Genomic DNA, 112,657 nt, shown 5'->3' with positions numbered 1-112,657 from the left:
CGGTTCGGGGAAGGTCCGGTGCTCGGCGTCGAGCAGCTGCAGCTCGGTGTGGTGCAGGTCGGCGGCGCTCACGACGAGGTCGGCGGGGACGGTGTGCGACGAACCCGCGGCGTCGCGGTGGACGACGCCCGTGACGTGCCCGTCCTCGACGACGATCCGCTCGACCGGCGCGCCGGTGGTGACCGTGACGCCCTCGCGGCGGGCGACGCGCTCGACGGCGGCGATCACCTCGGTGATGCCGCCCTTCGGGTAGAGCACCCCGTCGGCCAGGTCGAGGTGGCTCATCAGGTGGTACATGCTCGGCGCCGCGTACGGGCTCGTGCCGAGGAACACCGCCGGGTAGCCGAGGACCTGCCAGAGCCGACGGTCCCGCACGGCCTTCGACGCGAACGACGACAGCGGCTGGAGCAGCAGCCGGGCGAGCTTCGGCAGCCGCCGGAGCACGTCGGGCGCCGCGAGCTTCGTCAGGTCCTGGAAGGTCGTGTAGAGGAAGCGGCGGACCGCCATGGCGTAGGTGTCCTCGGCGGAGTCGAGGTACTTCCGCAGCCGGTCGCCGGCGCCGGGTTCGATCGACTCGAACAGCGCGATGTTCGCCTCGCGGTCGGCGAGCAGGTCGATCGGCTCGTCGTGTCCCTCGCTGTAGACGCGGTAACCCGGGTCGAGCTCCACGAGGTCCATCTCGGCGTCGGCGGTGGTGCCGAGCAGCCGGAAGAAGTGGTCGAACACCTCGGGCATGAGGTACCAGCTCGGCCCCGTGTCGAACCGGAAGCCGTCCCGCTCCCACGACCCGGCGCGGCCACCGAGCTGGTCGCGCTGCTCGAGCACCGTGACGGCGTAGCCGTCGCGGGCGAGCAGCGCGGCGGACGCCAGTCCGCTGATCCCGCCGCCGACGACGACGGCACGACGGGCCGGCACCGTGCGCTTCGGGGCGGGTGCGGTCGGACGGGAGGCGCGTGGCGCGGTCATGCGGAGCCTCCCGGCCGGTGGGCGGTCGCCCGGGACCGCAGCGGCGCGCGTCCGGCGAGCACCTGCGCGGCGAGCCGCGCCTTCACCGGGTTCGGCACCCGGACCCGGGTGGTGACGAGCCGCTCCGCCGGGCAGGCGGCGATGCGGTCGTTGAGCTCCTGGAACAGTGCGTGCGCGAGCCCGACGGCCTTGCGGGCGTCGGCGGGCAGCAGCGGCACCGTCAGCGCAGCGCGGTCGAGGTCGGCCTGCACGTCGGCGACCAGGCGGCGCTTCGTCGCCTCGTCGAACGTGCGGACGTCGACGCCCGGGAAGTACGAGCGACCGAGCACCTCGAAGTCGGCGTGCAGGTCGCGGAGGAAGTTGACCTTCTGGAACGCCGCACCGAGGGCCCGCGCGCCGTCGACGAGGACGGCGTCGTCGAACGTCGGTCGACCGGCGCGGTGCACGAACGCGCGCAGGCACATCAGCCCGACCACCTCGGCGGAGCCGTACACGTAGCGGTCGAACGACTCCTGGTCGTGCTCGGTGCGCTCGAGGTCCATGCGCATCGACGCGAAGAACGGCTTCGTCAGCTCGGGGCCGAACCCGGTGACGCGGGCGGTGCGGGCGAACGCGTGCACGACCGGGTTCACCGAGAAGCCGAGCGCGATCGCGCGTTCGGTGTCCGCCTCGAGCTCGTCGAGCACGGTGCGGGCGAGGTCGTGGTCGAGCCCCGCCTCGGTCGCCGGGCCGTCCACGACCTCGTCGGCGACGCGGACCAGGGCGTAGACGTTCCGGATGTGCTCGCGCGTGTCCTTCGTGAGCAGCCGGCTCGCGAGCCCGAAGGACGTCGAGTAGCGCTCGATGACGACGCCGGACGCAGCCTCGGCCGTCGCGTCGTACAGGGGCAGACGCGGTGGTGCGGTCTGGGTCACCGCACGCGCTCCAGCAGTTCGGACACCAGGTGCTCCAGTCGTTCGGCGAGCTCGTACGGCAGCGCCGACAGCTCGGCACGGGCCAGTGCGGCGTGCTCGGCGATCCGGGACTCGGCCGCCGACCGCGCGCCGCAGGTCTCCAGGGTCGCACGGAGTTCGGTCGCGCGCTCCTCGGTCAGGTCCGGGTCGCCGAGGTACGGCGCGATGTCGTCCCAGCAGTCGGTCGTCGCCGCGTAGGCGATGAGCATCGTGCGCTTGCCCTCGCGGAGGTCGCCGAGCACCGACTTGCCGGTGACCGTCTCGTCGCCGTACACGCCGAGCAGGTCGTCGACGATCTGGTAGGCGATGCCGATCTCGCGGCCGAACGCACCGAGCGCCTCGACCACCTGGTCCGACGCGCCCGCCAGCACGGCACCGGACTGCAGGGGCGCCTCGAACGAGTACACGCTCGTCTTCGCCCGCTCCATCGCGAGGACCTCGTCGACCGACGGCATCACGCCGAGCGCCAGGTCGACGTCGGTCATCTCGCCCGCGGCGCTGGCGAAGACCGCGTCGTCGAGGATCTCGAGCAGCCGCGTCCGACGGTCCCCGGTGACCCCCGAGGCCTCGACGAAGCGCGTGGTGGCGGCGAGCGCGAGGTCGCCCGCGATGACGGCGGCGCTCATCCCGCGGTGCTCGGCGGTCGGCAGGGCGAGGCCGCCGGTGGTGCCGGTGTCGCGGAACGACCCGGCGACGTTCGGCTCGCCGCGCCGGGACCAGTCGCGGTCAATCACGTCGTCGTGCACGACGAGCGCGGTGTGGAGCAGCTCGTAGGCGGCGGCGACGTTGGCCGCCGCGTGGGCGTCGGTCCCGCCGAGGCCGCTGTACGCGGTGAGGACCATGCGCGGCCGGAAGCGCTTGCCGCCCATGCTCGCGCGACGGAGCACGCGCCACAGTTCCTCGGACGGTCGACCGAACCGACGGGCACGGGCCGACGACACCACGAAGAAGCGTTCGATGCACTCGTCGACCAGTGCGAGGTCGATGTGCGTCACGGTGGCCGCTTCCTCGCTCATTGGCCTAACCTATCGGGGCAGATGAACACTTTCCCGGAAACCGTCGTCCTGCTGGCCGAGGACCGCACCCCGGTCGGCACCGCGGACAAGTTCGCGGTGCACACCGACCACACACCCCTCCACCTCGCGTTCTCGTGCCACGTGCGGAACACCGACGGCCAGGTCCTCGTGACCCGCCGCGCGCTGTCCAAGAAGACGTGGCCGGGGGTGTGGACGAACACGTTCTGCGGGCACCCCGGCCCCGACGAGGCGTTCGAGGACGCCGTCGCGCGGCGCGCCTCCCGCGAGCTCGGCATCACCGTCCGCGACGTCGAGCTCGTGCTCCCCGACTTCCGCTACCGCGCGGTCGACGCCTCGGGCATCGTCGAGAACGAGGTCTGCCCGGTGTTCCGCGCCGTCACGGACGACGTGCCGGCCCCCGCGGACGACGAGGTCGCCGAGTACGCGTGGGTCTCCGAGGACGACCTGCGCGCCTCGGTCGCGGGCGCGCCCTTCGCGTGGAGCCCGTGGCTGGGCTGGCAGCTCGCCGAGCTCGAGCAGCAGGGCCTGCGCGTCACGCGCTGACCCCTCGGCACCGCTCCCGCCCCGTCCGCCGCGGGGCACCGCCGGACCACGGCTGGTGCTCGGCGTGCGGACGTGCATAATGATCTGGCTCGGAATGTGAACGTGCACATCGAGGTGCCACGGCCCCGGGCGGGAGAGAGCAACGATGGCGTCACCGCGGACAGAACAACCGCGCTCGCCCAGCATCCGCGACGTCGCGCGGGTCGCCGGCGTCTCGCACCAGACCGTGTCGCGGGTGCTCAACAACTCCGGCGCGATCCGCGACGAGACCCGCGAGCGCGTGCGCGCGGCGATGGAGCAGCTGCAGTACCGGCCGAACCGGGCCGCCCGTGCCCTCGTCACGAGCCGGACGCACACGATCGGCGTGCTCACGGCGCAGCGGTCGCACTACGGACCGGCAGCGACCATGCAGGCGATCGAGGACGCGGCGGTCACCCGCGGGTACTCCGTCACCACCGCGAACATCGCCGACGCCACCGACGTCGCGGTGCGGGACGGCCTCGGCCACCTGCTCGACCAGGACGTCGAGGGCATCATCGTCATCGCCCCGCAGCAACGCGTCTTCGACCTCATCGAGGAACTCGGCATGCGGACGCCCTACGTGGCACTGCGGACGAGCATCGGGGACGGCCCGACCACGCTCTTCGTCGACCAGATGGAGGGCGCCCGACTCGCGACGGCCCACCTGCTCGACCTCGGGCACGAGTACGTCCGGCACATCGCCGGGCCACGGGACTGGATCGAGGCCGAGGCCCGCATGCAGGGCTTCCTGCGCGAGATGAGCGACCGGGACATGCCGGTCGTCCCGCCGATCCTCGGTGACTGGACGGCGGACTTCGGCTACCACGCGGGCCGAGAGTTGCTGCGGTACCGGGACTGCACCGCGATCTTCTGCTCGAACGACGCGATGGCGCTCGGCGTGATGCACGCCGCCCGCTCGTACGGGCTCGACGTCCCCGGCGACCTGTCGGTCGTGGGCTACGACGACATCCCCGAGGCCAAGCACCTCTGGCCGCCCCTCACCACCGTGCAGGTCGACTTCCCCGAGCTCGGTCGACGCTGCGTCGAACTGCTCCTGCCCGCCGCGGAGCAGGCGCTCCGTCCGGTCGACCTCGTGCCGCAGCTCGTCGTGCGCGGGTCGACGGGCGCACCCCGCCGCCGCTGACGCGACCCACGGTCGGCCGGGAGGCGCGGGACGGCCCGTCACGCGCCTCCCGTCCGCTCCGGGCGACGACCGACCACCCCACCTCGGGGGCCGTCAGCACGCGGATCAGGCCGGATCACGCGGGCCGTTACGAAAACGCGACCGAACCGAATTGACAGCCGCGACGGGGCTGTGCGTAAATTACCTCCGTTCCGCCGATGTGAACGGTCACATGACCGTCACACGATCGGGACACCGGACGCGACAACGGGGTCCGCACAGGACTCCTGTGCCCCCGATGCCGCAGCTCACCACCCGAAGGACTGCCGCACCGCAGCGGCAGAAGGAGATGCACCGTGGCGTCAACCCCACAGGGACCGGACCTGGCCACCAGGTCCGTCACCAGCGCCGAGACCCTGCTCGAGATGCGCTCGATCACCAAGGAGTTCCCTGGTGTCAAGGCGCTCTCGGACGTGTCGCTGAGCGTCCGCGCCGGCGAGATCCACGCGATCTGCGGCGAGAACGGGGCCGGCAAGTCGACCCTCATGAAGGTGCTGTCGGGCGTCTACCCGTACGGCACCTACAGCGGCGAGATCGTCTACGAGGGCGAAGAGGTCCGCTTCAAGGACATCAAGCAGTCCGAGCAGGCCGGCATCGTCATCATCCACCAGGAGCTCGCGCTCATCCCCGAGCTGTCGATCACCGAGAACCTGTTCCTCGGCAACGAGCCCGGCCGCTTCGGCGTCATCGACTGGACCGCCGCCCAGCTGCGCGCCCAGGACCTGCTTGCCCGCGTCGGCCTGAACGACGACCCGGACACGCAGATCAAGAACCTCGGTGTCGGCAAGCAGCAGCTCGTCGAGATCGCGAAGGCCCTGCACAAGGACGTCAAGCTCCTCATCCTCGACGAGCCGACCGCCGCGCTCAACGAGAACGACTCGCAGCACCTGCTCGACCTGATCGTCGGACTGAAGTCCCGCGGCATCGCGAGCATCATCATCAGCCACAAGCTCAACGAGATCGAGCAGATCGCCGACGAGATCACGATCATCCGTGACGGCAAGGCGATCGAGACGCTCAACGTGAAGGGCGACGGCGTCAACGAGGACCGCATCATCCGCGGGATGGTCGGCCGCTCGCTCGAGAGCCGGTTCCCGGACCGCACGCCGAAGATCGGCGAGGTCTTCTTCGAGGTGAAGAACTGGACCGTCCAGCACCCGCAGGACTCGTCCCGCCTGGTCGCCAAGGGCTCGAACTTCCACGTCCGTCGTGGTGAGATCGTCGGCTTCGCCGGCCTCATGGGTGCCGGCCGCACCGAGCTCGCGATGAGCATCTTCGGGCGCTCGTACGGCACCTTCATCGACGGCCAGATCATCAAGGACGGCCGCGAGATCAAGGTGGCGAACGTCCAGCAGGCCATCGCGAACGGCCTCGGCTACGTCTCCGAGGACCGCAAGGCCCTCGGCCTGAACCTGCTCGACACGGTCAAGCGCTCGACGGTCGCCGCCGACCTGCCGAAGATCTCGAAGGCCGGCGTCGTCGACTCCCTCGAGGAGTACGACGTCGCCGAGCGCTACCGGAAGATGCTCCGCACGAAGGTGCCGACCGTCGAGGAGAACGTCGGCAAGCTGTCGGGCGGGAACCAGCAGAAGGTCGTCCTGTCCAAGTGGATGTTCACCGACCCCGACCTGCTGATCCTCGACGAGCCGACCCGCGGCATCGACGTGGGCGCGAAGTTCGAGATCTACGGCATCATCCAGCAGCTCGCGGCACAGGGGAAGGGCATCATCCTCATCTCCTCCGAGCTCCCCGAACTCCTCGGCCTCTCCGACCGGATCTACACGATCTTCGAGGGCCAGATCACGGCCGACGTCCCCGCGGACCAGGCCGATCCCGAAACCCTCATGCGCAGCATGACCTCCGCGCGGAAGGGCGCACTGATCTCATGAAGAACCTGAAACTGCTCTTCGGCAAGGGCAACAGCATCGGCCAGTACGGCATGATCATCGCGCTCATCGCGATCCTGATCCTGTTCTCGATCCTGACGAACGGGCTCATCCTCGAGCCGACGAACATCATCAACGTGTTCCTGCAGTACTCCTACATCCTCATCCTGGCGCTGGGGATGGTCATGGTGATCATCGCCGGGCACATCGACCTGTCGGTCGGTTCGGTGGCGGCCTTCACCGGCATCATCGTCGCCCAGTCGATGGCGCAGTGGAACTTCCCGGCGTGGGCCGCGATCATCCTCGGCCTCGCCGTCGGTGCCGCGGTCGGTGCCTGGCAGGGCTTCTGGGTCGCGTTCGTGAAGGTCCCGGCCTTCATCGTGACCCTGGCCGGCCAGCTGATCTTCCGCGGTGCGAACCAGATCATCGGCAACTCGACCTCGCAGCCGGTGCCGGACGACTACGCGCAGATCGGTTCGGGCTTCCTGCCCGACTTCGGCCCGGACTTCGGGTTCTCGAACGGCACGCTGATCCTCGGCATCGTCACCTGCCTCGTGCTGATCTTCCTCGAGATGCGCGGCCGTCAGCGTCGCAAGAAGATGCAGGCTGAGCTCGTCCCGCTCTGGGTCTCGATCGTCCGCACGGGCATCCTGGTCGCCGTCACCCTCGTCGCGACGTACCTGTTCGCCGCCGGTCCCGCCGGCACGTCGATCCCGATCGTCGCGATCATCCTCGGCGTGCTGACCATCGTCTACGGCTTCCTCACCAAGAACACGATCTTCGGCCGCCAGGTCTACGCGGTCGGTGGCAACGCGAACGCCGCCGTCCTGTCCGGCGTCAGCGCCCGCAAGGTCAACTTCTTCGTCATGATGAACATGTCGGTCCTCGCCGCGATCGCCGGCATGGTGTTCGTCGGCTACTCGGGCGCCTCGGGCCCCGCCGACGGCACCGGCTGGGAGCTCGACGCGATCGCCGCCGTGTTCGTCGGTGGCGCCGCGGTCGCCGGTGGCATCGGCACGATCTCCGGATCGATCATCGGTGGTCTCGTCATGGCCCTGCTGTCCAACGGTCTGTCGCTGGTGGGCCTCGAGTCCAACCGCGTCCAGATCATCCGCGGTCTCGTCCTGCTCGTCGCCGTCGCCTTCGACGTCTACTCGAAGTCGCAGGGTCGTCCGTCCCTGATCGGCGGGATGTTGAAGCAGTTCCAGCGGAAGGACACCGAACAGAACACGGTGGCCGCGCAGCAGCCGCGGAGCATCGAGGACCAGCCCGAGAAGGTCAACGTCCAGTAACACGTGGCGGGTGGCCACCCCGGTGGCCACCCGCACGATCCCCGCACCACACAGCACCACTCCTCAACGAAGAGAAAGCAATCTCATGCGCAAGAAGCTCATCGCCGGCATCGGTCTGGCACTCGTCGCGGGCCTGGCCCTCAGCGGCTGCTCGGCCCGCGGCAACTCGGACGCCGGCTCCGGCTCGACCGGCGGCGCCTCGAACGTCCAGATCAAGAAGGGCGACCTGATCGGCGTCGCGCTCCCCGCCAAGACCTCGCAGAACTGGGTGCTCGCGGGCGCCGCGTTCGAGAAGTCGATCGAGGACGCCGGCTTCAAGGCCGACATCCAGTACGCCAACGCCGGCAACCCGGTCCCGGACCAGCAGGGCCAGATCCAGTCGATGGTCACCAAGGGCGCGAAGGCGATCATCATCGGTGCCGCCGACGGTTCGCAGCTCGGCACGCAGGTGCAGGCCGCCAAGAAGTCCGGCGCCGTCGTCATCGCCTGGGACCGCAACATCCTGAACACCGAGAACGTCGACTACTACGTCGCGTTCAACAACTTCAAGGTCGGCCAGCTGCAGGGCCAGGCCCTGCTCGACGGACTCAAGGCCAAGAAGCCGAACGGCCCGTACAACATCGAGCTCTTCTCCGGCTCGCCCGACGACGCCAACGCGAAGGTCTTCTTCAACGGCGCCATGGACGTGCTCCAGCCGAAGATCGACGACGGCACGCTCAAGGTCGTCTCGGGTCGCACCAGCTTCTCGGACACCAACACGCAGGGTTGGCTCGCGCAGAACGCCCAGTCGCGCATGACCGACATCCTGACGAAGTCGTACACGAACACCGAGCTCGACGGCGTCCTGTCGCCGAACGACACCCTGGCCCGCGCGATCCTGACCGCCACCAAGGCGGCCGGCAAGCCGAACCCGGTCGTCACCGGTCAGGACTCCGAGACCGCGTCGATCCCGCTGATCATGCAGGGCGAGCAGTACTCGACCATCTACAAGAACACCACCGAGGAGGCCCAGGCCGCCATCGACCTGGTGTCGGACCTCGCCGACGGCAAGACCCCGAAGACCACGGACGACAAGAACAACGACAACGGCAAGAAGGTCGTCCCGGCCGTCGAGCTGACGCCGGTCCTCGTCACCAAGGAGAACGCGGTCGAGGCGTACAAGGGCAACGACACCCTCGAGGAGCTCGCCAAGAAGGGCTGATCCCCTTCCGCAGCAGCACCACAGCACCGCAGAAGGCCCCGTCTCGCTCCGGCGAGACGGGGCCTTCCCGCGTCCCGGGCGCGAGACGACCCGGTTGCTCTCGTGGGCAGGCGGCGGACGGGAGGCGCGCGGCGACGCCGCCACGCGCCTCCCGTCCGTCAGCTGGTCGGGTCGGCGCGGAGCGCGTGACGGTCGCGGAGCCGGGCGGCCGCCTCGCGGAGCCGCGGTGCGTCCACCCGCGCGGTCCAGACCAGCACCGGCGGCGAGACCGGACGTCGGCCGTTCGTCAGGCGGTCCCCGATCGCGGCCAGCCGCCGCCACGGGATGCCCGGCTCCGAGGCCGTCAGGTCGTCCGGGAGCGCGGCGACCGCCACCCCGATCTCGACGAGCCGCATCCGGACGGCGTCGAGCACGAGGTCCGAGGGCGGCGAGTCGTCGACGTACCGCTCGATGGCCGCGCAGGCCTCCACGACCTCGTCGAGCAGCTCCCCCGTGCCCGGTCTCACAGCGGCACGGCCTTCCGACAGCGCTCCGGGTCGGTGCCCGCGCCGTCCAGCACCTCGACCTCGGCGTCGAGCAACCGCTCGGCCTCGTCCTGGATCCGCATGAGCGTGAAGATCCCGGCGCCCGGCTCGAGGTCGACGATGAGCCCGAGCGCGTCCCGCTCCCGGGACCGCTCGTGCGCGCGGCGCTCGGCCGGGACGAGCCGCGGCCGGGTCCCGCCGTTCCGACGCACCGCCGTGATCAGGTCGTCCCGTGCCGCGGCGACGCGGTCGTGCAGCGGCGGGGGTGCGCAGGACGGGAGCAGGTCGATGGAAGCCTCGAAGCCCGCGGCGCGCACGAGGCGTTGCAGCGCGGTGAGCGAGGGCTCCCGTCGGCCGTTCTCGTAGGTGCTGATGACGCTCTGCGTGACCCCGGCGCGCGCGGCGAGCTGCACCTGGGTGAGCCCCGCGCGCGTCCGGGCGTCTCGGATCAGCTCGGACGCCGGGATCGGCCGCGGCACGGGGACGGGGACTTCGGCCATGCGGCCACGATACACAGAATGCGAAATGTTGCCCGATGATGACGCGCACCGTGTCACGAAGGACGACCGGAGTTCGATCGGCCCCGGCTCGGGTCAGTCCCGGCGGGAGACGTCCGCGCGGTGGAAGTTGAGCGCCGAGCGCGATGGCGTCGGGCCGCGCTGCCCCTGGTACCGCGACTGGTACTCCGCCGAGCCGTACGGCTTGTCCGCCGGGCTCGAGAGCTGGAAGAAGCAGAGCTGGCCGATCTTCATGCCGGGCCAGAGCTTGATCGGCAGCGTGGCGACGTTCGACAGCTCGAGCGTGACGTGCCCGGAGAAGCCCGGGTCGATGAAGCCCGCCGTCGAGTGCGTGAGGAGCCCGAGACGGCCGAGCGAGCTCTTGCCCTCGAGGCGCGCGGCGATGTCGTCCGGCAGGGTCACGACCTCGAACGTCGAGCCGAGCACGAACTCCCCCGGGTGCAGCACGAACGCCTCGTCCGGGTCGGTCTCCACCAGGCGCGTGAGCTCGGGCTGGTCCTCGGCGGGGTCGATGTGCGGGTACTTGTGGTTGTCGAACAGCCGGAAGTACTTGTCGAGCCGGACGTCGATGCTCGACGGCTGGACGAGGGCGGCGTCGTACGGATCGAGGCCGATCCGGCCGTCGGCGAGCTGGGCGGTGATGTCGCGGTCGGAGAGCAGCACGCACGAAGCCTAGCGGCCGGTGGCGCGCCCCCGGTATGCTGCGAGGCTGCCCACCGGGGTGGCGGACGACGGCCGTCCGACCGGCCGCACGAGGGGGGCACCCGTGACCGGCACCACCGACACCACCGACACCACCGACACCTGGACCGTCGAGGAGCTCGACGTCCCGACGACGATGGACGACGACCCGACGCGGGTGCAGGCGTTCCGGGACTGGCTCGCGGTGTCCGACGCCGCCGAGTTCGCGGTGCACGGACTGCGCGAGGTCTCGTGGACGCCCGCCGAGTACCTGCCGATGTGCCACGAACCCGGGGCCCCGAGCCGCCTGTTCGTCGTGCGCCACGATGCGGGCGAGGTCGTGGCGTCGGGGGCGTACGACTCGAGGACCGAGCCGGGCACGACGAACTGCTGGCTGTCGCTCGGCGTCCGGCCCGACCGGCAGCGCCGCGGCGTCGGGACCCTGCTCGCCGACCACCTCGAGCAGCTCGCCCGTGCCGAGGGCCGCACCCAGTGGAAGACCTACGCCGTCTCGCGGCAGGTCGGCCCCGGTGCCGGGCCCGGGTACGTCGCAGCACCCACCGGCCACGGCGCCGTGCCCGCGGACGAGGCCGGCGTGCGCTTCCTGACCGGCCGCGGCTGGCGCTTTGGTCAGGTCAACCGGATGAGTCGGCTCGGGCTGCCGGCGGACGGGTCGGTCGTGCGCGCCCTGCACGAGCGCGCGGCCACGGCGGCCGGCCCCGGTTTCCGGGTGCACACGTGGACCGGCCCGACCCCGGACCGGTGGCTCGACGACCTCGCGCTCCTGCACACGAGGATGAGCACCGATGCCCCCGAGGGCGACATGCAGGAGCCTGAGGACGTCTGGACCGGCGAGCGCGTCCGCGAGTCCGAGGAGCAGTTGGCGACCGGCCCGCACACGATGCTCACGATCGCGGTCGAGCACGTCGAGGACACCGCCCTCGTCGGTTTCAGCCAGCTCAAGGTGCCGGAGAACCCGGAGCGCCCGGTCATGCAGTGGGACACCCTCGTGCTCCGTGAGCACCGCGGGCACCGGCTCGGGTGGCTGCTCAAGGTGGTCGGGATCGAGACGATCGAGCGGGACTTCCCGGGCCGGCCGTCGATCGTCACGTTCAACGCCGAGGAGAACCGGCCGATGCTCGACGTCAACGAGGCCGTCGGCTTCGTCGGGGTGGGCAGCGAGGGGATCTGGGAGCACCGGGACTGACGGGCCCGCCCGCTGCCGGACTGGGATGGTGGTGTCAGGCGGCGGACCTACCATTGGACGGTCATGACCGTCACGTCAGCCGCCACGCAGCCCGGGGACACGGCACCCGAACCCGCCCCCACCACCGCACGGTCCACCACCGTCGCGACGGTCCTGGTCATCGCCGTCCCGCTCGCCGTCGCCGGCGCCGTGCTCGGCATGACGCTCACCGGCGCGTTCACCGCGTCGCAGCAGCTCGTCTCCGCCGGTGACCTCGTGGAGTACGGCCTGCCGGTCGCCCGGGTCGTGCACGACACCGCCGCGGCGCTGTCGATCGGGCTGCTCGTCGTGGCCGCGTTCGCGCTCCCCGCGAAGAAGCAGGACCACCGCACGATGTCGTCCGTGCAGCACCGGGCCGCCCGTTGGGGTGCCGCGGCCGGTGCCGTGTGGTTCCTCGCCGCGGTCGTGGGGATCGTGTTCACCGGCGCGAACACGCTGGGTGTCCCGCTCACGAGTCCGGTGTTCGCGCGCAACTTCCTGCTCTTCGCGTTCCAGGTCGAGATCGGGCAGGCACTCGTCGTCTCCGCCGTCGCGGTGCTCGTCGCCACGCTCGTCGCCGCCTTCGCCACGCGGGTCACCTCGCTGGCGGTCGCGACGGTCGCCGGGCTCTTCGCGCTGCTGCCGCTCGCCCTGTCCGGTCACGCGGCCGGTGCGCTCGAGCACGCGAACGCGGTGAACTCCCTCGCCGTGCACCTGGTCGCCGTGTGCGTGTGGGCCGGCGGGCTCGTCGCCGTGCTGCTCCTGCGCACCCGCACGAAGGGCGCCACGGGACGCGTTGTCGCGCGCTACTCGACGCTCGCGGGGTGGGCGTTCGCCGCGGTCGCGTTCTCCGGCATCGTCAACGCCTCGCTGCGCCTGACCGGTCCGGCCGACCTCGTGACGACGACCTACGGGTGGCTCATCACCGTCAAGGCGGTCATCCTCGTGCTGCTCGGGCTCGCCGGCGTCGCGCAGCGCCGGAAGCTCGTGCCGGGGCTCCTCCGTGCGCCGCTCGACCGCAGGTTGTTCGTCCGCTTCGCCCTGGCCGAGGTCGTGTTCATGGCCGTCGCGATCGGTGTCTCCGTCGCGGTGTCCCGCTCGCAGCCGCCGATCCCGCAGACACCCGAGACGGGACAGGACACCCGGTCCGGCCTGCTCGGCTACACCTACCCGCCGGCGCAGACCGTGCAGACCTACCTGACGCAGTGGCACATCGACTGGGTCTACCTGGCGGTCGCCGTCGTCGGAGCCGGCTGGTACCTGCTCGCGGTGCGGAAGCTCCGGCAGCGTGGCGATTCGTGGCCCGTGGGTCGCACCATCGCCTGGCTGCTCGGCTGCGTGCTGTTCATCTGGACGACCTCGGCCGGACCGGCGGTCTACGGCATGGTGCACTTCTCGTCGCACATGCTCCAGCACATGCTCCTCATGATGTTCGTGCCGCTGCCGCTCGTGCTCGGCGGCCCCGTGCTCCTCGCGCTGCGCACGCTCCCGGTGCGGAACGACGGCTCGCGCGGTGCCCGTGAGTGGCTCATGCTCTTCACGCACTCGCGGTACATGCAGTTCATGGCGAAGCCCGCCGTGGCCGGGACGATCTTCGCCGGGTCGCTCGTGGTCTTCTACTTCACGCCGGCGTTCCAGTACGCCATGCAGTCGCACGAGTGGCACGTCGCGATGGTCGTGCACTTCGTGCTGAGCGGCTACCTGTTCTTCTGGGTGTTCGTCGGCGTCGACCCGGGGCCGCAGCGCCCGCAGTACCCGATCCTCATCATCGCGCTGCTCGCGACCCTGGCCTTCCACGCCTTCTTCGGCGTCGCCGTGATGACCTCGCAGTCGGTGTTCGCGGCCGACTGGTTCCACGCGCTCGGGCAGACCGACGACCGCGCGCTCCTCGCCGACCAGCACACCGGCGGCGGCATCGCCTGGGGCGCGTCGGAGCTGCCGATGGTGTTCGTCGCCCTGCTCGTGGTGCGCAACTGGGTGCGGAGCGACAAGCGCGATGCCAAGCGCCTCGACCGCAAGGCCGAGCGCGACGGCGACGCCGACCTCAAGGCGTACAACGAGCAGCTCGCCGCGATGAACCGACGCGACTGAGGCTCTGCAGGGAGCACCCGCCCCGCAACGAGACAGCGCACCGTGCGGTTCCGCACGGTGCGCTGTCTCGTTGCGCTGTCTCGCTCCGCTCGAGCGACCCGACTAGCCCCGGGCCGCCCGGGTGCGACGGCCGAGCAGGAGCACGACACCGGCCACCAGCAGCGCGACGGCGAGGGCGATCCCCGTCCAGAGCGCGACGGTCGGGCCGGTGAAGGCGAGGCCGCCGGGTGCGGCTGCCGCCGTCGGGGCCGCGCTCGGCGTGGCGCCCGCCGGTGCCGCGCTGGGCGCTGCCGCCGTCGGGGCCGGTGCCGGGGTTGTCGGCGCCGTGGTCGGTGCCGGTGCCGGGGTGGTCGGCGCGGGGGTCGGGACCGGCACGACGGCCTCGGCCACGGTCACGTCGAACTCGTCCGAGGTCGACGCGGCGTACACCGCGTCGCCGGAGTAGACCGCGACGATCCGGTGACGGCCGGACCCGAGCCCGGCGACGTCGCAGCTCGCGACGGGGAGCGTGACGGCGCAGAGCACCCGGTCACCCTCGCGGAACTCGACGGTCCCCGTGGGTGCGGGCTGACCGGCACGTGCCGCGGGTCCGTCGACGGTCAGCGTCACCGGGGCACCGGCCGCGACGGGCTCGGAGGCGTCCGGCGAGGTCGCGGTGACCGCCGTCGGGACCTTCGACACGACGAGCGACCCCGTGCCCTCGGCGGTCGCGTGGTCGGCGTCACCGAGGTACGCGGCGGTGACCACGGTCCCGCCGGCGGTCGTCGCGGGGACGGTGCAGCTCGCCGTACCGTCCGTCAGGTCGGCCGTGCACAGCTCCGCACCCGTCTGCGCGTCGGTGAACCGGACGGTCCCGGTGGGGACGGTCGCGTCGGTCGTCGCGGACGACGAGACGGTCGCGCGGAGCGACGCGTCGTCGCCGACGGTGACGGCGGTGTCCTCCACCGTGACGACGGTCGTCTGCGGGGCGACCGTGACGTCGCGGGCGACGGTGATCGCCTCGGCGTCGATCGACGACACGACCGTCGACACCGTCGCGGTGCGGGCGGTGCCGGTCACCGTGAACGGGATCGTGAGCTCGGGCAGGTCGGTGCCCGGGGCACGGTCGGCGGCTGCCTGCTCGCAGGTGACGACCTGACCCGACACGGAGCACGTCCAACCGGTGCCGGTCGCGCCGTCGGCCGACGGGGTGACGCCGGTCGGGAACGTGGAGGTGGTGCGGACGGCACGCGTCTCGGAACCGCCGTCGGCGGAGATCGTCGGGGTGACCGTGACGGTGCCGGAGCCGGCGTGCGCGACGCTGGTCGCGCCTCCCGTCCGCGCCGTCAGCACCGGGACCGCGCCCGCGGCGGTCGTCGCGACGAGGTCGGTGACCTCGTGCACGTCGGTCGCACCGCCCGTGCCCGCGGTGAAGCCGTAGGTGAGCTTGTAGGGGTACCCGGTCGCCGGGTCGATCCACGAGGGGTCGATCCCCGCGACGTTGCTGCTCGGGTCGAGCTTCGGCAGGGCACCGGTGACGACCTGCCGCGCGCCGCCCACGCTCGTGAAGACGACGGCGTACTGCCCGGCCGCCACCGACACGTCCGGGTACCGGCGTGCCGTCAGCGCCGATGCGGTCGGGTTGACGACGACCTCGACGGGCACGGCGACCTCGCTGCGGTCGGCGAAGACGGAGCCGCGGAGCGAGCGGTCGGCGCGCGTGACCGACTGGACGCAGTACCCGGAGGACCCGTTGCCCGGTCCGCGGACCGTCACCGAGTTCTCCGCTCCGCCGCGGCTCTGGTCACCGACGCAGCCGGTGTAGTTCCCGGCGAACCCGCCGTAGGTGTCGAGCCCGACACCGAGGTACGCGTGCTCGAGGCCGTCGACACCGCCGGCGGGGTAGGCCGCGTAGCCGAGCGCACCGCCGGTGTAGCCGGTCCTCGTGGGCACGGCGGGGTCGTACGGGTCGGTCGCCGCCAGGTAGAAGACCATGCCGTCGGCACCGCTGCCGTCGTACTGGTAGGTCGTGAACGAGGCGTCGAGGCCCTTGTCCGTCGGCACGGCCTGCACGGCACCGACGGCACCGATCAGGGCCTGCGACGCCGACGTCAGGCGGAGCGCCCCGGACCCGGCGTCGTCGGCCGTGTCACCGCAGGCGGGGATCGAGCCCGTGCCGGGACCACCCGACGCACCGGCCGTCAGGCACGCGCTGTTCCCGGCGGCGGAGGGCGTCGACGGGAGCACCCAGCCGTCGCCCGCGCTCGTGCCGCGGAAGGTCTGGTCGGCGAAGGTCGTCTGCGTCGGGGCCGCGGCGCTGGCGGCGGTGACGTCCGCGCCGAGGAGCGCGAGACCGGCGAGACCGGCCACGGTGAGACCGGCGAGGATGCTGCGAGCGCGCGCGACGGCGCGCCGCTGAGGTCGTTGAGCCAAGGGAGCCCTGTTCAGTGAGGAGGGGTGCCGACGAGGAGCTGCCAGCCCGGCTCGTCGACTCGGGTCCTCACACCGTAGGGCGATCCGCGCGATGTGGAGCACCGGGGACGCCGGACACCCCCGTACTGGGGGTAGGGCACCTGTCCGGAGACCGCCGACCGCGAGGGACGCTCAGTCCCCGTGCACGATGCAGACCGCGTCGAGCTCCATCGAGGCCTCGAGCGCGGCACTGACGCCGGGCTCCCCCGCCGGTCCGAACGGGGTGACGGTGTCGACCCACCACAGCGGGGTCGAGAGGGCGGGCGCATCGGGCAGGATCCGCTCGACCTCGTCGAGCGAGTCCACCCGGCGGACGCCGAGGACCGTGATCACGGGGTGCCCCGCGTCGCGGCAGACCTGCAGCACCGGGCCGTCGTCGAGCGCACGGACGCCCCACGCGTCGTCGTGCAGCAGGAGCGCCTCCGCGACGTCCCGCGCCTGCACCGGCCCGCGGCAGAGGAGCGTCACGTCACGCGGCACCCTGACCGCCCGTCCGGTGGGCGGAGTGGGCGTGCGCGCCGCGGTCGTGTCCGTCGAGGGTCCCCTCGTCGTGCGCGGGGTCGAGCGGCGCGCCGCCGACGAGCTGGAGGAAGCGGTCCTCGTCGATGCGGTCGAGGAACGCCTCGAGGGCCTCCCACCCGTCCTCGAGCCGCACGACCAGGCCACCGCCGCCGAACACCGACGTCGAGGTCCGCGCCGGCGGCCACTCACCCGTGCGGTCCAGGAACCCAGCGGCCTCCGGACCGACCACGACCGCGAGCGGCGAGGGTTCGCCGTGTGCGACGGCCCGGACCAGGTGGTCGGCGTCGCCGCGGCGCTGCATCACGACGCCGAACACCGGCTCGACCTCGGCGGCGACCCGGTGCACGGCGTCCAGGAGCTTCGACGCGAGCGCGGGGTCGGTGCCGTCCTCGGGGATCGTGAGCACGGCGGACATCGTCTCGACGACGACCCCGTCGAGCAGGTGCGCGGTCATGGTCGCCGAGAAGCCCTCGCCGACGGCGTACGACGTCGACACGTCCGGGGCGTCGTGCTTGGCGTACTGCGTGACCACCCAGCGGTCCCACGGCACCGTCAGCGGTTCGCTCGTGCCCCACCGCGTGGGACAGGTGCCGACGGTGTCGCAGAGCGCCTCGATGGCGGAGCCGAGGTCGACCGCCCGGTCGGCGTGGTGCCGGAGCGTCAGGTCGATGCTGATCTGCCGGACGGACCCGGACGCGACCGGGTGTGCGGGCGACGGCGGACCGACGAGTTCCGGACCGAGGTGCACGAAGTCCTCGACGCCCGCGGCGCGGACGCCGGTGCGGCCGTCCCGCAGCGAGCCGTCCTGCTCGTCGACGGCCCACGCGGCTCCGTGCGCGCCCAGCGCGTGCCGCAGGGCGGGGCTGAGCGACGCCTCCCGGCCGGTGCGGAGCACGACCGTCCGCCCGGAGGCCGAGGCGCGTCGCAGGAGCGAGGCGAGCGAGTCCGTCAGCCACACGACCGGCGAGGCCGAACGGACCACGATGGCGGGGCCGACCACGTCGTCGATGAGGGGATGCCTGACCATCCGGGTCCTCCTCCGGTAGGGCGTCGGAACCCCCTGGACGGTACACACGGCGTCGACACGTGTCCGTCGACCCGGGGACCTCACAGGGGAGACACGGCGACCGGACGGGAGGCGCGACCCAACCCCGCCGCGCCGCGTGCGGCGCGCGCACGGCTGGCATCCAGCGGAGAATCCGCTAGGCTTGCCACGTCCCGCCGGGCGGGATGCGCGAGTGTAGTTCAATGGTAGAACTCCAGCTTCCCAAGCTGGTAGCGCGGGTTCGATTCCCGTCACTCGCTCTCCAGATGGACACGCTCCCGAGGGAGCCGCTTCCCGAACGCAGGGACCGGGTACCGCGGTCGTCGTGACGATCGTCGTGCTCGTCGGACCGGCGGCGGGCACGGTGCTCGGCGGAGTCGCCCGGACGAGCCAGCAACGGCCGCCGACCCGACGGCAGGAGCGTCGTGAGACCGGTGCCGGTCGGCTGCGTCGGCACTGCCGGTCGGCACCGTGGTGCCCGCCGTGCCGCTCGGTCCGGTGCTGCTCGAGCCGGTACTGCACCGCGCGCGCAGGTGTGCGCCGCGCCACCCGTGGGGGCGGAGCGGCGCACACCCGCCGTCAGACCGGTGCCTCAGCCGATCCCGGGGCTGCTCGTGATGCCGACGTTGCCCGCGGCGGCGAACCCGTCGGTCGCCGGCGAACCGGTCCACGTCCAGAGCGAGCCGGTGTTGGCCTCGACCGCGACGGCGAGGTGGTCGCCCTCGACGGCCGCGGACGGGCTCGACGCGGCCTGCATGCCGACGTTCGCCGAGTGCGCGAAGCCAGCATCACCGGGCGCGCCCTCCCACGTCCAGAGCTGCCCGGTGTTCGCCTGGGCGGCCACCGCGAGCTGTGAGCCGAGCAGGGCGATGGAGGGGCTCGTGCCGGCCTTCATCCCGACGGCGGTCTCCTTGGCGAGACCGGCCGTGCGCGGCGTCCCGGTCCACACCCAGAGCTTGCCGGTGTTGGCCTGCACGGCGACGCCGATCGTCGAACCGTTCACACGGGTGATCGACGGGCTCGTACCCGCCTTCATCCCGACGTTCGCCGATGCCGCGGTCCCCCGCTCCGTCGGCGGCCCGTACCAGGTCCAGAGGGCTCCGTCGGTCGCCTGGTAGGCGACCGAGACGCCACTGCCCACGGTCGTGATGGACGGGTTCGTGCCCGCCTGCACCGCTCGGCCGGTGGGGCCCGCGGAACCCGTCGTCCCGGGCACGCCTCGCCAGGTCCAGAGTTCCCCGGTGTTGGCCTGGAACGCGACGGCGTACTCCCCGCCGCCGAGCGAGACGATCGACGGGCTGGTCCCGGCCTTCGCACCGACCGCTGCAGACGCAGCCTTGCCCGTGGTGCCGACCTTGCCGGACCACGTCCACAACGTGCCGTCCGGCTTCACGAAGGCGACCGCGGCGTCCTGCCCGTCGTGCGCCGTCGCCGGAGACGTCCCGTCCGCGACGGCCTGTGCGGAGTTCGCCGCGAACCCCGGCGTCCCTGCGCTCCCGGCCCACGTCCACAGCGTGCCCGTGTTGGCCCGCACGGCGACGCCGTTCCCGCTCGAGTACGACGACGGTGAGATCGCCAGTGCCGTCGAGACCCCGCTGAAGTCGAAGTGCTGGTGGTTGCAGGTGTCGGTGAACTGCCGGGAGATGTGCGTGAACGTCCACGAGGAGCGACAACCGGACTGTCCGGCCTGGGAGCCGGAGGGCACGAAGGTGTCCAGGAAGTCGAGGAGTTCGTGCGTCCGGGTGTTCGAGCCCTGGACGGTCGTCCCGCCGACGGATCCGAAGTCGATCGCGACACTCGGATCAATGCAGTGCAACGAAGAGGGGTTCGAACTGCAGGTGTACGGATGCGACATCGCCGGGCAGGCCCGGTTCAGGTCGTTGACCTGCAGGGAACCGAAGTGCTTCGTCACGATCACCAGTGTCTGCAGGACACGCGTGTCGAGCTGGCACCCCGGGGTCGGGCTGCCACTCGCGATGGGCTGGATCTCACTGCGGTAGAGGTCGTTCGTGTTCCCGGCGCCACCCGCGGTCGCCCGGAAGCTGCCGTCCTGGACGAACCCCCCGAGCTGCTTCGCGAGGGTCGCCGGGTCGGCGGAGACGCCGTCACAGGCAGAGCCGCAGGACCCTGCGGCCTCTGCCGGGTACTGCGTCGTCATCAGCGTCGCGGAGACGGAGAGCGCGATCACCGCGGTGATCACCGTGGCGAGTCGCCATCGAGGTCGCCGCTCCGTGCGCGTCTGGAGGTGGTACATGGTTCCCCTGTTCTCGGAAGGGGCGGCCACCGCCCTTCGGTGGCGCCCCGTCGGCAAGCACGCTATTGACGGGACGAACCGCCACGAGGGAGCCACGACGGCGCGGCTGGTGAGAGTGTGCACAGACAATTCTGTTCGCGGCTTCCGTCCGCAGAGAGGTGCCCTGGACGAGGCGTCGCACCACTCGCTCTCCCGGCGCCTCCGCTCCCGAGGGAGCCGCTTCCCGAACGCGGGGTTGCCCTCTCCGCGTGCACGGCCTTGGATCGGGTCGGAGCACGACGGCTCCACCGGAGCAAGGAGGTGCGAGCATGCGTTCGCTCGTCTACACCAGCACGCAGACGCGTCCGATCACCGACTCGGAGCTCGCGCAGATCCTCGCCGTCGGCCGCGAGAAGAACACGCGCCTCGGCGTGACCGGGATGCTCGCGCACAAGGGCGACAACTGCATCGGGATCCTCGAGGGCGAGGACGACGTCGTGCACGACCGGTTCGAGCAGGTCCGCGTCGACCCGCGGCACACGAACGTGCGTGTCCTGCTCGACGAGGCGATCACCGAGCGGTCCTTCCCCGACTGGTCGATGGCCTTCCAGTCCCTCGACCCGCTCGTGCAGGAGGTGCCCGGGTTCAGCGACCTGTTCCGGGCGGGCCGACCGGCCGACCCGGCGTCCGCGGCGTCGCGTGCGCACGGGCTGCTCGAGTGGTTCCGCAAGCACCCGCTCGCGCCGCTGACGTCGCAGCAGACGATCGACGACGAGGCCCCGAGGACCCGGGCGATCAACGGCGCGATCACCGTGATCCACGACCGCGGTCCGGCCGGGTTCTCGGTCGAGGCCGTCGCCGATCGCAGCGGCATGTCCGTCGCGGAGGTCGACGCCCTCTTCCCGAACCCGCACGCGCTCCTCGCCGCGACGGTGATGCGCTGGACCCGCGCGGTCTCCCTCCCGCTGCAGCCGCTCGCCGCCGAGAAGGGCACCGTCGCGTACCTGCACGCCCTGCTCGTCGCGCACGCCGAGGAACCCGCGCTGATGCGGCTCATCGCCTCGAGCCTCGTCGTCGCCACCGACCCGGAGGCGCCGGGCGCGGACTACTACCGGTCGGCCTACCTGCAGTTCCGCGAGGTCGTCCGCGAGGCACTCACCGAGGACGTCCGGAGCGGGCGGGAGCCCGCCACCATGGACCCGGTGCGCGGCACGCAGCAGCTGCTCGCCCTGTACGACGGGCTGCGGTTGCAGTCCCTCCTGACGACGGACACCGACGTGGTCGACGCCTTCGACCGCGCGGCGACCCGGATGCGCCGCGGGTGGGCCGAGCAGTACGAGCAGCCGTCGTACTGGGATGCCCCGGTCGCACCGGCGCACTGACCACGGCGACGACGGCGGCGCGCACTACGCTGCCGTCATGCAGCCCGACCCGACCGAGTCCGACGTCCCGCACGTGGTCGTCGGCGGCGGGGTCGTCGGCGCCGCGACGGCGTACACCCTGACCGCCCGCGGCGAGCGCGTCCTGCTCGTCGAGCAGCACGGCCGCGGCCACCACGAGGGGTCCTCCCACGGTGCCACCCGGATCTTCCGGCAGGGCTACGCCGACCCGGAGTACGTCGACCTGACGACCCGGGCGCTCGCGCTCTGGGACGCGCTCGAGGCACGCTCGGGCACCACCCTGCTCGACCGCACCGGCGCCGTGGACCACGGGCGACCCGAAGTGGTCGACGCGATCGCCGCGGCACTGGCGTCGGCCGGGATCCCGCACGAGTCGCTCACCACGGGCGAGGCCGCGGCCCGCTGGCCGGGCATCGCCTTCGAGGGCCGCGTCCTGACCCACGCGACCGCGGGGCGGATCCGGTCCGCCGACGCGATCGAGGTCTTCCTGACCCTGGCCGAGCGCACCGGGCTGGCCGAGCTCCGCTTCGACACCCGCGTCACCGCGATCGAGGACCACGGTGACGACGTCACCGTGTCGCTCGGCGACGGCACGTCGGTCCGGACGCCGAGCCTGGTGGCGGCCGTGGGGTCCTGGGCGCCCACGCTGGTGGGTGCGCTGCTCGCGGCACGCGGGGCGCGCCTCCCGGCCGTCCGCGTCACGCAGGAGCAGCCCGCGCACTTCCCCAGCCGCCTGCCGGACAGGGCGTGGCCGTCGTTCGTGCACTGGGCGGACGGCGACGACGTCTACGGACTCCTCACGCCGGGCGAGGGCGTGAAGGTCGGGTTCCACGGGACCGGACCGGTCGTCGACCCCGACACCCGCGACCACCGGCCGGTGGCGGCCGAGGTGGAGCGTCTGCAGGCGTACGTCGCGCGGTGGGTGCCCGGCGTGGACGCCTCGCGGCCGAGCCTGATCAGCTGCCTGTACGACACCACCCCGGACGAGGACTTCGTGATCGACCGCCGCGGGCCGCTCACGGTGGCGACCGGGTTCTCCGGGCACGGGTTCAAGTTCGCACCGCTGCTCGGCGAGCTCGTCGCCGACCTGGCGACCGGTGGGGCGCCCCACCCGCGCTTCGCCCTCTGACGACCGGGCGCCCCGCTACGGTGGTCGGGTGCGCGTCGTCATCGCTCCGGACTCCCTGAAGGGCACCGCCACCGCGGCCGACACCGCTGCGGCGATCCGTGCCGGCTGGCTCGACGAACGCCCCGACGACGACGTCGTGAGCGCCCCCACGGCCGACGGCGGCGAGGGCACGATCGACGCGTTCGCCGCGGCCGTCCCGGACGCCGTACGCGTGCCGGTCACCGTGACCGGGCCCGCGGGGACACCGGTCGACACGGCGTGGCTCCGCCTCCCCGACGGGCGGGCGGTGGTGGAGCTCGCGGCGACGAGCGGCCTGCCGCTGCTCGGCGGACGGCTGCAGCCGGGGACGGCGACGAGCCGCGGCTTCGGCGAGGCGATCGCGGCGGCACTCGACGCGGGCGCGACCGGGCTGGTGCTCGGCATCGGCGGCAGCGCGTCGACCGACGGCGGACGGCCCGTGCTCGAGGCGCTCGGGCTCACCGCGCACGCCGACGGCTCCGTCGACCGGAGCCACCTGCGGCCGCTGCCGGACGGTGGTGCGGTGGTGCTGACGGACGTGACCTCGCCGCTGCTCGGGCCGGACGGCGCGATCGCCGTGTTCGGACCGCAGAAGGGCGTCACGCCCGAGTCGGCGCCCGCGCTCGAGGAACGGCTCGCCGCCTGGGCGCTGGCCCTGCCCGACGTGGACCCGGCGACGCCCGGGGCGGGTGCCGCCGGCGGCGTCGGGTTCGGTCTGCTCGCCTGGGGCGCGACCCTCGCCCCGGGCGCGCGTGCGGTCGCCGACGTCCTCGGGTTGCCCGCGCTGCTCGACGGCGCCGACGTGGTCGTGACCGGCGAGGGTCGGTACGACGACCAGAGCGCCGCGGGGAAGGCGCCGTCCGTCGTCCGGGCGCTCGCGGCCGAGCGCGCTCCCGGGGCGCGGGTCCTGCTCGTCGCCGGCGAGGTCGACGCACCGCTCGACGGGTTCGACGCGGCCGCCTCGCTCGTGGTGCTCGCGACGCAGACGACCGGGGAACCCGACGACGCCCTGCGCGAGCCGCTGCGGTTCGCCCGCATCGCGGGGCAGCGGTTGGCACGGCTCACGGGCTGACCGGCCGCGGCCCCGCGCCACGCCCGTCCCACCGCGCCTGGGGGTCCCCATCGCAACCTCCCTCGTCCAGGAGCGCTCCACCACACTGGAGGACGGGTCGCACCCGGCCCGCCAAGCAGCACCCCACGAGGAGACCAATGCGCACCGTCAACGCGTACGCGGCACCGTCGGCCACCGAGCCGCTCGTCAAGACCACCATCACCCGTCGCGACCTCGGCCCGAACGACGTCGAGATCGACATCGCCTACGCCGGCATCTGCCACTCCGACATCCACACCGTCCGCGGCGAGTGGGGCCCGATCCAGTACCCGCAGGTCGTCGGCCACGAGATCGTCGGCCACGTCTCCGCCGTCGGCAGCGACGTCACGAAGCACCAGGTGGGCGACCGTGTCGGCGTCGGCTGCATGGTGAACTCCTGCGGCGAGTGCGAGCAGTGCGTCACCGGCCAGGAGCAGTACTGCCTGAAGGGCAACATCGGCACCTACGCCTCGGTCGACCCGGCCGACGGCTCGATCACCCAGGGCGGCTACTCCGAGGCCGTCGTCGTGAACGAGGACTTCGTGCTCCGCGTTCCGGAGTCGCTCGACATCGAGAAGGTCGCGCCGCTGCTCTGCGCCGGCATCACGACCTACTCGCCGCTGCACCACTGGAAGGTCGGCCCCGGCTCGAAGGTCGCCGTCGTCGGCATGGGCGGGCTCGGCCACATGGCCGTCAAGATCGCCGTCGCCCTGGGCGCCGAGGTCACCGTCCTGTCGCAGACCACCTCGAAGCAGGAGGACTCGCTCCGCTACGGCGCGAAGGCCCACTTCGCCACGAAGGACCCGTCGACCTTCGAGCAGCTGGCCGGCTCGTTCGAGCTGATCATCAACACGGTGTCGGCGAAGCTCGACATGGCGGCGTACCTCGGCCTGCTGCAGGTCGACGGCACGCTCGTCAACGTCGGCGCGCCGTCGGAGCCCCTCGAGGTGCCGGCCTTCGCGCTGATCCCGCGTCGCCTGAGCTGGGCGGGCTCCGCCATCGGCGGCATCGCCGAGACCCAGGAGATGCTCGACTTCTGCGCGGAGAAGGGCATCCTGCCCGAGACCGAGCTCATCTCGGCCGACCGCATCAACGAGGCGTACGAGCGCGTGCTCTCCTCGGACGTGCGGTACCGCTTCGTCATCGACACGGCGACCCTGGCCTGACGACCCGGTCCACGGGGGTCCGCTGACCCCCACCGGACGGGAGGCGCGCTGCCGGCGAGCAGCGCGCCTCCCGTCCTTCCCCTGGCCACCCCGCGGACGTACGCTGTCCCCGGAACGCGACCGCATCGTCCACGCCACGCGGCTCGTCGCCGCCGCGACCCGGACGCGAGAGGCTTGACGGATGGACAACACGACGAACGAGGGACTCCGTCCCCTGGTCTCGGTGTCCGGCACGGAGACCGACACCGCGATCGCCGACCTGGCCGGCATGTACGCCGGCAAGACCTGGCACTCCGGGCACGTCGACGACGACTACTGGTACCGGTACGTCGCGGTCGGCGACGACCGGATGAGCGTCCGCCGCTCGCAGATGCACGGCACCCTGCGCGGCGACGTCGCCGTCGAGGGCCAGGTCGTCGTCCAGTGGATCGACTCCGGCACCGCGACCGTGGACACCGGTCGCAACGCCGTCCGCATGCAGCCGGGCATCCCGGTGCTGTTCCCCGTCGAGCAGCGCTTCGACATGGACTACCGCGACTGGGACCAGCGGCTCGTGCACCTCGACCGCGACCTCGTGCTCGACGTCGCGTCGGAACGGCACCTGGTGGACGGCACGCTCGCGTTCGACCGCACGACGCCGCCGACGACGGCCGCGGTGGAGCGGTGGCGTGCCTCGGTGGCGTCCTCCGTCCGCGTCCTGCGTGACGAGGGCACCGCGTCGCTCGCGTGGGGCGAGCACCGCAACGCCCGCATCCGCAGCGCCGTCGAGACGATCCACGCCCGCGCGCACGAACCGCTCACGGTGTCCGAGATCGCCCGTGCGGCGGACCTCAGCGTGCGGGGCCTGCAGGAGTCCTTCCAGCGCACGCTCGACCGGACGCCCATGCAGTACCTCCGCGAGGTCCGGCTGCGCCGGGCGCACGACGACCTGCTCCGCGCCGAGCCCGCGACGGTGTCGGTGGCCGAGGTCGCGTCCCGCTGGGGCTTCACGCACATGGGCCGGTTCTCGGGCGAGTACCTGCGGCGGTTCGGCGAGTACCCGAAGCACACGCTGCGCCGCTGACCGGAGGTCGGGACGCACCGCGTCGCGTGGCGTCGCACGGCGTCCCGTCAGGTCGCGTCCCGTTCTCAGCCGACCTCGTCGCCGGAGGGCAGGGCACCGCACCAGTCGACCGACGACGCGTCCACGCTCGCCTCGAGCGCCCCGGAGGTCGCGTCGACGATGCTGACGAGGGCGCCCGACGCCGACGCGGTCGTGACGGCGAGGAACTGCGCGTTCGGCGACGGACAGACCGCGGTGACGCTCGCGTCGTCGGGCACCCGGACGGGCAGCCGGGAGGCGCGGTCCCCGTCCACGCGCACGGTGCGCTGGGCGAGGGTGCCGTCCGCCCGCACGTCGCCCACGACGCGGACGTAGGTGTCGTCGGTGAGCGGGGCGATCCGACCGAGGTACGGCGCGTCGATGCTGCCCGCGGGCGCGGTGATCGGCGTGCGCCGACCGTCCGTGAGGTCGAGGCGGACGATCCCGGTGCCGGTCTCCACGACGGCCGTGGTGCCGCTGCCGACGAAGCCGTGCAGGAACGTGGCGCTGCCGAGGCGCACCGGGTCGGTCCGCCCGCTCATGTCGACCAGGACGAGGTCGTCGGAGCCGGTGCGGACCAGGGCGCTCTCGGTGCGCGGCACGTACGCCCACTGGGCGACGGTCATCGGGACCGCACCCGTGGTGGGACGGCCGTCCTCGGCGACGGCGGTCGGCAGGTGGGTGCCCGTCATGTCGACGACGTACAGCCCGACGTTCCGGGACTGCCCGGTCGAGGTGTCGGCGTACTCGAAGCCGAACGACGCCCCGTCGTCGGCAACGTGCAGGGCCGTCACCCGTCCGGACGAGGTGGGGAGCGTCAGCCGCTCGACGGGTGTGCCCCGGTCCTGCACGCCGCCGGCGAGCGGGACGATCTCGACCGTCGAGCTGCCGTCGCCGCCGCGGACCACGACGAGCGACCGGCCGAGGCGCGCGTACTCAGTGATGCCCCGCGCCTGGAGGACCGTCGTCGCGCCGCCGGCGTCGAGGGACCGTCGCACGATCCGGTCCGGGGCACCCGAGGTCCCGGGCACGAGCGCGAGCACGTCGGTGCTCCCGGTGGTGATCGTCGTCCGGAGGTCCGCGGTGGCGGGCTGTCCGGGCGCGCGCACCCCGGCGACCGCGATCTCGTACGACCGGTCGTACGCGAGCGGACCGGCGAACTCGACCGCGATCGTGTTGCCGCTCGACGTCACGGTGTGCGGGGCCGACGGCGTCACCGTGACCGCGTCGGCGGACACGCGCTGGAGCGCCTGGTTCGCGGTGAGGATCACGCGCTGCGCGGGTCGCGACACGAGCCCGGTCGGGTCGTAGGTCACGTCACGGAGCCGTGGGCCCTGCTGCGACCCGACGACCGCGGCGACCGCGCCGACGAGGACGAACACCGTGAGCGACGCCACGAGCCGGCGGCGGTAGCGGTCGCGGGGACGCCGCCGGACCGGACCCTCCACCCGTGCGTCGGTGGTGCGCGGATCAGTACTCATACGGGTCCGTCGGCTGGTCGATCACCCGGACGGACGCCGCACGGACGACGATCCGCGCCTCCGCCGACTGGTCGGGGTTCGCGGCGAGCTTCCCGGTGACCCGGACCCACCGGTCGGCGTCGGGCACCGCGCCGCCGTCCGTGACGACGCCGAGGCCGACGGGCTGCGCGTCGACGGCGCAGCAGCTGATCACGAAGCGGGTGAGCGTGAAGGAGCCGTCGGCCCCGGGCACCACGAAGCCGGACAGCTCCACGGGCTTGCCGACGAGCGCCGTCGTGTCCGTGGTCTGGCGGATGAGCGCCGCCCAGTCCTTCACGCCGTACTCGGAGGTGTCGACGCCCTCGCTGCCGAGCAGGGCGACGTCCTGCGTCCCGGTCGCGTTCGACAGGGTCGGGGTGTCGACGCTCCGCTGCTGGGCGGTCCGGGCGGACAGGGTCGTCGGGGGCAGCACGAGCATCGCGGCGGTGATCCCGACCGTGACCACCGCGGCCGCGACGCCGAGCACGCGACGGGTGAGGCGGGCGGCCGTCGGTGCCCCGCGGCGGACGGCGCGGGCCGCGTCCGAGCCGTGCGCGTAGGCGGAGTCGGCGGCGTTGTCGTGCCCGTGCTCGTGCGCCGGTCCGTCGTCGTGCGCGTGCCCCGCCCCGTCGTGCGCGTGTCCGTGGCCCCGGGCCACCGCGACGAGCCCCGCGACGGACGCGGGCACCGCGACGGCGGCCAGCACGATCGTGAACAGGTCGTACCGCGGGTTGATGTACAGGTCGAGGTGCCCGACGAGCGCGAGCCACAGCGTGCCGAGCGCCACCGCGAGCACCGACCCGAGCCCCAGGTACGCGGGGCCCTGCTCAGACGAGGACATTCATCACCAACCCGACCGCCGCCGTGAACAGGACGCAGACGACCGCGAGCAGCACCAGGAAGCGTGCCCGGAAGGTCGTCCGGAGCAGGGCGATCATCTTGACGTCGATGATCGGCCCGATGAGCAGGAACGCCGTGATCGACCCGGGCAGGAACGTCGACGCGAAGGACAGCGCGAAGAACGCGTCGACGTTCGAGCAGAGCGAGATCGTCATCGCCAGGAGCATCATCGCCGCGACGGACAGCACCGGGTTCGCGCCGATCGACACGAGCGTCGACCGGGGCACGGCGACCTGGATCGCCGCGGCCAGACCGGCACCGACGAACAGCGCGGGCATCATCGTCGCGGTCTCGCCACCGAACTGCGACGCGCTCTCCCGCCAGCGGTGGCGGCTCTGCGGCGCACCGATCGCCGCGCGGCAGCGGGCCTCGAAGGCGGGGAGCAGGAGCTCGGCCGGACGACGGTGCGCGGCGACGATCCAGCCGACCAGGTTCGCGAGCACGAAGCCGCCGACGATCCGGACGACGAGGATCCACCCCGACCACCCGAACGCCTGCGCCGTGCTGATGATCACGAGCGGGTTGAGGATCGGCGCGGCGACCAGGAAGGTGACCGCCTCGGCCGGGGTGAAGCCGCGCATCATGAGGCCGCGCGCGAGCGGCACGTTCCCGCACTCGCAGACCGGGAAGAGCATGCCGATCAGCGAGATCACCGCGCGCCGCGGCACCGGACGCTCCGGGAGGATCCGTTCGAGCACCCCGGCGGGCACCCACACCTCGACGATGATCGACAGCACGATGCCGAGGACGACGAACGGCAGCGACTCGACCACGACGCTGATCGCCAGCGTCAGGAAGTCCTGCACGACGTCGGGCAGCCCGGCGGTCCCGACGCTCGGCGACACCACGCGCACGCCGAGCAGCACCACGACGGCGCCGAGCACCAGGCCGGGGCCGGTGCGCGTGCGGGAGGGTGCGGGGCGAGTGGGAGCGCTCGTCACCGGAACAGGATAGGCGAGCCGACCGCTGCGGGACCTGCAGCCGCGCCCGCCCGCCCGCCCGGCTGCCCGCTCCGCCACCCGGAGCCTGGCAGGCCGGGTCACCCGGTGGGCAGGCTGGCCAGGTGCCGGTCGAGCAGCGCGATCGCCCAGTCGTGGGACTTCCCCGCGTCGAGCCGCGTGACGTGCACCGCCAGGCCGTCGACGAGCGCGTGCAGGCGGCACGCCTCGTCGACGCGCTGGTCCTCGGGCACGCCGACGAGCGCGACGATGCGGTCGCACCACGCCCGCATCTCCGCGACGACCCGGTCGAGCGCCGGCCGGAGCGCGGCATCGGTGAGCGCGGCGTTGCCGAGCGCCAGGTAGACATCGAGCTCGACGACCCGTTCGTCGTCGAGCGGCAGCAGTTCGAGCAGGATCCGTCGAGCGGTCTCTGCGTCCGGCAGGTCGGCAGGCAGGGCGTCGATGCGCTCCCGCGTCCGGTCGAACACGAGCGTGATGGTGTGCTCGCGCATCGCGGCCTGCGTCGGGAAGACGTACCGGACGGTGCTCGGCGGCAGGCCGGCCGCGGCGGCGACGCCCCGCACGCTCAACGCCGCGAGGCCCTCGTGTGCGAGCACGCGGCACGCGGCCTCGGTCACGTCGATCCGCCGCTGCTCGAGGTCCTCACGGGTGGTCATCGACCCATACTCGCACGCTCGTGCGACTCGTGCTACCGTCGGTCCGGCAAGAGTCGCACGCCCGTGCGACTTACCGAGAGGAGCCTCGTGGCCTGGGTGGTGCTCGTCCTGTCCGGCGTGCTCGAAGCGGTGTGGGCCACCGCACTGAGCGCGTCGAACGGGTTCAGGAAGGTGGTGCCGACGATCGTGTTCGTCGCCGGCATGGTGCTCAGCATGGTCGGACTCGCGTTCGCCATGAAGGCGATCCCGGTCGGTACGGCCTACGCGGTGTGGGTCGGCATCGGGGCGTCCCTGACGGTCGTCGTCGCGATCCTCCGCCGACAGGAGGCCGCCTCGCTCACCCGCATCGCCCTCGTGCTCGGCCTGGTCGCCTGTGTCGTCGGCCTCAAGGTGGTGAGCTGAGGTGGCGTGGTTCGTCCTGTTCGTCAGCGCCACGCTCGAGACCGTGTGGGCCACCGCCCTCGGCGCGAGCGACGGCTTCACCGTGCCGGGTCCGACGGCGCTGTTCGCGGTCACCATCGTCGTGAGCCTGGTCGCGTTCGGCTACGTCCTCAAGCACATCCCGATCAGCACCGCGTACGCGGTCTGGACCGGTACCGGCGCGGCCCTCACGGTCCTCTGGGGGATGGCGACGGGCGCCGAGCCGGTCACGGTCCTGCGCCTGCTCTTCATCGCGGGGATCGTCGGCTGCGTGGTCGGCCTGAAGCTGGTGCCGGCCCGGCCGGCGGCACCCCGAGGCTCGTCTCTGCGGACACCTTCGCGCGGCGAGGACGCGAGTCCCGTCCGCTGAGGCGAGGCTCGGCATCCCGTCACACGCCGAGACGGACGGGAGGCGCGGTGCCGGCTGGCACCGCGCCTCCCGTCCGTCATCGGTCACGAGATCAGACGGACGCTCCCGTGAACTCGTCCTCGGCCGCGACGTGGTCGCTGCCCGCGGTCCCTGCGGCGAGCGCGGCGGCCACGCGGTCCGCGTGCGACGGCGGGTCCGACGGCACGTGTGCCGGGCGGTCCGCCTCGTTGATCTTCCGGAGCTCGGGGACGATGTCCTCGGCGAGGATGTCGATCTGCTCGAGGACCGTCTTGAGGGGCAGGCCCGCGTGGTCGACGAGGAACAGCTGGCGCTGGTAGTGCCCGACGTGGTCCTTCATCGCGGCGTACCGGTCGATGACCTGCTGCGGCGAACCGACGGTCAGCGGCGTCTGGGCGGTGAAGTCCTCCATCGACGGGCCGTGTCCGTAGACCGGGGCGTTGTCGAAGTACGGGCGGAACTCGTCCCACGCGTCCTGCGAGTTCTTCCGCGCGAAGAACTGGCCGCCGAGCCCGACGATCGCCTGGTCGGCGGTGCCGTGCCCGTAGTGCTCGAAGCGCTGGCGGTACAGGCCGACCATCTGCTCGGTGTGCTGGATCGGCCAGAAGATGTTGTTGTGGAGGAAGCCGTCTCCGTAGTACGCGGCCTGCTCGGCGATCTCGGGCGTGCGGATCGACCCGTGCCAGACGAACGGCGGGACACCGTCGAGCGGACGCGGGGTCGAGGTGAAGCCCTGCAGCGGCGTGCGGAACCGCCCCTGCCAGTCGACGACGTCGTTCTCCCACAGCTGTCGGATGAGCGCGTAGTTCTCGATGGCCAGGTTGACGCCCTGGCGGATGTCCTGCCCGAACCACGGGTAGACCGGGCCCGTGTTGCCGCGGCCCATCATGAGGTCCATCCGGCCGTCGCTGATCACCTGGAGCATCGCGTACTCCTCGGCGATGCGCACCGGGTCGTTCGTGGTGACGAGCGTGGTGCTGGTCGACAGGGTGATGTGCTTCGTCCGCCCGGCCAGGTAGCCGAGCATCGTCGTCGGGCTCGAGGCGACGAAGGGCGGGTTGTGGTGCTCGCCGGTCGCGAAGACGTCGAGGCCGGCCTGGTCGGCGTGCTCGGCGATCGTGAGGATGTCCTTCACGCGCGTGGTGTCGTCCGGGGTCGTCCCGGTGGTGGGGTCCGTCGTGACGTCGCTGACGGTGAAGATCCCGAACTGCATGGTGCACGCCTCCTGGCTGCTGGCCGCTCGTCGCTGGCTGCTGTCGCTGGCCGTCCGTTTCGATGCGTTTGCATCGACTTGCCGGGTACAACGTAGCGCAGCGGGAGGCATTCCCGCCAGTGCGGACGCGCTCCTCGGCGGTTCAGCCGCGCGGTGGCAGGGCCGCGACGTCGGTCTGCGCCGCGTGGTGCATCCCGTCGGCGATCCAGACCACGGTCACGACCGCCAGCACGCTCGCACTCGAGGCCATCCGTCCCGCGACCAGGACGGCCCCGTGCACGTCGGCGAGCTGGGCCACCGCCACGACCAGCGCCACCACGCCGACCAGGAGCGTGACGCCGGTGGCGAGGAGGAGCACCACCGTCACCGCGCGCCGGGGACCCAGTCGGCCGTCCCGGTCGCCGCGCTCTCCCCGGTCGACGCGTGGTCCGACCGCACGGACGAGCCCGAGCCAGAAGAGCGCGATCGCGCAGGCCCCGACGATGTCGCTCACCCGGTGCCACCCGTACACGACGGTCTGGTTCGCGACGAACACGGCGTACCCCGTCCCGACCAGCGTCACCAGGGGGCGGAACCGTCGCGGTGTCACCAACAGCACGGCGAACAGCGCGGCCAGGGCGATCGTGGCGTGCCCCGACGGGAAGGAGTTGGGCGTCGTCGACTCGGCGATCTCCGGGCGCTCGGCGATACGCTTGACGAGCGTCGAGGTGGCCGCCGAGGCGAGCACCACGACCCCCGCTCCGAGCCCCACGGCGAGACGGCGACGAGCGAGACCCACGGCGGCGATGACGACCACCAGCAACAGGATGACCGGCACCGAGATGACGTTGAGCGCAGTGTCCGACCCGAACAGGTCGGACTCCCGGACCCCGCCCAGTGCGGCGTCCTCGACCCGCTGCCCGATCGGCGTCAACACGGCGGCGGCGTAGACGAGAGGCACGATCACGAACCCCAGAGCTGCCAGCAGCGCCCACCGCATCCGTCGCGAGACACTCGGTCCACGCGACTCGGGTGCCGTGCGTTCGGGCGTGCGGGTCACCGGCGTGGTCCTCCTCGGCGTGGCGATCATCGGGCTCCTCGTCCGTCTCGTGCCGCGGCTGCGATTCGGACGGTCGGGGTCCGACACGATACCGTTGGTCCGCCGGTCCGCGCCTGTGAACCAGGGGTCAGCGACCTCCGGATCCGACGGCCGCACCGCCCGTGCACCACGGGCGGACGCACCGGCTCCCGTCGCCGGCCCGACCGGTGCCACCACCCTGTACCAGGAGGAGACCGAAGTGGCCATCAAGGAACCGAGCATCACGGCGTCGCCGAACCGGGCACTCGCCCTGACCGCCGGATCGCTCCTGGCGCTCTGGGGCTTCCTCGGCTTCTTCTTCGCCGCGGACGGTGACCCGGGCTTCTTCAGCCGTGAGGGCGGCATGCTCTGGAACGCGTTCGGCGTGAACCCGGCGCTGTGCCTGCTGTGGGTGCTGCTCGCCGTCGTGCTCCTCGTCACCGGACTCGGCACCACCATCGGTTCCCGGAACGGCAACCGGCTCGTCGGGGTCGTGCTCGTCGTCATGGCCGTCTACGGCTTCGCGTTGGGCAGTACCTCGGCCAACGTGTTCGCCCTGACGTTCGCCGACAACCTCTTCCACGCGATCGTCGGTGTGGTGCTGCTCCTCACCGCGTTCGGTGCGGACCGCGAGAACGTCCGGGCGCTGCGGGCGGCCGCGCGCGCCTGACCGTACCGTCCTCGACGCCCCGTCCACCTCTGGGTGGGCGGGGCGTCGTCGTGCCGGGCGGTGCGGGGTGCGCCGAGCGGGCAGGACACGCCGTGTGCTGGTCGTCCACTGGGCAGGACTCGTCGCCCGAGGGCACCGGGCGCGCCGGATGGTGCCCGCTCGGCGGAGCCGGCCGGGCGTCCGGAGCCGGCCGGGCGTCAGGCGTCGGCGTCGCGCGGCCGGGCGGCCTCGAGCTCGGTCGCCACGATCCGGGGTGCCTCGGACATGAAGCGCCGGACGTCCAGGTCCACGATGATGTCCTGCGGCCGGAGCGGTCGCGTCAGGTACAGCCCCTCGAGCGACGTCAGGCGTGACAGCGCGACGTAGGTCTGTCCGGCGCTGAACACCCGGTTGCCGAGGTCGACGACAGCTCGGTCGTAGGTGCTCCCCTGCGACTTGTGGATCGTCACGGCCCAGGCCAACCGCAACGGGAACTGCTGGAACTCCCCCACGGTGTCCTTCTTGAGCTCCTTCTTGTCCGGGTCGTAGGAGTACTTGAACTTCTCCCAGACCGACGGCTGGACCTCGAAGGACTCCCCGTCGACGTCGACCCACACCGTGTCCCGGATCGTCGTGACGACGCCGAGCGTGCCGTTCACCCAGCGCTGGTCGGGGTCGTTGCGCAGGAACATCACGTGCGCCCCGGGCTTCAGCTCGAGCGCCTCGTCCGCGGGGAAGTTCCGCCCGCCGAAGTCGCCGTTCACGTCGGCGCGGGCGGTCTTGACCTTGCCGGGCAGCCGCTCGAGCGCGGCCTTGTTGATCCGTGCCACCGTGTCGTTCCGGGTCGCGAGCGTGATCGCGTCGTCCGGTGCCGGCCGCGCACCCGCGGTGTTGAGCTGTCCGGCCACGTCCGCCGTCACGCGGCCGTGCCGGACCGCCGTGAGCATGGCGGCGAAGGCGTCGTCGCGCTGCCGGTGCACGGTCGCCAGCTCGACGATGTGCAGCTCCGTCTCGAGCCAGACCTTCGCGTCGAAGAACCACATGGACCGGTAGTGGTCGGTGAAGTACGCGCGCTCGTCGCCGTCCCCCGGCACGGGCGGGAGCTGGTACGGGTCGCCGAACATGACCACCTGCACGCCGCCGAAGGCCTCGAACTGCCGCCCGCGGGCCTTGCGGAGCGAACGGTCCATGGCGTCGAGCAGGTCGGCGTTGACCATCGACACCTCGTCGATCACCAGGGTGTCGATGGTGTTCAGGAGCTTGCGGGTCTCCGGCCCCTGACGGAGTTCCGCGTCGGCGATGAGCCCGATCGGCAGCCGGAAGAGCGAGTGGATGGTCTGCCCGCCGACGTTCAGCGCCGCGACGCCGGTCGGGGCGCAGATCACGACCTGCTTCCCGGTGTTCCACGACAGGTGGTTCAGGAGGGTCGACTTGCCGGTACCGGCACGTCCGGTGATGAAGACGTGGTCGCGGGTGTGCTCGATGTACTCGAAGACGGCCTGCTGCTCGGCGCTGAGCGCGATGCTCACCGTGCCGCCGCCTCGGACGCGGATGCCGGTGCCGGTGCCGGTGACTCCGGTCCCCGCTCGACGCCGCCGGGACGGACGCGGTCGCGCCGCAGCCGCACCAGCGCGACGACGACGACCGTCACGACGAGCAGGACTCCCGCGACGACGAGCACGACGCCGCCGCGGGCCTGGTCGACCAGCGGCGCGGGACCCCACTCGCGGCCCATCGCGCCGAACCAGGACGCCTGCAGCAGCCCGAGCGGCCCCTGCATCGCGATGCCGAGCGAGACCGTGCCGGCGGCGACCACGACGGCGCCCGCGACCCGCACGAGGACGGCACCGGTGCTGGCCGACCGGGCGCCCGCGGCGACCGGGGTGAGGAGCGTGGGCACGGCCAGCAGTCCGACGAGCAGCAGCCCCACGTCCACCAGGGTGCGTCCGGACGGGTCGCTCACCGACCAGCGGAGCACCTGCGTGGCGTAGAGGCCCCACCAGACCGCGGCGAGCAGCACGAACGACGGGAACGGCTGAGCGAGGTACCGCACCACGCCGTTGTCGACGAGCAGCCCGGTCCACTCCCGCACGCCGGTGGAGTCGTCGTCGCGCCGGTGCACCGCGGCGCGGACGAGCTGCACCGGTGCAGCAGCCCAGACGAGCGCGGGGACGACCAGGCCGAGGACCACGTGTGCGCCGACGTTCGCCGACACGAGGAAGCGGTCGTACGTGTGCAGCGAGCCGGAGGTCGCCAGGACGAGCGACACGACGGCGATCGCCGCCGCGACGGTGCGGTGGACGGGCCACGAGACGCCACGGCGGCGGAGCCGGACGACACCGGCCGTGTAGGCGGCGGCCACGAGCACGGCGGCCATCAGCCAGAACAGGTCGAGGTTCCACGCGGTCAGCCAGCCCCACGCACCCGGGTCGGCGGGCAGCGGGTCGTCGGTGAGGAGCTCGGCCGGCGTCGGGTTCGTCGTCTTGCTCAGCGCGACCTCGCCCGCGGGGGTGGCCGTGCGGCCGAGTGCCGCGGCGAACCCGCTGGCGACCCCCATCACCGCGAGCTCGACGAGCACCAGGGTCCAGAACGGGCCGCGCCGGTCGGGCGCATCGGTCAGCGCGCGGATGGCCCGGCGGCGCTGGACGGCGCCGAGGACCCCGATGCCGACGATCGCCGCGATCTTGACGAGCACGAGGACCCCGTACGGCGTCGCGAGGTTCGACAGTGCTCCGACGCGGATCTGCGCCGAGGCGGTGCCCGACACCGCGACGAGGACGAAGCACCCCAGCGCGATGCTCGAGTACCGCGCGACGACGAGCGGCAGCCGGTCGCCGGGAAGGACGTTCCGCAGCAGGACGACGAGCAGCAGCCCGCCGACCCAGAGCGCGGCGCCGACGAGGTGCAGCCCGAGCGCGGTCACGGCCGAGTCGTGGCTGGCGGTGCCGGCGGCGTGCCCCTGCTGCGCGAGCGGCACGAGCCCGATCATGGCGACACCGGCGGTGAGGGCGACCATGCCGCGCCCGCGCACGGCGAAGCAGAGCACCGTCACCGCGGCCGCGACGAGCACGGAGACGAGCCAGGCCGTCCCGAGGTCGGTCCCGGTGAGGAACACCCCCATCGACTGGCCGAACTGCTCGCCGATGCTGACGGGTGACCCGGCGACGGACAGGAACGTGAAGAAGGTGGTGACGGCAGCCGCCACGGTCCAGACGCCGGCGGCACCCGCGGCGACGTCGATCGCGCGGTTCCACTCCGGACGGCTGCGGGACAGTCCGACGACGGTGAGTGCCAGGCCGCCGATGGTCGCGGCGGCGGACAGGTCGACGACGAGCCGCGCGATCGGCAGCCCGAAGCGCACGACGGCGCCGGGGTCCGCGATGAGCGCACGGTCCGCCCCGCCGCCGATCACGAGGGCGACGAGGAGCGAGACGAACCCGACGAGCAGCAGCACGGCGGGGCCGGCGATGCGTGCGATCCGGTCCACCCGACAAGCCTAGGCGCTGCCCGCCCGACCACGGCACGCGGGTGGGCCGACCTGTGGGCGGTGACCCGCGCCTCCCGGCCGTGCAGGGGTGCCCGTGGACCGTGACGTCCTCCGGGAACGACGGAAGGGACGGCCGAGGCCGTCCCTTCCGGGTGGTGCTGCGGGGGTCCTACTTGACGGCAGCCTTGAGCTTCGAGCCGGCGCTGACCTTGACCGAGTCGCTCGCGGCGATCTCGATGGCGTCACCCGTCTGCGGGTTGCGACCGGTGCGCGCGGCGCGGTGGGTCTTCTCGAAGGCGATCCAGCCCGGGATGGTGACCTTGGTGCCGTCGGCGACCGACGACGAGACGACGCTGAACAGCGCGTCGACGACGCCGTTGACGGTGGCCTGGCTCTGGCCGGACTCCTGCGCGACGGCAGCGACGAGCTCGGTGCGGTTCAGTGACTTGTCAGCCATGGATGTCCTCCTCGGACTTCTTGCAGTGTCGGTGGGACGTTCGGGACGCCCGCCCGCCCGGAGCGGGTGCCCTGGACGTGGTGGCTCCACAGGCGAGCACGCCGGGCGGAACCGACAGCGAACCTACCAGCCAGCGGGTGTGCGGACGACCGACTCGCCCGGATTTCCGGGCTTGTCGAGGGTTCCGAGGGGTCCGAGTGACGGATGTGACGATCGTGACGGCCGCTCAGCGACCCGGGGGACGACGAACGCCCCGTCCCTCGGAGGGGACGGGGCGTTCGTGCGGGATGGTGCCTACCAGGAGCTCTTCGTGATGCCCGGCAGCTCGCCACGGTGGGCCATGTCGCGGAAGCGGACACGGCTGATGCCGTACTCACCGAGGTGGCCACGGGGGCGACCGTCGATGGCGTCGCGGTTGCGGTAGCGCACCGGCGACGCGTCGCGCGGGAGCTTCTGCAGGCCGACGCGGGCGGCCTCACGCGACTCGTCGGTGCCGTTCGGGTCCACGAGGGCCTTCTTCAGCTCGAGACGACGCTCGGCGTAGCGCGCGATGACCTCGGCGCGCTGGTTGTTCTTCGCGATCTTGCTCTTCTTCGCCATGCTTAGCGCTCCTCACGGAAGTCGACGTGCTTGCGGATCACCGGGTCGTACTTCTTGAGCACGAGGCGGTCCGGGTTGTTGCGACGGTTCTTCTTGGTCACGTAGGTGAACCCGGTCCCCGCGGTGGAGCGGAGCTTGATGATCGGACGGACGTCCTGACCCTTCTTGGCCATCAGATCTTCTCCCCACGGGCGAGGAGATCCTTGACGACGGACTCGATGCCGCGTGCGTCGATCACCTTGATGCCCTTTGCGCTGAGCGTGAGCGTGACGTTACGACGAAGCGAGGGCACGTAGTACGTCTTCTTCTGCACGTTCGGGTCGAAGCGACGCTTCGTCCGGCGGTGCGAGTGCGAGATGTTGTGTCCGAAGCCGGGGGTGGCTCCGGTCACCTGGCACACTGCTGCCATGGTTTCCTCCTGAGGTACCGAGCGACCGGACGGCCGCTCCCAAGTTCACTTGCCTGGCGCACACGCGCAGGTCCGTCGGAACGGGCTGCGAGGGGGTTGTGTGCACCGCCCAGACCCGCGGACCCTGTCGAAGGGGCTGCGAGCACCGCGCGACCGCGGCGTTCGCGACGGTCGGAGGGCTTGGAACAACTGGGTCTGCCACGCTGACGCGGCGGACCAGGGGTCAACACTACGCGACGACCGGGCGTGTCACAAGCCGGGGCGGGTCCGCACCATCCCGTCGAGCGGGCACTTCCTGTCACGCTCGACCTCTGCGGACGACGACTCCTGCCCGCAGGCCGCACGACCGACGGCATGTCCTGCCCACTCGGCGGCGCAGCCCCGTGCGAACGGGGCCGCGCCGGCCCGGCCCGGTCCGACCCTGCCGCGCCTAGAGCCCGGCGGTCGGCCGCGGCGCGAGCGCCTGCACCAGGAGCGCCCCGAGCTCCCCCGGCGCCGTGAACATCGGCCAGTGCCCGGTCTCGAGGCCCACGATGGTCAGGTCCTCCACCGCCGAGAGCTCGGTCGTCCACGCGTGGTGCTCCGCGACCATCGCCGCGAGCTCCGCCGCCGGGACCTCGCAGGACACCACGGTCGCCGGGATCCGGTGCCGTGCGGGGTCGGTGTAGTGGAACGGGTCGGAGGGCACGGCAGCCGGTTCCGGGACCGCCCGGCGTTCGAAGGCCTCGCGCAGCTCGGGCGTCATCCCCCGGACGGTCGCCGGCTCCCACACGTCCCACGACGGCACCGGCACGACGCCGTCCACCACGGGCAGCTCGTCGTTGACGCACCCGCCCTCGGGTCCGGGGAACGTGTCGACGTACAGCAGGTGCGCCACGAGCGCGGGTCGCCGGTCCGCGGCCATGAGCACCATCGGACCCGCTCCGGAGTGACCGGCGAGCACGACGGGTTCCTCGGGGGTCGCGACCTCGTCGAGCACCGCGACGATCCCGCCGACCTGCTCGTCGAGCGTCGTGCCGGTCCGCGTGACCGCCTGGACGGAGTGCCCGGCCTCCTGCAGCACGGGCGTCACCTCGTCCCACGCGCTCGCGTCGAGCCAGAACCCGGGCACCAGGATGACGTGCATGCGCGGGAGGTTACTCCCCGGTGCGCGCCGCGGTGCAGACCGCGCACTCGCCGAAGATGTCCACGACGTGGCTCGCGTTCGTGAACCCGTTCGCGGCGGCGACGTCCTGCGCCCACCGCTCGACGGGGTCGGCCTCGATCTCGACGGTCCGGCCGCAGTTCCGGCAGATGAGGTGGTGGTGGTGCCGGTCCGTCGTGCACGCACGGTAGAGCGACTCGCCGTCCTGCTGCAGCGAGTCGGCGTCCCCCTCGGTCGCCAGGTCGGCGAGCGCCCGGTAGACCGTCGCCAGTCCGATGGTGGACCCGCCGTCGCGCAGGTGCTGGTGGAGCGCCTGCGCGCTGACGAACCCCTCGGTACCGGACAGCGCGCTGCGCACCGCCTCGCGCTGCCAGGTGTTCCGCTTCGGCTTCTGCACGGCGTTCATGCGGTGACTCCTTCCCTGCGGGTCGCGTCGGTCGACGCGTCGGTCCCGGACGGGAGGCTCGGTGCGCCTCCGTCGGTCTGCTCGCGGTCCGCGATGCGGTCGCGTCCGCGCCGGTCCTTGCGTCCACCCACGATGCGGCAGACGACCCAGATCACGAACGAGATCGTCGTGACGTAGGGGCTGATCGGCAGGCCGCCGCCGAGTGCGAGCAGGATGCCACCCACGACCGACACCACGGCGAACACCGTCGAGAGCACGGGCACGACCACGGGGTGCGACGACAGGCGCAGCGCGGCGGCCGCGGGCGTGACGAGCAGCGAGAGCACCAGCAGCGCGCCGACGATCTGCACGGAGACCGCGGTGGCCAGGCCGAGGGCGAGCATGAACACGATCGCGAGGGTCCGGACCGGCACCCCGGCCGCCGCAGCGACGTCGGGGTCGACCGACGAGAACATCAGCGGGCGCCAGACGACCAGGAGCGTGACCACGACGATCGCGGAGACGACCACGAGCGAGGTCAGCTGCGGGTTGTCGACCGAGACGATCTGTCCGGTCAGCAGCCCGAACTTGTTCGCCGCCCGGCCCTTGTAGAGCGCCAGGCACAGGATGCCGAGCCCGAGACCGAACGGCATGAGCACGGCGATGATCGAGTTCCGGTCGCGGGCCCGCGAGCCGAGCAGCCCGATGAGCAGCGCAGCGACCACCGACCCGACGAGCGAGCCGGTGACGACGTTCACCCCGAACAGCAGCGCGGCACTGGCCCCGGCGAACGAGAGCTCCGAGATGCCGTGCACCGCGAACGGCATGTTGCGGGCGACGACGAACGGGCCGATGAGCCCCCCGACGATGCCGAGCACGGCGCCGGCCCAGATCGAGTTCTGCACGAGGACCAGGAGCTCGCCGTAGTCCTGGAACGAGAAGACGGTCGACAGGACGTCCATCAGATCCGCCCTTCGTCCGGTGTGGTGGCGTGCGGGTCCGGGTCGCAGTGGTGGTGCGCCCCGGTCTGGTCGTGGGCCTCGTTCGCACCGACGATGACGATGCGACCCATGGTCCGGACGACGTCGACGGGGGTGCCGTAGAGGTCGGAGAGGACGTCGGCCCGCAGCACCTCGTCGGGCGCGCCGATCCGGAAGCGCCCGCCCGCGATGTAGAGGACCCGGTCGACGACGTCGAGGATCGGGTTCACGTCGTGCGTGACGAACAGCACGGCGGCGTCCTGCTGGCGGCGCTGCCGGTCGATGAGCTCGGTGACCCCGCGCTGGTGCCGCAGGTCGAGCGAGATGAGCGGTTCGTCGCACAGCAGCAACGCGGGGTCGGCGGCGATGGCCTGCCCGACGCGGGTGCGCTGCTGCTCGCCCCCGGACAGCTCGGCGACCGGGGCGTCCGCGAACGCCGTCGCGCCGACCTCGTCGAGGATGCGGTCGATGCGCGCTCGCTCGGCACGACTCGCTGGCAGGACGCCCCAGCGCGACCCGGTGACCCCCTGCGCGATCATGTCCCGCGCGCGGAGCGGCGTACCGGACTCCATCAGGCGCTGCTGCGGGATGTACCCGATCCTCCGGTGTCCACGGCGGACGGGTCGGCCGAGGAACGACATCGTGCCGCCGGTCAGGCGCTGCTGGCCGAGGACCGTGCGCAGGAGCGAGGTCTTGCCGGCCCCGTTCGGCCCGAGCACGGCGACGAACTCCCCCGGTGCCACGTCGAGGTCGAGGTGCGACCAGAGCGCCCGCGAGCCGTAGGACAGTGCGGCGTCGCGGAGCGCGAGCACGGCGGAACCGCCACGGCCGGGAGCCGCAGCGGTTCGCGAGGGGGTCTGGACCGCGGTCACTTCGTGAGCGCCCCCTGGATCGCGTCGATGTTCGCCTGCTGCCACGAGACGTAATCCTCCCCCTTCGGGAGCGTCTCCGTGACACCGACCACCGGGATGCCGGCCTGGTCGGCGGCCTGCTTCACCTGCTCGGTCTCCGGGCTGGACGTCTGCTCGTTGTAGGCGAGCAGCTTCACCTGCTTCTCACTGAACAGTCGGAGCGTGTCGTTGAGCGCGGCCGGCGGGACGTCGTCGCCCTCCTCGATCGCCTCCGAGAACGCCTCCGGCGTGACGTTGTCGAGGCCCATCGCGTCGAACAGGTACCCGGGCACCGGCTCGGTGTACGACACCTTCTGACCGTCGACCTTCTGCTTGGCCGCAGCGGTCTGCGACTCGAGGTCGTCGAGCTTGCTGGTGAGCGCCTTCGCGTTGCGCTCGAAGGTGTCGGCCTGCGCGGAGTCGAGCTCCGTCAGGCGCTGCTCGACGTCGGCCACGAGCTTCACCATGGTCGGGTAGTCGTAGAACACGTGCTCGTTGAACTCGGCGTCACCGCCCGCGTCGAGGCCGGAGAGCTCCACCACGTCGATCGTGTCGGCCTTCGTGTCCGAGGCCTTCGCGAGCGTCGTCATGAAGTCGTCGTACCCGCCGCCGTTCTCGATGAGCAGGTCGGCCCGGGACACCGCGAGCTGCGTCCGCGCGCTGGACTCGAACGAGTGCGGGTCCTGCGACGGGTCGTCGAGGATGCTCGTGACCTCGACGTCGTCGCCGCCGACGGTCTTCGCGATCGAGCCGTACACGTTGGTCGAGGCGACGACGCGGACGGTGCCGTCGTCGCTGCCGCTCCCGCTGCCGGACGAGGACGTGGCGCACCCGGTCAGCACGAGGGCTGCGGCGCCGGCGACGAGCGGCAGGGCGAGGAGACGGCGGTTCTGCATGGGACGAGCGTACGGCTTGCTGATAACGGTTGTCAAAACCAGTATCAGCCGAACGACGGACGGGAGGCGCGGCGCCATCCGGCACCGCGCCTCCCGTCCGTCGCGTGGTGGCGACTAGGCCTTGGTGGCGGCGTCGATCGTGTTCTCGGCGATCGTGTCCTCCTCGCGGCCCGGGGTCCGCAGGTTCCACTTCTTGATGACGAAGCTGAACAGGAAGTAGTAGACGACCGCGTAGCCGAGGCCGATCGGGATCAGCCAGATCGCCCCGTCCGCCTTGCCGAAGTTCAGCACGTAGTCGATCGCACCGGCCGAGAACGAGAAGCCGTCGTGGATCCCGAGCGCGTTCACCAGCGCCAGCGACGTACCCGTGAGGACCGCGTGGATGACGTACAGCGGGAACGCGACGAACATGAACGAGTACTCGAGCGGCTCGGTGATGCCGGTGACGAACGAGGTGAGCGCCGCGGAGAGCATGATGCCGCCGACGAGCTTGCGGTTCTGCGGCTTCGCGTTCCGCCAGATGGCCAGGGCACCGGCCGGCAGCGCGAACATCATGATCGGGAAGAAGCCCGCCTGGAAGATGCCGGCCGTCGGGTCACCCGCGAGGAAGCGCGCGATGTCGCCGTGGTAGGTCACTCCGTCGGCCGTGAAGCTGCCGAGCTGGAACCACGGGAAGAAGTTCAGCAGCTGGTGCAGCCCGACCGGGATCAGCATGCGGTTCACGAAGCCGAAGATCCCGCCACCGAGGACGGCGTTGTCGGCGACGGCCTGGCCCGCGGCGGTCAGCGCGATGTCGAAGTAGCGGTAGACGAACGACATGAGGACGGCGATGACGAGACCGGCGACGGCCGTCAGGATCGGGACGAGACGGCGACCCGAGAAGAAGCCGAGGAAGTCGGGCATCTTCGTCCGGTGGAACTTCGACCACAGCCCGGCCGAGACGAGACCCATCACGATGCCACCGAGCACGCCGAAGTTGATCGTGGCCTGGTCGCCGTTCGCGTCCTTCACGCCCGCGAGCACGATCGGCGACATCGCCGCGAACACCTGGTACATGACCATGTAGCCGACGACCGCGGCGAGCGCCGTCGTGCCGTCGGACTTCTTCGCCCAGCCGATCGCGATGCCCACCGCGAAGAGCAGCGGCAACCACGTGAACACGCCGTTGCCGGCCGCGGCGATGATCGACGCTCCCTGCGCGAAGCCGGGGATCGCGCCGAGCATGTCGGACTGACCCAGACGGAGCAGGATGCCCGCCGCCGGCATCACCGCGATCGGCAGGAGCAGGCTCCGGCCGAGGCGCTGAGCGTTCGCGAAGAGCCTGGACTGCTTCTTCGGGGTCTTCTTCTCCGGCACGTCCGTTGCAGCAGCGGTGCTCATCGGCGGTCCTCTCGTCATCGGGTGGAGCTGTCGGCGGTGGGTGGGTTGAGTCACGCGTCCAGCGCGGGTAGCCTCGGCGGTACCGCCGGGTCCGGTCCTGTCCGGTCATGACCAGTTCCGTAGTCTGAACCGGTGACCGGATGTGTGTCAACCCGGCACGGAAACCGCAACGAGGAGGAACCGATGGCCGACATCAAGGCAGCCGACATCATCGCCGCGCTGGGCGGGGTCGACAACATCGAGGAGGTCGAGGGCTGCATCACGCGCCTCCGTGTCGAGGTCGAGGACGGTGACCTCGTCGACAAGGCCGCGCTGCAGGCCGCGGGCGCGCAGGCCGTCGTCGGTGGCGGCACCGGCTGGCAGGTCATCGTGGGCACCGTGGCCGACAACCTCGCGCAGGACATCCAGGACGAGCTGTGACGACGGTCCGGACCCCCTTCGCGGGGCCGGTCGTCGCCCTCGCCGACGTGCCCGACCCGGTCTTCGCCGGGCAGCTCGTCGGCGCCGGGGTCGCGGTCGACCCGACCGGTGTCGAGGACGCGGTGACCGCGGTCGCCCCGGTCGACGGCACGATCGTCAAGCTGCACCCGCACGCGTTCGCCCTGCAGGGCACCGCCGGGACCGACGTCCTGGTGCACGTCGGCATCGACACGGTGAAGCTGCACGGCGACGGCTTCGAGCTGCTCGCGGCGGAGGGCGACACCGTCCGCGCCGGCGACCCGGTCGTGCGCTTCACGCCCGCGGCGATCTCGGCCGCCGGCTACTCGCCGGTGTGCCCGGTCGTGGTGCTCGGCAGCGCGCCCGACTCCGTCGAGCAGTCCACGGTCGGCACGACCCTCACCGACGGCGCCACGCTCTTCACGGTCTGACGGCGCGGGCGGCGCTGCCGAGCCTCGCCCCTGCGGACAGTTTCGCGATCCGGTGACCGCGAAGATGTCCGCGGAGCCGAGGCTCGCGGCGCCGTTCGCACCCGCGCCTCACGCCGTGGGACGGGACGCCGTGACCTCCATCTGCACCCGGTAGCGGTCCGACCGGTACCAGGAGCGGGCGTGCTCGACCGGCCGGTCCCCCGAGTACGACACCCGGTCGAACTCGAGCACCGGCGCGCCGGTCCGCGTCCCGAGCAGGGTGGCCACGTCGTCGGCCGCTGCCTTCGCGGCCACGGTCTGCCGTGCCCGGTCGATCGGCGTGCCGTACTCGTCCGCCGCGAGCGAGTACACCGACCCGGACAGGTCCTGCTCGAGGAGCCCCGGGAACGCCGACGCCGAGAGCCAGGCGTCGTCGATCGACACCGGCACGCCGTCCGCCATCCGGAGCCGCTTCAGGTGGTGCGCCGTGTCCCCGTCGGCCAGCCGCAGTGCCGCGACGGTGTCCGCCGGCGGCACGCGCTCCTCGCGCACGAGCACGACCGTCGTCGGCACGTGCCCGAGCGCGCGCATCTCCTCGGTGAACGACGCCAGGTGGAGCGTCGACTGCACCGGGCGGCGCGCCACGAAGGTCCCCTTGCCCCGCACGCGCTCGAGGTAGCCCTCGTTGACGAGCTGTCCGAGGGCCTCGCGCACCGTGATCCGCGAGACGCCGTACTCCGCGATGAGCTGCCGTTCCGAGGGGATCGCCGCACCGGGGGCCAGCCGCGTGGTCGCGAGGTCCAGCAGGATCCGACGGAGCTGCTGGTGCTTCGGCTCGGCGCCCTCGGTGATGCGGGTCGTCATGCGGGTCCCCGTGCTCCGTCGCTCGTCGTGACCGGTCGTGCCGGTGGTCATGCGCGGACATGACCAGTTCCCTCACAGTAGCGAGTCGGTCCGCGTTCGCCAACGGCGTGTCAAGATGACGACCGTGACCTCGGTGGTGATCGTGGACGACGAGACCCTCGTCCGGTACGGCTTCGAACTCATCCTCGGCGCGGCGGCGGACATCGACGTCGTCGCCACGAGCGGCGACGTCGACGCCGTCGAGACGGTCCGTCGCCACCGTCCAGACGTCGTCCTGCTCGACGTGCGGATGCCGCGGGTCAACGGGCTCGAGGTCCTCGACGCCCTCCGCGCGCTGCCCGAACCGCCCGCGGTCGCCATGCTCACCACCTTCGACACCGACACACAGGTCGTCGCGCAGGCGATGGAATCCGGCGCGGCGGGCTTCCTGCTCAAGGACACCGACCCGGAGTCGCTCGCCGAGTACGTCCGCGCCCTGGCCCGCGGCGGGATCGTGCTCGCGCCCGGGCTCGACCGCACGCGGCTCTTCGCACCCCGTCCGACCGTCGAGGCGCCGGCGCTCTCCGCCCGGGAGCACGACGTCCTGCGCCTGGTCGCCGCGGGCGCGAGCAACCCCGAGATCGGGCAGCGCATCGGCGTGAGCACCGGGACGGTCAAGGAGGACGTGCGCGCACTGCTCGCCGCCTTCGGCGTCACGACGCGCGTCCAGCTCGCGCTGCGCGCCGCCGAGGCCGGGCTCCTCGATGACTGAGCGGACGCGCGTCGCGCGCGTCCGGGCACTGCTGGCGCGGACGGACGGGAGGCTCGACGCGCTCGTCGACGCCGGCCTGCGCCGTGCGCGTGCGCACCCCGCCCCCTGGTGGCTGGTGGACGCGCTCTTCCTCGCCGCCGCCGTCGTCGACGCGGTGCTCGACATCGCGGGTGCGACGGCGACCGAGGTCACCGTCTCCGTGGTCGCCGCCGCGGCCCTGGTCCTGCGGCGCCGGCTGCCCGTGCTCACCTTCGCGCTGACGATGCCCGCACTCTTCTTCGGGTCCGGCGTCGTGGCGGCGAGCGTCGCGCTGTTCACCCTCGGCGAGCGGACGGACCGCCGGTGGCTCATGCTCCTGGCGGCCGCGGTGCAGTTCGTGGGCTTCAGCGGCTTCGTCGTCGGACCGCCGCAGCAGCTCGACGAGATCGTCGTCTCGGTCGTCTACGCGCTCATCTTCGCCCTCGGTCCGCTCGCGATCGGGCTGCTCGTCCGGACGCGGGCGGACCTGGTGGACCGGATCGCCGAACTGCGGGCGTCCCGGAGCGAGGAACGCCGCCAGGCCGCGGCGGTGGCGCTCTCCCGCGAGCGCGCGCTGCTCGCCCGCGAGATGCACGACGTCGTCTCGCACCAGGTCACGCTGATCGCGGTGCAGGCCGGCGGTGTGCAGATGGCCGGACGTGACGAGCGCGAGCGCGCCTTCGCCAGGACGATCCGCCAGCTCTGCGTCGTCACCCTGCAGGAGCTCCGCGAGATGGTGCTGGTCCTGCGCGCGTCCGGCGGGACCGACCGTGAGACGGCTCCGCAGCCGGTGCTCGCCGACCTCGACCGGCTCGTCGCGGCGAGCGGGCTCGAGACCGAGGTGGCGGTCGACCTGCCCGACACCCTGCCCCTGCCCGTGCAGCGCGCGGTCTACCGGTTCGTGCAGGAGGGGCTCACGAACGTCCGGAAGCACGCCCCCGGCGCCCGTGTCCGGGTGAGCGGTCGGCTGCACGGCGACCAGGTCCTCGTCGACCTGGTCAACGGCCCGGCGCAGGCCGAGCGGCTCGAGCTCCCCGGCTCCGGGCTCGGCCTCATCGGCCTCGGCGAGCGCGCCTCGCTGCTCGGCGGCCACCTGGATTCCGGCCCGCAGCCCGGCGACGGGTTCGCGCTGCACCTGCGGCTGCCGGTCGAGCACCGTCCGGGCGTGCCCGTCCCCTGACGTCGCACCCGCGCCGGACCACCACCGCCCGGGGGATGCCCGGTGGCCGACCGGCCACCGCGGTTCACGCCGTCGCCCGATGTCCCGATCGGGCCACCCGGCTGTGATGGCAGTGTGGACCCCACAGCTCTCGTCGCCGCCCTCCGTCGGCACCCCGTCACGACCGGCGTCGCCGTCGTCGCGGTCCTGCTCGCCGTCACCGCACGGATCGCGCACGCCGAACCGGACTTCCCGCACCACCCGCCGGTCGCCTGGTTCGCCCTCGCGCTCGTCGTCGCGGCGACCCTGCTCGCCGAACGGACCCTCGGCCAGCTGCGCACCGTGCTGATCGGTGTCGGCGCACCCCTGGTCGCCGTCGGCGTCACGTCCCTCGCGGTGACCGTCGGGGTCGCCGTCGGCGAGGCGCACGCACAGGCCGCCTCCGGCGAACCGCTGTTCGCGCCGTCCGCGGTCGCGACCGCACTCCTGGCGGCCGCCTCGGCGACGATGCCGCCGGCCCGACGGCGGCGCGTCCGCGCGGTCCTCTGGACGGTCGTGCTCACGCTGGTGCTGTTCGCCGGGCACGGGTCCGACACCGCCCGCGCCCTGGCGACCCTGGCCGGGACCGCAGCCGGCGCGCTCGTGGTGCGCCGAGCCTCCCGGCCGGCACCGACCGCACCCCGCACCGACCGCACCGTCGTCACGGAGCCCCGCTCGGTCGTCGTCGCGACGCTCGTCGCGCTCGGTGCCGGCACCCTGGTCACGCTCGTCGTCCCGGACCCGGACGGTGTCCTCTCCCCCTTCGCCGACGCGATGAGCAACCGCGCGACCGTGCTCGTGGGCGTGCTCCTCGTCGGCGCGGCCTGCCTGGTCCGGCGCGGGCGTCGCACTGGGATCGTCCTGGCCGCGGGCCTGCTCGTGACGCTGTCGGCCGTGCTCGCGGACGTGTTCCTGATCGAACCGCTGCAGGACGGGTTCGTGCAGTGGCAGGGGCTGACGACCGACCAGGTCGAGTGGCAGGTCACCCTGCTCGGCGCGTGGGCCGTGCCCGCCGCGGTGCTCCTGGCGATCGTCGTGCTCCGCGGCCGGCTCGTGCGGGCCCGCTTCACCGCGAGCGCGACCTGCCCGGAGACGTACCTCGGCATGCTCCGCGAGGGCGACGCGGGCAGCCTCGGGCACATGGGCACCTGGCAGGGCAACGCGACCTGGACCCACCCGGACGGGCTCGGCGCCGTCGCCTACCGGGTGCACGGCGACGTCGCGCTGACCGTCTCCGACCCGGCCTGCGCCGCGGCGGACCGGGCCGAGGTCGTCGCCGCCTTCGCGCGCGCCTGCGAGCGCAACGGCTGGGTCCCCGCCTTCACGAGCGTGCACGAGCCGGTGCGCGCGATCCTCGCGGCGGAGGGCTGGGCGTCGTTCCCGGTCGGCGTCGAGTCGGTCCTCGACGTGACGACCTTCGACCTGCGCGGGAAGAAGCGACAGGACCTCCGCACCGCGTCGAACCGTGCCGACCGCGAGGGCCTCCGCGACGAGTGGACGACGCTCGCCGCACTCGACGCCGACCGGCGCGCGCAGGTCGAGGCGATCTGCACCCGGTGGGCCGCCGACCGACGCCTGCCGGAGATGGGCTTCACCCTCGGGGGCTTCCACGAGCTCGACGACCCGGACGTGCGCCTGCTGCTCGCGGTGACCGCCGAGGGGCGGGTGACGGCGGTGACGAGCTGGCTGCCCATCCACGAGCACGGGACGCTGACCGGGTACACACTGGACGTCATGCGACGCGGGGAGGACGGGATGCCCGGCGTGATGGAGTTCCTCATCGCGCGGACGGCCCTGCGTGCCCGCGAGGCCGGACTCACGACGATCAGCCTCTCCGGCACACCGCTCGCCCCGCACGCCGACGCCGGGTCGTGGGTCGCGCGCGGGTCGGCGCTCGTCGCCCGTGCCCTCGAGCCCGTGTACGGCTTCCGGTCGCTGCAGCGGTTCAAGGAGAAGTTCGGGGCCGCGCACGAGCCGCTCTGGCTCGTCGTGCCGAGTGCCCTGCAGGCACCCCGGGTCGCGCGCGCACTGACCACCGCGTACGTGCCCGGCCTCCGCCCGAAGCACCTCTGGGCACTCCGTCAGGCGCACGTCGGCGCGGGCTCCTCGCGCGTCGGCGCCCGCCCGTGAGCCCGACCGAGTGGCTGCTCGCGACCCAGCTGCAGGCGCCGTCGAAGCTCGTGCCGGCCGACCTGGCGTTCACCGCGCTGGCCGTCGCCGTCCTGCTCCCCGCCGTCCGGCAGTGGCGGTCGCGGCCGGCGTGGCGGCGGGTCGGCCTCCGGGCGGCGATCGCCGGTGCCGCCGCGCTCGTGGTCCTCGGCGCGTGCTGGTTCACCACGCAGGTCGTCGACCTGTTCGGTGTCGCCCTCAGCCCGGTGACGCAGATGTGGAGCACGTTCGCCGGAGCCGCACTCGCCCTCGCCGTCACCGGCCTCGTGCAGGGCGGCCGGTGGCGTCGGACACTCGCGGTCGTCCTCGTGCCCGCGGCGCTGCTCGTGCCCGCGCTCGGCATCAACGTGGAGTTCGCCAAGTACCCCACGCTCGGCACCGTCGTGCAGAGCGACCCCTGGCCCGCGTACGACCCGGACGCTGCGCCGCTCACGGCACCGCCGGCCGCCGGCATCGTGCGGACCGCCGAGATCCCCGGCACCCGCTCCCACTTCGCGGCCCGGCGCGCGGTGGTCTGGCTGCCACCCGCCGCCCTCGTCCGGGACCCCCGGCCGCTGCCCGTCGTGATCGCCTTCTCCGGGCAGCCGGGTGCCCCCGGCGACCTGTTCACCGCGGGTCGCCTGGCGGAACCGCTCGACGCCTACGCCCGTGCCCACGGCGGCCGCGCACCGATCGTCGTCAGCGTCGACCAGCTCTCGGCACCGGGGCGGAACACGATGTGCGTCGACTCCCGGCTCGGTGACGTCGCGACGTACGTGACGCAGGACGTGCCCGCGTGGATCACCCGGAACCTGCCCGCCACCACGGACCGGAAGGCCTGGGGGCTGACCGGCTTCTCGCAGGGCGCCACCTGCACCATGCAGTTCCTCACCGGACACCCGGCGGACTTCGGGGCGGCACTGGCCGTGTCGAGCGAGCTCCAGCCGGTCGACCAGGGCCCGCAGCACAGCGCCGACCAGGCGTTCGGTGGGTCCCTGGCGGCCTGGCGGGCCGCGGCGCCGATCGCGCAGATGCGGGCGAACGGGCTCGACGGGCACGCGCTGTGGCTGACGGCGGGATCGGCCGACCGGGAGTTCAGCGCGAACGCGCGGCGGCTCGGGACGGCTGCTCGTGCGGCCGGGGCGCGGGTGTCGATCGGGTCGGCGCCGGGGAGCGGGCACGACTGGAACACGGTGCAGTGGTCGTTCCGGACGGACGTCGCGCCGTTGGCGGATGCGTTGTTCGCGGCGGAGGGCTGATCGCCCGTCCTGCCGGTCGGTCCACCCGGCGGCGACGCTCCGGGGGCGTTCAGGCGTTACGGACGAGCCAGGCGAACTGGTCGTCGGTGAGCTCCCGGTCGGTCCACACCTGGCCCGACACCCCACCCGGTGCCGGCGTGGACGCCGGCCCCTGCCACACGAGCGACAGCCCGGCCTTCCGCAGCACCGCTGCCGATGCCGGGTTGTTCGTCAGCACCCGCCCGGTGACCGGCGCGCACGGGGCGACCCGGTTCGCCTCGGGCACCGCCGCAGCAGCGACCTCGCTCGCGTAGCCGTTCCCCCACGCCGACGGCGCGAGGCGGTAGCCCAGGTTCCAGACCCCCGCTGCGGTCATGTCCACGCCACCGATCCCGACGAAGGTGCCGTCGGGCGTCCGGACGGCCCAGGAGCCGAGACCGTGCCGTGCGCGGCCGCCGATCTTCCGCTGGACGAGGTCGACCGTGGTCGCGCGGTCGACGTGACGACCGGAGGGCAGGTGCGCCCACGTGCGGGCGTCCGAGAAGACCGCGTGCGCGTCGTCGATGTCGGCGGGCGTGAGCGGTGTGAGCACCAGGCGATCCGTCCGGATCTCCTGCTGTGGGGTCAGGAGCTGGTGGGCCATGCACCGATCATCACCCGCACCGCCGACAAGCCGGTGAACACCACGCGACGTCCGCGCGATCCGGCCCGGCGCTGCGGCATCGCGCAACACCGGGCCGGCTCCGTCGGTCGGATCGCTCGGCTAGTCGAGCAGGAGCGCCGGCTCCTCGAGCACCGAGGCGATGTCGTGCACGAAGCGCGATGCCACGTCCCCGTCGACGACCCGGTGGTCGAACGACGCACCGATCGTGGTCACCATGCGCGAGCGGACCTCGCCGTCGACGACCCACGGCTTCGGCTTGATCGTGCCCATCGCGACGATGGCGACCTCGCCCGGGTTGAGGATCGGCGTGCCGGTGTCCATGCCGAACACCCCGATGTTCGTGATCGTCACGGTGCCGTCGGCCATCTGCTGCGGCGTGGTCTTGCCGTCGCGGGCGGTCAGGGTCAGGTCCTCGAGCGCCTTCGCGAGCTCGAACAGCGACATGTCCTGCGCGTCCTTGATGTTCGGGACGATGAGCCCGCGCGGGGTCGCCGCGGCGATGCCGAGGTTCACGAAGTGGTGGACGATGATCTCCTGGTCGGTCCAGGTCGAGTTCACCGACCGGTTCCGCCGGACGGCCCAGATCACGGCCTTCGCGAAGACGAGCAGCGGCGAGACCTTCACCCCGGCGAACGTCGGCGAGGACTTCAGGCGCTTGACGAACTCCATCGTGCGGGTCGCGTCGACGTCGACGAACAGGGACACGTGCGGTGCCGTGAACTTCGACGTGGTCATCGCCTTCGCGATGGCCTTGCGGACGCCCTTCACCGGGATCGTCTCGCGGCGGACGTCGCCCCACTCCGGCGTCTCGATGTTGCGGAACACGCCGGCCTGCTTGGCGTGGCGGATGACGTCGTCGCGGGTGACCTCGCCGGCGAGGCCGGTCGGCACGACCTCGGCGAGGTCGACGTCGAGGTCCTTCGCGAGCTTGCGGATCGGGGGCTTCGCCAGGACGATGCCCGACACGACGGCCTTGCGCGGTCGGGAGCCCTGCTCGCCGACGGCCTGCGAGATGCTGTCCTCGCCCGGGTCGGCAGCCGCTTCGGCCGCGGCGACGGCGTCCGCACTGGAGGCACGGCTCGCCTCGGCCGCGAGCGCTGCGGCCCGCCGCGCGCCCGGCTTCCGGCGGGACGGCGACGTGGTCGCGGAGCCGTAGCCGACCAGGACGGCGCCGGACGACTCGTCGGTGCCGACGACGGTGGCGTGGTCCGCCACCGGCTGCGCCGGCGCGGCGTGCTCCGGCTGCGAGGCGGCGGGAGCGGCCGCCGCGGCGGGGGCGGGCGCTGCTGCGGGAGCGGGCGTCGCGGCGGCACGCGGGGCCTGCTGTGCCGGGGCCGGAGCGGCCGGAGCCTGCGCGACGGGAGCCGGCGCGGCTGCCGCGGCAGGCGGGGTGGCCTGCACGTCCGGCGAGGCCGGGACGCTGTCGGTCACCGGCGCCGTGCCTCCCGGCTGGGCCGCACCCGACGAGACCTGCGCGTCGGAGTCGACCCGGATGATCGGCTTGCCGACCTCGACGGTGTCACCCTCGGACACGAGCAGTCCGGTGACGGTGCCGGCGAACGGGGACGGAAGCTCGACGAGCGACTTCGCGGTCTCGATCTCGACCAGGACCTGGTCGACGGCGATCTCGTCCCCGATCGCGACGCGCCACTGCACGATCTCGGCCTCGGTCAGGCCTTCGCCCACGTCGGGCAGGGGGAATTCGGCGGCGGGCACTGCGGCTCCTTCGAACGTTCTGGTCGGCTCGGTCAGTATGCGAGGGCGCGGTCGACGGCCTCGAGGACACGGTCCGCGTCCGGCAGGTGGAGGTGTTCGAGCTTCGACACCGGGAACGGCACGTCGAACCCGGAGACCCGGATCGGCGGCGCCTGCATCGTGTAGAAGCACTGCTCGGCGACGGTCGCGGCGATCTCGCTGCCGACGCTCACGAAGCCGGAGGCCTCCTGCGCGATGACGACCCGACCGGTCTTCCGGACCGAGGCGAGCAGCGGCTCCCAGTCGATCGGGGAGATCGAGCGGAGGTCGATGACCTCGCAGCTGGTGCCCTCGGCCTCGGCGATGTCCGCGGCCTGCATGAGCGTGGCGACCATGGCGCCGTGGCCGACGAGGGTGACCTCGGTGCCGGTGCGGGCCACGCGCGTCGTGTGCATCGGGACGTGGCCGTCGACGAGGTCGACCTCGCCCTTCGGCCAGTAGCGGGACTTCGGCTCGAGGAACACGACCGGGTCCTTCGACGCGATCGCCTCCTGGATCATCCAGTAGGCGTCGTTCGGCGTGCTCGGGCTGACGACGCGCAGGCCCGGGGTGTGCGCGAAGTACGCCTCCGGGGACTCCTGGTGGTGCTCGACGGCGCCGATGTGCCCGCCGTAGGGGATGCGGATGACGACCGGCAGCGACATGTGCGCCGGCAGACGGTTCTGCATCTTGGCGAGCTGCGAGGTGATCTGGTCGAAGCCCGGCCAGACGAACCCGTCGAACTGGATCTCGACGACCGGGCGGTAGCCGCGCAGGGCGAGGCCGATCGCGGTGCCGATGATGCCGGCCTCGGCGAGCGGGGTGTCGCGGACGCGCTCGGCGCCGAAGCGCTCCTGCAGGCCCTCGGTGATGCGGAACACACCACCGAGCTGACCGATGTCCTCGCCCATCAGCAGGACCTTGTCGTCGGCGGCCATCGCGGCGGCCAGGCCGGCGTTGAGCGCCTTGGCCATCGGCAGGGTCTGCACGGGTTCGCTCGGGACCTCGCCCGCGCCCGGGTGGGCGCGGAGCGTGTAGTCGAAGAGCTGCTCGGTGGTGCTCATCAGTGGGAGCCCCCTTCGTAACCGGCCTCGTACTGTTCGAGCCAGGCCTTCTGCGCGGTGGTGACCGGGTGCGGCTCGCGGTAGACGTTGTCGAACATGACGTCCACCGACGGCGGGGTCAGGGCGACGGTCGCGCGGCGGACGTCGGCGGCGATGTCCTCGCCCTCCTCGTCGAACCGGGCGAGCTGCTCGTCCGTCACGCCACGGCTGCGCAGGTACGCGGCCGAGCGGGCGATCGGGTCGCGCTCGACCCACGAGGCCAGCTCGTCGTCGAGGCGGTAGCGGGTCGGGTCGTCGGAGCTCGTGTGGGCGCCGATGCGGTAGGTCTCGGCCTCGACGAAGGCCGGTCCCTGACCGCTGCGGGCGTGGTCGGTCGCGACGAGCGAGGCCGTGTACGAGGCGAGGAGGTCGTTGCCGTCGACCCGGACGCTCGGGATGCCGAAGCCGCGCGGGCGGTCGACGAGCGGCGTCGGGGACTGCACCGACACCGGCACCGAGATCGCCCAGTGGTTGTTCTGCAGGAAGAAGACGACGGGGGCCTGTGTCGACGCGGCGAAGACGTACGCCTCGTTCACGTCGCCCTGGCTCGTCGCGCCGTCGCCGAAGTACACGATGGTGCAGGCGTCGCGGTCCGGGTCGCCCGTGCCGACGTCGCCGTCGAGCTTCTGGCCGAGGGCGTAGCCCGTGGCGTGCAGCGTCTGGGAGCCGATCACCAGGGTCGAGATGTGGGTGTTGCCACGCTCGTCCGGGTCCCAGCCGCCGTGCGTCTGGCCGCGGTACATGGCGATGATCTCCATCGGCTCGACGCCACGGTGCATCGTGACGGCGTGCTCGCGGTACGACGGGAAGACGTGGTCCTGGTCGCGGAGCGCGAAGACGGAACCGACCTGTGCGGCCTCCTGTCCGTGGCTCGGGACCCAGAGGCCGAGCTGTCCGGTGCGCTGGAGGTTGTGGCCCGCGTGGTCGAACCGACGTGTCAGCACCATGCGGCGGTGCATCGCCAGCAGGGTCTCGTCCGGGATCGCCCGCGCGACGGCGGCGTACTCGGCGTTCTCGTCGGTCTCCACGAACCGGCCCTCGAGGTCGAGGATCCGGACGGTGGCCGTCGCGGGGGCCGCGGCGTGGAATGACATGTCGGTCAGCGTAACGCCAGGGGCTACCGGGCCGCCTGGAGGTCCCCCACAAGCGACCCCGCCGTTTCGAGGAGCGTTCCCACAGCCTCGTGCTCCCCGATCGAGACCCGGATCCCCTCGTTCCCGAAGGCCCGGACGACGATGCCGGCGGCCTCGAAGCGCTCGGCCGCGTGGGCCGTGAGGTCGCCCGTCGGCAGCCACACGAAGTTGCCCTGCGCGTCCGGCACGTCCCAGCCCTGCTCCCGCAGCGCGGCGACGATGCGGTCGCGGCTGGCGGCCAGCTCGGCGACCCGCTCGAGCAGCTCGGTCTCACGCTCGAGGCTCGCCAGCGCAGCGGCCTGCCCCTGCGCCGTGACCGACAGCGGGATCGCGCAGGCACGGACCGCATCGAGCACGTACGCCGGACCGAACGCGTACCCGACGCGCAGGCCTGCGAGTCCGTACGCCTTGGAGAACGTACGGAGGACGACGAGGTTCGGGTACCGCTCGAGCAGCGGCGTCCCGCGGACCGCGGTGGGCTCGGTGACGAACTCGGCGTAGGCCTCGTCGAGCACCACGAGCACGGTCGACGGCACACGGGCCATGAAGGCGTCGAACTCGGCGGCGGTGACGACCGGGCCGGTCGGGTTGTTCGGCGTGCAGACGATCACCATGCGGGTGCGCCCGGTGACGGCCGCTGCCATGGCGTCGAGGTCGTGCCCGCCGTCCGGGCGGTTCGGCACCTGCACGCTCGTGGCGCCCGCGACGGTGACGACGCCCGGGTAGGCCTCGAACGAGCGCCAGGCGTAGACGACCTCGTCGCCGGGGCCGCTCGTCGCCTTCGCCAGCTCGTGCAGGATCGCGACGCTGCCCGGTGCGACGTGGACCTCGTCGACGGTGAGCCCGGCGCGCTGCGCGAGCACGGCGCGAACGGCCAGGGCGGTGGCGTCGGGGTAGCGGTTGTAGGCGGTCTGCGCCTGCACGGCCTCGACGACGCCGGGCAGCGGCGGGAACGGGTTCTCGTTGCTCGACAGCTTGAACGCCTCGGGCGCGGCCTGCCGGCCCTGCTTGTAGGCGGGGAGGACCGCCACCTCGGGCCGGATGTGCACGCGCTCGTCATTCACGACAGTCAGCGTAACCGCGCGGACCCAGCGTGACAGGGGTGCCCACGGGCATCATGGCCGCATGCGATTCCTCGTCCGCCTCGTCGTCAACGCCGTCGCGCTGTGGCTCACCACCCTCCTCGTGAGCGGCGTCACCGTCACGCCCTTCGGGGACGGCGACACCACCGCCGTCGTGCTCACGTTCCTGCTCGTGGCGTTCGTGTTCGGGCTGGTGAACGCGGTCGTCGGCACGATCATCCGGATCGTCGCGTTCCCGCTGTACGTGCTGACGCTCGGGCTGATCTCGCTGGTCGTGAACGCCGTGCTCCTGCTCATCGTCGCCGGCATCTCGGACGCGATCGGCTTCGGGCTGCAGGTCGAGTCGTTCGGCTGGGGCATCGTCGGCGCGTTCGTGCTCGCCGTGTTCTCGTGGCTGATCGGGCTGATCGTGCGCCCGGTGCTGCGCCGCTCGCGTCCGTGACGGACCGTCGTCCCCGGGCGCACCGTCGTCGCGGAGGACACCCGGCTGCGCCATGATGTGCACATGACCGAGGACGGCCCTGCTCCCTTCCGCGTGTCGTTCGTCTGCAGCGGGAACATCTGCCGGTCGCCCATGGCCGGCATCGTGTTCGCCCAGATGGCCGAGGACGCGGGGCTGTCCGACCGTTTCCAGGTGGACTCCGCCGGCACCGGGGACTGGCACGTCGGCGAGCCCGCCGACGAGCGCACGATCGCGGCGCTGGCAGCACGCGGATACGATGGCAGCAGGCATCGCGCCCGCCAGTTCGACCCGGACCGGTTCCCGGACCTCGACCTGGTGGTCGCACTCGACCGCTCCCACGAACGCGTCCTGCGGTCGTGGGCACCGACCATGGACGACGCCGCCAAGGTGACGCTCCTGCTGCGGTACGACGACGCCTGGCCCCAGCAGACCGACGTGCCGGACCCGTACTACGCGGACCGGCACGAGTTCGACCGAGTGCTCTCGACCGTCGAGCGGGCCTGCCGGGCGCTCTTCCGCCAACTCGAACCGGCAGTCCGTCAGGGAGCCCCATGACCCCCCTTCCCCCGCAGCCGATCAGCCCGCTCGACGGGCGCTACTACCCGATCGTGCACACGGTGGGCGAGCACCTCTCCGAGGCCGGCCTCAACCGCGCGCGCATCGTGGTCGAGGTCGAGTGGCTCATCTTCCTGACCGACCACGCGATGTTCACCACCTCGCCGCTGAGCATCGACGACAAGGCCGCACTCCGTCGGGTCGTCGAGACCTTCGGCCAGCAGGAGATCGCCGAGCTGGCCGAGATCGAGGCGACCACGCGACACGACGTCAAGGCCGTGGAGTACTTCGTCCGCCGCCGGCTGTCCGACCTCGGGCTCGACGCGATCGCCGAGCTGACGCACTTCGCGTGCACGAGCGAGGACGTCAACAACCTCTCGTACGCGCTGACGGTCCGCGACACCGTCGACCGGGTCTGGCTGCCGGCGTACCGCGCCGTCCTGGCGACGCTCCGCACGATGGCCGAGGAGCTCCGGGCCGTCCCGATGCTCTCCCACACGCACGGCCAGCCCGCGACGCCGACGACGCTCGGCAAGGAGCTCGCCGTCGTCGTCTACCGCCTCGAGCGCGTCCTGGCGCAGATCGAGGGCGGCGAGTACCTCGGCAAGTTCTCCGGCGCGACCGGCACCTTCTCGGCGCACCTCGCCGCCGACCCCGAGGCGGACTGGCCCGCGCTGTCGAAGGAGTTCGTCGAGGGCCTCGGCCTGACCTGGAACCCGCTCACCACGCAGATCGAGTCGCACGACTGGCAGGCCGAGCTGTACGACCGCGTGCGCCACGCGAACCGGATCCTGCACAACCTCGCCACGGACGTGTGGACCTACATCTCGATGGGGTACTTCACGCAGATCCCGGTCGCGGGTGCGACGGGCTCGTCGACGATGCCGCACAAGATCAACCCGATCCGGTTCGAGAACGCCGAGGCGAACCTCGAGATCTCGTCGGCGCTCTTCTCGACGCTGTCCGAGACCCTCGTGACCAGCCGTCTGCAGCGCGACCTGACCGACTCGACCACGCAGCGGAACATCGGCGTCGCGTTCGGGCACTCGCTGCTCGCACTCGACAACCTCCGTCGCGGGCTCGGCGAGATCGCCGTGAACGAGGGCCGGCTCGCCGAGGACCTCGACCACAACTGGGAGGTCCTGGGCGAGGCGGTCCAGACCGTCATCCGTGCCGAGGTCACCGCCGGGCAGTCGGAGATCGAGGACCCCTACGCGATGCTCAAGGAGCTGACCCGCGGCAAGCGCATCGGGCAGGCCGAGCTCGTGGCGTTCGTCAACGGGCTCGACATCTCGTCGGGTGCGAAGGCACGGCTCACGAACCTGACGCCGGGGACCTACACGGGCCTGGCGGACGAGCTGGTCGACCACCTGGACGTCTGAGCCCGCTCGCGGGTGGCGACGACGGGGCGGACGGGAGGCGCGGGGCGGCCCCGCCGCGCACCGCACCACCTCAGGTGGTGACGGCGCGCGCCTCGGCGACCAGCGCCTCCAGGACGGTGCGGACCGCGGGCCGGACCGCGCGGTCCGGGCGCACCAGCGCCTCGATGCGCCGCCCCGCGCGCACGTCGGCCAGTGTCGCCAGTCGGAACCGCCCCGGTGCCCGCGTCCCCGAGGTGTACCGCGGCACGAGCGCGATCCCGTGCCCCGCGGCGACCAGGTTCTCGATCACCGGCAGGTGGATCGTCCGGAACGCCACCGACGGTGGCACGTCCGACGCCGCCGCCAGCGCCGTCAGCACCCGGTCGATCGGGTAGTCCTCGGGCACGCCGATCCAGGTCTCGTCGACGACGTCCTCGACGCCGACACGCTCCCGTCCGGCGAGCGGGTGGTGGAGGGGCAGCGCGACGTCGAGCGGCTCCCGGAGCAGGGCGACCGTCTCGACCACGGCATCGTCCGCCCGTCGTGCGCCGTCGGGGCGGTGCCCGATGACGACGTCGTGGTCGGCGGTGAGCGGTGCGAACTCGCCCTCGCTGACGTCGACGTCGGAGAGCTCGAGCACGATGCCGGGGTGGTCCCGCATCCGTGTCAGCAGACCCGGGAGCAGGAGCTCGGCCGCCGAGGGGAACACCGCGAGGTCGACCGTGCCCGTCGCGCCCGCGAGGTGCTCCGCCCAGGCGGACTCGACCGTGGCCAGTGCCGTCGCCACCCCGGTCGCCATGCCGGCCAGTACCCGGCCGTGCGCGGTGAGCCGGACCCCGCGGCCGACGCGTTCGACGAGCGGAACACCGGCCTGCCGTTGGAGCGTCCGGAGCTGCTGCGACACCGCGCTCGGCGTCCGGTGCGTCGCTGCGGCGACCGCGGTGACGCTCCCCCGCTCGGCGAGTTCGCGGAGGACCGGTAACAGGGCGATGTCGAAGCCGACCATGCAGGGACCCTACAACGATGCTGTCGAACCCTGCGCTGGTGCTACCGCTTCCGCTCCGGCACGATCGGAGCGTGCTCCTCCGTGACCGTCTCCTCGCCCTCGTCGTCGCCGTGGCGTGGGGCCTGAACTTCCCCGCGACCGCGATCGCGCTCGACCACTGGCCCCCGTTCCTGCTCGCGGCTGTGCGGTTCACGCTGCTCGCGGTGCCGACGATCCTGTTCGTGCCGCGGCCGAAGGTGCCGTTCCGGTGGATCGTGCTCGTCGGGGCGACCCTGGGCGTCCTGCAGTTCGCGTTCCTCTACCTGGGCATGTCCGCCGGGATGCCCTCGGGGCTCGCCTCGCTGGTGATCCAGGCGTCCGCACCGTTCACGGTCGTGCTCGCCGGGGTGCTGCTCCGCGAGCGTCTGACGGCACGACAGGTCGTCGGGGTGAGCGTCGCCGTGGCGGCCCTCGGCGTGATCGCCGTGCACCGGGCGCAGACCGCCGCGTTGCTGCCGGTGGTGCTCGTGCTGTGCGGTGCCCTCGGTTGGGCGCTCGGCAACGTGGCGACGCGACGGACCGGACCGGTGAACCCGCTGCACCTGACCCTCTGGTGGGCGGTGGTGCCGCCGGTGCCGATGTTCGCGCTGTCCCTGCTGGTCGAGGGCCCGGCCCGCGTCGGGCAGGCGTTCGGGACCGCGTTGACCGCCGAGGCACTGCCCGCCGACCTCGGGGTGCTCTACATCGTGCTGGCCGCGAGCGTCGTCGGCTACGGGATCTGGTCGCGGCTGATGGGGAAGTACCCGTCGAGCACGGTCGCGCCGTTCTCGATGCTCGTGCCCGTGGTCGGGGTCCTCGCGTCGTGGGCGGTGTTCGGCGAGGTGCCGGACGTGGTCGAGGTCGTCGCCGGCGCGGTGGTCGTCGCCGCCGTGCTCTGGTCGTCGAGGACACCCCGGCTGCTGCGGGGTGAAGTGGGCGAGACGCCGCAGGAGTCCCGTGACGCCGCCGGATCCGGGACCGTCTCGGCGCCGGAGGACCGTCTCGCGCAGACGGCGGCGTCGCCCGCGGTCAGTCCCGGTGCTGGCGGCGCTCCGCGATGATCCCGGCGAGGGCCCCGCGGAGGTCCGGGTACCGGAACTCGTAGCCAGCCTCGACGAGCCGCGTCGGCACCACCCACCGGCTCTTCAGCACGAGCTCGGTCTCGGTGCGGATCGCGAAGGACCCGAGTTCGAGCATCCAGCGCCACGTGGGCAGCCCGAAGCGCCGACCGACCGCCTCGCGGATCGTCGCCATCACCGTGCGGTTGTCCGACGGCTCCGGGCTCGCGACGTTGACCGGTCCGTCGAGGTCCTCGTGGTCGCGGACGAACCGGATCGCCCCGAGGACGTCCGCGATGTGCACCCAGCTGAAGCGCTGGCGGCCGTGGGTGTGCCGGTCGTGGTGGTACGTGCCGGCACGGAGTCGTGCGCGGGTCGGGAACCACGGTCCGTCGAGCTGCGGGCCGCCGAGACCGGCCTGCGCGAGCCGGAGCAGCGGCACGAGGGCGCTGCCGTCGCCGAACACGATCGTCATCCGCAGGGCGACGCGGCGGGTGTGCGGCAGGTCGGGGGTGAACAGCGCGTCCTCCCAGGCCTTGGCGACCGAGACCGAGAAGCCCTCGCCGAGCTCGCCCGTCGCCTCGTCCTGCGGCCGGTCGTCGGCATGGCGGTAGATCGTCGCGGTCGAGGCGTTCACCCACAGCGGCGGCGGGTGCTCGGCGCCGCGGATCGCCTCGGCGAGTTCCAGCGTCGTGTCGACCCGGGAGCGCACGATCTCCGCCCGGTTCCGGCGTCCGTACCGGCAGTTCACGCTCTTGCCCGCCATGTTCACGACGAGCGCGGCACCGTCCACCAGCGCGCGGATGCGCACCGTGTTGCCCCACACCGCGTCGCCGGTGCGCCCGACCGTGACGACCTCGTACCCCTCGTCGCGGAAGGCGTCCTGCAGGTACCGCCCCACGAACCCGCTCGCTCCCGCGATCACGACACGGCGCTGCTCGTCGCTCATCTCATCCCCGTCCTGTGTCCGGCGCGATCTCGTACCGGAACGCCCCCTCGTACCGGTACAGCGTGCCGAGCACCGGGGCGCTGAGCACCAGGGACACGCGCTGCACGTCGGCATCGTCATCGAATCGTTCCACGAGCGTCACACGCGGTGCGAGGACGGACGGGAGGCTCCGGTCGCGTCCCAGCGCACGCACCGTCACGCGCGTGGAGACCAGGCGCAGGGCGCCCGCGTCCGGGCCGTCGACGTCGACCTCGGCCCGCAGGGTGGCGCTCAGGCGGCCGCGGTGCCCGAGGTGGTCGACGAGGCCCTCCGGCTCGGCGGTGATCGCGTCGACCATGGTCCGGTCGCCGGAGCGGAACCGGAAGGTGCGGTGGGCGCGGACGGCCACGCTGCCCGCCGCCCCGGGGTGGGACCCGGCCGGCGTCGAGGTGGGCCGTCCCGCCGGGGTGGGGTGTGCCTCCCGGCCGGTGCCGCCGCGGCCGACGCGCGCCGGGCGGTTCTCGACCGTGAACGGGACGGCCCGCTCCCACACCGGGAACACGATCCCGTCGCGGGCGAGCCAGGCGAGGACCGGCCACAGCCACCGGCGGGGCGTGCCGACCACGTCGAAGACGCCCTCGCCGCGGCCGACACTGCCGGGCCGGACCGGGCCGAAGTACGCGCGGAGACGGGGGTGCAACCGGTCGAGCACGTGCGACGGCGTCGTCAGCTGGTACGGCGACGGGAGCACGGCTCGAGCCTGGCACGTCGTCGGTGCGACTGCCTACGATCGAGGCATGGGACACGACCACGGCGGAGGCCACGCGCACGGCCACGCCGGTGCCTCGGAGCGCGCACTGCTCGTCGCGTTCTGCATCTCGGCGACGATCCTGCTGGCCGAGGTCGTCGGCGCCGTCGTCACCGGGTCGCTCGCGCTCCTCGTCGACGCCGGGCACATGGTCGTCGACACGGGCGGCCTCGGCATCGGGCTCGTCGCGACGCGGCTCGCCCGCCGGAGCCCCACCGCGCAGCGGACGTGGGGGTTCCAGCGCGCCGAGGTGCTCGGTGCGACCGCGCAGGCGGCGATCCTGCTCGCGGTCGGCGTCTACGTCGTGATCTCGGCGGTGCAGCGGTTGTTCGTCCCCGACGAGGTCCACGCCGGGCCGCTGCTCGTGTTCGGCGTCGTCGGACTCGTCGGCAACCTCGTGGCGTACGCCGTGCTGCTGCGCGCCTCGGGCGAGGGCTTCACCTCGCGCGCCGCGCGGCTCGAGGTGCTCAACGACACCCTCGGCTCGGTCGCGGTCATCGTGGCGGCCGTCGTGCTCATGGTCACCGGGTGGGAGCGCGCGGACTCGATCGCGGCGATCCTGATCGGGCTCCTCATCCTGCCGCGGGCCGTCCGGCTGCTCCGCGAGACGGCGAACGTGCTGCTCGAGTCGACCCCGCCCGGGCTCGACCTGGACGACGTGCGGGCGCACATCCTCGAGCTCGACCACGTCATCGAGGTGCACGACCTGCACGCGACGCTCGTGTCGACCGGCGTGCCGAACCTGACCGCGCACGTGGTGGTCGACGACCACTGCTTCTCGACGGCGCACGCCCCGCGCATCCTCGACGACCTGCAGCGGTGCGTGGCGGAGCACTTCGACGTGCCCGTGGAGCACTCGACCTTCCAGCTCGAACCCGTCTCGCACCGGCGGCACGAGCACGAGGTGCACGCGTAGGAGCGCCTCGCGGGGCTCGGGTCAGCAGCCGCCGTCGTCGGTGGGGAAGGCCGTGATGACCCGGTCGGTCGTCGCGGAGACGATCACGCGGACGTTCGGCTCGGCCGCGGGTCGTGATCCGTCGTCGAACCGGACCGGTGCCGCGTAGCAGACCTTGCCGTCGCCGGCGTCCTGCGGGTAGCCGGTGGGCGGCGACTCGAGGACCGACTGCACGGCGGTGAGCATGGCGTCGTCCCAGTCGCGGTCGCTCCGCGGGCCGAGGACGTCCCGCCAGTCGACGGTGTGCCGGACGCGGATGTGCTCGTAGCCCTGGCCCGACGTGCCGCACTGCAGGACGACCTGCCCGAGCGCGGCGGTGTCGTACCGGGCGACCGTGGCGCGGCTGTCGGTGTCGCAGCGGTCCAGCACGTCGGCGCCCGGCAGGTCCGGCCCCGTGCGGGTGATCGTGACGGTGCCGTCGCGGGCGGCCCCGTCCGCCGCGGTGGCGCTCGGGGTGACCGTGGCCGCGCCGGCGCCGACCACCGGGTCCTCGCCGCTGCGCTGGGCGGTCAGGGCGAAGCCGCCGGCGACGAGCCCGGCCGCGATCAGTGCGGCGACGGCGGTGACGACCGGACGGCGGCGCTGCTGGGGCATGCGCTCCAGTATGGCGGTGCGGCGGCGGTGCGCCGGCCGGCGGTGCGTCGCCGGCGGCGCCGGCCGGGTGCGTCGAACCACGGATGCGACGTCGAACCAGGCCCTCGTGCTGGTTCGACGTCGCGATCGTGGTTCGTCGCGCGCTGGCCCTACCCGGCGCGGGACGCCAACCGCGTGCCCGCGACGAGCGCCAGCACGACCACGAACACCACGTACCCGAGGAGCACCGGCAGCGTCGGCAGCACGAGCAGCGCCGCCCCGACCGCCACCACCGGCACGGTCAGGCCCGCGTACGCGACGAGGAACGTCGCCGCCAGGACCCCGCCGCGCTGCTCCGGTCCGACCAGCGAGCCGGCGCGGGCGATCGCCGCGCGGAACAGCAGCCCCACGCCCGCCCCCGCGACGACCCCGCCGCCGATGAAGCCCGCGACCTGGAGGAGCACCGCCGCCCCGGCGAGCACGACCAGACCGCCCACGAGGAGCACCAGTCCGAGGCGGATCTGCCGCTGCTGCGAGAGCCTGGCGAACACGATCTGCGAGAGCGCACTCGCGGCGAAGACCCCGAAGGTCGTCGCCCCGGCCGCGAGACGGTCCGTCACGTGGAAGGTCGTGCCGAGGAACGTCGGGGCGACCGAGGTGAAGAGCCCCTGCACGGCCAGGGCGGCGAAGGCGGCCACCCCGGCGGCCCAGAACGCGCCCGCCTGTCCCTCGGAGGCGGCGATCCGCTGCGGCCGGTACGGCACGGGCTGCTCGGGCCGGTCGACGGTCTCCGGAGCGGCGAGGACCACCACGAACGCGACGACCAGGGCGACGACGAACACGACGTACGGCACGACGAGCGGCTGCCCGACGAACTCCGCCAGGGCACCGCCGACCAGCGCGCCGAGCGACAGGCCGCCGAGGTTGACCGCCCCCGCGACGACGCTCGCGCCCCGTGCGGCGTCGGACGAGCCCGTCGCCCGGACCCGGAGCTCGGCGAGGTGCGCCGTCGCGGTCGCGGTGACGAGCCCGACGCCGAGGCCGGTCACGAGCCGAGCGACGACCAGCCCGGCGACGTCGTTCCACACCAGGAACAGCACGGCCGCGACGAGCTCGATCGCGACCGACGCGAGCACGAGCGGCCGTCGTCCGTGCACGTCGCTGAGGTGTCCGGCCAGGAACAGCGAGGCGACGACGCCGACCCCGTACGCGGCGAAGACCACCGTGGTCGTGAAGGTCGGGAAGCCGTCGCGCGCCTGGTAGACGACGTAGAGCGGCGCCGGGACCGTCGCGAAGGCCATCACCGTGAGGAACGCGAATGCAACCGCCCAGGCTCCGACACCGTGCCGACGGCGGGAGTGCGCGCGGCGTCCGCGGGGCGCGGGGGCCGGTTCGGAGGGTGTACGCACGGAGGGAGCGGGGGCGGCGGTCGGGGACATGCTCCGATGATGTCCGTCGGCGAGCATCGAGTCCAACGGATGCTCTTGATGGCGACCATCGATCCGGTCGATACTCGCCAGGTGGAGACCCGTCTGCTCGAACAGTTCGTCGCCGTCGCGGCCGAGGGCAGCGTCACGCGCGCCGCGGAACGCCTGTGGGCAGCGCAGTCGACGGTGTCGGCCGGCATCGCGTCGCTCGAGCGCTCGCTCGGCGTGCGGCTCTTCGACCGCAGCGGCCGTCGGGTCGTGCTGACCACCGCGGGCGAGGACCTGCTCCCGCACGCACGGACCGTGCTCGACGCCCTCGAACGGATGCGCGACCTCGCGACCGTCGACGACGCCGACCTCCGCGGGCGCGTGCGGCTCGGCATCTTCACGAGCATGGACATCGTCGACCTGACCGGGGTGCTCCGGCGCTTCCGGCAGCGGCACCCGCTCGTCGCGGTGGAGCTGATGACCTCGCCGACGGGCACGACGGGTCTCGTGCAGGACCTGGTGGCCGGTCGGCTCGACCTCGCCTACACCGGGCTGCCGTCGGTCCCGGCCGGGGTCGTGGTCGAACCGCTGCGGGAGATGCCCTTCCGGGTGTTCACGGCCGCCGACCACCCGTTCGCCGGACGGGCGTCGGTGTCGCTGGCGGAACTCGCGGGCGAGCCGTTCATCGACACCGCGCACGGGTTCGGCAACCGGATGATCCTCGACGCCGCACTCGATCGGCTCGGCATCCGGCGACGGGTGGTCGCGGAGATGAACGACATGCCGGCGGTCATCCGGTTCGCGTCCGCCGGTCTGGGCGTCGGGGTCGTCCCGGACTCGGGCGTCCGGCACGACGGCGCCGTCATCGAGCTCGAGGACGAGGTCGAGCCGCTGCGCATCGGGCTCGCGATGCGGTCCGGCGCGGAGCCGAACCGGGCGACGCGCACGCTCGCCCGCGACATCGTCGCGGCGAGAGTGGGCTGAGATCTCGAGGTAGGTCGCGCTGTGCGCGTCCCACCGACGGACTGGAGGCGTGGGGTCGGGTCCCCACGCGCCTCCAGGCCGTCAGTCCCCCCAGATCTCCCCGACGACGGCGGGCAGGAGCCCGTTCGTCGGGAAGTCGGTCTGACCGATGCTCACCGTCAGGCCGTCGCGGTAGAGCGTCGTGGCGGTCTGCGGGGCGGTCGACAACTCATGAGTGATCGTGGTGGTGCAGACGCGTCCGCCGAGCCGGTCCGAGCACGTCCCCTCGGCTGCCACGACCTCCTCGTCCGCGCTCGTCCGGTGGATGTTGATCGAGAGCTCAGCGGCTGTCCCCTCGTTCCGCCACCAGCAGCTCAGGTTCCCGTCGGGAGACGTGAGCCCGTGGAGGCGGTCCTCCGGAGTGGTCTCCCGAGGGTCTCCGTCCTCGAACACCGTCTCGATCAGCCGAGCCGCGCCGAAGAAGCGCGCGTAGTCGCCCTCGGGCACCAGCGATGAGCAGGGCGCCGGGATCGGCACGACCGTACCCGCGGGCGCGGTCGGGAGCGAGGTCGGCCGCGGTGCCGGCGTCGCGGTGATCGGCGCGGACGACGGGATCGTCGCAGAGGGTGCCGGCGCAGGCTCCTGCGTCTGCACCGGAGCCGCCACCGGACGGTCCTGCTGCGTCAACGTCAACGCCACCGCTCCCGTCGCCGTCCCGAGCGCGAGCAGGGCCACCACGCCCGCCACGACTCCGTACCGACGGCGGTACCGCTTCGGGCGCGGGGTGGCGCGCTCGAGGACCGTCTGCTTCATCGAGACGAGCATGCGCTGCAGCTCGTCTCCCTCCGGGGGCTCAGTGTTCATCGTGCATCACCACCTTCTTCAGTCGGCGTCGGTTCCGCGAGACGCGCTGCGTGACCGCACCGACGCTCAGGCCGAGCATCGCGGCCGCCTCGGCGTAGGAGTGGCCCTCGAGCAGGCACAGTTCGCAGATGCGGCGGTCGAGGTCCGGCAGCGCCGCGATCTCCGCGCGGACCCACCGCAGTCGCTCAGCGGCCTCCTCGTGGTCGCCCGGTGTCGCCAGCGTCTCCGGGAGTTCGTCGGCGCGGTGCTTGATGCGCTTCCGCCCGGCGTTGAAGGCGTGGTTCCGGCAGACGACGAGCAGCCACGGCAGCAGCGTCTGGGCGGGCAGCTCGAGCGTGGCGGAGCGCTGCCAGAGTGTCAGGAAGGCGTCCTGGACGATCTCCTCGACGTCCTGCCGGTCGTCGGCCAGCGCCCAGGCGTAGCGGGTGAGGGTGGCGGCGTACCGGTCGAACGCACGAGCCAGCGCCCCGCGGTCGCCCGAGGCCATGCCGCGGACGATCGCCTCGTCCGTCTCCGCGCTCACGTCCACATCCCACCTCCTCCACTCCAGAGGTGTCGCAGGCGCAGCGATCATGACGAGACCGTGGCGGAATCGTGATCCCGGGCGTGTCAGCCGGGCCGGCGCGATGCGTCAGCAGGACGCGCCGACACGACTCGTCAGTGGAACTCGTCGCCCTCGGTCCGCTCGGACGGCGACTTGTGCCCGCCGAGCATGTCGTTGTCGTCCTGGTCGCTCGAGGCGGCGAGCTGCAGCATGGCCAGCACGACCACCACGACGATGAACGCGACGCCGAGGAAGACCAGCGCGAGCGCGAACTCCCGTGTCGAGAAGAGGACGACCGCTCCGGTGAACACCGCGACGATCGCCGAGATCGCGAGGAGCTCGGCGGGGCGCAGGCGGTCGCGGCGGCTGGGGGTGGTCATGCGTGTGGTGCTCCGTCCGGGGCGGCAGCCGGAGCGGCCGTGCCCCACTTGTGCGAGAGTCCGGCGATCACGTGGAAGACCGCCGCGATGGCGAGGTAGGCGCCCAGCAGGCCGACGAGGACCACGGCGGCGTCGAGGGTGCCGGTGACGCGCTCCACCCCGCCGAGCTGCTGCGAGTAGTCGGGCGGCGTCAGGAGGAAGGCGATCGCGAGCAGCAGCGTGAGGCCGCCGACGGTCGTCCAGTCGCGGGTGAACGGGGACCGTCCGCGCGACCGGATTCCCTGTGTGAGTTCGAGTCCGCCCGCGAGGACCGCCCAGCCCACCACGATCGTGATGAAGGCAGGGAGGCCGGCACCGCTGAGGGCGAACGCGGCGATCCCGGCGACGAGTCCGATGACCGCCTGCGCCAGCGTCATCGAGCGGGACCGCGCGTCGAGGGGCATGCGTCGGAGGCCGGCGAAGCCGAGTGCGAGGGCGTCGACGACCACGAACGCGCCGAACAGGAGCAGGCCGTAGCCCGCAGCGTGGTTGGACGAGAAGGTGACGACGAGGGCCACGACCGCGGCTGGGACGGCCCGGAGGACGGGGATCGGCCAGTACCGCGCGCGCTGGCCGGAGTCGTCCACGGAGTCGGACACGAGACCTCTTTCGGGCATGCGGATCGTCGTCCGAGTCTACCGCCGGGCGAGCTGGGCACCGGCACCGAGGACGGGCCGGAGCCGGGCACCACCGGCACCGTGCCGGTGGTGCCCGACGGCGTCGCTCGGGGCAGGGGCCCGGGGCAGGGGCTCCGCCGTGCGGTCAGCTGCCGCCGCCAGCGGGCCCCGTCCACCGCTCGGTGACGGCCGGGTCGCCGGAGCTCGTCCGGCGCGTCCGTCGCCGCTGGAGCCACCAGGCCGTCCCGCCGAGTGCCACCGCGACGGCGCCGAGGCCACCGAGGAGCCCGAGGCCGTCGCTGCCGGTCCAGGCCAGTGCTCCCGATCGACCCGGACGGGTGCCGGCCGGGTGACCGTCGCCGCCGCTGCCCTCGGCACCGCCGCTCCCGCCGTCGTCACCGCTCCCGCCGCCGCTGCCCTCGGCACCGCCGCTCCCGCCGTCGTCACCGCTCCCGCCGTCACCACCGCCGTCGCCACCGCCGTCGTCATCCCCGTCGCCGCTGTCTCCACCCCCGTCGCCACCGCCGTCCCCGGGTCGGGTCACCCCGATGACGACCTCCGTCGACGGGTCCCCGCCATCGGGGTCGGTCGGCGAGGTCGCGGTCGCGACGTTCACGACGTCCGACCCGTCACCGGTGTAGCCCTCGTCGAGGACGGCCCGGAAGCGGAAGGCGACGTGCTCGCCCACGTCGAGGGACCGACCGGACCGGCAGGTGACGACCTGCCCCTCGGCGGTGCAGTCGTCCTCCGAGCCGACGAAGCGCAGCGCGGCGGGCAGCTCGTCGACGGCACCGACGTCCTCCGCCGGCGCCGGCCCGCGGTTCCCCGCGGTGACGACGTACTCGAGCTCGTCGCCGGGTCGCACACCCGTCGAGGGCGACACGGACTTGTCGGTCTCGACCTGCGCCGTCGGCGGCGGTGTGGAGTCGACGGTGCTCGTGACGACCGACACGTTGTCCGCCTCGTCGACGTCCGCCAGGTTCGCCGCCGGTGCGATCGTCGCCGTGCTCTCGAGCGTGCCGGACGCGTCCGCCGACAGATGGCCCGTCACCTCGATCGTCGCCGACCCGTCGCGGGGCAGGCCGAGCTCGGTGTCCACGTCCCCGGTGCCCTCGGAGGTGGCGCAGGTCGATCCGGGGACCGCCGTGCACGTCCAGGTGACGTCGGTGAGCGACGGCGGGACCGTGACCTCGAGCCGGCTCGGGTCGGAGTCGTTCGCGCCGTGGTTCCGCGCCGCGATCGTGTACGTGAACGGCTCGCCCGCGCGTCCGCTGGACGGCATGTCCTGGCTGACGCCGAGGTCGGCGGGCTGCGAGACCCGCACGTCGTCGATCTCGTGCACGTCGACGTGGCTCCCGGTCGCCGCCGCGAACCCCAGGCGGAGCGTCGCGGGCAGCGGCGTCTGGCCGTCGCCGTGCAGGGGCACCCGGTCGAGCACGGTCTTCATCACGCCCGCGGTCTCCGTGCGGACGCTCATGAACAGTTCTCCGGCGTCACCGGGCAGCAGGGTGACCCGGACCTTCCGCGTCCGCGGGCCGTCGGTGACGGTGCCGCCGGGAGCCGGTACGCCCGTGACGTACCGGTACCCCGTCACCCCGTCGCCGGACCCGCGGACGACGACCGAGTCCGGTCGGGCGCCGGGTCCGGACTGGTTGATGGACTTCGAGAAGTTGCCGTAGTGGTCGATCGCGACGGCCGCGAATCCCCCGGGGACACCCGGGAGGTCGCACGGCACGTCCCCACCGGTCGTCGTGCTCGCCCGGCACGCGTACCCGAGCGCCGCGCCGTAGGCACCGACGCCCTGCGGAGCGGATCCGTCCGCGAGGAACATCAGGAGTCCGTCGGCGCCCTCGTCGGGGGTCGTCGTGTACATGGCGTAGTCGAAGTCGATCTGGAGCCCCAGGTCCGACGGGAACGTGTCGTCCGTCGACCAGGCTCCGGCCTGGTCCTTCACCTGGTCGGTGAGCCGCAGCCGCTTGTCGTGGATCGTGGCGTCTCCGCTCAGCGTGCCGCCGTCAGCGTCGAAGAACTCCGCGATGTAGGGGAACGTCAGGGTGTCCGCCGTCGAGCTGGCCGGCGCGAGCGCCGGTGCTGCGAGGACACCGAGCGCGGTCAGGACGCTCGCGGTCGCGGCGAGCCGACGACGGACGGACGGTCGGTGGTCTGCTGGGTGCTGGGTTGCTGTCATGCCCCGATCGTCGCGAGCAGCAGTGCCCCGTCAGCGGCGACCCCGGTGACCTGGGGAGAGCGGCCAGAGTGCGCCCACCTGTGCAGGGACGAGACCGGTCAGACCAGCCAGACCGTCGTCTCCCCCGGGAGCATGCCCTCGCCGGCGTCGAGCGGACCCGACGCGACCGCCACGGTGCCCGCCGGCATCGGCACCGCGTCGGGGCCGAAGTTCGTCACCGACCGCCATCCGTCGTGCCGCGCGAAGGCCACGACGTCCGCACCTGCCTCGAACCAGGCGAGCTCCTCGCCACGCTGGAGCCGCCGGCGCGCCGCGGTCGCCTCCCGGTACATCGACAGGGTCGACGTGGGGTCGTCCTCCTCGGCCTCCACCGACGAGGCCCCGAAGTCGTCGGGCTGCGGCAGGTGCGGCGCGACGTCCCCGAAGCCGAACGACGGCCCGGTGCGCGTCCACGGGATCGGCACGCGGCAGCCGTCCCGCCCCTTGACGGTGTGCCCGGTCCGGATCCACTTCGGGTCCTGCAGCAGTGCGTGCGGGATCGCTGGGGCCTCGTGCAGCCCGAGCTCCTCGCCCTGGTAGACGTACGACGACCCGGGCAGCGCGAGCACGAGCATCGTCGCCGCACGCGCACGACGGACGCCCCGCTCACGGTCGAGCACCGGGTCGGTGCCGTCGGTCAGCAGCCACGCGTCGGTGTCGGTGCCCTCGGGGAGCCCGTACCGCGTCGCGTGCCGGACGACGTCGTGGTTCGACAGCACCCAGGTGCTCGACGCACCGGACTGCTCCGACGCGGACAGGTTGCGCTCGATGATCTCGCGGAACGACCCGGCGTCGAAGGGCGACTCGAGCAGGTCGAAGTTGAAGGCCTGACCGAGCTCGGTCGGCCGTGCGTAGAGCACGCGTCGCGGAGCGGGAGCCCACGCCTCGGCGACCGCGGCGCGGGGCGGGTCGTACTCGTCGAGGACGGCACGCCACGTCGCGAAGATCTCGTGCACCTCGTCGCGGTCGTACAGCGGGTCGGACCCGTCGAGCGGCAGCGCCTGCTCGTTCGACGGCCGGTACGGCGTCGACAGGTCCTTCGCGAGCCCGTGGGCGACGTCGACGCGGAAGCCGTCCACCCCGCGGTCCGACCAGGAGCGCAGCGTGTGCTCGAAGTCCGCGCGCACCTCGGGGTTCGTCCAGTCGAGGTCCGGCTGCTCCGGTGCGAACAGGTGCAGGTACCACTGCCCGTCGGGCACGCGGGTCCACGCGCTGCCGCCGAAGTTCGACACCCAGTCGCTCGGCGGGAGCTCGCCGGACTCGCCGCTGCCCTCGCGGAAGACGTACCGCGCACGCTCGGGCGACCCCGGAGCCGCGGCGAGCGCCGCACGGAACCACTCGTGCTGGTCGGAGGTGTGGTTCGGCACGACGTCGACGATGACGCGGATGTCGTGCTCGTGCGCGGTCCGGATGAACGCGTCGACGTCGTCGAGCGTGCCGAGCCGGGGGTCGACGTCGCGGTAGTCCGCCACGTCGTAGCCGCCGTCGGCGAGGGGCGACGGGTAGAAGGGCGACAGCCAGACCGCGTCGACGCCGAGCGACGCCAGGTAGGGCACGCGGCTCGTGATGCCGGCGACGTCACCGAGGCCGTCGGCGTCGGTGTCCGCGAAGCTCCGCGGGTACACCTGGTAGACGACGGCCTGGCGCCACCAGTCGGGGTCGGTCGTGCGCGGGCTGCTGGCGGGCGTCCGGGGGGTGCTCACCCGGCCACCGTACCGATCGGTCCCGGCGGCGGGAACAGGACCGGGTGACGTCGGGAATGCCACGCCCAGGAGATGCCTTGGTTGTCGCTGACACCATTCCGTGACCGTACGGTCACGAAGGAGAAGGGATCCCCATGACGAACGTCCTCGTCCTCGTCGGCAGCCTGCGCGCCGGCTCGATCAACCGGAAGCTCGCGGAGGCCGCCGAGCAGCACGCCCCTGAGGGCACCACGCTCACGACCTTCGACGGCATCGTCGACCTGCCCTTCTACAACGAGGACATCGACGGCGACACCCCGCCCGCCGCTGCGGTCGCCTTCCGCGACGCCGTCGCGACCGCCGACGCCGTGCTCCTCGTCACGCCCGAGTACAACGGCACGATGCCCGCCGTCCTGAAGAACGCGCTCGACTGGGGCTCGCGTCCGTTCGGCGCCTCGCCGCTGTCCGGCAAGCCGCTCGCGGTGATCGGTTCGGCCTTCGGCCAGTACGGCGGCGTCTGGGCCCACGACGATGCACGGAAGTCGGCCGGCATCGCCGGGGCGAAGGTCCTCGAGGACGTCAAGGTCGCCATCCCGCAGTCGGTGGTCCGGTTCGCCGAGACCCACCCGCGCGAGGACGCCGAGGTCGTCGAGCTCGTGCAGGGCGCGCTCCGCGCCCTGGCCGACGCCGCGGACGAGCGCGCAGCGGCCTAGTCGCACCGGTCGCCGAGAGGCGACCCGAGACGGACTGGAGGCGCGGTGCCGGCTGGCACCGCGCCTCCAGTCCGTCCCGCGATCGCCCGGCCACTAGACAGCCGAGATACCAGACGGGTTACCCTGATCGGCATGTCGACGCAGGAGATCACGGAGCCGTCGGGGTACTGGTTCCCCGACGACGACGCCACCCAGCGCGGTGTCGCGGTGCTCAACGCCCTGCGCCGCTACCGGTCCGCCGAGACCGCGATGCGTCGCCGGACGCGCGACTCGATGGGCATGGGCGAGACGGACCTGCTGGCCGTGCGCTACCTGCTGCAGGCGCAGCGCGCCGGACGGATCGTCAAGCCGAAGGACCTGTCCGCGTACCTGAAGATCTCGTCGGCCTCGACGACGATCCTCATCGACCGGCTCGTGCGATCGAACCACGTCCGCCGTGATCCGCACCCCACGGACCGTCGTGCACTGGTCATCACCCCGACCACCGAGACCGACGACGAGGTCCGGGCGACCCTCGGCATCATGCACCGACGGATGATGTCGATCGCCGAGGGCCTGTCCGCCGACGACGCCCGCGTGGTCGCCCACTTCCTCGAGCGCATGCGCGACGCCGTCGACCAGGTGGACCCGACGCCGCCGCACTGACGCCGTTGTCGGGCACCGCGGGGGACACCCCGCTTCCACGTGCTCTGAGAGCGCTCCACACGCGACCGCGTAGACCGGAACGGTCACCGACCGCGAAAGGAGCCGATCATGCATGCATCGGACACGCTCGCCGCAAACCTCCAGAAGGTCCTCGTGGACCTCATCGACCTGCACCTGCAGGGCAAGCAGGCGCACTGGAACATCCTCGGCCACAACTTCCGCGACCTGCACCTGCAGCTCGACGAGATCGTCGACGCCGCCCGTGAGTTCGCCGACGACATGGCGGAGCGCATGCGTGCGCTGTACGCCATCCCGGACGGCCGTTCCGCCACGGTCTCGGCGGGCACGCACCTCGACGCGTTCCCGGACGGCGAGATCGACACGCACGACGCGATCGACCTGATCACGCTGCGTCTGTACCAGACCACCGGCACCATGCGCGACGTGCACGACGAGGTCGACGACGAGGACCCGACGACCGCGGACCTGCTCCACGGCTTCATCGAGCGCCTCGAGCAGCTCGCCTGGATGGTCTCGGCCGAGAACCGCGAGCCGCGCACGCCCCTCGCCGCCGCCACGACCCCGGCCGTCGCCGAGGCCTCCGAGCACGAGTAGGGACCCCTCCGTGGACCTCGGCATCACCGGCAAGGTCGCGCTCGTCTTCGGTGGCGACTCCGGCATCGGCTGGAACACGGCTCGCATCCTCCTCGCGGAGGGTGCGACCGTGGTCGTCACCGACCTCGACCAGGGACGCCTCGACACGAGCGCGGACCAGCTCGAGGCGCCGCACGGCAGACTGTTCGCCTTCGCGGCGGACGTCACGGACGCCGACAGCCTCGCCGCCTTGCACACGAAGGTGCGCGACGCCGTCGGCGAGATCGACATCCTCGTGCAGTCCTCGGGCGTCACCGGCGCCCAGGGCATGTTCCACGAGATCGACGAGCAGGGGTGGCTCGACACCATCGACGTCGACCTCATGGGCCCCGTGCGGATCACCCGCGAGTTCATCGCGGACCTGCGGAACGGCGGCTGGGGTCGGATCGTCTACCTGGTGTCCGAGGACGCCTCGCAGCCGTACGACGACGAGCTGCCCTACTGCGCCGCGAAGGCCGGCGTGCTGTCGTTCGCGAAGGGTCTCTCGCGCTCGTACGCGTCGGAGGGCCTGCTGGTGAACACCGTCAGCCCCGCGTTCATCCACACACCGATGACCGACGCGATGATGGACAAGCGCGCGAAGCAGCTCGGGACCTCGTTCGACGAGGCGATCACCAGCTTCCTCGACGAGGAGCGTCCGTACATGGAGCTCGGCCGCCGCGGTGAGCCCGAGGAGGTCGCGAACGTCGTCGCCTTCCTGTGCTCCGACCTGGCGAGCTTCGTCAACGGTTCGAACTACCGGGTCGACTCCGGCTCGGTCGCCACCATCTAGGAGACCCATGACCGACTTCCGCTACCTCATCGTCGGGGGCGGGATGGTCGCCGACGCGGCCGCCCGCGGCATCCGCGAGATCGACGCCGACGGCTCGATCGGGATCGTCAGCGAGGAGCACGACCGGCCGTACGCGCGTCCGGCCCTGTCCAAGAAGCTCTGGACCGACCCGGAGTTCAGCTGGGACGAGAAGGTCGACCTGCACACCGAGGAGACCGGGGCGACGTTCGTGCTCGGGACCGTGGTGACGGCGATCGACCGTGCCGCGAAGACCGTCACGACGAGCGACGGCGACACCCACGGGTACGAGCGGCTGCTGATCGCCACCGGCGGGAAGCCGCGCAGCCTGCCGGGCCTGTCGCCGTCACCGCGCGTGCTCGACTTCCGCAGCGCCGACGACTACCGCCGACTCCGCGAGCTCGCCGACGCCGGGGCACACGTCGCGGTCGTCGGTGGCAGCTACATCGGCACCGAGATCGCGGCCGGCATCGTGCAGAACGGTGCCCGCGTGACGCTCGTGACCCCGGACGAGGTGCTCGGCGGCCACATGTTCCCGCAGGACCTCGCCGAGGCGTTCCAGCAGCGCTTCACCGACCACGGGGTCGAGCTGCGGACCGGTCGTCGCGTCGAGTCCGGTACGGAGTCGGGCGACGGCGTCTCGCTGACCCTCGACGACGGCTCGGTCCTCGAGGCCGACGCGGTCGTGGCGGGCCTCGGCATCGAGCCGCAGACGCACCTGGCCGCCGACGCGGGACTGACCGTCCGGGACGGCATCGTGGTCTCGTCCACGCTGCTCACCGACGACGACGCGGTCCTCGCGGCCGGCGACGTCGCCGAGTACCCGGACCGGATCCTCGGCACCCGTCGGGTCGAGCACGTGGACAACGCGAAGGAGCAGGGTCGGCAGGCCGGCCGGAACCTGGCCGACGCCGACGAGACGTACGACCACACGCCGATGTTCTACAGCAACGTCTTCGACGCCGGGTACGAGGCGGTCGGGCAGGTCTCGACCGAGCTGCACACCGTCGAGGACTGGCAGGAGCCGCTCACCACGGGCGTCGTCTACTACCTGGACGACGACGACACCGTGCGCGGGGTGCTCCTCTGGAACGTGTCCGACAAGACCGACGAGGCGCGCGCGGTCCTCGCCGAGGCGAACGCGCTGACGCGGGACATGCTGCCCGGGCGCATCGCGGCGTAGCCGCCGCGGCTGCGGCTGGAGCTCCGGCCTTCGGGACCACCCGGCGGGGACGGCGACGGCCTGGAGGCGCGGGGCCGGCCTGCGGAGGCGGGTCGCGTCTCCAGGCCGTCGCGTCGGGCGCGGGACGCGCCGCTCAGTCGTGCTTCCGAACCTCCGGCGCGACCTCGTCGACGACCGCCCGGCGGTCGTCCGGGTCGACCGGGATGCCGTCGCCGTCCGCCATCGCCACGGCGTGCGCGGACTTCGCGCGCTCGAGCTGCTCGTCGTCGCCCTCCGCCATGCCGAAGAGCTCCGTGAAGCGGGACTTCACGACCAACCAGGCGTCCTTCGGCCCGAGGCGTGCCAGGTCCGACGACGTCGTGTCGTCACGGACGCGCCGGAGCGACCCGACCCCGCGGTCCGTGATGCGACCCTCGACGTGCGCCACTGCGAGCCGGGCGACCGCGTCCGCCTGCGCGTGCATGACCGAGTGCGCTCCGTCGACGACCTCGCGGAGCACCGCGTGCGGGAACACCCGCGCGAGCGACCGGATCCAGTCGCGGGGCACGAGCGCGTCGTGCTCGCCGCGGACGATCAGCGTCCGGGCACGGACGTGCGGTGCGCGGTCCTCGATCGGGAACGCGATCATCTGCGGCAGCACCCGGCGGAACCAGTGCCAGCCGCACAGTGCGTAGGCCGTCACGGCGTGCCAGCGGACGGCGGCGGGCTCGTGCAGGGCCGAGCGGAGGAAGCGGAACGCCGCCTTCGGGATCGTGCGCGCGCGGTCGTCGGTGACCGGGCTGATGAGCACGAGGTCGCGGATGTGCGGGTTGCGCGCAGCGACCTCGGTCACCACCTGGGTGCCCATCGAGTGGCCGATCAGCACGGGGTCGGCGAGCCGGAGCTCCCGGAGGACGTGCTCGACCGCGTCGGCGTAGCGCTCGATCGACACCGCTCCCCCGAACTTCGGCACCCCGGCGAAGCCCGGCAGGTCGAGGGCGTGCACCGGACCGTTCTCGTTGAGGTGCGGCGCGAGGCGCTCGTAGTACGTCGCCGCGATCCCGAGCCCCGCGACGAGCACGAAGGCGCGGTCACCGGGCTGACCGATGGAGCTCACCCGGACGTACGTGCCGTCGACCGCGATCCGGTCCACCCGCACCGTGACGTCGGCGTCCTCCGACCGGGAGAGCTCGCCGGCGGGATCGGGCGCGGGCTCGGGTGAGCTGTCGTCGGCATCGTGCACGTCGGCCTCCAGGATCTCGGCGACCGCCCACGATACCCGTCGTTCAACCGCCGAACGCGGAAGCGGGGCTGCCGTGCACGCGGGTCTGCACAGCGAAGACGGCCCCGGAGTGCGGGTACTGCTCGAGCTGTTCCTCGGTGCTGTTCTCGCGGGCGGACGCGATGAAGAGCGTCGACATGTCCGGTCCGCCGAACGCCACCGAGGTGACGTTCGGGGCCGGCACCTCGACCGTCTCGAGGTGCGCACCGTCCGCGTCCCACCGCTCGACCCGTCCGGACCCGTACACCGCGGTCCAGAAGCAGCCCTCGTCGTCGCGCACGAGCCCGTCGTGGGCGGCGCCGCTGACGAAGGGCTCCAGCTCGCCGAGCTCGCCGTCCGGTCCGTAGGAGCCGCGGTAGATCGTCGACGTGCTCGTGTCGGTGACGTACATCACGCTGCCGTCGGCCGACCACTCGATGCCGTTCGTGACCCCGAAGCCGCCACGGAGCACGCGGGTGGTGCCGTCCGGCTCGACGGAGTGGAGCGCCCCGGCCGGGTCCTGGTCGGAGAGGTCCATGCTGCCGACGAGGAAGCGGCCAAACGGGTCGCACTTGCCCTCGTTGAACCGCATCGCGTCGGTCGCGTGGTGGACGCGGACGAGCTCGCGCTCGACGACACCGCGCTCGTCGGTGAGGACGACCCGGTCGCCGAGAGCCGCGACGAAGCCGCCCTGGGCACGCGGCTGGAAGCTGGCGAGGGGCGGCGGCAGGGCGACGCTCGACTCGACGGTGCCGTCGACGCGGGCGGTCGTCAGCAGACCGAGCGTGATGTCCGTCCACCGGAGCCGCTCGGCGGACGGGTCCCAGACGATGCTCTCCGCGAGCACCGCCTGCTCGTCGCAGAAGACGGTCACGGGGCCGGTCACGGCGTCGGTGTGCATGCCCCCCCGTCTACCGGCCGCCACGTGCACGGACGCTCAGAGGCGGGCGAACCGCGCCCGGAAGAAGCTCCACACCCCGTAGGCCAGGAACCCGACCCCCATCGCCACGAGCAGCACCGTCCCGCCCGGCAGCCGGTGGACCGCGTCGAACGCGGCGTCCAGCCCGGTGGCCTGCTCCGGGTCGTTGCGGAGCGCGGCGACGGCGACGAGCACGCCGACGACGGCCACCGCGAAGCCCTTGCCGACGTAGCCGACCACCGCGAGCACCGTCACCGGTCGGTCGAGGTGGTGCGGTGGCCGCACGATGTGCTTCCGGAAGGAACGGCGGCAGCCGATCACGACGAGCCCGACACCGATCCCGATCGCCACGGCGGCGACGGCGAGCAGCAGGAACACCCCGCCCGGCGTGGCGAGGGCCTGCGCCGCGGCGCTGCGGCTCGACCCGCTGGAACTCCGACCGGCGCCGAGCGCGAAGGACGCCGCCGAGTACGACACCGCGCCGTAGGCGACGGCCTTGCCGACGTCCTTGCCCCGGGCGGCCCACCCGCGAGCGCTGTCCGACCGGCCGCCGACGACCGCCTCGAGCAGGAGCCGCAGGGTCAACGCCGCGGTGCCCACGGCGACCACCCAGAGCAGGACGATGCCCCCGGGCACCGCGGCGAGCTGCTGGAGCGCACCCGACTGGTCGGTCTCGCTGCCGGACGACGCGTCGCCGAGGCCGAGCAGCACGACGAGGTAGCCGATGAGCAGGTGGACGATGCCGCTGCCGACGTACCCGGCGCGGGCCGTCGCCTCGAACCACCTGCTGTCGGCGACGCGCCTCGCCTGTCGTCCGGTCTCGCGTGCTGCTCGTTCCGCCTGGTCGCTCACCCTTCGAGCGTGCCCGACGCGTGGGGCGGTGTCCGCAGCGTCGCGCCCCGGCGTGCCGTACGGCGGACGGGAGGCGCGGTGCGGGCCCGCACCGCGCCTCCCGTCCGGCTGTCAGTCGCCCTTGACGTTGACGACCTGCCGCAGCGTGTGCCGGACCCGCACCAGGTCCGTCGCGTCGGCCATCACCTGGTCGATCGGCTTGTACGCCGCCGGGATCTCGTCGAGGAACGCGTCGGTGTCCCGGTACTCGATGCCGACCATCGCCGCGCGGAGCTCGTCGTGCGTGAAGGTCCGCCGCGCCGCCGACCGCGAGTAGAGCCGACCGGCGCCGTGCGGCGACGACTCGAGCGACGGCTTGTTCCCGAGGCCCTCGACGACGTACGACGCCGTGCCCATCGAACCCGGGATGAGCCCCGGCTGCCCGGCGGCGGCCTGGATGGCACCCTTCCGGGACACCCAGACGCTCTTCCCCCAGTGCGTCTCGCGCTGGGTGAAGTTGTGGTGGCAGTTGATCCGCTCCTGCTCGTCGACCGCGGTCCCGAGCACCTCGGACAGCTGCCGGACGACGCGGTCCATCATCTCCTCCCGGTTGAGCAGGGCGAAGTGCTGCGCCCACCGGAGCTCGGCGATGTACCGCTCGAACTCGGGCGTGCCCTCGACGAGGTAGGCCAGGTCGGGGTCGGCGAGCTCGATCCACCAGCGCTGCATCAGCCGCTTCGCGACCGCGATGTGCCGCTGCGCGATCTTGTTGCCGACGCCCCGCGACCCGGAGTGCAGGAACAGCCAGACCCGGTCCTCCTCGTCGAGGGAGACCTCGATGAAGTGGTTGCCGGACCCGAGCGTGCCGAGCTGGCCCCGCCAGCCGCCGTGGGCGCCGGCGGGGTCGAACCCGGCCGCCTCGGCCATCGTCTCGAGCTCCGCGATCCGCGGCGCCGCCGTCGCGACGACCTTCCGGTTCGACGCGCCGGCGGACAGCGGGACCGCCCGCTCGATCTGCTCGCGCAGGGGCTGCAGGTCCGTCGGCAGGTCGGCGGCCGAGAACTGCGTCCGCACCGCGATCATGCCGCAGCCGATGTCCACGCCGACGGCCGCCGGCATGACCGCGCCGAGGGTCGGGATGACCGACCCCACGGTCGCACCGAGCCCGAGGTGGGCGTCGGGCATGAGCGCGAGGTGCGGGAACACGAACGGCATCCGTGCCGTCGTCCGCGCCTGCTGCTCGGTGTTCTCCTCGAGCAGGGATGCCCAGCTCAGGAGCTTGTCGTTGATCTTCTTCACGGTCTCGTCCTTCGTCGTGACGGTCTCACGACGGCCGGTCGGCCGTCGTGGTGACGACCGGTGGTCGTCGTGGTGACGACCGGTGGTCGTCGTGGTGACGACCGGTGGTCGTCGTGGTGACGACCGGTGGTCGTCGGTGACGGTCCGGGGCGGACGGGACCCGTGTCCTCCGGTCGGTGCGGCTGCACGGACACGAGGGGAACGACGGGAGGGACGCCCCGGGCCGGGTGGGCACGGGACGTCGGGGACGGCGCGTGCCTACGCGGGTTCGCGGAGAGACTGGTTCGCGTACTGCACTGCGGACAACACGACGAGCGCACCGAGCTGTCGCTCGGTGCGGCTGCTGTGCTGTGCGGCGTGCATCGCGGTCCTTCCACGGGTGCCCGGGGCGGGCGGTCCCGCCCGTCGGGCAGGAGGACCGACAGTAGTGCGACACGCCCGGGCTGCACAAGTCGGCCGGGCGTGTCGCGGTCCGGCGGAGCGTTCCTGCACAGCCGGGAGGCGCACCTCGACCGTCCACAGCGGGGTACGTCCGGCTGATGGCCGGGCCCGTCCACCAGGCAGGCTGGCACCATGACCGAGCGGACACGCGACACCCCCGACGCGAACGACAACGAGGAACGCACCGACGGCTACGTGCCCCTGCGCTCCTACGGCGCGATCGGCGACGGTCGCACCGTGGCGCTCGTGGCGAAGGACGGACGGATCGACTGGCTGCCGATCCCGTCGATGGACTCGCCGCCGGTGTTCGCCAGCATCCTCGACCCGGAGCACGGCGGTCACATCGCGCTCCGGCCGACGGGCGACGCCACGGTCGAGCGCGAGTACCTGCCCGGTACGAACGTCCTCGTCTCGACCTGGACCACCGGGTCCGGGTCCTGCACCGTCACCGACGCCATGGTGACGGGCGTCGCCGGTCGGCTGCCGTGGGCCGAGGTCGCCCGCTGCGTGCAGGGCGTCAGCGGCTCGGTCGAGATGGAGTGGGCGGTCGTCCCCGGGACCCTGCTGAACACGGCCGAGCCGAAGCGCCTCGACACGGCGAACGGCACCGTGATCGGCATCGACGGCGTCACGATCGCCATCGTCGAGCACGGGTTCGACCCGGTGCACGACGACGGGCCCCGGTTCTCCGGGCGCTTCACCGCCACCGAGGGGTCGAAGTCGATCCTCACCATCGTCGGCACGCACGACGAACCGATCTTCCTGCCCGAGCCCGAGCGCACCCTCGACGCCGTGGACCGCACGATCGCGAACTGGTCGACGTGGTCCGAGGAGTTCTCCTACGACGGCCCCTGGTCGGACGCCGTGCAGCGCAGTGCCCTGGCCCTGAAGCTGCTCATCTACTCGCCCACCGGGGCGATCGCGGCCGCGCCGACCACGAGCCTGCCCGAGGACCGCACGGGCGGCAAGAACTGGGACTACCGGTTCGCCTGGGTCCGCGACCTGTCGTACACGGTGCACGCGCTGACCCGCTTCGGCCTGCGCGAGGAGACGCACGCGGCGGTCTCGTGGGTGATGCGCACCATCGCCGAGCACGACGAGACCATGCCGATCTTCTACGAGCTCGACGGCAAGAAGACCGACGGGGTCGAGGAACGCGACGTACCCGGGTGGAACGGCATCGGACCGGTCACGATCGGCAACCGTGCCGGCAACCAGCTGCAGCTGGGGGTGTGGGGGGACGTCTTCGAGATCCTCCGGCAGTACGTGAAGGCGGGGAACGTGCTCGACCGGCAGACCGCCGGCGTGCTCGAGCGGCTCGCCGACGACGCCTGCCACCGGTGGGAGGAGCCCGACTCCGGCATGTGGGAGCTCGAGGACACCCAGCACTACACGTCGAGCAAGATCGGCTGCTGGCAGGCGCTCGACGCCGCGGTGGAGCTGCACGACGCCGGCATGATCGACGGTCCCCGCGAGAAGTGGATCGAGAACCGCGAGCTCATCGAGCAGTGGGTCGGCGAGCACGGCTGGGACGAGGACCTCGGCCACTACGTGATGTACCCGGGATCGACGGCACTCGACACCTCGATCCTCATCCACGCGATGTCGGCGTTCGACCGCGGACCCCGCATGGCGTCCACCATCCGCGCGGTCGAGGAGCAGCTGCAGCACGGACCGCTCGTCTACCGCTACACCGGCATGGACGCCGAGGAGTCGCCCTTCGTCGCGTGCTCCTTCTGGCTGGCGGCCGCGATGGCCTGCACGGGCCGCGTCCACGACGCCCGGGCGCTCATGGACGACATGGTCGAGCAGGCGAACGACGTGGGCCTGTTCAGCGAGATGATCAGCGAGGACGGCGACTTCATGGGCAACCTGCCGCAGGGGCTGTCGCACCTCGCCCTGATCCAGGCGGCCCTCACGATCGAGGAGGTCGCGGCGGAGGCCTGACCCCGGGCGGGCCGCCTGCGGTCAGCCGAGGGTGATGGCCACGAGGCCGGCGACGCCGAGCAGGTACAGCACCACCACGACGAACGAGTCGACGCCCATCCCGAGGATCCGACGCTGCGGCCGGAAGACCAGGCCGACCGCGTAGACGATCGTCAGGAGGGCCGCCAGCGCGGTGAGGTACACGTCGCTGGCGTTCGCCTGGGGCAGGACGGCCTTGCCCGAGAGCACCGTCGCGACGAGGAACAGCACGGGCAGGAACGCGTTCCCGCCGAAGATGTCCGACACCGCCAGGTTGTCGTCGCCCTGCCGCACCGCCTGGATGCCGGTGGAGATCTCGGGCAGGCTCGTCGCGAGCGCGAGCACGGTGGCGCCGAAGAGCACCCCGGACAGGCCGATCTGCTCGGACGCGGCGTCACCGGCGCGCTCGAGCACGACGCCCGCCACCAGCGTCGCGAGGGCCGACAGCGAGAAGACGACCGCGGCCTTCCGTGTGCTCATGCGCGGCTGCTCCTGCTTCCGCGTGCGGTGGCCCGACGCGTGCGGGGACGCGTCGGGCGCCCGACCGTCCTGGTGCCACGGCAGCCCCTTGCCGGCGCGCTGCACGAGCAGGAGCCCGACGACCCAGATCGCCGCGATGAGGACGACGTCGGGGGTGAGCCGAGCGACGACGAGGTCCGGCGGCAGCTGGCTGCCCGCGACGACCACGGCGAGCACGGCCACGACGACGACCGCCTCGAGCACCAGGGTCAGCGAAGCAGCGCGCCAGGTGATCGGCTTCACGCCCTTCCCCCGCTTGCCGAACGCGTCGAGGATCGCGATCACCACGGTCTGCAGCGCGATGCCGCCGAGGATGTTGCCCGCGGCCACCTCGATGTTGCCGGACAGGCCCGCGCTCACCGTGATCGCGATCTCGGGCAGGTTCGTGGCGACCGCCAGCACGATCAACCCGCCCAGCGCACTGCCGAGGTGCAGGCGGTCGTCGAGGACGTCGGTGGTCTTGGAGAGCTGGACGCCCGCGACCCAGATCACCGCGGCGCCGGCCACGAAGATCAGGACGAGCGCCCACAGCGGGAGCGATGCCATGCACTCGACGGTGGACCTCGTCGCCCTCGGACGTTCCGATCCCGCGTCGAACGGCTGAGCGGGCCGTTCCCGACCGTCCGTCGGCGGTCGGGGGCATGATGGAGGGGCGATGAACGACGTCGACGCACGCATGGACCGGCTGCGACGAGCCGCCCGGTACCGGTACCAGCAGCTGGTGGACAGCGAGATCGAGCGCGGCTCCCTCGACCCGGACGAGGTCCGCGAGGAACGCCGTCTCCTGCGGCTGCAGGACGTCGAGCAGCACGCCCGCGCCCGGATCGAGGAAGCCGAGCGCCGCGGGCTCTTCGAGGGGAACCCGTACCACGGCAAGCCCCTGCCCGGGAACGACGGACGTCACGACCCCGACTGGTGGATCAAGGCGAAGATAGAGCGCGAGGACATCCGCGGCATCGCGCCGCCCGCCCTCGCCCTGCGGACCGAGGACGCCGAACTCGACGACCACCTCGACGCGCTCGCCGTCGAGGACGACGTCCGCGCGGTCCTCGTCGACTTCAACGCGCGCGTCAAGGACGCCCGACGGCAGCTGCTCGGCGGTCCGCCCGTGGTGACCCCGATGCGCGACGTCGATGCCGAGGTCGCGCGGTGGCACGAGCGTCGCGGTGCCCGGCGCGCCGCCGACGAGCAGGCGGCCGCGGAGCGGGCGGCGGCGGAGGCTGCTGCCCGACCGCGCCGGTGGTGGCGGCGGCACTGACCACGGACCGTCCGGCACCCGCGGGGCGGGACGGCGGAAGGCGCCGTCCCCGGATCCGGGGGCGGCGCCTTCGCGTCGTGGTGCTGCGGTGGTGTCCCGCTGGTGGTGCTGGGTGTTACTTGATCTGGGCGGTGATGGTGGCGGTGCCGACGAGCAGGCCACCCTTGACGGCGTCGGTCTTGAAGGTGTCGTTGAGCAGCTTCGCGGCGTCGTCGGAGACGTGGACGGTGGTGCCGGTGAGGATGGCGTTGTCACCCTCGAGCTGGAGCGGCTTCAGGGTGCCACCGTGCAGCGAGAACAGGTACGCGTTCGACACGGCGACCTTGCCGTTGACCAGGACGTCGCCGTAGAGCTTGGACGAGCCCGGGTTCACGACGAAGTTCTCCAGCGTGACCGTGGTGTCACCGGCCTGCAGCGTCAGACCCGAGTCGTCGTGGTTCAGCAGACCCTGCACGTAGGGGCGGTAGTTGCCGTCCGGGCTCCAGTACGTCACCGAACCCGACGTGATCGGGAACGAGACCGCACCGTTCTCGAGCTTGGCGTTGCCGGACACACCCGGGGTCAGCTTCAGCGCGGTCAGCGCGTCGGTGAAGCCGCTGTCGAGGGCGACGGAGGTGTTGCCGCCGAGGACCTCGGGCACCGACGCGACCGGGGCGGGGATCTTCGACTCGGACGAGGAGGAGATCGTGTGCACGTTCGGCGTCGCCGCGTTCGCGCTGGAGATACCGAACGCCGCACCGGTCAGGACGAGCGCGCCCGTGGTGGCGAGGGTGATCGAGGTCTTCATGGACTTGCGCATGGGATGCGTTCCTTTCGTCGTCGCGCTCGGCGCGGCATGCTGTGTGCGCGCCGAACACACCCCGACCAGGGGTGGAGAACCAGCTACGTGCGGCTGGTGAGCGCTCCGGGTGTTTCCCGGCTTGTGACAGTGGTTCGGCACCCTCGCCCGATCGGTTTGGGATCGTTCCTGGGGAAGTGCTGTCCCCCACTCCGTACCGTGGGGGCATGGCCCCCGCACACATCCCGAGCACGGACCGGATCCGGGCGATCGACGCCTGGTGGCGCGCCGCGAACTACCTCACCGTCGGGCAGATCTACCTCCTCGACAACCCCCTGCTCACGCGCCCGATCGACCCGGACGACGTGAAGCCTCGCCTGCTCGGGCACTGGGGCACCTCCCCCGCGCTCAACCTCGTCTACGCGCACTGCAACGCGCTCATCGCCGAGACGGACCGCGACCTGCTCTACGTGTGCGGTCCGGGACACGGCGGCCCCGCGATGAACGCCAACGCGTGGCTCGAGGGCACCTGGACCGAGCTGTACCCCGACATCACCCCCGACCCCGAGGGTCTGCGGAAGTTCTTCCGGCAGTTCTCGTTCCCCGGCGGCATCCCGTCGCACGCGGCCCCCGAGACGCCCGGCTCCATCAACGAGGGCGGCGAGCTCGGCTACTCCCTCGCCCACGCGTACGGCGCCGCGCTCGACAACCCCGACCTCGTCGTGGCCTGCGTCGTCGGCGACGGTGAGGCCGAGACCGGACCGCTGTCCGGCTCCTGGCAGGCCCACACGTTCCTCGATCCCGTCTCCGACGGAGCGGTCCTGCCGATCCTCAACCTCAACGGGTGGAAGATCGCCAACCCGACGATCCTCGCGCGCATCCCCGACGAGGACCTCACCGCGTACTTCCGCGGGCTCGGGTACGAGCCGATCGTGGTCGACTCCGGTCGCGTCGACCACGACCCGTTCGCCGTGCACGCGCTCTTCGACGGCGCGCTGCGCCGGGCCCTCGCCACGATCGACGACATCCAGGCCGCCGCGCGGGCACAGGCCGAGCGCGCCGCCGCCGGGCAGCCCGCCGGTGCCGCCGACCTCCGGCCGCGCTGGCCGATGATCGTGCTCCGCACCCCGAAGGGCTGGACCGGCCCGCAGGAGGTCGACGGCGAGCGCGTCGAGGGCACGTTCCGTGCGCACCAGGTCCCCCTGCCCGCCGTGCGCGAGGACGCCGGGCACCGTGAGCAGCTCGAGGAGTGGATGCGGTCCTACCGTCCGGACGAGCTGTTCGACGCCGACGGACAGCCGACCGGCATCCTCACGACGATCCGGCCGCAGGGCGAGCACCGGATGAGTGCCACCCCGCACGCCAACGGTGGTCGCATCCGGACCCCACTCGACCGGCCGTCGCTCGAGCCGTTCGCCGTCCCCGTCGGCGAGGACGCCAGCGCCACCGCCACGCTCGGGCCGTGGCTCGCGGAGCTCACCTCGCGGAACCCCTCGGCCTTCCGCCTGTTCGGCCCGGACGAGACCATCTCGAACAAGCTCGACGCGGTCTTCGACGTGACGTCGCGGGTCTGGCGTGCCCGTCGAGCACCGGGCGACGAGCACCTCGGTGCGCGCGGCCGGGTCATCGAGGTCCTTTCGGAGCACCTGCTCGAGGGGATGCTCGAGGGCTACGTCCTGACCGGCCGGCACGGACTCCTCAACACGTACGAGGCGTTCGCGCACATCATCGACTCGATGGTCGGGCAGTACGCGAAGTGGCTCGAGTCGTCGACCGACATCGACTGGCGTGCCCCGGTGTCGAACCTGTCGATCCTGCTGTCGTCGCACGTGTGGCGGCAGGACCACAACGGGTTCTCGCACCAGGACCCCGGGTTCCTCGACGTCGTCGCCTCGAAGCAGCAGGACCTCGTCCGCATCAAGCTGCCGGCGGACGCGAACACCCTGCTCGCCGTCGCGGCACACGCGTTCGAGACGACCGACCGCATCGAGGTGATCGTCGCCGGGAAGCACCCGGAGCCGGTGTTCCTGTCGCTCGACGACGCCGTCGCGCACGCCGCGGCGGGCCTCGGCGTCTGGGACTGGGCCGGCACCGAGCAGACCGTGGGTCGCGCCGACGTGGTGCTCGCGAGCGCCGGGGACGTGCCGACGGTCGAGGCCGTGGCCGCCGCGGACATCATCCGGAAGCACGCGCCCGAGGTCGGTGTCCGCTTCGTCAACGTCGTGGACCTGCTGTCGCTCGGCGACCCACGGAAGCACGAGCACCCGGTCAGCGACGAGCGCTACGACGAGGTGTTCCTGCCCGGGACGCCGGCCGTCTTCGCCTTCCACGGCTACCCGTCGCTCGTGCACAACCTGACGTACCGCCGGCACGGACACGACGACCTGCACGTGCACGGCTTCCTCGAGCAGGGCACCACGACGTCGCCGTTCGACATGCTCATGCGCAACGACATGGACCGCTTCGCGCTCGCGCACGACGCACTGACCCGTGTCGACGCCGACGCGCACGCGGACCTGCTGACGAAGCTGACCGAGGCCCGCGAGGCCGCGCGCACCTTCGCCTACACGCGCGGCGAGGACCACCCGTCGCTGTCCGGGTGGGAGTTCCGGGCCTGGCCGCAGGACGAGCCGACGTCGGGTGGGACCGGTGGCGACCCGGGCGAGGGCGAGACCGAGGGCGCGGCTCCCGGCAACTGACATCCGTCCCGCCCCTCCTGCACATTCGGGAGGCACGGCACACCCTCCACAGGACCGGTCACGCCCGACGCGTGGCCGGTCCTGTGGCGTGAGGCTGGCCGCATGGACGTCGGGTGGGTGAGCGCGCTGGTCGCGCTGGCGGGGGCGGCGGTCGCCGCCGCGAGTGTGGTCGTGACCGTGCTCGAGGGGCGGCGGATGCGGCGAAACACGGAGTTCTCGGTGCACCGGGACCTGTGGTGGCAGCGTTGGACGTGGGTCGTCGAGCGCGCGCTGTCCGGCGACCCGCACGACCACGATGCCGCCGCGCTCATGACGCACGCGCTCACGACGCGGTCGTGGGTGACCGAGGACGACGAATGGGTCCTGTGGAAGGTCCAGCAGGCCGAGCGGCTCGGCGGAGCACGGCCCGCGCGCGAGACCGAGGAGGAGGACGACTCTGATGATCACCGATGAACCCGATCACCTGTTCAAGCGACGTCTGGACCTGATGGAGCGCACGTACCGCTCGCGACGGTGTCGCCCGCGGTGACCGTGCGGACGCGGCCGTCTTGGTCGCCGAGCTGCTCGACGACCGACGCCGGGCCGTGGACGACGACGTCGGCGTTGCGCTCGAGCCCCGCGCGGATCGCGTCGACGGCGAAGTGGTCGGCGTGTTCGTGGGTGACCAGGACCACCGTGGCCGCGGCGACGAGGTCGGCGGACTCCGGCGTGAAGGAGCCCGGGTCGATGACGAGCGAGGCGCCGTCCTGCTCGAGGACGACGGTGGCGTGGTTGTACTTCGTCAGCTGCATGCTGCCAACTGTACAACACTGTTGTACAAATGGCTGGTCGTTCAGTCGGCCCGGCGGGCCAGGCGCTCGAAGATCACCGGCAGCCGGGCCAGGAGGGCGCGCTCGTCGTCGTCGAGCTCCGCACGCATCGCGGTCGCGAGCCAGTCCGCACGGCCGTCCATGTCCTGCTGCAGCGCGGCTCTGCCCGCATCGGTGATGCGGATGACCGAGGCCCGCCGGTCCGTCTCGGACACGGCCCGCTCGACGTACTCCTGGTTCGTCAGCTCCCCCACCGTCCGGGACTGTCCCTGGTGCTTCACCCCGCGTCGCCGCGCGAGCTCCGCGATCGTCATCGGCCCCTCGCGTCCGAGGAACCCCAGCGTCGCCGAGTGCGCCGGCGGCAGGCTGTCGCCCTGGCGCCGGGCTGCGCGCACGAGGCGGCCGATCGACTGGCGCAACTCGGCGGCGAGCTCGTCGATCGGGTCCATGGGCCACGACGCTACCGCGGAACGGACGGGAGGCCCGTGGCGGTGTCGCCACGGGCCTCCCGTCCGGCCTGTGCTGACGTCCGTCAGCTGCTGCGCACGTCGTCCGCGGCGCTCTTCGCGTGGTCCTGGACGTCGGACGCGGCGCCCTGCGCCTCGTCCTTCACCGTCTGCGCGGCGTCCTGCGCGGTCCCCTTGAGGTCCTGCGCGTGCTCCTTCGCCACGTCGCCCAGCTGCGAACCGACGTCCTTCGCCTGGGACTTGACGTCCTCGACGAGGGGTGCCGCCTTGTCCTTGAGCTCACCGGCGAGCTGCTCCTCCTTGTCGGAGGTCGGGATGAGCGACGACGCGAGCCACCCCGCACCGAAGGCGATCAGGCCGACGGCGAGCGGGTTGCCCTTCGCCTTCCGGACACCCTCGTGCGCGACGTCCTTCGCCCGGTCGGTCGCACCCGAGGCGGACCCCGAGACGCTCGGGCCCGCCGAGTGCGCGGACCCCATCACGGAGTCGCGGACGCCCTGGAAGCGGCTCTTGACCTTCTCGCTCTGCCGGTGCGCGATGGACGAGGGGCTGACCTTGTCGGCCAGGGCGTCGACGTCGGAGCCGAGGGCACCGCGGGTGCGCTCGATGTCGGCACGGATCTCTTCTGGGGTGCTCATGGCTTCCTCCCGGTGTTCGGCTTGAGTGCTTCGGGGACTTCCTTGACGGTCTCGACCGTCTGCGGGGCGCCCTGGATCTCCTTGATCTCCTTGCGCCCACGGACGTAGAGGATCGCGGCGACGATCGCGTAGACCACGGCGATCACGACGGCCGACCACGCGTTGCCGATGAGGTACCCGAGACCCCACCACGCGGCGATGGACAGGAACAGCAGGGCGAACAGGGCGGTGAGCCCGGCGCCGCCGAACATGCCGCCGGCCTTGCCCGCCTTCTTGGCGGACTCGGTGAGCTCCGCCTTGGCGAGGGCGACCTCCTGGCGGAACAGCGACGACAGGTCCTTCGACACGTCGGTCAGCAGTTCGCCCAGGGGCGTCGTGGCGGCGCGTTCCTCGGGCGTCGGCTCGCCCAGCGGGGTCGCGCCCGGGACCGTGTGGCTCATACGCCGCTCCCGGTGCCGGTCGAGGACTCGCCGGCCTCCTTCTCGTGCTTCACCTCGGTGGCGAGGGCCTTCGTCAGGCGTCCGGCGAGGATGCCGGCGCCCGCGGCGAGCGCGATGAACGTGCCGGGACGCTTCGCGGCGAAGGACTTCACCTCGTCGAGGAGCGAACCCGGGTCGCGGTTCTCGAGGTACCCGGCCGCGGAGCCCGCCCGGTTCGACAGGTCGCGGACGACCTTCGCGGCGATGCCCTGCTCGTCGTCCTTGTCGGCCATGCGGCCGAGCTGCTCGCCGAGGCTGCGGAGGCCCCCGGCGGCGCGCTCCTGCTGGCCGGCCGCCTGCTCCTTGAGCGTGTCGGAGGCCTGGGAGTAGAGCTGCTTGGCGTGGTCGGTCGCCTCGGAGGCGACGTTCGACGCCTGCTCCTTCGCGGTACCGGCCACGTTCGCGGCCTTGTCCTTCGCGTCGCCGGCGACGTCCTGCGCGGCGCCCTTGGCGGCGTCGGCCTTGCCGCCACCGTCGGTGCCGCCGGAGCCCGTGCTGCCGGTGCTGCCCGTGCTGCCGGTGCTGCCCGTGCTGCCGGTGCTGCCGCCCGTGCTGGTGCCCACGGGCGGCAGGTACCCGGTGCTCGTCGTCGTGGAGTCGTGCAGCGGTGCCGACGCGCCGGCGGCGGACGGCGTCGCCGGGAGCTGCTCGTCGGCGGGCAGCGCGTCGAGCGGCTCGACGTCGTCGAAGCCCTCGGGTCGGCGCACGTCACCCTCGGGCAGGAGGACGTCGTCGAACTCGCGGTCGGCGTCGCGCGGCGCGGGGGTGTCGCTGCCGAACGAGGGCACGGTCACGCCCGGGTACACCTCGTGTCCCTCGGACGCGGCGGTGCGGTCGTGGATGGGCGTCCCGGAGTCGTTCCCGGGTGGGTTCGTGGTCATGGTCGGCCTTCCGGATCGGTCGCGGCGGGTACGGCACCCGTCGCGTTGGACCCGACGGTGCGCGACCCTGCCTGCGCCGTGCCACAGGAACGTCGGCAAACGCGGTGACGCCCGCGCCCGACGGCCCGTCCAGCACTCCTCCGGCAGGATCGGGGGGTGCCGCTGGTCTCCGTCGTCGTCCCCGTGCTCGACGACGCCGAGCACCTGCGCCGGTGCCTCGCCGCCCTCGGGGCACAGACGCGCCCCGTGGACGAGGTGGTGGTCGTCGACAACGGCAGCACCGACGACAGCGCCGCGGTCGCCCGGGCCGCCGGCGCGACGGTGCTGCACGAACCGGTCCGCGGCATCGCCCGGGCCTCGGCGCGCGGCTACGACCACGCCTCGGGTGACGTGCTCGTCCGGCTCGACGCCGACTCGGTCCCGCCGCCCGGGTGGGTGGCGACGGCGGTCCGCCTCCTCGGCGGTACGGGGGTCGTCGCGGTCACCGGCCCGGGCCGTCCGCACGACGGCGGTCCGCTGGTCCGACGGGTCTGGGACACGCTCTACATGGGCCCGTACTTCGTCCTGATGCGCGGCGCGCTCGCCCGGCCGCCGCTGTTCGGGTCCGCGACGGCGATGCACCGCTCGACGTGGCTCGCGGCACGCTCCCGGACGCACCGCGACGACCCCGAGGTGCACGACGACGTCGACCTCTCGATGGCACTCGACCCGGCGTGGCGGGTGGTCGTGGACCGGGCCCTGCTCGTGGAGGTGTCGGCGAGGCCCTTCTCCGGCGTCGCCTCGGCCGCGCTCCGCACCCGGCGGGCGTTCCACACGTTCCGGGTGCACGGCCGTCGGGCGAACCCGTGCCGACGGTGGGCGCGGCGGTGCCGTGCCGCGCTCCGCGCCCGCCTGGCGTCCCGCTCCCGGGGCGCCTGGTCCGGCCGCTGACGGTCGGGGGCGCGTCTCCCCGGTGACCCCTACCCGTCGTCGCGCCGAGAAGCGGGCCGGGACCGCACGTGCGCCCGCTCCCCCTGCGGCCCGTACAGGCAGAGCACCTCGGTGACCTCGTCCGTCGTGTTGCCGACCCAGTGCGGGGTGTGGGTGTCGAACTCGACCACCTCGCCGGGTCCGAGGTCGAAGTCGCGGTCGCCCAGCAGCAGCCGCAGGCGCCCGGACAGCACGTAGAGCCACTCGTACCCCTCGTGCGTCCGGAGGGTCCGGTCGCTGTCTGCGGGCTCCGGCTGCATGAGCTGCTTGAACGACCGGACGCCGCCGGTGCGCCGCGTCAGCGGGATCACCACGCGTCCGCCGTGCCGCTCGGGCTTGAGGTGCACCCGCGGGTCCCCCGTCTGCGGCGCCCCGACCAGGTCGTCGAGCGGCACCTGGTAGGCGCGGGCGAGCGGCAGCAGGAGCTCGAGGGTCGGCCGCCGCTGTCCCGACTCGAGCCGCGACAGCGTCGACACCGAGATCCCGGTCTCGTCGGCGAGCGCCGCGAGCGTGACCTGGCGACGCTCGCGCAGCGCCCGCAGGCGTGGGCCGACCGCGTCGACCACGTCCGCCGTCGTCGGCGGGGTGATCCGTTCCTCCCGGCTGTGCACCATGGCGGTCATGTTGCCAGACCGGCAAGCATCCTTGCTGATCTCGAGCAGGTCGCGCAGGCTGCGACCATGCGAGAGAACTTCGACGTCATCGTCATCGGCGGCTCGGTCGCCGGCCTGTCCGCCGCGCTCATCACGGGCCGGTCCCGCCGCTCCGTCCTCGTCGTCGACGCGGGCGAGCCCCGGAACGCGCCGGCCGCGGGCGTCCACAACCTCCTCGGCCGCGAGGGCGTCGCCCCCGCGGAGCTGACGCGCATCGGGCGGGACGAGGTCGCCGCGTACGGTGTCGAGGTGACGGCCGGGAGGGTCGTGGCGGCGTCCGCCACCGCGGGCACCGACACCGACCCGGTCGGCTTCTCGGTCACGCTCGACTCCGGCAGGGTCGTCACCGCCCGCCGGTTGGTCGTCGCCTCCGGCGCCGTCGACGTCCTGCCGGACGTCCCGGGTCTCGCCGAGCAGTGGGGGCGCGGGGTCGTCCACTGCCCGTTCTGCCACGGGTGGGAGATCCGCGACCGACGCATCGGCGTCCTCGTGACGACGCCGAACGGGGCGCACCAGGTGCAGATGTTCCGTGCCCTGAGCGACCGGGTCACCGCCTTCGTCACCGACCCGGACCTGCTCGACGACACCGCCCGCAGTGCGTTCCGGGCCCGTGGTGTCGCGGTCGTCGAGGGGCCGGTGGCCCGGGTGCTGTCGACGGACGGGGTCCTCACCGGGGTCGAGCTCGGGTCGGGCGAGGTCGTCCCGCTCGACGCCCTGGCGGCGGCGAGCACGGCGGAGCCGCGGGTCGCGTTCCTCGAGGGGCTCGGGCTCCGGGCCGAGGACGTCGTGGTGAACGGGTTCCGCGTCGGCGGCGGCCTGACGGTCGACGTGACGGGGCAGACGGGCGTGCGCGGGGTCTGGGCCGCGGGCAACGTGACGTCGCCGATGGTCACGGTGATCGCCTCGGCCGCCGCGGGGACCCAGGCGGGCGCCGCGGTGCACGGTGACCTCGTGCAGGCCGACATCGCGGCGGCGCTCGCAGCGGCCGCTGACCGGAGCGTTCCGACCGGTCAGTCGACGCGGTAGCCGGCCTGGGCCGCCAGGAGGGGTGCGAGGGCGAAGAGCTGGTCGGAGCCGATCGTGGCACCGCGGAGGCCCTCGAGCCGCTCCACCCGGTCGAGGTCGGCCTCCCGCAGGTCGACGTGCTCGATGCGGCTGTTCGTCCCCTCGACGGCGCGGATGCTCGTGCCGGGGAAGGACACCCGGAGCAGCCGGGCGTCGGCGACGTCGAGCTCGTCGACGACGCAGTCCCGGAAGACCACGTCGGTCAGCGTCGACCCGCGCAGGTTCACGAACCCGAGCTTCATCCCGACGAACTCGACCCCGTTGAGCGTCCCGTCGTACAGCTCGGCGGAGCCCACCCGGCCACCAGCGACCCGGACCTCCCGCCAGGAACTGCTCGACGCCCGGAGCACGGGGGCGTCGAGCGTCTCCACCACGGAGTCGCGGACGCGCAGACCGCGCAGGTCGGCGTCGCCCGCGCGGAGGGTCTCGACCACGCACTCCTCGAGCTCGAGGTCGGGCAGACGCTCTCCCGCCAGGTCGAGCACGGCGACGCGCTTGCCCTCGACGCGGTCACCGGTCAGCAGGTCGCCGGGGGTCGGCGTCCAGTCCTCGAGGTCACGGGGGTCGACCGGGGCGATGCGGGGAGCGACGGTGCCGGGGGGCTTGCCGGGGGTGCGGGCCATGCGCTCAGTCTGCCGTGGCGGCCCGACGTTCGAGCACGCTGTCGAGCCGGAGGTCCTTCGCCGGACCGCGGGCCTCCCAGCGCACCGTCCACCGGTCCGTGTCGCCGGCGAGCACACCCGTGTAGTCGTCGGGCGCACACGCGTGCTCGACCGACGCGCCCCACGCCCAGTCGTGGAACACCCTGCCGTCGGCGAAGTGCACGGTCCAGCGGTCGTCCTGGCCGCGACGCACGACGAGCGTCCGGGACACCGGGGTCTCGCGGCCGTCGAAGCGCATGACGCCGGCTTCGTCCCAGCGGACCTCGTCGGGCGTCACCAGTGTCAGGGACGTCGTCCCGGCGACGTCACCGGTCACCCCGGCCCGGCGGTCGACGACCGTCCGGCGCAGGGTCCACTCCCCGATCAGGTCCGTCGGCAGCACCCTGCCAGGCTACGCGCGGAGGGCCTCGGCCCGGGCCGTCCGGTGCTCGTCGTCGGAGATCACGCCACGACGGTGCAGGTCGTCGAGTTCGGCCAGCCGCTGCTCGAGCGTCGTCGGCGGTGCGAGCGTCCGGCTCTGCATCGCCCGGTACGCCAGGTCCTCCTGCAGGGTCAACGGGTTCTGACCGCGGTCGGACATGCGCTTGGCGCGGTAGATCGCCAGCACGATCGTGGCGACGATGCCGAGCACCACGATGACCCCGCCGACCGTGATGATCGTCGCGGCGACGTCGAACGCCGGCGGGATCAGCGGGTTGTTCCCCTCGTCCGGGAAACCGAAGTCGTCGATCGACATGACACCCTCCCCCTGGGGCACGGTCGCGCCCTCGTCGGGATCGTAACGCGCCCGTTCCTTCCCAGCACACCCGCGATGGCAGGTGGTTCCGGGCGTCCCTGATCGAACGGATCGACCGGGTACGCCCGGAACCACCGGATACGCCCGGAACGACCAGGCGTGCCAGGGCCGCCGTCGACGCTCGGAACCATCGGGTACGCCCGGAACGACCAGCAGAGACAGCTGCCGCCCGGGCCGCGCCTCAGCCGCGCAGCGGCCCCGACGCCTCCACGTTCGCGCCGTCCGCGAACCCGCCCACGAGCTCGCGCAGTGCCTCGTCCGCCGTGTGCCGCGGCTCCCACCCGAGCTCGCTCCGCGCCCGGTCGGTCCGCATGATCGGCACCTCCGCGGCGATGTCGAGCCACCCGGCGTCGGTCGGCTGGAGCCGGAGCCGCCAGGTGAGCGTGACGATCCCGCGGAGCAGCCGCAGCGGGATCCGCACGGCACCGAGCATCCCGAGGGCCCGTGCGATGCGCGGCGGTGTCAGCACGGGGGTCGCCGCGATGTTGAACGCGCCGGCGGCCCGTCGGTCGATCGTCCGCCAGAACGCGTCGGCCAGGTCGTCGGCGTGCACGGCCTGGAACACGAACGGCAGCGGGAGCGGCAGGACCGCCCAACGGACCCACCGCACGATCGACATCGGCACGAGGTGGCCGAGGAACAGTCCGCGGAGCTCGGCGGCGACCCCGCGCTGGAACACCAGGCCGGGGCGGAGCCGGGTCACGACGACCTCGGGGTGGGCGCGCTCGAACGCATCCATCGCCCGCTCGTTCTCGGCTTTGTGGATCGAGTACGTCGCCGTCGGGATGCCCGTCGCCGGGAACGACTCGTCGACCGGCGTGCGCTTCCCGTCGACGTCGACGCCGCGGTAGGCGCCGACCGACGACGCGACGACGACCTGCCCGACCCCGGCGCGGGCGACGGCCTCGAGCACGTTCGCCGTGCCGGTCACGTTCGTCCGGTGCTGCGCGGGGATGTCGTGCGTGGGCTGGAGCGCCCACGCCAGGTGCACGACGGCGTCCGCGCCCCGGAACACCGCGGTCAGCTCGTCGACCGCCCGCGGTGCCCCGACGTCGACGGCGCGCCACTCGGCGACGTCGTACGGTGCGACGCGCGCGTCGGGCAGGCGGCGGGCGACGCCGACGACCTGCAGGCCGTCCTCGTCGCCCGCCCGGCCGTCACCGGTGAGCCGTGCCGCGGCGAGGCGCCGCAGCACGGCGGTGCCGACGTTGCCGGTGGCACCCACCACGACGACGCGCATCAGCGCACCAGTCCCGACCGGTCGCCCGTCACGCCGCGGCCATCGAGGGGTCGAGCACGACCTTGATGCAGCCGTCCTCCTTCTTCTGGAAGACGGAGTACATGTGCGGGGCGTCCTCGAGCGCCACCCGGTGGGTGGTCAGGTCGAGGGTGCCGAGCGGGTCCGAGGGGTCGGACACGAGCGGCATGAGGTCGTCGACCCAGCGGCGGACGTTGCACTGTCCCTCGCGGATCGTGATCTGCTTGTCGAACAGGGTCATCATCGGCATCGGGTCGGCCATGCCGCCGTAGACACCGGACAGCGACACCGTGCCACCACGGCGGACGAGGTCGATCGCCGCGTGCACGGCTGCGAGCCGGTCGACGCCGGCGGTCTCGATCGCCTTCTGCGCGAGCTTGTCGGGCAGCAGCCCGGCCGCGCGCTGGGCGAACCCGGCGACGGGGTTGCCGTGCGCCTCCATGCCGACCGCGTCGACGACACCGTCCGGGCCGCGCCCGTCGGTCAGGTCGATCAGCTTCGACACCATGTCGTCGTCGAGGTCGAACACCTCGATGCCGTGCTTCGCGCCGAGGTCGCGACGGACCTGCTCCGGGTCGACGGCGAGCACGCGGTAGCCCAGGTGCTTGCCGATGCGCGCGGCGAACTGGCCGACCGGGCCGAGGCCGAGCACCGCGAGCGTGCCGCCCTCGGGGACCTCGGCGTACTGCACGGCCTGCCACGCGGTCGGGATGATGTCGCTCATGAAGAGCCACTGGTCGTCAGCACCGGTGTCGGGCACCTTGATGGGGCCGTAGTCGGCGTGCGGCACGCGCAGGTACTCGGCCTGGCCGCCGGGGACCTGGCCGTACATCTTCGTGTACCCGAAGAGCGAGGCACCGGTGCCGTACTCCTTCACCTGGGTGGTCTCGCACTGCGACTGGAAGCCGTGCTGGCACATCCAGCAGTGCCCGCACGAGATGTTGAACGGGACGACGACGCGGTCGCCGACCTTGAGGTTCGTGACGGCCGAGCCGACCTCCTCGACGATGCCCATCGGCTCGTGGCCGAGGACGTCGCCCTTGTCGATGTACGGGCCGAGGACCCGGTACAGGTGCAGGTCGGAGCCGCAGATCGCCGTGGAGGTGATCCGCACGATCGCGTCGGTCGGCTCCTGGATGGTCGGGTCGGGGACGGTCTCGACGGACACCTTCTCGGTGCCCTGCCAGGTCAGTGCGCGCACGTCGCGTTCCTCTCGTGGTCGCTTCCGAGCCGGCCGGGAGGCACGACTCGCGTGACCTCCTCGCTACGCGCCCGCCCCGTGGTGCGTTCCCAGCCCCGTCCGCAGCGCGCTGCGGCGGCGGTGGTGGGGCGGGCCTCCCGTCCGCGCCGGTGGCCGGTCGGCCACCGGAGGTCAGCCCGTCCGCCGATGTGCGGATCCTCGGGCTCGGCAACGCTGTGACCGATGGACCACGGCACCACCCGACGCGCACTCCTCGCCGGCGCGACCGGCGCCCTCGCGACGGGGGTGCTCGCCGCGTGCTCGACGGGCAGCCGACCCGCGGGGCGGACCGCCTCGGCGACCACCCTCCCGACGGCCACCGCCACGCGGACGCCGACCCCCACCCCGACACCGACACCGACACCGACGCGGCCCGCGCTCACCCGCGTCCCCCTGCCCGCGGGGACCGTGACCGCCCTGCCCGCCGGTACCCCCGGGATCGCGTGGACGGTCGACGACGGGGCGTCCGCGGACGTCGTCGCCGCCTACGCCCGCTCCGCTGCCGCCACCGGCACGCGGCTGACGTTCTTCGTGAACGGCGACCGGCCCGCGTGGACCGAGCACGCCGACCTGCTCCGCCCGCTCGTCGAGTCCGGGCAGGTGCAGCTCGGCAACCACACGTGGGACCACCCGGCGCTGACGAAGCTGAGCGACCAGGCGATCCAGGACGAGCTCACCCGGAACCACGAGTTCCTCGAGCGGACCTTCGGCGTCGATGCGCGCCCGTACTTCCGGCCGCCCTTCGGGTACCACGACGCCCGGGTGGACCGTGCGGCGGCGGCGGTCGGCTACACGACCCCGCTGCTCTGGTACGGCACGCTCGCGGACTCGGGCGACATCTCCCCGGACCAGATCGTCGGGTTCGCCGAGCAGTGGTTCCAGCCGGCGCACATCGTGATCGGGCACGCGAACTTCCCGGGCACCATCGGGGCGCTGCCGCGGCTGCACGCCCTGCTCGAGGAGCGCCACCTGGCGACGTACACGCTGGACGACGTCTTCTCGCGCTGACCTGTCCCCGTGCCCGTGCCGCGGAACGCAACGTCGGCGGTTCCTCGCAGTGCGGTAGCGCTGCGAGCAGTCGCTCCCGTTGCGTCTCGCGGGGTCAGGCGGGCTCGGCCAGCGCGAGGAGCGCATCCCGCGCGACCGCGAGCTCCCGTGCGTCGAGGTAGGGCGGGAGCGCCGATGCGGCGGCCAGCCCCTCGGCGGCGTGCCGCACCACGAGGGAGCGGTCCTCGGGCAGGCCGTCGCGGGCGAACAGCGTGCGCCAGTGCTCGGCGTCCGCCGCCACCACCGGCTCGATCCCCGGTACGGACATCAGGCCCGCCCACAGGGCGTTCGGCGAGAACACCGCCATCGCGCGCTCACTGCCGCCGCAGAGCGTCCGGACGTAGGCGCGGAGCACCTTGCCCGGCCGGTTCTCGGCGAGGTCGACGTGCCCCATCACCTCGTCGACGAAGGTCTGCAGCCCGTGCTCGGCGACCGCCACGAGCAGCGCGTCCTTCGACGGGAAGTGGTGCAGCAGGCCGCTCTTCGAGACGCCGGCGGCCTCGGCCACCTCAGCCACGCTGACCCGGGTGCCGCGCTCACCGAGCAGCCGTTCCGCCGCCTCGAGCACCGCCGAGCGGGTGCGTTCGCGGTCGCGGGTGCCGTCAGTGCTCACGCGGACCATCCTGCCGGTTCGGGATGACCCGCAACGCCACGACCGACGCGACCGCGAGCAGGACCGCCGCGCAGACCGACGCGAGCTGCATGCCGCCGGTGAAGGCGTGCTGCGCCTGCGCGAACACCGGCGACGTCGGGTCGAGCACCTGCGCAGCACTGGCGAGCGACTCCCGGACGCGGTCCGGCGCACCGGCGTCGAGGTTCGCCCGGTAGAACGCCGTCTGCAGGGACCCGAGCACCGCGATGCCCATCGCGACGCCGAGCTCGTAGCCGGTCTCCGAGATCGCGCTCGCAGCACCCGCGCGGTCACGGGGCGCCGCGGCGACCACCGCGTCCGTCGCCAGCGTCATCGACACCCCGACGCCGAGCCCGACGACCGCGAGGGCGATCGCGATCCCGACGTAGGTCGGCAGCCCCTCGGCGAACGCCATCCCGGCCATGCCGACCGCGGCCACGGCGAGCCCCAGGCCGATCGACCGCCCGGGGCCGACGTGCCGGGTCAGCAGCCCGATCACGGCGATGACCGCGATCGACGCGACCGTCGCCGGGAGCTCGGCCGCCCCCGCGAGCAGCGGGGAGAAGCCCCGGACGAGCTGCAGGTACTGCGAGAAGAAGAACAGGAGACCGGTCAGCGCGAAGACCGACAGCGAGTTCGCGACGACCGCGCCGGCGAAGGCCGGGATCCGGAACAGCTGCAGGTCGATCAGCGGCGTCGCCAGGCTGCGCTGGCGCCGGACGAACCACCACCCGGCACCGACGCCGACGAGCGCCGCGACCGGCACCGTCCAGTCCGCGCCGTGCCCGACGAGGTGCTTCACGGCGTAGACGAGCGGGACGATCGCCACGACCGAGAGCACGGCCGACAGCAGGTCGATCGGCGTCCGCGCGCCGCCCTTCGACTCCGGCAGCAGGAACGCGCCGGCGACGACGATCACGACGATGACGGGGATGTTGATGAGGAAGACCGAGCCCCACCAGAAGTGCTCGAGCAGCGCCCCACCGACGAGCGGACCCGCTGCGGCACCACCGGTCGCACCGGCCGACCACACCGCGATGGCACGGGTGCGCTGCCGCGGGTCGCGGAAGATCGCCCGGACCAGCGACAGCGTCGACGGCATCAGGGTGGCGCCGGCGATGCCGAGCAGGGCGCGGGCGGCGATGAGCACCTCCGGCCCCTGGGCGAACGCCGCACCGGCCGAGGCGAGGCCGAACGCGACCGAACCGACGAGGAGCAGGCGCTTCCGACCGATGCGGTCGGCCACGTTGCCCATCGTGACGAGCAGCCCGGCGAGGGCGAACGAGTAGACGTCCCCGATCCAGAGCACCTGCGTGGCCGTGGGGTCGAGGTCGGCGGTGAGCGCGGGGACCGCGAGGGCAAGCACGGTCCCGTCGATCGCGAGCAGCACGACGGCCAGGGTGAGGACCCCGAGGGAGGCCCACTCGCGGGTCGTGGCGCGGTGGGTCGGGGTGGAGGTCGTCTGCTGCATGCCGTCGACCCTAACCGACCGTGTGGTCGGTACTGCCGACTGCACAGTCAGTGCGCAGGCCTCAGCCGCGCAGGCGATCGCGTTCGGCCGGGGGCAGGTGCTCGGTCGCCGTCGCGCGCGCCGCCGGTGACAGGAACCGCCCCTGCCGCTCGAGGAACGCCACGAGCGCGGGCTCCGACGCCCGCTTCCCCGTCTCGCGCAGCACCCACCCGAGAGCGGACTGCACGGTGTCGCTGCGCTCCCGGACGAGCCGGCCGGCGATCGCGAGCGGCACCTCGGCGTCGCCCTGCTTCGCGAACGCCAGGGTCGCCACGACCGCGATCCGTCGGACCACGGCGACGTCGGACTTCGCGAGCGCGAAGAGCAGGCCGGTGGACCCACCGACGAGCGGCGCCCCGACGAGCTCCTCGGCGGCGATGTCGACGAGGACCGGGTCGTCGAACCGCTCGGCCTTGGCCGCGGCGAGGTACTCGTCGGTCAGCTCGGGGTCGGGGCGTGCACGCATCGCCTGGACGAGCAGCACGACGGCGACCAGCCGGGCGCCGGGGTCGTCGCTCCAGAGCAGCGCCGAGCGCTCCCCCTCGTCGAGGTCGGCGAACTGCCGGGCCACGCGGCGCGCCCCGGCGGCGTCCCCCGTGGTGCGGGCGAACGCGGCGAGGACGGTCTCGGCGTCCGTTCGCGCACCTCTCTCCACCACCTGCACCACGGTAGCCGGGCCGGCCGACCTCCCGGGCAGGAACACCCGCCCGGGGGGCGACGTGGATCAGCGGAAGTGCAGGTTCTGCAGCGGGTCGACGAGCGTGCCGTTGCGCCGTACCTCGACGTGCACGTGCGGCCCGGTCGACTGCCCCGTGTTGCCCGACTTCCCGAGCTGCTGCGTGACGGACACGATCTGCCCCTTCTTCACCGCGATCGTGCTCATGTGCGCGGTGAGGACGGTCGTCATGCCGTAGGTCACGACGACGTAGTTGCCGTACGACGCCGAGCTGGTCGCGGTCGTGACGGTGCCGGACGCCGAGGCGTACACGGGCGTCCCGGTGCCGACTGCCGCGTCGGTGCCCTGGTGGTAGCGCGGGACGTGGCCGGCGCCGCGGTCGTCGCCGTACTTGCCGCTGATCTTCGTGCTCGCGACAGGCCAGAGCAATCCGGTGACGGGCCGGGTCGACCACGAGCGGGTGTCGTTCTTGCCGTAGAGGACGACGTTGTCGTCGACCTGCACGAGGAGCGCACCACCGCCGGCCCGGCTCGTGTTCGAGGCCCAGATCGCCTTGCCGGCCGCCGTGTAGATGACGAGGTTGCCGTCGGTCTGCACCGCGGCGTAGGCGTTGTGGTTGCGGATGGTGCTCGCGGTGGTCCAGACGACGCCGCCGTTCACCCGCTGCACGAGCATGCCGTTGGTCATCATCGTGAGGGTGCGGTTGCCGGACGGATCCGCCCGGAGCGTGGTCCCCGGCAGGATCGTGTTGCCGGCGGGGACACGGGACTGGTAGCCGGTCCAGTTCACCACGGCAGTGGCGCCGGCCCAGAGGACCATCGTGCCGTCGCCGCGGACCTCGAAGCTGGTCGACTGCGGCTTGCCCGCGGTGGCCCAGCGGGCGACACGCTGCCCGTTGCGGACGATGTCGAGGGCACGGTTCTTGCCGACGACGGCGACCGCACCGGGCTGGTTCGAGGTGCCGGAGGACCAGAGCACGGCACCGCCGATGCCGTACTCCACGAGGTTGCCGTCGCCCTGCATGACGAGGCGGTACTGGCCGTTCGGCGAGGTGACCGAATCGCCCGGGGCAAGGGTGTTGCCCGCGGGGATCGAGCCCTTCCAGACGGCGGCTGCGGAGGCTGGTTCGGCGAGGCCGACGAGGGTGCCGGCGGCGACGGCGAACGCGAGGAGGGCCGCGGCGATGCGTGGGAGACGCCGTGTGCGCGCGACGGACGGTGTGCTGGTCAAGAAGAGAACCCCTGATCTGGATGCGGGCGGCGCCCCAGCGCCGTTCGGTCCGCGGCGCGCCCTGAACACGCCGACGAACGATGGTCGCTTCTCGTGTCGGGGCGCACAACCCCTTGACACCGGTCCTCCCGCCCCAGTGCGAGGGGCACGACAGGGAAGAGGAGAGGCACTCGGTGTTACACGACGGAAACACATCGTGTACAAAGCAGTGCATTCGGGTGTGATTGTATGCAATCACCGCACTCCTGAGCGCGGCTCCACAAGAGCCGCCACGCACACCGCACGCTCCAGGAACACGATGTCCAACTCCCCCGCTCGACGCCGCCGGACACTGCTCGCGCTGCCCGCCGTCGCCCTGGCCGCCACGCTCGCCCTCACGGCGTGCGTCCCGGTCCAACGCTCGAAGGCCGGCGGCGCCACGGCCGGCACCGTCACCACCGTCGCGATCGGCGACCACCCGGTCCGCGAGGGCGGTGACCTCGTGATGGCGCTCTCCGCCGAACCGGACCGGCTCGACCCGACCACCTCGTCGTCGCTCTACACCCGGTACGTCATGGAGACGATGTGCCAGAAGCTCTACGACATCGACGCCGAGGGCACGGTGGTCCCGATGCTCGCGACCGAGCTGCCGACGGTCTCCGACGGCGGGAAGACCGTCACGTTCCCGGTCCACACCGGCTACCGCTTCGCCGACGGCACACCCTTCGACGCGGCAGCAGTCGTGACGACGCTCGAGCGGAACCTGACGAAGGACGACTCGAGCCGGAAGAGCGAGATGGGTCCCGTCACGGGCATCGAGGCGGTCGACGACCACACGGTCCGCCTCCACTACAGCACGCCCTTCGCCCCGATCACCGCGGCGCTCGCCGACCGGGCCGGCATGGTCATGTCGCCGACCGCCCTCGAGCAGGAGGGCGACGGCTTCGGCGACGCCCCGGTCTGCATCGGCCCGTACAAGTTCGTCGAGCGGGTGCCGCAGACGTCGATCACCGTCGAGCGCGACCCGATGTACCACGACCCGGCGAGCGCGCACTTCGACCGCATCACGTACCGGATCATCACCGACGCGAGCATCCGCGCGCAGAACCTGAAGTCCGGGGACGTCCAGGTCGCGGACACGATCTCGACCCAGGACGTCGACGAGCTGATGAAGCGGAAGGACCTCGAGGTCCTGCGCACCGGCTCGCTTGGCTACCAGGGCATCACGATCAACCTCGCGAACCAGGACGGCGTCGGCACCGATCCGGAGCCCCTCGACACCCCGCTCGCCACCCAGCGGAAGGTCCGCCAGGCCCTGTCGATGTCGATCAACCGCGGCGAGCTCGTGCAGAGCGTCTTCCGCGGCTGGGCGGACGTCGCGTGCTCCCCGATCCCGGACACGAGTGCCTTCGCGACCGACGCGAGCAAGGCGTGCCCGGCGTACGACCCGGAGCGGGCCAAGGAGCTCCTGGAGGAGGCCGGCGTCGAGCAGCCCTTCCCGATCGAGATGGAGGTGACGAACACCCCCGACACGGTCCGGTTCGCCCAGGCCCTGCAGGCGCAGGCCCGCGCCGGCGGCTTCGCGATCACGATCACCCCGGTCGAGTACACGACCCTGCTCGACGACCAGACACGTGGCGACTTCCAGGCGCTGCAGCTCGGCTGGTCGGGCCGCGTCGACCCGCACGGCAACATCGGTTCGTTCCTCGGCACCGGCGGCGGCAACAACTACCCCGGGTACAGCGACCCCGAGGTCGACGACCTGATCAGCCGCGCGGCGCAGGCCACCGACCAGCAGGAGCGCGCCGACCTGTACGGCCAGCTCGTCACGAAGGTGCAGCAGGACGACCCGATCATCTACCTCTACCGGACCCGCAGCATCACCGGCGTCAGCACGGACGTCGCCGGTGTCTCCACCTACGCCGACGGCGTGGTCCGACTCAGCCAGGCGGCGTTCGTGGAAGGCGGCGACAAGTGATCCGGTACGTCCTGACCCGGCTCTGGCAGGCGGCGCTCACGCTCGTCCTCGCCTCGATCGTGGTGTTCTTCGGGGTCCGGCAGCTGCCGGGCGACCCCGCGCTGGCCCTGGCGGGCGAGGAGGCGAGCCCCGAACGCCTCGCCGCCGTCCGCGCCGACCTCGGCCTCGACGACTCCCTGCTCGTGCAGTACTGGCGCTTCGTCGTCAACGCGCTGCAGGGCGACCTCGGCCAGTCCACCCGGACGGGCACGCCCGTCACCGAGCTCCTCGGCGCGACCCTGCCGGTCACGCTGTGGCTCGCGCTCTACGCGATCGTCGTCGCGGTCGTCGTGGGGGTCGCCCTCGGCACCCTCGCCGAGCGCTACCGCGGCCGCTGGCCCGAGTGGATGGCGAACGCCGCCGCGCTCGTGGGCCTGAGCGTGCCGAACTTCTGGCTCGGCATCCTCGCGATCGTGTGGCTCGCCGCGGGCCTCGGCTGGTTCCCGGCGTCCGGCTACGTGCCGGTGACGAACGACCCGGTCGGCGCCCTGCACCACCTGACGCTCCCGGCCCTCATCCTGGGCACCTCGCTCGCCGCCGTGATCATGCGGCAGACCCGGGCGTCGATGATCGAGACGATGAAGACCGACTTCGTCCGGACGGCCCGAGCGAAGGGCCTGAGCCGTCCGCGGGTGCTGTTCCGGTACGGGTTGCGGAACTCGATGATCGTCGTCGTGACCATCGTCGGCCTGCAGCTCGGCGGCCTGATCTCCGGTGCCGTCGTCACGGAGCGCATCTTCGCGCTGCCGGGCTTCGGCAAGCTCACGCTCGACGCCGTCTTCACCCGTGACTACCCGGTCATCCAGGCCGTCGTGCTCGTCATCACCCTCGGCTACGTCCTCATCAACTTCGCCGTCGACGTCCTGTACTCCGTCATCAACCCGAAGATCCGCGTCGGAGGAACCGCATGACCACCATCACCGCACCCTTCGACCTCGGCTCGAGTCGCGGCCGGATCTGGAAGCAGGTCCGGACGAACCGGCTCGGCATGACCGGCGGCATCATGCTCGCGGTCGTCGTGCTCGCCGGGATCACGGCGCCGCTGGTCGCCCCGCACGACCCGACGGCGACCCACTTCGACCTGCCGTTCCAGGTGCCCTTCACCGTCGGCTTCGGGTTCGGCACCGACGACCTCGGCCGCGACATCCTGTCCCGGACGCTGTACGGCATCCAGGTCTCGCTCGTCGTGGGCGTGCTGTCGGTGCTCCTCGCGGTCGTCGTCGGCACCCCGCTCGGCCTGCTCGCCGGGTACTGGCGCTGGCTCGACGCGATCATCAGCCGCCTGACCGACGTCGCGCTCGCGTTCCCGTTCCTCATCCTCGCGGTGGGCCTCGCGGCGATCAGCGGTCCGAGCCTGACGAACGCCGTCATCGCGATCGGCATCTCGCACGTCCCGGCGATGATCCGCATCGTCCGCGGCGAGACGCTCCGGATCACCAGCGCCGACTTCGTGACGAGCGCGAAGACCCTCGACGCCGGCGGCGCGCGGATCATCCTGCAGCACGTGCTGCCGAACTGCGTCTCCGCGATCATCGTGCAGGCGACCGTGATCATGCCGGTCGCGGTCATCGGCGAGGCCCTGCTCTCCTTCCTCGGCCTCGGCATCCAGCCGCCGACGGCGAGCCTCGGCATCATGCTCTCGGACGCGCAGCAGTACCTGGGCCAGGCCCCGTGGGCCGCCGTCGTGCCGGGCGTCGCGATCGCGGTCATCTGCCTCGGCTTCAACCTGTTCGGCGACGCCCTGCGCGACGCCCTCGACCCCACCGCATCGGACCGCTGAGAACACCGCCGAGAACACCGCTGAGGAGCACCAGCACCATGAGCACCAACCCCGCCTTCACCACACCGCCGACCGAGACCACCCGGCCGGACCTGCAGGGCACCTTCGGCATGGCCGCGTCGACGCACTGGATCGCCACCGCGACGGCGCAGTCGGTCCTGGAGCGCGGCGGCAACGCCTTCGGGCGGCGACATGACCGCCGTCTACGCGACAGCCGAGGGGAAGACCCCGACCGTGCTGGTCGGACAGGGTCCCGCCCCCGCGGGAGCGACGCCGGAGCACTACCGTGCCGAGGGGCTCGACCTGGTGCCCGGATCGGGTGCCCTCGCGGCCGCCGTCCCGGGCGCCGTCGACGCCTGGTTCCTGCTCCTCGCGGAGCACGGCACCTGGGAGCTCGCCGACGTGCTCGCCCCCGCCGTCGGCTACGCCCGTGACGGCCACCCCGTCGCACCCCGGGTGGTCGCCACGATCGCGACGGTCCAGGACCTGTTCCGGGAGCGCTGGCCGTCCTCCGCCGAGCGGTGGCTGCCGGGAGGCTCGGTACCGGTCCCCGGGACCATGGTGCGCAACGAGGCGTGGGCCGCCGTGCTGGAGCGGCTCGTGCAGGCCGGGTCCGGTGTCGACGGGGACGACGGCGACGCGCGCGTCGCGCGCATCGAGGCCGCCCGCACCGAGTGGGCCGAGGGCTCCGTCGCCGAGGCGGTCGACCGCTTCGTGCGCGACCCGCACCGGCACGCGTCGGGCACCGACCACGCGGGTGTGATCCGGGCGTCGGACCTGGCGGCGTTCCGGGCGACGACCGAACCCGCGACGACCGCCGAGTTCCGCGGGCACACCATCGCCAAGACCGGGCCGTGGGGCCAGGGCCCGGCGCTCCTGCAGACCCTCCGTCTGCTCGAACCGCTCGACGACGAGCGGCTCGACCCCTCGACGGTCCTCGGCGCGCACACGATCGCCGAGGCGCAGAAGCTCGCGCTCGCCGACCGCGAGGCGTACTACGGCGACGGCGACGTCCCGATGGACGAGCTGCTGTCCGACGCCTACTCCGCCGAGCGGCGGGCGCTCATCGGCGACCGCGCCTCGCACGAGCTCCGTCCGGGGACGGTCTCGGTGCCCGGCGGGGTGCTGCCGCCGCTCCGCGAGTCGTACACGCCCCGCGGCGGACCGGTCGCCGGTGTCGGGGAGCCCACCGTCCCCGGAGCACGCGGCGAGGCCGTGGCCGCCCCCGCCGAGGACGCACCCGAGCACGAGGACCGCGGCGAGCCGATCGTGATGGAGACCGGCGAGACCCGGGGCGACACGTGCCACATCGACGTCGTCGACCGCTGGGGCAACATCGTCAGCGCCACTCCGTCCGGCGGGTGGCTGCAGTCCTCCCCGACGATCCCCGAGCTCGGGTTCTGCCTCGGCACCCGCCTGCAGATGACCTGGCTCGAGGAGGGCACGGCGACGACGCTCACCCCCGGCGCCCGACCCCGCACGACGCTCACACCGACGCTCGTCCTGCGGGACGGCGAACCGGTCGTGGCGATGGGGTCACCGGGCGGCGACCAGCAGGACCAGTGGCAGCTGCTGTACCTGCTCCGCACGATCGTCGGCGGGTGGTCCCCGCAGCAGGCGATCGACGCCCCCGCACTGCACACGACGTCGTTCCCGGGGTCGTTCTGGCCCCGCACCTGGACCCCCGGCGGCCTCGTCGTCGAGGACCGACTGGGCGACGACGTCATCACCGGGCTCGAGGAGCTCGGCCACGTCGTCACCCGCGCCGGCGACTGGTCGCTCGGCCGCCTGTCGTGCGTGACGCGCGACCCCGACACCGGCGTCCTGGGCGCCGCCGCCAACCCGCGAGGAGCACAGGGCTATGCCGCAGGACGCTGAGAACGTGACCACCACCGCCGGGGCCGAGCCGCGCCTCCCCTCCGACACCGGAGCCGACCACCTGCTGTCCGTGCGCGACCTGCGGGTCGCGTTCGGCGACCGCGAGGTGCTGCACGGCATCGACCTCGACGTCCGCCGCGGCGAGCGCGTCGCGATCGTCGGCCAGTCGGGCTCCGGCAAGTCGACGCTCATCGCCGCGCTCCTGCGGCTGCTCCCGGGCGCCGGCCACATCACCGGCGGGGACATCCGCCTCGGCGACGACGACATCGCCCACGCCGACGAACCGCTCATGCGCCGCGTCCGCGGCGGACGGATCGGACTGGTGCCGCAGGACCCGTCGACGAACCTCAACCCCTCGATGCGGGTGGGTGCACAGATCGCGGACGCCCTGCGGGCCGGCGGGCTGCGCGGACGCGCGGCGCTCCGCGAACGGGTGATCGCCCTGATGACGGAGGCCGGCATCCCCGAAGCAGGGCGACGGGCGGACCAGTACCCGCACGAGTTCTCCGGCGGCATGCGCCAGCGCATCCTCATCGCGGTGGCCCTCGCCCGGCAGCCCGAGCTGCTCATCGCCGACGAGCCCACGAGCGCCCTGGACGTGACGGTGCAGCGGCAGATCCTCGACCACCTGCAGACGCTGGTGGACCAGCACGGCACGACGCTGCTGTTCGTGACGCACGACCTCGGCGTCGCCGCGGACCGGACCGACCGCGTCGTCGTGATGCTCGACGGCGAGATCGTCGAGCAGGGCGCACCGGAGACGATCCTCCGCGACCCGCAGCACGAGTACACGAAGCGGCTCATCGCGGCGGCACCCGCGCTGTCCGGGGTCGCACCGGAGCCCGTCGCGGCCGGCGAGCCGATCCTCGTCGTGTCCGACCTGGTGAAGGAGTACCGGCTCCGCGGCCGCGGTGCCGGCACGCTCCGCGCCGCGGACGGGGTGTCCTTCACGGTTCGCCGCGGCACGACGACCGCCGTCGTCGGCGAGTCCGGTTCCGGCAAGACGACCGTCGCCCGCATCGTGCTCGGGCTCGAGACGCCCACCTCGGGCAGCGCCCTCGTCGACGGGCTGTCGATCGGCAGCGCACGGGGACGGGAGCGGCGGGACGTCCGACGCCGGGTGCAGCCCGTGTTCCAGGACCCCTACGGCTCGCTCGACCCGACCTCGACGATCGAGCGGATCATCGACGAGCCGCTCCGGGTGTTCGGGATCGGCGACCGGGCCTCGCGCACCGAGCGGGTGGCGACGCTGCTCGACCAGGTCGCGCTGCCCCGGTCCGTGGCGCAGCTCCGTCCGAACGAGCTGTCCGGCGGGCAGCGGCAGCGCGTGGCGATCGCCCGGGCGCTGGCGCTCGAGCCGGAGCTCATCATCCTCGACGAGGCGGTCTCGGCGCTCGACGTGCTCGTGCAGGAGCAGATCCTGACGCTGCTCGACGACCTGCAGGACCGGCTCGGTCTGAGCTACCTGTTCATCACGCACGACCTCGGGGTGGTCCGCCGGATCGCGGACGACGTCGTCGTGATGCGTCGCGGCGAGGTGGTCGAACGGGGCAGTGTCGCGGCGGTGTTCGACGACCCGCAGGAGCAGTACACGAAGGACCTGCTCGACGCCATCCCGGGCCGGAGCCTCGCCGAGGCGGCCGCGTGAGACGATCGGCACCGTGCTGAACGGGACGAGTGTCATCGACGCCATCCGCCTCGACATCGTCGCCGGCGTGCTCCAGCCGGGGACCCGGGTGACCGAGGCGTTCCTCGCCGACCGCTACGGCGTCTCGCGGGTCCCGGTGCGCGAGGCGCTGCGCGGACTCGAGGGCGAGGGCTTCGTCGTCTCCCGTCCGAACGTCGGCTCCCGGATCGCCGGCATCCCGTTCGACGAGGCCGACGACCTGTTCGCGGTGCGGGAGTCGCTCGAGACCGCGACGGCCCGCCGTGCCGCCACCCGCGCGCGCACCCTGTTCGACCAGGCCGCCCCGCCCGAGGACTGGTGGCGGGTGCGCCGGGAGCTCGGCGCCGTCCTCGACGCGGGCGACGCCGCCGTCGAGCGCGAGGACCTCGACCAGCTCGTCGACCTGAACGAGCGCTTCCACCTGCTCGTCGCCGAGCTGTCCGGCAGCGCCACGCTCGCGACCCTGCTCCGGCAGCTCTCGCGGAAGATCGAGTGGCTCTACGCGCTCGACACCTTCTCGCGGGGCA

110 protein-coding genes, 1 tRNA gene and 1 pseudogene (2 of these 112 cut by a window edge) are annotated in these 112,657 nt (G+C 72.6%); 46 read left to right on the top strand and 66 right to left on the bottom strand.

The features are described from left to right. The 3 genes in view from crtI to Cus16_RS07320 are tightly spaced (each overlapping or abutting the next) and all read right to left on the bottom strand, a layout consistent with a single transcriptional unit that may run on beyond the window. On the bottom strand, window positions 1-966 hold the 5' portion of the coding sequence (gene crtI, locus Cus16_RS07330) for a phytoene desaturase family protein (protein WP_069711997.1). 666 nt of this gene lie to the left of the window's left edge; the window shows 966 of its 1,632 coding nt (coding positions 1-966); the start codon lies at window positions 964-966; the stop codon falls past the left edge of the window. After that, entirely contained in the window at window positions 963-1,880 is a 918-nt protein-coding gene (locus tag Cus16_RS07325; protein ID WP_069711996.1) for a phytoene/squalene synthase family protein, read from the bottom strand. Before Cus16_RS07325 ends, crtI begins: the two co-directional genes overlap by 4 nt. Continuing rightward, window positions 1,877-2,935 (bottom strand): polyprenyl synthetase family protein, encoded by a 1,059-nt coding sequence (locus Cus16_RS07320; protein ID WP_069711995.1) that lies wholly within the window; start codon window positions 2,933-2,935, stop codon window positions 1,877-1,879. The genes Cus16_RS07325 and Cus16_RS07320 overlap by 4 nt, the downstream gene beginning before the upstream one ends. Window positions 2,936-2,956: 21 nt before the next feature. Between Cus16_RS07320 and idi the strand changes: the two genes are divergently transcribed. The 5 genes from idi (at window position 2,957) to Cus16_RS07295 (ending at window position 9,082) form a co-directional block, all read left to right on the top strand. Continuing rightward, complete coding sequence (idi, locus tag Cus16_RS07315) at window positions 2,957-3,499, top strand: isopentenyl-diphosphate Delta-isomerase (protein WP_069711994.1); 543 nt, start codon at window positions 2,957-2,959, stop codon at window positions 3,497-3,499. 145 nt (window positions 3,500-3,644) lie between these two features. Then, window positions 3,645-4,664 carry a LacI family DNA-binding transcriptional regulator gene (locus tag Cus16_RS07310; RefSeq protein WP_069711993.1) on the top strand — a complete coding sequence of 340 codons (1,020 nt, stop codon included), beginning with the start codon at window positions 3,645-3,647 and terminating at the stop codon, window positions 4,662-4,664. A 404-nt stretch (window positions 4,665-5,068) separates the two neighbouring features. Beyond that, window positions 5,069-6,592, top strand: coding sequence for a multiple monosaccharide ABC transporter ATP-binding protein (mmsA, locus tag Cus16_RS07305; RefSeq protein WP_069712061.1), 1,524 nt, complete (start codon window positions 5,069-5,071; stop codon window positions 6,590-6,592). Next, window positions 6,589-7,881, top strand: coding sequence for a multiple monosaccharide ABC transporter permease (gene mmsB, locus Cus16_RS07300; RefSeq protein WP_069711992.1), 1,293 nt, complete (start codon window positions 6,589-6,591; stop codon window positions 7,879-7,881). The genes mmsA and mmsB overlap by 4 nt, the downstream gene beginning before the upstream one ends. 85 nt (window positions 7,882-7,966) lie before the next feature. Further along, window positions 7,967-9,082: a sugar-binding protein gene (locus Cus16_RS07295; protein WP_069711991.1), complete on the top strand. Its 1,116-nt coding sequence runs from the start codon at window positions 7,967-7,969 to the stop codon at window positions 9,080-9,082. Window positions 9,083-9,240: 158 nt separating this feature from the next. Here Cus16_RS07295 and Cus16_RS07290 read toward each other — a convergent pair whose 3' ends face one another. The 3 genes from Cus16_RS07290 to dcd all read right to left on the bottom strand — a co-directional run bounded on the left by Cus16_RS07290 (window position 9,241) and on the right by dcd (window position 10,787). Next, window positions 9,241-9,588, bottom strand: coding sequence for a DUF86 domain-containing protein (locus Cus16_RS07290; protein WP_069711990.1), 348 nt, complete (start codon window positions 9,586-9,588; stop codon window positions 9,241-9,243). Beyond that, on the bottom strand, window positions 9,585-10,106 hold the full coding sequence (locus Cus16_RS07285) for a helix-turn-helix transcriptional regulator (protein WP_069711989.1): 522 nt from the start codon (window positions 10,104-10,106) through the stop codon (window positions 9,585-9,587). The genes Cus16_RS07290 and Cus16_RS07285 overlap by 4 nt, the downstream gene beginning before the upstream one ends. 93 nt (window positions 10,107-10,199) lie before the next feature. Beyond that, window positions 10,200-10,787 carry a dCTP deaminase gene (gene dcd, locus Cus16_RS07280; RefSeq protein ID WP_069711988.1) on the bottom strand — a complete coding sequence of 196 codons (588 nt, stop codon included), beginning with the start codon at window positions 10,785-10,787 and terminating at the stop codon, window positions 10,200-10,202. 103 nt (window positions 10,788-10,890) lie between these two features. Here dcd and Cus16_RS07275 point away from each other — a divergent pair, with 103 nt between their 5' ends. Together Cus16_RS07275 and Cus16_RS07270 are read left to right on the top strand one after the other, a co-directional pair. Further along, window positions 10,891-12,012, top strand: coding sequence for a GNAT family N-acetyltransferase (locus tag Cus16_RS07275; protein WP_069711987.1), 1,122 nt, complete (start codon window positions 10,891-10,893; stop codon window positions 12,010-12,012). Window positions 12,013-12,075: 63 nt separating this feature from the next. Next, window positions 12,076-14,121, top strand: coding sequence for a cytochrome c oxidase assembly protein (locus Cus16_RS07270; protein WP_069711986.1), 2,046 nt, complete (start codon window positions 12,076-12,078; stop codon window positions 14,119-14,121). Window positions 14,122-14,223: 102 nt separating this feature from the next. Here the strand turns inward: Cus16_RS07270 and Cus16_RS07265 are convergent, their stop codons facing one another. The 3 genes from Cus16_RS07265 to Cus16_RS07255 form a co-directional block, all read right to left on the bottom strand. After that, complete coding sequence (locus tag Cus16_RS07265; protein ID WP_141718863.1) at window positions 14,224-16,533, bottom strand: Ig-like domain repeat protein; 2,310 nt, start codon at window positions 16,531-16,533, stop codon at window positions 14,224-14,226. A 171-nt stretch (window positions 16,534-16,704) separates the two neighbouring features. Further along, window positions 16,705-17,040 carry a hypothetical protein gene (locus tag Cus16_RS07260; protein WP_141718862.1) on the bottom strand — a complete coding sequence of 112 codons (336 nt, stop codon included), beginning with the start codon at window positions 17,038-17,040 and terminating at the stop codon, window positions 16,705-16,707. Between the two features lies 1 nt (window position 17,041). Then, on the bottom strand, window positions 17,042-18,121 hold the full coding sequence (locus Cus16_RS07255; RefSeq protein WP_069711983.1) for a DUF6177 family protein: 1,080 nt from the start codon (window positions 18,119-18,121) through the stop codon (window positions 17,042-17,044). Window positions 18,122-18,328: 207 nt separating this feature from the next. Here Cus16_RS07255 and Cus16_RS07250 point away from each other — a divergent pair. Further along, window positions 18,329-18,399 (top strand) — tRNA-Gly (locus Cus16_RS07250). Window positions 18,400-18,731: 332 nt separating this feature from the next. Here Cus16_RS07250 and Cus16_RS07245 read toward each other — a convergent pair. After that, window positions 18,732-20,393, bottom strand: a complete 1,662-nt coding sequence (locus Cus16_RS07245) for a hypothetical protein (RefSeq protein WP_141718861.1) — start codon at window positions 20,391-20,393, stop codon at window positions 18,732-18,734. A 308-nt stretch (window positions 20,394-20,701) separates the two neighbouring features. Between Cus16_RS07245 and Cus16_RS07240 the strand changes: the two genes are divergently transcribed. From Cus16_RS07240 to Cus16_RS07220, 5 genes are all read left to right on the top strand, one after another. After that, entirely contained in the window at window positions 20,702-21,754 is a 1,053-nt protein-coding gene (locus Cus16_RS07240; RefSeq protein WP_069711981.1) for a BLUF domain-containing protein, read from the top strand. Window positions 21,755-21,791: 37 nt separating this feature from the next. Next, the gene (locus tag Cus16_RS07235; protein ID WP_069712060.1) at window positions 21,792-22,901 is read left to right on the top strand and encodes an FAD-dependent oxidoreductase; all 1,110 of its coding nucleotides are present in this window, start codon (window positions 21,792-21,794) and stop codon (window positions 22,899-22,901) included. Between the two features lie 28 nt (window positions 22,902-22,929). Then, complete coding sequence (locus Cus16_RS07230) at window positions 22,930-23,991, top strand: glycerate kinase (protein WP_069711980.1); 1,062 nt, start codon at window positions 22,930-22,932, stop codon at window positions 23,989-23,991. A gap of 137 nt (window positions 23,992-24,128) precedes the next feature. Further along, complete coding sequence (locus tag Cus16_RS07225) at window positions 24,129-25,175, top strand: NAD(P)-dependent alcohol dehydrogenase (RefSeq protein ID WP_069711979.1); 1,047 nt, start codon at window positions 24,129-24,131, stop codon at window positions 25,173-25,175. A 181-nt stretch (window positions 25,176-25,356) separates the two neighbouring features. Further along, complete coding sequence (locus tag Cus16_RS07220) at window positions 25,357-26,238, top strand: helix-turn-helix domain-containing protein (protein WP_069711978.1); 882 nt, start codon at window positions 25,357-25,359, stop codon at window positions 26,236-26,238. A gap of 65 nt (window positions 26,239-26,303) precedes the next feature. Here Cus16_RS07220 and Cus16_RS07215 read toward each other — a convergent pair whose 3' ends face one another. The 4 genes from Cus16_RS07215 to Cus16_RS07200 form a co-directional block, all read right to left on the bottom strand. Beyond that, a complete protein-coding gene (locus Cus16_RS07215) occupies window positions 26,304-27,737 on the bottom strand; it encodes a hypothetical protein (protein WP_141718860.1) in 1,434 nt (477 codons plus the stop codon). Beyond that, a complete protein-coding gene (locus tag Cus16_RS07210; RefSeq protein WP_069711976.1) occupies window positions 27,727-28,596 on the bottom strand; it encodes a TIGR03943 family putative permease subunit in 870 nt (289 codons plus the stop codon). The genes Cus16_RS07215 and Cus16_RS07210 overlap by 11 nt, the downstream gene beginning before the upstream one ends. Then, the gene (locus Cus16_RS07205) at window positions 28,583-29,596 is read right to left on the bottom strand and encodes a permease (RefSeq protein ID WP_069711975.1); all 1,014 of its coding nucleotides are present in this window, start codon (window positions 29,594-29,596) and stop codon (window positions 28,583-28,585) included. Before Cus16_RS07205 ends, Cus16_RS07210 begins: the two co-directional genes overlap by 14 nt. A gap of 98 nt (window positions 29,597-29,694) precedes the next feature. Then, window positions 29,695-30,273, bottom strand: coding sequence for a TetR/AcrR family transcriptional regulator (locus Cus16_RS07200; protein WP_069711974.1), 579 nt, complete (start codon window positions 30,271-30,273; stop codon window positions 29,695-29,697). An 87-nt stretch (window positions 30,274-30,360) separates the two neighbouring features. Here Cus16_RS07200 and Cus16_RS07195 point away from each other — a divergent pair, with 87 nt between their 5' ends. Then, window positions 30,361-30,675 carry a DMT family transporter gene (locus Cus16_RS07195; protein ID WP_069711973.1) on the top strand — a complete coding sequence of 105 codons (315 nt, stop codon included), beginning with the start codon at window positions 30,361-30,363 and terminating at the stop codon, window positions 30,673-30,675. A 1-nt stretch (window position 30,676) separates the two neighbouring features. Next, window positions 30,677-31,063: a DMT family transporter gene (locus tag Cus16_RS07190; RefSeq protein ID WP_069711972.1), complete on the top strand. Its 387-nt coding sequence runs from the start codon at window positions 30,677-30,679 to the stop codon at window positions 31,061-31,063. A gap of 91 nt (window positions 31,064-31,154) precedes the next feature. On the opposite strand, the gene Cus16_RS07185 is transcribed toward Cus16_RS07190, so the two are convergent. Then, window positions 31,155-32,294, bottom strand: coding sequence for a CE1758 family FMN-dependent luciferase-like monooxygenase (locus Cus16_RS07185; RefSeq protein ID WP_069711971.1), 1,140 nt, complete (start codon window positions 32,292-32,294; stop codon window positions 31,155-31,157). Window positions 32,295-32,436: 142 nt separating this feature from the next. Then, on the bottom strand, window positions 32,437-33,234 hold the full coding sequence (locus Cus16_RS16615) for a phosphatase PAP2 family protein (RefSeq protein WP_189319550.1): 798 nt from the start codon (window positions 33,232-33,234) through the stop codon (window positions 32,437-32,439). Window positions 33,235-33,571: 337 nt separating this feature from the next. Here Cus16_RS16615 and Cus16_RS16610 point away from each other — a divergent pair, with 337 nt between their 5' ends. After that, a complete protein-coding gene (locus Cus16_RS16610) occupies window positions 33,572-34,021 on the top strand; it encodes a DUF4383 domain-containing protein (protein WP_189319549.1) in 450 nt (149 codons plus the stop codon). Between the two features lie 197 nt (window positions 34,022-34,218). Here Cus16_RS16610 and Cus16_RS07170 read toward each other — a convergent pair whose 3' ends face one another. From Cus16_RS07170 to Cus16_RS07115, 12 genes are all read right to left on the bottom strand, one after another. Beyond that, window positions 34,219-35,529: an ATP-dependent RecD-like DNA helicase gene (locus Cus16_RS07170; protein WP_069711968.1), complete on the bottom strand. Its 1,311-nt coding sequence runs from the start codon at window positions 35,527-35,529 to the stop codon at window positions 34,219-34,221. After that, the gene (locus Cus16_RS07165; RefSeq protein ID WP_069711967.1) at window positions 35,526-37,487 is read right to left on the bottom strand and encodes a cytochrome c oxidase assembly protein; all 1,962 of its coding nucleotides are present in this window, start codon (window positions 37,485-37,487) and stop codon (window positions 35,526-35,528) included. The genes Cus16_RS07170 and Cus16_RS07165 overlap by 4 nt, the downstream gene beginning before the upstream one ends. A gap of 169 nt (window positions 37,488-37,656) precedes the next feature. Continuing rightward, window positions 37,657-37,944, bottom strand: coding sequence for an HU family DNA-binding protein (locus Cus16_RS07160; protein WP_058727660.1), 288 nt, complete (start codon window positions 37,942-37,944; stop codon window positions 37,657-37,659). A 294-nt stretch (window positions 37,945-38,238) separates the two neighbouring features. Then, window positions 38,239-38,544: a 30S ribosomal protein S14 gene (rpsN, locus tag Cus16_RS07155; RefSeq protein ID WP_022903745.1), complete on the bottom strand. Its 306-nt coding sequence runs from the start codon at window positions 38,542-38,544 to the stop codon at window positions 38,239-38,241. Between the two features lie 2 nt (window positions 38,545-38,546). Continuing rightward, a complete protein-coding gene (rpmG, locus tag Cus16_RS07150; RefSeq protein WP_022908193.1) occupies window positions 38,547-38,717 on the bottom strand; it encodes a 50S ribosomal protein L33 in 171 nt (56 codons plus the stop codon). Beyond that, window positions 38,717-38,953: a 50S ribosomal protein L28 gene (gene rpmB, locus Cus16_RS07145; RefSeq protein ID WP_022903747.1), complete on the bottom strand. Its 237-nt coding sequence runs from the start codon at window positions 38,951-38,953 to the stop codon at window positions 38,717-38,719. Before rpmB ends, rpmG begins: the two co-directional genes overlap by 1 nt. A 430-nt stretch (window positions 38,954-39,383) precedes the next feature. Beyond that, window positions 39,384-40,079 (bottom strand): alpha/beta fold hydrolase, encoded by a 696-nt coding sequence (locus Cus16_RS16265; protein ID WP_069711966.1) that lies wholly within the window; start codon window positions 40,077-40,079, stop codon window positions 39,384-39,386. A gap of 10 nt (window positions 40,080-40,089) precedes the next feature. Beyond that, complete coding sequence (locus Cus16_RS07135) at window positions 40,090-40,503, bottom strand: Fur family transcriptional regulator (protein ID WP_069711965.1); 414 nt, start codon at window positions 40,501-40,503, stop codon at window positions 40,090-40,092. Next, window positions 40,500-41,444 (bottom strand): metal ABC transporter permease, encoded by a 945-nt coding sequence (locus Cus16_RS07130; RefSeq protein WP_069711964.1) that lies wholly within the window; start codon window positions 41,442-41,444, stop codon window positions 40,500-40,502. Before Cus16_RS07130 ends, Cus16_RS07135 begins: the two co-directional genes overlap by 4 nt. After that, window positions 41,444-42,274 carry a metal ABC transporter ATP-binding protein gene (locus tag Cus16_RS07125; protein WP_223246552.1) on the bottom strand — a complete coding sequence of 277 codons (831 nt, stop codon included), beginning with the start codon at window positions 42,272-42,274 and terminating at the stop codon, window positions 41,444-41,446. Before Cus16_RS07125 ends, Cus16_RS07130 begins: the two co-directional genes overlap by 1 nt. Window positions 42,275-42,330: 56 nt before the next feature. Then, the gene (locus Cus16_RS07120) at window positions 42,331-43,248 is read right to left on the bottom strand and encodes a metal ABC transporter solute-binding protein, Zn/Mn family (RefSeq protein WP_069711962.1); all 918 of its coding nucleotides are present in this window, start codon (window positions 43,246-43,248) and stop codon (window positions 42,331-42,333) included. Window positions 43,249-43,362: 114 nt separating this feature from the next. Next, window positions 43,363-44,628 carry a PTS transporter subunit EIIC gene (locus Cus16_RS07115; protein WP_069711961.1) on the bottom strand — a complete coding sequence of 422 codons (1,266 nt, stop codon included), beginning with the start codon at window positions 44,626-44,628 and terminating at the stop codon, window positions 43,363-43,365. A 183-nt stretch (window positions 44,629-44,811) separates the two neighbouring features. Here Cus16_RS07115 and Cus16_RS07110 point away from each other — a divergent pair, with 183 nt between their 5' ends. Beyond that, a complete protein-coding gene (locus Cus16_RS07110) occupies window positions 44,812-45,048 on the top strand; it encodes a PTS transporter subunit EIIB (RefSeq protein ID WP_069711960.1) in 237 nt (78 codons plus the stop codon). Continuing rightward, the gene (locus Cus16_RS07105; RefSeq protein ID WP_069711959.1) at window positions 45,045-45,497 is read left to right on the top strand and encodes a PTS glucose transporter subunit IIA; all 453 of its coding nucleotides are present in this window, start codon (window positions 45,045-45,047) and stop codon (window positions 45,495-45,497) included. The genes Cus16_RS07110 and Cus16_RS07105 overlap by 4 nt, the downstream gene beginning before the upstream one ends. Before the next feature lie 108 nt (window positions 45,498-45,605). On the opposite strand, the gene Cus16_RS07100 is transcribed toward Cus16_RS07105, so the two are convergent. Continuing rightward, entirely contained in the window at window positions 45,606-46,340 is a 735-nt protein-coding gene (locus Cus16_RS07100; RefSeq protein ID WP_069712059.1) for a GntR family transcriptional regulator, read from the bottom strand. A 115-nt stretch (window positions 46,341-46,455) separates the two neighbouring features. On the opposite strand from Cus16_RS07100, the gene Cus16_RS07095 reads away from it, so the two are divergent. The 4 genes from Cus16_RS07095 (at window position 46,456) to Cus16_RS07080 (ending at window position 51,714) form a co-directional block, all read left to right on the top strand. After that, window positions 46,456-47,091: a response regulator gene (locus Cus16_RS07095; protein WP_069711958.1), complete on the top strand. Its 636-nt coding sequence runs from the start codon at window positions 46,456-46,458 to the stop codon at window positions 47,089-47,091. Next, window positions 47,084-48,289: a sensor histidine kinase gene (locus Cus16_RS07090; protein WP_083263789.1), complete on the top strand. Its 1,206-nt coding sequence runs from the start codon at window positions 47,084-47,086 to the stop codon at window positions 48,287-48,289. The genes Cus16_RS07095 and Cus16_RS07090 overlap by 8 nt, the downstream gene beginning before the upstream one ends. Window positions 48,290-48,403: 114 nt before the next feature. After that, window positions 48,404-50,437, top strand: a complete 2,034-nt coding sequence (locus tag Cus16_RS07085; protein ID WP_083263788.1) for a bifunctional lysylphosphatidylglycerol flippase/synthetase MprF — start codon at window positions 48,404-48,406, stop codon at window positions 50,435-50,437. After that, window positions 50,434-51,714: an alpha/beta hydrolase gene (locus Cus16_RS07080; RefSeq protein ID WP_083263787.1), complete on the top strand. Its 1,281-nt coding sequence runs from the start codon at window positions 50,434-50,436 to the stop codon at window positions 51,712-51,714. Before Cus16_RS07085 ends, Cus16_RS07080 begins: the two co-directional genes overlap by 4 nt. Before the next feature lie 49 nt (window positions 51,715-51,763). On the opposite strand, the gene Cus16_RS07075 is transcribed toward Cus16_RS07080, so the two are convergent. The 5 genes from Cus16_RS07075 to Cus16_RS07055 all read right to left on the bottom strand — a co-directional run bounded on the left by Cus16_RS07075 (window position 51,764) and on the right by Cus16_RS07055 (window position 57,391). Continuing rightward, window positions 51,764-52,336, bottom strand: coding sequence for a GNAT family N-acetyltransferase (locus Cus16_RS07075; protein WP_069711957.1), 573 nt, complete (start codon window positions 52,334-52,336; stop codon window positions 51,764-51,766). Between the two features lie 120 nt (window positions 52,337-52,456). After that, entirely contained in the window at window positions 52,457-54,073 is a 1,617-nt protein-coding gene (locus tag Cus16_RS07070) for a dihydrolipoamide acetyltransferase family protein (protein WP_069711956.1), read from the bottom strand. Between the two features lie 32 nt (window positions 54,074-54,105). Continuing rightward, the gene (locus Cus16_RS07065) at window positions 54,106-55,065 is read right to left on the bottom strand and encodes an alpha-ketoacid dehydrogenase subunit beta (protein ID WP_069712055.1); all 960 of its coding nucleotides are present in this window, start codon (window positions 55,063-55,065) and stop codon (window positions 54,106-54,108) included. A gap of 89 nt (window positions 55,066-55,154) precedes the next feature. Further along, window positions 55,155-56,288 (bottom strand): thiamine pyrophosphate-dependent enzyme, encoded by a 1,134-nt coding sequence (locus tag Cus16_RS07060; protein ID WP_069711955.1) that lies wholly within the window; start codon window positions 56,286-56,288, stop codon window positions 55,155-55,157. A 23-nt stretch (window positions 56,289-56,311) separates the two neighbouring features. Further along, the gene (locus Cus16_RS07055) at window positions 56,312-57,391 is read right to left on the bottom strand and encodes a histidinol-phosphate transaminase (protein WP_069711954.1); all 1,080 of its coding nucleotides are present in this window, start codon (window positions 57,389-57,391) and stop codon (window positions 56,312-56,314) included. A gap of 61 nt (window positions 57,392-57,452) precedes the next feature. Between Cus16_RS07055 and Cus16_RS07050 the strand changes: the two genes are divergently transcribed. The 3 genes from Cus16_RS07050 (at window position 57,453) to purB (ending at window position 59,809) form a co-directional block, all read left to right on the top strand. Next, window positions 57,453-57,851 carry a phage holin family protein gene (locus Cus16_RS07050; protein ID WP_069711953.1) on the top strand — a complete coding sequence of 133 codons (399 nt, stop codon included), beginning with the start codon at window positions 57,453-57,455 and terminating at the stop codon, window positions 57,849-57,851. 63 nt (window positions 57,852-57,914) lie between these two features. After that, a complete protein-coding gene (locus tag Cus16_RS07045; RefSeq protein ID WP_069711952.1) occupies window positions 57,915-58,427 on the top strand; it encodes a low molecular weight protein-tyrosine-phosphatase in 513 nt (170 codons plus the stop codon). Then, window positions 58,424-59,809 carry an adenylosuccinate lyase gene (gene purB, locus Cus16_RS07040; protein WP_069711951.1) on the top strand — a complete coding sequence of 462 codons (1,386 nt, stop codon included), beginning with the start codon at window positions 58,424-58,426 and terminating at the stop codon, window positions 59,807-59,809. Before Cus16_RS07045 ends, purB begins: the two co-directional genes overlap by 4 nt. A gap of 70 nt (window positions 59,810-59,879) precedes the next feature. On the opposite strand, the gene Cus16_RS07035 is transcribed toward purB, so the two are convergent. Then, on the bottom strand, window positions 59,880-60,794 hold the full coding sequence (locus Cus16_RS07035) for a LysR family transcriptional regulator (protein ID WP_069711950.1): 915 nt from the start codon (window positions 60,792-60,794) through the stop codon (window positions 59,880-59,882). 71 nt (window positions 60,795-60,865) lie between these two features. Here Cus16_RS07035 and Cus16_RS07030 point away from each other — a divergent pair, with 71 nt between their 5' ends. Further along, window positions 60,866-61,873, top strand: coding sequence for an EamA family transporter (locus Cus16_RS07030; protein WP_069711949.1), 1,008 nt, complete (start codon window positions 60,866-60,868; stop codon window positions 61,871-61,873). Here Cus16_RS07030 and Cus16_RS07025 read toward each other — a convergent pair. After that, window positions 61,842-62,819 carry an epimerase gene (locus tag Cus16_RS07025; RefSeq protein ID WP_069711948.1) on the bottom strand — a complete coding sequence of 326 codons (978 nt, stop codon included), beginning with the start codon at window positions 62,817-62,819 and terminating at the stop codon, window positions 61,842-61,844. The two genes, Cus16_RS07030 and Cus16_RS07025, sit on opposite strands and share 32 nt — an antisense overlap. A 1-nt stretch (window position 62,820) precedes the next feature. Beyond that, complete coding sequence (locus Cus16_RS07020) at window positions 62,821-63,549, bottom strand: DUF4166 domain-containing protein (protein ID WP_069711947.1); 729 nt, start codon at window positions 63,547-63,549, stop codon at window positions 62,821-62,823. Window positions 63,550-63,595: 46 nt separating this feature from the next. Here Cus16_RS07020 and Cus16_RS07015 point away from each other — a divergent pair, with 46 nt between their 5' ends. Continuing rightward, window positions 63,596-64,522 carry a cation diffusion facilitator family transporter gene (locus Cus16_RS07015; protein ID WP_069711946.1) on the top strand — a complete coding sequence of 309 codons (927 nt, stop codon included), beginning with the start codon at window positions 63,596-63,598 and terminating at the stop codon, window positions 64,520-64,522. A 21-nt stretch (window positions 64,523-64,543) separates the two neighbouring features. Here the strand turns inward: Cus16_RS07015 and Cus16_RS07010 are convergent, their stop codons facing one another. Beyond that, window positions 64,544-65,155, bottom strand: coding sequence for a hypothetical protein (locus tag Cus16_RS07010; RefSeq protein ID WP_069711945.1), 612 nt, complete (start codon window positions 65,153-65,155; stop codon window positions 64,544-64,546). A 149-nt stretch (window positions 65,156-65,304) separates the two neighbouring features. After that, on the bottom strand, window positions 65,305-66,573 hold the full coding sequence (locus tag Cus16_RS07005) for an MFS transporter (RefSeq protein ID WP_069711944.1): 1,269 nt from the start codon (window positions 66,571-66,573) through the stop codon (window positions 65,305-65,307). A 48-nt stretch (window positions 66,574-66,621) separates the two neighbouring features. On the opposite strand from Cus16_RS07005, the gene Cus16_RS07000 reads away from it, so the two are divergent. After that, entirely contained in the window at window positions 66,622-67,533 is a 912-nt protein-coding gene (locus tag Cus16_RS07000) for a LysR family transcriptional regulator (protein ID WP_189319548.1), read from the top strand. Window positions 67,534-67,614: 81 nt separating this feature from the next. Here the strand turns inward: Cus16_RS07000 and Cus16_RS06995 are convergent, their stop codons facing one another. The 6 genes from Cus16_RS06995 to Cus16_RS06970 form a co-directional block, all read right to left on the bottom strand. Then, the gene (locus tag Cus16_RS06995; RefSeq protein WP_069711942.1) at window positions 67,615-68,376 is read right to left on the bottom strand and encodes a hypothetical protein; all 762 of its coding nucleotides are present in this window, start codon (window positions 68,374-68,376) and stop codon (window positions 67,615-67,617) included. Further along, the gene (locus Cus16_RS06990; protein WP_223246550.1) at window positions 68,366-68,899 is read right to left on the bottom strand and encodes an RNA polymerase sigma factor; all 534 of its coding nucleotides are present in this window, start codon (window positions 68,897-68,899) and stop codon (window positions 68,366-68,368) included. Before Cus16_RS06990 ends, Cus16_RS06995 begins: the two co-directional genes overlap by 11 nt. Before the next feature lie 134 nt (window positions 68,900-69,033). Next, the gene (locus tag Cus16_RS06985) at window positions 69,034-69,300 is read right to left on the bottom strand and encodes a hypothetical protein (RefSeq protein WP_069711940.1); all 267 of its coding nucleotides are present in this window, start codon (window positions 69,298-69,300) and stop codon (window positions 69,034-69,036) included. After that, on the bottom strand, window positions 69,297-69,956 hold the full coding sequence (locus Cus16_RS06980; RefSeq protein WP_069711939.1) for a hypothetical protein: 660 nt from the start codon (window positions 69,954-69,956) through the stop codon (window positions 69,297-69,299). Before Cus16_RS06980 ends, Cus16_RS06985 begins: the two co-directional genes overlap by 4 nt. A gap of 145 nt (window positions 69,957-70,101) precedes the next feature. Next, window positions 70,102-72,144 (bottom strand): DUF11 domain-containing protein, encoded by a 2,043-nt coding sequence (locus tag Cus16_RS06975; protein WP_069711938.1) that lies wholly within the window; start codon window positions 72,142-72,144, stop codon window positions 70,102-70,104. Between the two features lie 98 nt (window positions 72,145-72,242). After that, entirely contained in the window at window positions 72,243-73,886 is a 1,644-nt protein-coding gene (locus Cus16_RS06970; protein WP_069711937.1) for a glycoside hydrolase family 13 protein, read from the bottom strand. Window positions 73,887-74,020: 134 nt separating this feature from the next. On the opposite strand from Cus16_RS06970, the gene Cus16_RS06965 reads away from it, so the two are divergent. The 5 genes from Cus16_RS06965 to Cus16_RS06945 all read left to right on the top strand — a co-directional run bounded on the left by Cus16_RS06965 (window position 74,021) and on the right by Cus16_RS06945 (window position 77,850). Next, window positions 74,021-74,578: an NADPH-dependent FMN reductase gene (locus Cus16_RS06965; protein WP_069711936.1), complete on the top strand. Its 558-nt coding sequence runs from the start codon at window positions 74,021-74,023 to the stop codon at window positions 74,576-74,578. A gap of 132 nt (window positions 74,579-74,710) precedes the next feature. Then, window positions 74,711-75,223, top strand: a complete 513-nt coding sequence (locus Cus16_RS06960) for a MarR family winged helix-turn-helix transcriptional regulator (protein ID WP_069711935.1) — start codon at window positions 74,711-74,713, stop codon at window positions 75,221-75,223. A gap of 108 nt (window positions 75,224-75,331) precedes the next feature. Continuing rightward, complete coding sequence (locus tag Cus16_RS06955; RefSeq protein WP_069711934.1) at window positions 75,332-75,838, top strand: Dps family protein; 507 nt, start codon at window positions 75,332-75,334, stop codon at window positions 75,836-75,838. 10 nt (window positions 75,839-75,848) lie between these two features. Continuing rightward, complete coding sequence (locus Cus16_RS06950; protein ID WP_069711933.1) at window positions 75,849-76,649, top strand: SDR family NAD(P)-dependent oxidoreductase; 801 nt, start codon at window positions 75,849-75,851, stop codon at window positions 76,647-76,649. 7 nt (window positions 76,650-76,656) lie between these two features. Then, window positions 76,657-77,850 carry an NAD(P)/FAD-dependent oxidoreductase gene (locus Cus16_RS06945; RefSeq protein WP_069711932.1) on the top strand — a complete coding sequence of 398 codons (1,194 nt, stop codon included), beginning with the start codon at window positions 76,657-76,659 and terminating at the stop codon, window positions 77,848-77,850. Between the two features lie 133 nt (window positions 77,851-77,983). Here Cus16_RS06945 and Cus16_RS06940 read toward each other — a convergent pair whose 3' ends face one another. The 4 genes from Cus16_RS06940 to Cus16_RS06925 form a co-directional block, all read right to left on the bottom strand. Then, window positions 77,984-79,072, bottom strand: a complete 1,089-nt coding sequence (locus Cus16_RS06940; RefSeq protein WP_069711931.1) for an alpha/beta fold hydrolase — start codon at window positions 79,070-79,072, stop codon at window positions 77,984-77,986. Between the two features lie 43 nt (window positions 79,073-79,115). Beyond that, window positions 79,116-79,991 (bottom strand): SMP-30/gluconolactonase/LRE family protein, encoded by an 876-nt coding sequence (locus Cus16_RS06935; RefSeq protein ID WP_069711930.1) that lies wholly within the window; start codon window positions 79,989-79,991, stop codon window positions 79,116-79,118. Window positions 79,992-80,027: 36 nt separating this feature from the next. Further along, window positions 80,028-80,861, bottom strand: a complete 834-nt coding sequence (locus Cus16_RS06930) for a DUF1206 domain-containing protein (protein WP_069711929.1) — start codon at window positions 80,859-80,861, stop codon at window positions 80,028-80,030. A gap of 111 nt (window positions 80,862-80,972) precedes the next feature. After that, a complete protein-coding gene (locus Cus16_RS06925) occupies window positions 80,973-82,139 on the bottom strand; it encodes an RtcB family protein (protein WP_069711928.1) in 1,167 nt (388 codons plus the stop codon). Window positions 82,140-82,712: 573 nt separating this feature from the next. Here Cus16_RS06925 and Cus16_RS06920 point away from each other — a divergent pair. Then, window positions 82,713-84,527 (top strand): glycoside hydrolase family 15 protein, encoded by a 1,815-nt coding sequence (locus tag Cus16_RS06920; protein ID WP_069711927.1) that lies wholly within the window; start codon window positions 82,713-82,715, stop codon window positions 84,525-84,527. A 21-nt stretch (window positions 84,528-84,548) separates the two neighbouring features. On the opposite strand, the gene Cus16_RS06915 is transcribed toward Cus16_RS06920, so the two are convergent. Beyond that, entirely contained in the window at window positions 84,549-85,610 is a 1,062-nt protein-coding gene (locus Cus16_RS06915) for a sodium:calcium antiporter (protein ID WP_069711926.1), read from the bottom strand. A 109-nt stretch (window positions 85,611-85,719) separates the two neighbouring features. On the opposite strand from Cus16_RS06915, the gene Cus16_RS06910 reads away from it, so the two are divergent. Then, on the top strand, window positions 85,720-86,322 hold the full coding sequence (locus tag Cus16_RS06910; protein WP_069711925.1) for a DUF1992 domain-containing protein: 603 nt from the start codon (window positions 85,720-85,722) through the stop codon (window positions 86,320-86,322). Window positions 86,323-86,437: 115 nt separating this feature from the next. On the opposite strand, the gene Cus16_RS06905 is transcribed toward Cus16_RS06910, so the two are convergent. Beyond that, a complete protein-coding gene (locus Cus16_RS06905) occupies window positions 86,438-87,121 on the bottom strand; it encodes a hypothetical protein (protein WP_069711924.1) in 684 nt (227 codons plus the stop codon). A gap of 206 nt (window positions 87,122-87,327) precedes the next feature. Here Cus16_RS06905 and Cus16_RS06900 point away from each other — a divergent pair, with 206 nt between their 5' ends. Together Cus16_RS06900 and Cus16_RS06895 are read left to right on the top strand one after the other, a co-directional pair. Next, window positions 87,328-89,799 (top strand): phosphoketolase, encoded by a 2,472-nt coding sequence (locus Cus16_RS06900; protein WP_069711923.1) that lies wholly within the window; start codon window positions 87,328-87,330, stop codon window positions 89,797-89,799. Between the two features lie 102 nt (window positions 89,800-89,901). Further along, complete coding sequence (locus Cus16_RS06895) at window positions 89,902-90,252, top strand: hypothetical protein (protein ID WP_069711922.1); 351 nt, start codon at window positions 89,902-89,904, stop codon at window positions 90,250-90,252. A 14-nt stretch (window positions 90,253-90,266) separates the two neighbouring features. Here the strand turns inward: Cus16_RS06895 and Cus16_RS06890 are convergent, their stop codons facing one another. From Cus16_RS06890 to Cus16_RS06870, 5 genes are all read right to left on the bottom strand, one after another. Beyond that, the gene (locus tag Cus16_RS06890) at window positions 90,267-90,590 is read right to left on the bottom strand and encodes an MBL fold metallo-hydrolase (RefSeq protein WP_069711921.1); all 324 of its coding nucleotides are present in this window, start codon (window positions 90,588-90,590) and stop codon (window positions 90,267-90,269) included. A gap of 41 nt (window positions 90,591-90,631) precedes the next feature. Beyond that, on the bottom strand, window positions 90,632-91,057 hold the full coding sequence (locus Cus16_RS06885; RefSeq protein ID WP_069711920.1) for a MarR family winged helix-turn-helix transcriptional regulator: 426 nt from the start codon (window positions 91,055-91,057) through the stop codon (window positions 90,632-90,634). 83 nt (window positions 91,058-91,140) lie between these two features. Beyond that, the gene (locus Cus16_RS06880) at window positions 91,141-91,713 is read right to left on the bottom strand and encodes a DUF3618 domain-containing protein (protein WP_069711919.1); all 573 of its coding nucleotides are present in this window, start codon (window positions 91,711-91,713) and stop codon (window positions 91,141-91,143) included. After that, a complete protein-coding gene (locus Cus16_RS06875; RefSeq protein WP_069711918.1) occupies window positions 91,710-92,153 on the bottom strand; it encodes a phage holin family protein in 444 nt (147 codons plus the stop codon). The genes Cus16_RS06880 and Cus16_RS06875 overlap by 4 nt, the downstream gene beginning before the upstream one ends. Beyond that, on the bottom strand, window positions 92,150-93,073 hold the full coding sequence (locus tag Cus16_RS06870) for a hypothetical protein (protein WP_069711917.1): 924 nt from the start codon (window positions 93,071-93,073) through the stop codon (window positions 92,150-92,152). Before Cus16_RS06870 ends, Cus16_RS06875 begins: the two co-directional genes overlap by 4 nt. Before the next feature lie 156 nt (window positions 93,074-93,229). Here Cus16_RS06870 and Cus16_RS06865 point away from each other — a divergent pair, with 156 nt between their 5' ends. Continuing rightward, window positions 93,230-94,003 (top strand): glycosyltransferase family A protein, encoded by a 774-nt coding sequence (locus Cus16_RS06865; RefSeq protein WP_069711916.1) that lies wholly within the window; start codon window positions 93,230-93,232, stop codon window positions 94,001-94,003. Between the two features lie 29 nt (window positions 94,004-94,032). Here the strand turns inward: Cus16_RS06865 and Cus16_RS06860 are convergent, their stop codons facing one another. Beyond that, on the bottom strand, window positions 94,033-94,665 hold the full coding sequence (locus Cus16_RS06860) for a helix-turn-helix domain-containing protein (RefSeq protein ID WP_411266604.1): 633 nt from the start codon (window positions 94,663-94,665) through the stop codon (window positions 94,033-94,035). A 57-nt stretch (window positions 94,666-94,722) separates the two neighbouring features. Between Cus16_RS06860 and Cus16_RS06855 the strand changes: the two genes are divergently transcribed. After that, window positions 94,723-95,721: an NAD(P)/FAD-dependent oxidoreductase gene (locus tag Cus16_RS06855; RefSeq protein WP_069711915.1), complete on the top strand. Its 999-nt coding sequence runs from the start codon at window positions 94,723-94,725 to the stop codon at window positions 95,719-95,721. Here Cus16_RS06855 and Cus16_RS06850 read toward each other — a convergent pair. From Cus16_RS06850 to Cus16_RS06830, 5 genes are all read right to left on the bottom strand, one after another. Further along, window positions 95,706-96,383: a pentapeptide repeat-containing protein gene (locus Cus16_RS06850; RefSeq protein ID WP_069711914.1), complete on the bottom strand. Its 678-nt coding sequence runs from the start codon at window positions 96,381-96,383 to the stop codon at window positions 95,706-95,708. The genes Cus16_RS06855 and Cus16_RS06850 overlap by 16 nt on opposite strands. A 4-nt stretch (window positions 96,384-96,387) precedes the next feature. Further along, a complete protein-coding gene (locus Cus16_RS06845) occupies window positions 96,388-96,804 on the bottom strand; it encodes a DUF6314 family protein (protein ID WP_069711913.1) in 417 nt (138 codons plus the stop codon). 9 nt (window positions 96,805-96,813) lie between these two features. Then, the gene (locus Cus16_RS06840) at window positions 96,814-97,158 is read right to left on the bottom strand and encodes an SHOCT domain-containing protein (protein ID WP_069711912.1); all 345 of its coding nucleotides are present in this window, start codon (window positions 97,156-97,158) and stop codon (window positions 96,814-96,816) included. A 241-nt stretch (window positions 97,159-97,399) separates the two neighbouring features. After that, on the bottom strand, window positions 97,400-98,458 hold the full coding sequence (locus Cus16_RS06835; protein ID WP_069711911.1) for an NAD-dependent epimerase/dehydratase family protein: 1,059 nt from the start codon (window positions 98,456-98,458) through the stop codon (window positions 97,400-97,402). Window positions 98,459-98,486: 28 nt separating this feature from the next. Continuing rightward, on the bottom strand, window positions 98,487-99,677 hold the full coding sequence (locus Cus16_RS06830) for a zinc-dependent alcohol dehydrogenase (protein WP_069711910.1): 1,191 nt from the start codon (window positions 99,675-99,677) through the stop codon (window positions 98,487-98,489). A gap of 222 nt (window positions 99,678-99,899) precedes the next feature. Here Cus16_RS06830 and Cus16_RS06825 point away from each other — a divergent pair, with 222 nt between their 5' ends. Continuing rightward, window positions 99,900-100,724, top strand: coding sequence for a polysaccharide deacetylase family protein (locus tag Cus16_RS06825; RefSeq protein WP_069711909.1), 825 nt, complete (start codon window positions 99,900-99,902; stop codon window positions 100,722-100,724). A gap of 94 nt (window positions 100,725-100,818) precedes the next feature. Here the strand turns inward: Cus16_RS06825 and Cus16_RS06820 are convergent, their stop codons facing one another. The 4 genes from Cus16_RS06820 to Cus16_RS06805 all read right to left on the bottom strand — a co-directional run bounded on the left by Cus16_RS06820 (window position 100,819) and on the right by Cus16_RS06805 (window position 104,810). Further along, window positions 100,819-101,376, bottom strand: a complete 558-nt coding sequence (locus tag Cus16_RS06820) for a TetR/AcrR family transcriptional regulator (RefSeq protein WP_223246549.1) — start codon at window positions 101,374-101,376, stop codon at window positions 100,819-100,821. After that, the gene (locus tag Cus16_RS06815) at window positions 101,366-102,865 is read right to left on the bottom strand and encodes an MFS transporter (RefSeq protein WP_069711907.1); all 1,500 of its coding nucleotides are present in this window, start codon (window positions 102,863-102,865) and stop codon (window positions 101,366-101,368) included. The genes Cus16_RS06820 and Cus16_RS06815 overlap by 11 nt, the downstream gene beginning before the upstream one ends. A 61-nt stretch (window positions 102,866-102,926) precedes the next feature. Continuing rightward, the gene (locus Cus16_RS06810) at window positions 102,927-103,562 is read right to left on the bottom strand and encodes a DNA alkylation repair protein (protein ID WP_069711906.1); all 636 of its coding nucleotides are present in this window, start codon (window positions 103,560-103,562) and stop codon (window positions 102,927-102,929) included. Window positions 103,563-103,628: 66 nt separating this feature from the next. Next, window positions 103,629-104,810 carry a peptidoglycan DD-metalloendopeptidase family protein gene (locus Cus16_RS06805; protein WP_069711905.1) on the bottom strand — a complete coding sequence of 394 codons (1,182 nt, stop codon included), beginning with the start codon at window positions 104,808-104,810 and terminating at the stop codon, window positions 103,629-103,631. A gap of 298 nt (window positions 104,811-105,108) precedes the next feature. On the opposite strand from Cus16_RS06805, the gene Cus16_RS06800 reads away from it, so the two are divergent. The 6 genes and pseudogenes from Cus16_RS06800 to Cus16_RS06775 all read left to right on the top strand — a co-directional run. Then, on the top strand, window positions 105,109-106,767 hold the full coding sequence (locus Cus16_RS06800; RefSeq protein ID WP_069711904.1) for an ABC transporter substrate-binding protein: 1,659 nt from the start codon (window positions 105,109-105,111) through the stop codon (window positions 106,765-106,767). Then, the gene (locus tag Cus16_RS06795; RefSeq protein WP_069711903.1) at window positions 106,764-107,717 is read left to right on the top strand and encodes an ABC transporter permease; all 954 of its coding nucleotides are present in this window, start codon (window positions 106,764-106,766) and stop codon (window positions 107,715-107,717) included. Before Cus16_RS06800 ends, Cus16_RS06795 begins: the two co-directional genes overlap by 4 nt. Beyond that, a complete protein-coding gene (locus tag Cus16_RS06790; protein WP_069711902.1) occupies window positions 107,714-108,586 on the top strand; it encodes an ABC transporter permease in 873 nt (290 codons plus the stop codon). Before Cus16_RS06795 ends, Cus16_RS06790 begins: the two co-directional genes overlap by 4 nt. 38 nt (window positions 108,587-108,624) lie before the next feature. Then, window positions 108,625-110,464: pseudogene (locus Cus16_RS06785) on the top strand (gamma-glutamyltransferase family protein). Beyond that, window positions 110,448-112,112, top strand: coding sequence for an ABC transporter ATP-binding protein (locus Cus16_RS06780; protein ID WP_083263782.1), 1,665 nt, complete (start codon window positions 110,448-110,450; stop codon window positions 112,110-112,112). The pseudogene Cus16_RS06785 and the gene Cus16_RS06780 overlap by 17 nt, the downstream one beginning before the upstream one ends. 13 nt (window positions 112,113-112,125) lie before the next feature. Further along, window positions 112,126-112,657: the 5' portion of a GntR family transcriptional regulator gene (locus tag Cus16_RS06775; protein ID WP_069711901.1), read on the top strand. It continues 170 nt past the right edge of the window; 532 of the gene's 702 nt are visible here — the first part of the coding sequence; it begins with the start codon at window positions 112,126-112,128; its stop codon lies beyond the right edge, outside the window.

This window comes from Curtobacterium sp. ER1/6 (assembly GCF_001742745.1).
GTDB classification, from domain to species: domain Bacteria; phylum Actinomycetota; class Actinomycetes; order Actinomycetales; family Microbacteriaceae; genus Curtobacterium; species Curtobacterium citri.
Note: the sequence above shows the minus strand (reverse complement) of the source record. Positions and strands in the feature narration are given on the sequence as shown.

Excerpts from the sequence above, each read along its gene's own strand:
- Cus16_RS07320 (WP_069711995.1), bottom strand. The coding sequence starts at position 2,935 with ATGAGCGAGGAAGCGGCCACCGTGACGCACATCGACCTCGCACTGGTC.
- idi (WP_069711994.1), top strand. The coding sequence starts at position 2,957 with ATGAACACTTTCCCGGAAACCGTCGTCCTGCTGGCCGAGGACCGCACC.
- Cus16_RS07310 (WP_069711993.1), top strand. The coding sequence starts at position 3,645 with ATGGCGTCACCGCGGACAGAACAACCGCGCTCGCCCAGCATCCGCGAC.
- mmsA (WP_069712061.1), top strand. The coding sequence starts at position 5,069 with ATGCGCTCGATCACCAAGGAGTTCCCTGGTGTCAAGGCGCTCTCGGAC.
- mmsB (WP_069711992.1), top strand. The coding sequence starts at position 6,589 with ATGAAGAACCTGAAACTGCTCTTCGGCAAGGGCAACAGCATCGGCCAG.
- Cus16_RS07295 (WP_069711991.1), top strand. The coding sequence starts at position 7,967 with ATGCGCAAGAAGCTCATCGCCGGCATCGGTCTGGCACTCGTCGCGGGC.
- Cus16_RS07285 (WP_069711989.1), bottom strand. The coding sequence starts at position 10,106 with ATGGCCGAAGTCCCCGTCCCCGTGCCGCGGCCGATCCCGGCGTCCGAG.
- Cus16_RS07270 (WP_069711986.1), top strand. The coding sequence starts at position 12,076 with ATGACCGTCACGTCAGCCGCCACGCAGCCCGGGGACACGGCACCCGAA.
- Cus16_RS07255 (WP_069711983.1), bottom strand. The coding sequence starts at position 18,121 with ATGGTCAGGCATCCCCTCATCGACGACGTGGTCGGCCCCGCCATCGTG.
- Cus16_RS07245 (WP_141718861.1), bottom strand. The coding sequence starts at position 20,393 with ATGTACCACCTCCAGACGCGCACGGAGCGGCGACCTCGATGGCGACTC.
- Cus16_RS07240 (WP_069711981.1), top strand. The coding sequence starts at position 20,702 with ATGCGTTCGCTCGTCTACACCAGCACGCAGACGCGTCCGATCACCGAC.
- Cus16_RS07235 (WP_069712060.1), top strand. The coding sequence starts at position 21,792 with ATGCAGCCCGACCCGACCGAGTCCGACGTCCCGCACGTGGTCGTCGGC.
- Cus16_RS07225 (WP_069711979.1), top strand. The coding sequence starts at position 24,129 with ATGCGCACCGTCAACGCGTACGCGGCACCGTCGGCCACCGAGCCGCTC.
- Cus16_RS07220 (WP_069711978.1), top strand. The coding sequence starts at position 25,357 with ATGGACAACACGACGAACGAGGGACTCCGTCCCCTGGTCTCGGTGTCC.
- Cus16_RS07215 (WP_141718860.1), bottom strand. The coding sequence starts at position 27,737 with ATGAGTACTGATCCGCGCACCACCGACGCACGGGTGGAGGGTCCGGTC.
- Cus16_RS07210 (WP_069711976.1), bottom strand. The coding sequence starts at position 28,596 with ATGTCCTCGTCTGAGCAGGGCCCCGCGTACCTGGGGCTCGGGTCGGTG.
- Cus16_RS07200 (WP_069711974.1), bottom strand. The coding sequence starts at position 30,273 with ATGACCACCCGTGAGGACCTCGAGCAGCGGCGGATCGACGTGACCGAG.
- Cus16_RS07185 (WP_069711971.1), bottom strand. The coding sequence starts at position 32,294 with ATGCAGTTCGGGATCTTCACCGTCAGCGACGTCACGACGGACCCCACC.
- Cus16_RS07160 (WP_058727660.1), bottom strand. The coding sequence starts at position 37,944 with ATGGCTGACAAGTCACTGAACCGCACCGAGCTCGTCGCTGCCGTCGCG.
- rpsN (WP_022903745.1), bottom strand. The coding sequence starts at position 38,544 with ATGGCGAAGAAGAGCAAGATCGCGAAGAACAACCAGCGCGCCGAGGTC.
- rpmG (WP_022908193.1), bottom strand. The coding sequence starts at position 38,717 with ATGGCCAAGAAGGGTCAGGACGTCCGTCCGATCATCAAGCTCCGCTCC.
- rpmB (WP_022903747.1), bottom strand. The coding sequence starts at position 38,953 with ATGGCAGCAGTGTGCCAGGTGACCGGAGCCACCCCCGGCTTCGGACAC.
- Cus16_RS16265 (WP_069711966.1), bottom strand. The coding sequence starts at position 40,079 with ATGCACGTCATCCTGGTGCCCGGGTTCTGGCTCGACGCGAGCGCGTGG.
- Cus16_RS07135 (WP_069711965.1), bottom strand. The coding sequence starts at position 40,503 with ATGAACGCCGTGCAGAAGCCGAAGCGGAACACCTGGCAGCGCGAGGCG.
- Cus16_RS07130 (WP_069711964.1), bottom strand. The coding sequence starts at position 41,444 with ATGGACGTCCTGTCGACCGTCTTCTCGTTCCAGGACTACGGCGAGCTC.
- Cus16_RS07120 (WP_069711962.1), bottom strand. The coding sequence starts at position 43,248 with ATGCAGAACCGCCGTCTCCTCGCCCTGCCGCTCGTCGCCGGCGCCGCA.
- Cus16_RS07115 (WP_069711961.1), bottom strand. The coding sequence starts at position 44,628 with ATGAGCACCGCTGCTGCAACGGACGTGCCGGAGAAGAAGACCCCGAAG.
- Cus16_RS07110 (WP_069711960.1), top strand. The coding sequence starts at position 44,812 with ATGGCCGACATCAAGGCAGCCGACATCATCGCCGCGCTGGGCGGGGTC.
- Cus16_RS07100 (WP_069712059.1), bottom strand. The coding sequence starts at position 46,340 with ATGACGACCCGCATCACCGAGGGCGCCGAGCCGAAGCACCAGCAGCTC.
- Cus16_RS07095 (WP_069711958.1), top strand. The coding sequence starts at position 46,456 with ATGACGACCGTGACCTCGGTGGTGATCGTGGACGACGAGACCCTCGTC.
- Cus16_RS07090 (WP_083263789.1), top strand. The coding sequence starts at position 47,084 with ATGACTGAGCGGACGCGCGTCGCGCGCGTCCGGGCACTGCTGGCGCGG.
- Cus16_RS07075 (WP_069711957.1), bottom strand. The coding sequence starts at position 52,336 with ATGGCCCACCAGCTCCTGACCCCACAGCAGGAGATCCGGACGGATCGC.
- Cus16_RS07065 (WP_069712055.1), bottom strand. The coding sequence starts at position 55,065 with ATGGCCAAGGCGCTCAACGCCGGCCTGGCCGCCGCGATGGCCGCCGAC.
- Cus16_RS07060 (WP_069711955.1), bottom strand. The coding sequence starts at position 56,288 with ATGTCATTCCACGCCGCGGCCCCCGCGACGGCCACCGTCCGGATCCTC.
- Cus16_RS07050 (WP_069711953.1), top strand. The coding sequence starts at position 57,453 with ATGCGATTCCTCGTCCGCCTCGTCGTCAACGCCGTCGCGCTGTGGCTC.
- Cus16_RS07045 (WP_069711952.1), top strand. The coding sequence starts at position 57,915 with ATGACCGAGGACGGCCCTGCTCCCTTCCGCGTGTCGTTCGTCTGCAGC.
- purB (WP_069711951.1), top strand. The coding sequence starts at position 58,424 with ATGACCCCCCTTCCCCCGCAGCCGATCAGCCCGCTCGACGGGCGCTAC.
- Cus16_RS07035 (WP_069711950.1), bottom strand. The coding sequence starts at position 60,794 with ATGGTCGGCTTCGACATCGCCCTGTTACCGGTCCTCCGCGAACTCGCC.
- Cus16_RS07025 (WP_069711948.1), bottom strand. The coding sequence starts at position 62,819 with ATGAGCGACGAGCAGCGCCGTGTCGTGATCGCGGGAGCGAGCGGGTTC.
- Cus16_RS07015 (WP_069711946.1), top strand. The coding sequence starts at position 63,596 with ATGGGACACGACCACGGCGGAGGCCACGCGCACGGCCACGCCGGTGCC.
- Cus16_RS07010 (WP_069711945.1), bottom strand. The coding sequence starts at position 65,155 with ATGCCCCAGCAGCGCCGCCGTCCGGTCGTCACCGCCGTCGCCGCACTG.
- Cus16_RS07005 (WP_069711944.1), bottom strand. The coding sequence starts at position 66,573 with ATGTCCCCGACCGCCGCCCCCGCTCCCTCCGTGCGTACACCCTCCGAA.
- Cus16_RS07000 (WP_189319548.1), top strand. The coding sequence starts at position 66,622 with ATGGCGACCATCGATCCGGTCGATACTCGCCAGGTGGAGACCCGTCTG.
- Cus16_RS06995 (WP_069711942.1), bottom strand. The coding sequence starts at position 68,376 with ATGAACACTGAGCCCCCGGAGGGAGACGAGCTGCAGCGCATGCTCGTC.
- Cus16_RS06985 (WP_069711940.1), bottom strand. The coding sequence starts at position 69,300 with ATGACCACCCCCAGCCGCCGCGACCGCCTGCGCCCCGCCGAGCTCCTC.
- Cus16_RS06980 (WP_069711939.1), bottom strand. The coding sequence starts at position 69,956 with ATGCCCGAAAGAGGTCTCGTGTCCGACTCCGTGGACGACTCCGGCCAG.
- Cus16_RS06975 (WP_069711938.1), bottom strand. The coding sequence starts at position 72,144 with ATGACAGCAACCCAGCACCCAGCAGACCACCGACCGTCCGTCCGTCGT.
- Cus16_RS06965 (WP_069711936.1), top strand. The coding sequence starts at position 74,021 with ATGACGAACGTCCTCGTCCTCGTCGGCAGCCTGCGCGCCGGCTCGATC.
- Cus16_RS06960 (WP_069711935.1), top strand. The coding sequence starts at position 74,711 with ATGTCGACGCAGGAGATCACGGAGCCGTCGGGGTACTGGTTCCCCGAC.
- Cus16_RS06955 (WP_069711934.1), top strand. The coding sequence starts at position 75,332 with ATGCATGCATCGGACACGCTCGCCGCAAACCTCCAGAAGGTCCTCGTG.
- Cus16_RS06945 (WP_069711932.1), top strand. The coding sequence starts at position 76,657 with ATGACCGACTTCCGCTACCTCATCGTCGGGGGCGGGATGGTCGCCGAC.
- Cus16_RS06935 (WP_069711930.1), bottom strand. The coding sequence starts at position 79,991 with ATGCACACCGACGCCGTGACCGGCCCCGTGACCGTCTTCTGCGACGAG.
- Cus16_RS06920 (WP_069711927.1), top strand. The coding sequence starts at position 82,713 with ATGACCGAGCGGACACGCGACACCCCCGACGCGAACGACAACGAGGAA.
- Cus16_RS06915 (WP_069711926.1), bottom strand. The coding sequence starts at position 85,610 with ATGGCATCGCTCCCGCTGTGGGCGCTCGTCCTGATCTTCGTGGCCGGC.
- Cus16_RS06910 (WP_069711925.1), top strand. The coding sequence starts at position 85,720 with ATGAACGACGTCGACGCACGCATGGACCGGCTGCGACGAGCCGCCCGG.
- Cus16_RS06905 (WP_069711924.1), bottom strand. The coding sequence starts at position 87,121 with ATGCGCAAGTCCATGAAGACCTCGATCACCCTCGCCACCACGGGCGCG.
- Cus16_RS06900 (WP_069711923.1), top strand. The coding sequence starts at position 87,328 with ATGGCCCCCGCACACATCCCGAGCACGGACCGGATCCGGGCGATCGAC.
- Cus16_RS06895 (WP_069711922.1), top strand. The coding sequence starts at position 89,902 with ATGGACGTCGGGTGGGTGAGCGCGCTGGTCGCGCTGGCGGGGGCGGCG.
- Cus16_RS06890 (WP_069711921.1), bottom strand. The coding sequence starts at position 90,590 with ATGCAGCTGACGAAGTACAACCACGCCACCGTCGTCCTCGAGCAGGAC.
- Cus16_RS06885 (WP_069711920.1), bottom strand. The coding sequence starts at position 91,057 with ATGGACCCGATCGACGAGCTCGCCGCCGAGTTGCGCCAGTCGATCGGC.
- Cus16_RS06880 (WP_069711919.1), bottom strand. The coding sequence starts at position 91,713 with ATGAGCACCCCAGAAGAGATCCGTGCCGACATCGAGCGCACCCGCGGT.
- Cus16_RS06875 (WP_069711918.1), bottom strand. The coding sequence starts at position 92,153 with ATGAGCCACACGGTCCCGGGCGCGACCCCGCTGGGCGAGCCGACGCCC.
- Cus16_RS06870 (WP_069711917.1), bottom strand. The coding sequence starts at position 93,073 with ATGACCACGAACCCACCCGGGAACGACTCCGGGACGCCCATCCACGAC.
- Cus16_RS06860 (WP_411266604.1), bottom strand. The coding sequence starts at position 94,665 with ATGACCGCCATGGTGCACAGCCGGGAGGAACGGATCACCCCGCCGACG.
- Cus16_RS06855 (WP_069711915.1), top strand. The coding sequence starts at position 94,723 with ATGCGAGAGAACTTCGACGTCATCGTCATCGGCGGCTCGGTCGCCGGC.
- Cus16_RS06850 (WP_069711914.1), bottom strand. The coding sequence starts at position 96,383 with ATGGCCCGCACCCCCGGCAAGCCCCCCGGCACCGTCGCTCCCCGCATC.
- Cus16_RS06840 (WP_069711912.1), bottom strand. The coding sequence starts at position 97,158 with ATGTCGATCGACGACTTCGGTTTCCCGGACGAGGGGAACAACCCGCTG.
- Cus16_RS06835 (WP_069711911.1), bottom strand. The coding sequence starts at position 98,458 with ATGCGCGTCGTCGTGGTGGGTGCCACCGGCAACGTCGGCACCGCCGTG.
- Cus16_RS06825 (WP_069711909.1), top strand. The coding sequence starts at position 99,900 with ATGGACCACGGCACCACCCGACGCGCACTCCTCGCCGGCGCGACCGGC.
- Cus16_RS06815 (WP_069711907.1), bottom strand. The coding sequence starts at position 102,865 with ATGCAGCAGACGACCTCCACCCCGACCCACCGCGCCACGACCCGCGAG.
- Cus16_RS06800 (WP_069711904.1), top strand. The coding sequence starts at position 105,109 with ATGTCCAACTCCCCCGCTCGACGCCGCCGGACACTGCTCGCGCTGCCC.
- Cus16_RS06790 (WP_069711902.1), top strand. The coding sequence starts at position 107,714 with ATGACCACCATCACCGCACCCTTCGACCTCGGCTCGAGTCGCGGCCGG.
- Cus16_RS06780 (WP_083263782.1), top strand. The coding sequence starts at position 110,448 with ATGCCGCAGGACGCTGAGAACGTGACCACCACCGCCGGGGCCGAGCCG.